Source organism: Weissella thailandensis, assembly GCF_005405465.1.
Lineage (GTDB): Bacteria > Bacillota > Bacilli > Lactobacillales > Lactobacillaceae > Weissella > Weissella thailandensis.
Genome location: NZ_BJEC01000002.1, coordinates 1 through 115343 on the forward strand (window position 1 = coordinate 1; position 115343 = coordinate 115343).

The window sequence follows — 115343 nt, forward strand, 5'->3', positions numbered from 1 at the left end:
CTCAAGTCGCCATTGAATTACCTTGATTTTAAAGGAATATTGATAATTTGTCTTACTTTGACTAGCGTTGTTTAATCCATAGACACCAAGTTCCTTGATATTAGTAACCCAGTTACGAATGGTGTCTGTTCCTTTAATACCAAACTTTTTCCGTATTTTATAAGGCGGAATACCTTGTAGGTACATCGTGACTGCTTCAATTTGTACTTCTTTTGAAAACATAGTAAAACCCCGTAAGTTTTGGAAATTACTCCAACTTACGGGGTTCAGTTCACCGACTTCTTCAAGTCTAGGACGGCTTTTATTATGTCGTTTTTTAGATATGCCGAGATAATGATTCATCACTAACATTTTGTGACATCGAATCATCCATATCTTGCAGCATCCGATGCATCTGCTGCACCTCTTGCTTGCTTTGTTGCGTCATTTTTTTGGCAATTTTATTCATCTTACCCATCGGAGCAACGACTTTTTTATGAGCTGGTTGGTTCTTTTTTTTATCCTTGTTTTGTTGAATATCCTTGGATTCATTACCTTTTCTATCAACACCATTCGCCTGGCGAATTTTTTCAAAGTTACCATCCTTATTTTTTTGAAACAAGCGATCAGTTTTATTTTTTATCTGCTGGTCATTGGTTGGTTCTTTAAAGTTTTCATTGAATTGTCGATAAATCCCGTTAGCTAATTCTTTACGCAACCGATTATCTTGCTTTTCTGACCACTTTAATTGGCCCTGATGCTGTTGACCATGTGTCTCTTGCATCATACCATCCATTTTTTGTGCGGTTGCTTGAAAGGACTGATAATCATCTTTCAATTCATGCGTTAGCATCTTATCAATTAATTGATTCATTTGCCGATTAGCTGTTGCCATCCGGCTAGAGTCGTCAGTTACTATACTATCAGTATTGCCAACTTTCCAACGTCCCCGTAAATCTTTTGGCAATACCTCAAAAATTTTCTGAAGGTCGGCCGCGTAATGGTGCGTTTCATCTAACTTAGATAACGTATCGTTTTTAATGCTACTACGATAATTACCCACTGCTTCGTAGACATCAGCGCGTTTAATTTTAGTAGCATCTGATTCTAACTCATAGCGAAATTTACTCTCTGCTTGTTTCTTGGCCTTAAAGTCAATTACCCCTTTGGGTTCACCGGACTTATGCAACATACTTGGTCGTGTTTCTTTAGATTCTTTAGCGTACCAAATGTGCATGTTTAAGTGGTCTGTATCTTGATGAACAGCACCAAACCAAATAACATCATCTGGACTTTCACCCAACGGCTGCGCCCCACCTTTATCAAATAAATCTTGTACAATATGCTGTTCCGCACGCTTTAATCGATCTTGGTCTAATTGCTTAGTTTCTGGATCGTATAAGCCATTTTCACCTAACCAATCACCACGCATTGAAAAAGCCATTTCATGTAAGATATTACCATTTTTCTGTGCGGTATTTAAACGATTTTCTAGACGATCCATCTGCTCATCAGTCATGTTCAATGTCTGCCCATCAAATAGTGGGTGTTCGTCACCCGTTGCCGAAAAGCGAGAACTGTATCCAAAGCTATCATTAGCTGTTATGATCATTTCCGAATCAGTAACATCCACCAGTGACTGATTATTTTCATCCATGACTTTAGAACTTTTCGCCGCATACGTTCGAACTAAATTACCAAATTGTTTACCTTCTTTATTTGCTTGTGATGCCGTTGAAAAGTGTGTGGGTAACAATACAGCACCGGTCTTTTTTTCACCGGTTGCAAAATTAGCAAAGCCCCCCGTTTTTGCCATCTTATTTCACCCCCTGCTCCTTACAATACGTATCCAAAGCTTCTTGAATTTCTAATAAATTATCAAAGTCAATTTCTGGAAAACGTTTAATAGCACGTGCAATATATTTATGATCAGACTGCCGTAAAATACGTGAACAAGCACGATTACTTTGGTCAAATTGATTAATCAGTATGTGCGAAAATTGTGCCACCCAATAATACTTTTGTTGATACTTTTTATCTTTTTCTGATTCGATAATATCATCAACATCGTTAAAAGCCTTTTCTTCTGGATGCAACCAATCTTCTTCATGTAACTTTTCCAACGCTGCTTGTAAATCAAATGATGTTTTAGTCATGTTTAAACTCCAATCCTTCATTACTACGACGTTTTTGTTTATGAGCTAGATCCTGCTTACGACGTTCTTGATAAGCAGCAAAGTCTTTCGCATACTGACTAGAATCGTCTAACTCTGAGCGAATATCTGTTTGTATAACATCATCAAGCTGTCGAGACGGGCCGAATGACGTAACATTTTCTAGATACTCCATCGCTGCTGTAAATGAGGCAATTTCCTTTATGTCCTTCATCTGATAATTAATTTCATTAAGCATCGGGTCGACATCGTTTAATTGATCCATTTTTTCTAGTAATTGAGCGTAAGACAACGTGTTATTTTTAGGATTAAGGATAACTTGATTAACAAAAAAGTTCATAGTAAAGCGATATAGGCTTGCTGATTTATCTGTATCAATCCCTGTTTCCGGATGCTGTTTTAACCAGCTAACTAATGTATCTCGATACCATAATTCTTGGCTGCTTATTCTAATACCGACATGACCATTACGATTTCTCTCACTATCAATTTCATGATCCACCAACTCATTCACATTAATAATTCCATGTACTTCATCCGCTACTTTTGGGTCTAAATCTTCATCTGAATAATTTTTAAATTTCTTCTTTAAATACTTTAAACGATTCTGATTTTTACGCTTTAATTTTTGTCGAAATTCACTTAATGTTTGCATCATTAATTCTCTCCATTTTTCTGTAAGGCGGTTCCAGTATAATAATTAATCTGCCAACCTGGTTGACTGTTAAATACATACACGTGGAATTTGATACTATCATCACCAATTGACTGAGCTTGCATTTCTACACCACGTGGGACACGTTCCACATTTCGATATAACGGTGTTACTTGATAACGAACAAAATGTTTAGATGATTGTTTCAAATAATCAGCCACTGCGTTCTCGTAATCTTCCATTGACTGTTGTTGATCATATTGATGAGTCGCATTAAATGCCATCGTTCCAGTAACTAAATTGCGGGCATCGTTATTTAAACCAGATAGCTGATAACCAATTAAATGTGACCGATTATAAAGATAGTTTTCCTGCCTGGTCTGGTTAAATTTATAAACATGATAGCCAGGCGTTTTAACTGTTAATCGTTCTCTTTTTTCAGTTGGCATTCGCGATTTATCTAACATGGCATTGGCTTGTTTTGGTCGACCTAACCAATCTCGTGGTGATAGGTCTAACCAACCACCTTTTTGTGTTTCTAATTCACTTTGTTTAAAGTCGGGTTGATTATTTGCAACTGGAATTGTTTGTTGGTTCGTGTAATCTTTTGCAGCTAAGTCATTAGATTGATTATCAATATTTTTAGCAACAGGTGCAGCACTAGATTCCCCAACTCGATTAAAGACTTTATCTAAAATCGCATCACGTTTTATAAAAATAAGCAGTGCCAAAACAATCACGAAAATGATACTAAATCTACGAAACCAACGATGATGAAAACTATACATTCTAACCTCCCTATCTACCGTAAGAATCGTCGTACATATATTGAATCATACGATTAATCGAATCATTTAATGTCACTAAATCTTTTGAAATTGCATGTTGTGATTCAGTCGTGACATGCGTTAATGTATTCAACTGTTTAGTAACATCCTGCAATGGTTCTAATAAAATCTCAGTAGCATTTGCTTGCTCTAAGTTCTGTACAAAGTTATCTATAATAATTTGTAAAAGTGCATTACGTGAAATCTTATTACGTGCAGCCTCTTCATCTAGAATTTTTAAAGTATGGTCTGATATGTTTCGAAGTACGAATTGATTTGCCATTAAATAATCCTCCATCACTAAGTTCAATTTAAATTATTTAACCGAGGCTAAATAAAATTCAAAACCAATAAATAATAATTAACAGGTTAAGGGGGAATGATACCACGCTGTGATATAACCCCGCTGTGCGGGCATTCCTTTTGATACTAAGAGATTTAAATTGTTTAACCTATGTTGAACCCCCTGTTGAACCTTTATTTAACGTCTTGTTTAACCTATGTTGAACCCCTTGTTTAACCTTTGTTTAACGTATTTTTTGGTTAAAAATATTGCGGAATTGTCATTTTTATTAGTCAATTCCGCAAGCTTTTATTCAAATAACTTGGCGACATTTAACTGTCCATTTTGTTGCTTAGTTTTTTGTTTTTCTAATTGTTGAATCTTATTTCTTTCGTCTGAAATATCTTCTTTGGCATTAGAAATATCTTTCCTAAAGTCTGTTATTTTCGACTCATAAGTTTCAATTGATTCGCTTGCTTGATCTTGTTCATCATCCATCATATCTTTCATTTGTACACGGATTGATTTAATATTTTCTTCCTGTTCATCAATAGCTGTTTGCCACTTTTTAATTGCTGCTTTATCTTTCTTAATATGCTGCTGTTGTTCTTGAATATTGTCACTCGTTTGTGCAATTACTAACTGCTTTTTACTCTTTACATTGAGCTTGTTATTCATGTGTAATTGATCATCATTATTAACAATCACCGTTGCTAATTGATCGCTCGATTGGGTCTTTTTAACTGAGCTATCACTCTCATTAGTTGCAATATTTATGTCCGCAGTATCAACTGTTTTATCCTCAAACGTGACCCGAACATCCTGGAAATTCGTCTTTAATTTTTCAAACTGAACGACCATGGTATTCGCTGACGTTGGGATAATATGATACTCAGACTGACCTGATTGAATATAACGATCACCTGCAAATGAAAGCTTGTAGCGTTTCATGTTAATACCTGATAAAGTTGATTCATTGTTATTACCAGTGAACTTAAAATGTAGTTCAAGTAACCCCGAATCTTCATTAAATCTTTTCTCTGTCAGCTGTACATTTGCCCCTTGATTGCCGAATGCCATTTTCTGATTAAGCTTAGTTGAAACGGTACCTGATGGCCGCGGCATGATCATTGAATAAGCAATGATCGCAACACCAATTCCAAGTAAACCAAGCAACCTAATTGTCACTGATTTTCGATGTTGATCATACCGATTATATTTGTGGTTACCATGCCATACTCGCCAGTTATACCAAGTTCTACTCCACCATCCAGCCCTTTCTTTCAGGTGTGGCTTTTCGCTATACTTCACCTTGACATGTTGCATTAAAGCCTCCTACCTAATCTCTAAATCTTCATTTGTTAAACCATTTATTCCTTGCAAAGTTGACTCATACTCATCAACCATACCGTCATTTTTAGCAATCTCTTTTTCAGATTGTTTCGTCGTCCACGGCATGAATGACGTGACCACATTAGTTGCTCGATATTGTGATTGTCCCTCTGTCGTTTCATACATTTCACTTTGTATATTGAACTGTACTTCGATTGGCGCACCCTTTTTATTTGCATATTGATAAAGCATCTCAGCAGTTTTACCAAACGCCACATAATAAATAAAATCCGTACGAGCTTTTTTACTTAAATAACGCTGCACAGCTAAACCAAAACGTACCATTTTAATATCTTGTTTTTCACCAACTGTTTGTAGTTCAAACTCTTTTACAAGCCGACCAACATGAATATTTGTCTGCATAACTTACCCCTTATTTCTTCCTACTTATTAAAAAGATGTTCTAAATTATCGCAACCACCTTGCAACTTTTCTATTAGAAACTGTTCCAAATTTTGTGATGTTTTTGTTACCTCAGTTAAGCAATCTTTATCCGAAATCTGTTCATTAACTGCTGCATCTTCAATAACGAACAATTGACCATCTTTTGCTACCATTACTTGCCCCACAAGTATCTCATCTTTATCTAGTACGCTGACAAAATGCCCCACACCAACTAAACCATCGCTTTGCAAACATCTAGCAAAATAAATATTGGTTTCAGGCTCATCAACAAATAACGGTAATTCCATTTGTTTCCACATAAACTACCCCCGTTTATTCGGTCGGACGCACTAACTGACCAAATGATGCACCAGTTTGTGCCATCTTTTGTTGAACTTGATTTAATGTTTGGCTATCAATTCGATAAATCCAAACTGCCTGCTTTTGAATAACCATTTGACCTCTTTGAGACAGAATAAATCGATTAAGCTCTGCCATTGAATTAGCTACTATTAAAATACGTTGACGCCCTAGATCAACTGCAATGTATTTAAAATCCATCATCGTTACCTCCCTGGCTCTGCTGCATTAAATCCAATTAATACAACCCCCTTCTGCCATTTCATGAAAGTACGTTGCCATAAACCAATTAGCAACCACTTACTCCACAAAATACTTACTAATTTTTCACATCTCTTACTTACTCTTTGACTTAATATAAAATCATTTGCTAACATCCTTGTTTTCCTCTTTAACTACTCACTTTAACGACAAAGCTTTCATTATTCGGTGAAGCATTTCATGTTATCTACTGGTGCTTAACTCATCAAAACAACGCGTAGCGTTAGTTAGGAGAGTTCGCCCTTAAAGCGAGCTATCCCAACAAAACACTAACCTCGATCAGAGTGATCAAAATCACTGTTTTGTCGTCCAATTACAAGAATTGGCACACGTTTAAAGCCAGCACTGCCCAGCCACAATCACAACATCATTTCGAGTTAAACGGTCGAATTATGAACTAAGCACCATGAATCAATTATGATTGCCGTGTGACGCCATTTTCAGTACGTCCACCCTGACCTTTTTGTGCATTTACATGGTTGTCACCACCAGTGAATATCATTAACTTCACATTACTTTAAACGCCCGCTACGTCGTTCTCAGGCACCCTTCTGACGACGTGTGAGCGATGCGAACTCCAACTGCCCATACAGGATTACGACGTCGCATTGTGTAACTGTTTCGGGATAATGTCGGTGTAATAAAAAACGTTACTACACCCCCTCTGTGGACATTAGTAACGTCATTTCCGCACGCTTATGGCCACAAGATATGGCTTGGGTCATATCTTCACAAGTAACACAAAAAATGCTATAATGGCAGACGTATGGTTTAGTCAAAAAGAGCGCACTAAAACCAACTACATTTTTATCGTTTTTTACAAAAATGCAATTTGTACTATCTGTTCCAAACGGTATGCCAGTGCCATTATCAACAGAGGGTATTTTATTTAAATTTGGAAGATCAATAGCTTTTGATAACATCGTTCACTTTGGTCGGTGTGATGTTATCTTAGGTTATTGATCTTTTTGTATATCGCTAAAGTATTTATCAAATACTTGACCACCTGTCATATGAAACACCGCCCCAACTCGTTGCAGATTTCTTAATTCAGGAATTGCGCCTTGTTCAATTCGTTGAACGGCTGGTACGGTCATATTAGCCGCTTTAGCAGCTGCTCTCATCGAATATTGATTTTTTCGTCGCCACTCTCGAAATGCCTTAGCTAACGTCTTTTCATCAACATAGCTCATCGGCAAGCCTCCTTTCTATAAGTATTGTATTCGATACGTTCAGCCCAAAAAATAAACCGAACACATCGGCATCGAGACCTATAAAAAAGCCCCTATGATTTAACAAGGGACTTTGCTGTCAGCTATGTAGAAAGAAGCATTAACTGCTCCACTTTTTTCACTGGCAGCAAGATTACAAATCCTGTAATACCAAGGGTTCCATGTCTCTTGTTGCCTTAAATATAAATGTAATGCTGTCAAGTATTTGACGCAACGTTACACCGGCATTTTTTACATTTTTATAACAAAAGTCATTTTACAACATTTTTTGAGTCTTTTTTTGGTATTTTTTCTCTTTAATGCGCTTTTTTCTTTTTAAACCTAATTTAAGTACGCTTTTTAATTGCGACTCGCCAGAAACTATTTTAAGATTTAAGACACACCAAACACCGCCTCATCAAAATGCAGTTTTTAATCAGGCGTTCTTTATCTTAGTGTTGTTTTAGCTACGTTCTGAGTCGTTTTTGATTAACTAGCCACTAATTGACTCGGCCGTTGTCCGCGTTGTCTTAAATGCTTAGTTGCCCGTTTAAACAAATATTGTGGTGATTTTTGTTGTTTATTAGCGTGTGTTAGCGGTTTGCTATTGATTTCCTTAACCACCTGATCCACACGCTGTTGACTAACATCACTAAAGCGTGTGCCTTTGGGAAAATACCATTTGGCACGTAGATTACGATTGGTGCGCTCGTTAGTGCCACGTTCATACGGTGCGTAACTATTCGCAATATACAAATCACCTAAATACTGGCGAATATATTTGGTGACCAAACCATTCACAAATTCCCAGCCATTATCGTATGTGATTGATTTCACATAAGGGCCAAAACGGTCTTTAAATTGCATCACCACTTTTAAAATGTCGACTGCTCGTTTAGATTTCGCTTTTAAAGCCACTTGAAACCGTTTTTTTCGCTCGACGAACGTCACTAATAATGAATCATTAATTGGTCCTTCAACCCCGTCCATTTCCCAATGACCAAATACTTTATATCATTAACTTTCTTATTCATCGCAATATATCGATTCATCCGTGGCTGGACAATTAATAGCTGATCATCAACTGGTACATCACGTTGACGCATCACATTTTTAACACCCAGTTCTTTTTTTGCCCGTGGTGACGCGGCTAAAACCAACCCACCATTGGTATTTTCCTGTTGACTCATCACGATTAACAACGAAGTCAGCGGGTTTAAGCCCCGATCAACACTTTCAACACTGGCATAAAAGCTTTTGGAATCAATAACCATCACTTTTCGTCTTAGTTCATTGCTTGTCACTTGTTGTACATCCATCACAATACCTCATTAGATAATTTATTATTTCCTAACAATGTTAGTTTAAACCTAATATCATTTTCTGTAAATCAATTATTTATGCGTTATATCAAATAATCTTATTCATGATTAACATAAAAAGCCTCATACCGTAGTATGAGGATCTTAATTTCATTGCAAACTTTTCTTTGAGGAATCATATTAAATTTATTCATAATCACTTTCATTTGGTATCCAATAAAGTGCTTTTGTAGCTCTGGTAGCAGCTACATAAATTTCGTTATGACTAACTAACGTCTCCTTCGAGTCATCAAAATACCCCACCATAAAAACACGATCAAACTCTAAACCTTTGGCAACAGCAGTATCTATAATACTGATATTACCATTATTAGAATTAATCATGTGCTCTAAATGATTTACATTTGCCGTTGACCAACTGATAGGATAAACAATAGCAATTGTTTGATTCTTAACATCTAATTTTAAAAGATGTTTTTTCAACTCGTTTAGGTTACCTATCTTTTGAACCTTTTCACCTGAACGATTAATAGCTTGTAATTTATGATTGGTAAACGCGTTAGCAAAATTAATAATTTCTTTAGTAGATCTATAACTAGTCTCCAACGTCATCTTTTCAGCCGAAGTAAATATTGAGAGTATCTGCATGACATCACTTCCACCTGGAAGTAACTGTTGATTCTCATCTCCTAGAATCATTTTTTGTTCTTTAGAAAAAATTTGATTAATATACCAGTATTGAACAACCGAGTAGTCCTGCATTTCATCGATAATCAAGTATTTAATACTATCCGAATACTTTTTGGCATCAGTTAACATTAATTGTAAAATCGCTAACAGGAAGATATCCCCGTACTCAATTTTTTTATTAACAAATTCCACCCCAAATTGACCTGCATAACTTTTAAAACTCTGCCATAATTGCTCTAAATTATGATTTACAAACATGTTTGTTATCACTTGCTTTAACTGTGCACGTGACTCAGCATGTTTCGACTTTGGATAATTCATTTTTGTTTTCTCAAATAGAATGTTAGTCAATACCTTGATTCTTTCTCTAATTGGCAACCCTTTTACTTGATTATGTAGATAATTTATTTGATCAATATCTATCATACCAGTGGGTGTTTTTATCTCTTGTGGATTAAAATTAATTTCATCAATTGTTTCTTTAAATTGTTTCATAATCTTAATGACGTCTTGGTTACTTTTACCAATGTATCGTTTTCTATACTGTCGATCATGATTTATACGATAGATATACTCTGATTTTGCCTCACTTTTCTTTTTCCAAGAGTTAGTCAGATTATCAAGAGCAATATCATCTAACTGTTTAACAGGTATCATATCTTCACCCATTTCAGGTAAGACATTATTAATATACTCGGCAAAATCTTTTGAAGGTGCTAGTAACAAAAAGTTTTCGGCATTTAGAGTACCTCTTTTTTTAAATAGCAGATATGCTATACGGTGTAGCGCCACAGATGTCTTACCAGATCCTGCAACACCTTGGATAACTATATCCTTACCTGTTTCTAAACGAATAATATCATTTTGTTCTTTTTGAATGGTAGAAACAATATTCTTCATTTTTGAAGAAGTTGAGTGTTGTAATTCATATAACAAAGCATCTTCATTCGGCGTATCAGTAGTGGGTAAAATTTTTTGAATAATTTGATCTTTAATGATAATTTGCGCTTTATACTTGTTTAATCCGCTTATTTTATTATTAACACTTGGCACAAAAAAGCTTGCTCTACCAACTGGATAATCGTAATAAAGTGATGCAATTGGTGTGCGCCAATCATAAATTAAAGATTCGTATTGTGATGTCGTAATTCCTTAAAATCCTATATGAATACTCTCCGTTTCAGATTCTCCATCTTCACAAAATTCAACATAACCAAAATAAGGTGAATCTTCAATTGCTTGCAACTTTAATATTTCTTTTTGGTTATCTTCCATTCTGATAATAGACTTTTCATTTTCAATTCGTCTAAATGCTAAGTCGGCTAAATCATTTGTACTTATAGTTTGATAAATATCACGTTTATCATTAATTGTCTTTTGGTTTCTGTCAGCAAATTCGGCTATTAATTTGTTTTTTCGATTATGAATATACTTGGCTAACCATTTAAGATAGTATTTTTCTTGAATCAATATTGTCATCAAACTAGACTCCCCTTTTAGTTGCTTAGTTTAATTATCAATAAAAACTAAATAATTACTAGACTTATATTTTGATTTTTGATAATCTAGTATATACGTGGGTATAAAAATAGACCATGTACATACAGTCACAACTATTTAAATAAACCATTGGATTTCAAAACTAGATTCAATAAATTAGCCAAGTTTTAATCAGACTTAGCTTAACATGCTATATTGAACGTAAAGAAAAAGCCTCATGCTACCAACACGAGGCCCAGCTATTTTAACAGTGGCTGATTCAAAATAAGTTTTAAGCCGCCTCACTCGTCAAAGTTAAGGGCGGTTTTTAATTTGCCTTTCTTCTTGTGATTATCAATCAATGCCAACAAAAAGCTCCCGAACAATATCATTAAAGATATTGCATCGTGAACAGACATGTTCAGCTCATCCTCCATTCATTAGATTTTGAAGCTTACAACACTTGTCCATAGCATCAACCCCTTTTCGGAAAATTAGCCAACGCATTTTTAATTTGTATATATTAAGACTTTAGATTGTGCTAGGCTAGTTACTCCTAGCTTATTTTGCACGACATCTAATCAATTAATTTTCCCTATAAAAATTAATGAATTCAGAAAAAAGAAATAAAAAGATACCCACAATCAAAATCACTAAGCCCATACTAGCACTGATTGATCCATCAATTAGGAACATAATAACGGCAAATAGACCAGTCAAAATAATTGTTGAAATTATTATAGGTAAATGGCCAATTCTATCATCATCGTCATTTTTTACACCATAGACTAGTGAAATAACCAAAACTGGAATGAAAAAAAATTAAGAATATAACTGCTATAGGGTTATCAAAAGTAACTACCTCCCGCAACGGCTTACTTTCAGACACTGCTTCATAAATCAGTTCTGTAGCTAGTATTATATTTTGAATTATAGCAACATAATAGATTAGTTTAGTTTTTCTAACTTTTAAGCGTTCATCCATTTTCCTTCTATTCATAGTTCCCCCCTAATTCCAAAATAAATCGTCAAGTGTTACATTTAAAGACTTCGCAATACCAATAGCTAACTTCAAAGTCGGATTATATTGTCCTTTTTCTATTAAGCTTAATGTCTGTCTTGTTATGCCAACCATTTTTGCTAAATCTTTCTGTGTAATAGACGAGGATATTCGAACTTGTTTTACGTTGTTTTTCATCAAATTTTCTTTCTAAGGTAATATATATATTACTTTTGTAATTTATATATTACATCATTTTCATTCCATGTCAAAAATGCCTTGGAATAAATTTGCGAACGCTTCCATCATTAACTTTAACGAATATATCTAGCAATTTTAAATGTGCCGAGATAATGACTCATCACTGATATTTTGTGAAATCAAATCATCCATGTCTTGTACCCTCCGATGCATTTGTTTAATCTCTTGTTTTCCTTGTTACGTCATTTCTTTATTGATTATCCTTGGATTTATTATAATACCATTAGCATGACGGATTTTTTCAAAATTACCATGCTTATCTTTTTTAAATGGTTGATCAGTTTCACTTTTCCCCTATTGGTCATTAGGATCGTTTTGACACCTTCCTTGCGCTATTGATACGACAAACTATTGAATGTGTTAAGGTTCCTAACTTCGACATAGAGTTAGGCTACATATTACTTTAGTCTTAATATAGGCTATTATTTGGTCAATAAAACAAGTCATGCTATAATTTAGTTGTAAACAAAAAAGCCCCGTGCTACCAACACGAGGCCTGGGCTACCAACACGAGGCCTGGGCTACTTCAACGGTGGCTGTATAAAATATATATTTTAAACCGCCTCACTCGCTAAAGTTAAGGGCGGTTTTTAGTTTGTCTTACTTTTTGTTGTGATTGTCGATATATGTCAACAATGCCAACAAAAAGCTCCCGAACAATATCATTAAAGATATTGCATCGTGAACAGACATGTTCAGCTAATCCTCCTTTCATTAGATTTTGAAGTCTACGAACACTTGTCCATAGGCATCAACCCCTTTCGGAAAGATTAGCCACCGCCTTTTAACCCATAAATTTATTATATCATAAAAGTCGTTAAACCCTTGTTATATCAACGGATTTAACGACTTTTTAACCAGTATATATGCTAATTTATTTATCTATTTTCAGTCTCACTATATCGGCTAACTTATTCTACTTCCGATTTCTAACATAACTATCGACTGTCATAATCGCATTTGCAACATCTTCCGCCGTTACATCAAATGGCATTTGATGAATTGTTTCCGTTGGAATAGTTGCTTGTTGCCCAACCTTCAGGAAATCGTCATAGGTTGCTTTCTCCAAATGCAAGTCAGCCAAAGTGGTTGGTAAGCCTAACGATTGATTAAAATCGATATATTCATTTAAAACCTCAGTCGGCACATTATCCAACACCAATTCACAAAGATAACCGTAGGAAACTTTTTCACCATGCATCATCTTTTCACTTTCACCAGAAAGAACAGTAAATCCATTATAAATGGCATGAGCAGCAGCTAATCCTGAACTCTCAAAGCCGATACCGCTTAATAACGTATTGGCTTCTACGACTGTCTCTAATGCTGGTGTCACAACATTAGCTTTTGCTGCGGCAACGGCCTCATGGGCATGCGCGAACAAATTATCTTCACACGTTTGTGCAATTGCTAATGATGCAAGCGTCGGCGATTGTCCAATCATTGACTTATTATAACCTCTAGCAACATCTTGTGCCTCAATATTGGTAGCCATTGCATCACCAATACCAGCAATAAGATTTCGAACGGGTGCATTAGCAACAACCTTGGTATCAACTAGAACAATATCCGGATTTTTATCATAAAAAGCATAATTGGTAAATTGTCCTTCAGGTGTATAAAGTACCGATAGCGCTGAACATGGTGCATCAGTCGAAGCGACCGTTGGCAAGATAGCAACAGGGACTTGCAATTTATCAGCAATATCCTTTGCGGTATCTAATGTCTTCCCTCCACCTAGGCCAATGATAAAATCATTGCTATTCTTTTGACCAATTGCAACAACGCGATCAATTTCTTTCTCTGACGCTTCACCACCAAATGTCACATGCGTCACTGTGAAATCAGTTGCCAAAGTTTGATTTAATTTTTTACCAATAATTGACCAAACAATGTCATCACACAATAATATCGGTTTTTCTCCAAGATTCTCGAGGTGTTTATTGGGATGATCTAGTATCCCGTTTCCCTGAACATAGTGCGATGGACTTGCAAATGCTTTAACCATATTAATATCCCCCATATCAAATGACTGTCCCTATTGTGATTTGTTTCACTAATAACAGTTTAACAAATATGAAAAGTAGATGGCTAATTAATTGCTCAAAGTTTTTTTAAACAGACGCATGTATTAGTAATTGGCCATTTGAACTTACTTTTAAAAGATTACCGTTTATACTTCATTGTTCATTTTGAAGAAGATGACTTAGTCAACGCTCTTTAATGTCTCTAGCATATCAACAGTGAACGCCTATCTTCCTAACGTACAAATAATTAGCCCTTTACATGTAAAAGGCCTTTCAACAATTAAACACTAGAAAATGATATAGTAACAGTAACTTGAAGAAATTGGAATGTGGCCGCCTTAAAGATCGCCTTGACACCCTCCTTGCGTTATTCATTGATACGACAAACCACTGAATGTGTTAAGATTCCTAACTTCGACATAGAGTTAGGATACATATACCTTGTCTACTTATAAACAAAAAGACTCGTTGTCACACGAGTCTTTTTAATTTACCTTTTTTCTCGATTACTGTACTTAAACATCTTAATCTTAGATATTACCATATGCGTTGAATGGCATACAATTAGATAAAATAAACTATAACAATCACTTTCCTCACTAATTTATCTGATTGTTAATTAAATCTACAAAGCTTTCAGGTTGATCTACCCCTAAAACTAGCCGCGTAAATTTTTCTTTTTCTAGGTTAATAACAACCGGTTTATTACCCTTTTTGATATTAAAAAAAGTCTTTTCCTTCTCTTTAGTGAAAGTACCTGCCCAATAGCCAGATATTGACGTACCAGGTCCTCTAAATCCCTTATACTGATTTAAAATTTCGTTGTCGATAATAGCGCTTTTTACATGTTTTAATGGCACTGTCATACTACCTTGGAATGAAGCTAATTTGTTTATTCCTTGCGGTGTGACAACTAATTGATCACCATTAATCTCTACTTTATTCTGCACAAAAGCCTTCCCTTCTTAACTATGTTTTAGTAACTCTTCCCAACTTAATTGTTTCACTGTACTTCCCAAAGTTTGTATATAAATAAATCATATCATAAAGGGGTATTAATAGACTAATCGTATCTTATGAAAATGTCTAGCTTCCTTTGCAGCTCAGATACCATGAATTATCGGCTGCACAACTGTTATCACTGGTTTCATGTCTCTTTAGGTATCTTTAGATAAAAAAGCATAACTAACTAAAAAAGCCATCTGTCTGACAGGTGGCTTTTGGCTAGTACATTTTTCAAATCATTATTTCATATTCAATCTATATTTATTCTTTTACCATCGCTTGATAATTGTTACCAGATGAGCGACAAAAACCGCCTTGAACTCTCCAACCATCTTTAAGAAGTGCATTAACTTTTTCTTCAAGATCTTCAATCTTCGCACTTGAAACAACTTGATATAACATCTATTAACCTCCTCTGACAAATCATTGATTACCCAGAATAATAGCATACAAAGCATCATTTTTTGACTAATAAGGTTTAATAATAGTTGATCATTGTCATGACTAACATATCTTCCCCTGTACTGTCATACAGATGCTCTGTGGTGGCATCGAAGGATATTGCCTCATTTCGTTTAACAACGAAAGTCTCCCCATCAACTATTAACGTTAACTCACCCTGAACAACTAATATGTACTCTTCCGCTTTTGAGCCTACTCTCGTCGTAGAATGACCGACAGAGTCATGCTTTTTTCCGGCATCTAATTCAACTCGAAATAATTCAAAATCCCTACGTATATTAGTCTGAAAATAACCAAAAATACGATACGAACCATCATCAGAAGATTGGAAAAGCGTGTGATCTTCTGTGATGACTTTTGCGAAATCACTATTATCACTCATCAGTTCCGTATAAGGAACATTAAGTCCTGAACTAATTTTCCAAATCGTATTAATCGTAGGATTAGTTGTTTGATTTTCTATCTGAGAAAGTATGCCCTTGCTAACACCTGAAAGTACCGCTAATTTACTAACGCTTAAATTCTTTTCTTGTCTAATTCGTATTAAATTGTTAGCAATCACTTCATTAATATCCATACAAAAAACCTCCGTGTTATTTAGGTCAATTTGGATTTACATTGCGTTTTTTATATTATACAATACGAATAATTAAAAGAACAAATTAAATATAAGGTGGGATTTTACTGTGACTAATTCGTTAACACCCAAAGCCGCTTTAAAAGAAGCATTACCTACTATTTTTGGCTATATTGGTATTAGTGCTGCTTTTGGTATTATTGGCCAATCATCCGGTTTGAGTGTCTATATTATTTTATTTATCTCAATTATTGTTTACGCGGGGGCTGCCCAATTTGTCGTGGTCACCATGTTATTGACACATAGCCCCATTCTATCAATTATTTTGTCTGTATTTTTAGTAAATTCACGTTTGATTTTAATGAGTGCCACCCTTGCACCCTACTTTAAAAAAGAGTCATTGATTAAAAACATTCTAATTGGTACTTTTCTAACCGATGAAAGCTTTGCACTGGGGATGAACAAATTAAACTACACTGACAGCCACCTGAACTTTCGCTGGTTTCACACAGTAAATATTGTTGCCTATGTCACTTGGATAATAGGTACACTGCTCGGAGCGACATTGAGTAGCCTCATTACGAATCCTGAAAAATTAGGTTTTAACTTTGCCATCACAGCAATGTTCATTGGTTTATTGTATTTACAAATAATCTCAGATCGATCAATAAAAATAAATGTCCAATTAATCGTGATTCTCTTTACACTTGTAGTCGTTTATCTTGGTCTAATTTTTATTCCTGCAAATTTGGTTATTCTGTTATCAACAATTCTAGCTTGTTATTTGGGGACGGTGATTAAAAATGCCTTCAACTAATTATATCCTTTATACAATCATTGGCTGTGGTTTGGCTACTTGGCTATCGCGAATCCTGCCTTTGGTTATTTTAAAAAATATGACACTATCAAAAAAAGTCATCGAATTTTTAAGTTTTGTTCCGATTGCTATTATGTCTAGCTTATGGTTCGAAAGTTTATTTATCCAACATATTGGTCATTTACCAAGCATTGACTTCCCTAACTTACTAGCATCAATTCCCACAGTTATTACCGCAATCCTCACAAAAAGTCTTTTGTTGATCGTTCTAGTTGGCGTTTTATCATTAAGTTTAATCAACTTTCTAAGTTAGGATCAATCACTGATTGTGTTACTATGATAGCCAAAAACATTAATCATGAAAGGTCGTGTTGTTCACTTGAAAAATAAATACATTTTATTTACCAATATGTTGGTAAATATGGGAATTGGCTTAATTATGCCCGTCACTACCCTTTATATTCACAATGTGCTCCACATGAGCTTAGTCATTGCCGGTTACACACTTTTACTTTTTTCTGGAGCAATGGCGCTGGGCAATCTGGTAGGCGGTCGCTTATTTGATAAATGGCACACGAAACCACTCATGTACATTAGCGGGATGATCATTGTCGCTTCACTATCACTCTTGGCTCTCTATCCTTATTGGCCGTTATATCCAATTTTATTAACGTTATACGGTGCTGGCTTAGGAATTTTAAACGCCTCGGTTAATAGTTATTTAGCTTTTTTACAAAAGTATGATGCTAATATCTTCAATAATGGCTACTGGGCTGCAAATATTGGTATGGGTCTGGCCACATTTCTATCGGGTATTCTTTTTAGTATTAATATTAAGTTGGTTTTTGGTGGCTCAGCAATTCTATTTTTAGTGGCTTTACTTATTATCAAATTGCAATTTGTTTCGATTGATACTTTACGTAATTCTAAAACAGACAATATGGTTCACAGTCCACTTAATAAGCATATAATCGGTTACATTGCGTTACTGAGTTTAACGATGATTATTATTTGGGCTTGTTATGAACAATGGAATAGTAATGTTTCTGTTCTGATGACCGATAATGGTATTTCAGTCAAAAAATACAGCATCCTATTCACAATCAGTACAATTGAGATTGTTGCTTTACAACCATTTATCGTACGTCTGTTCCCAAAGACGTTCAATGCAGATAAATTACGTGTTATTTTAGGTGTTTTAACTTTCGCTCTGTCATATCTGGTAATCATTAACACTGATGACTATTGGCGTTTTGTCACCGGTATTACGCTTGTCTCTATCGGTGAAATTCTTGCTTTGACTGCTATTCCAAGTTTATTAAACCACTACGCGACTGATACTAATCGTGGCACAATCCAAGCTATTGGTAGTCTTTCTGGATCAATTGGCCGTGCCCTTGGACCATTAATTGGTGGTTTTATGATTACTAGTTTTAATTTTAATACGACATTTTTCAGCATTTTTATTCTTCACTTGGTTGTTGTATTATCTTTAGTATTATTACGTGATTTTAAAACAAAGTATTAGTGAACTGCTATTTAATATATAACGGGATTATCGTTCTACTATTTCGTAGGACGATAATCCTTTTTTATTTTCTCCTACCTATAAGCAAAAAATTGGCATTATAGGTAGGAGAAACTTTATCATGAAGTCGTAGTCAAAAGTTCCCCGCTTAGGAGGTAATTTATAAATGAGTTATACCGCAGTAAATCCATACAATGGACAAAAAATTCGCGATTTTGACAACATAACCGATCAACAACTATCAATTGTTTTAGACAAAGCCCAAGCTTTTTATGACAAATCACAAAAACAAACCATTCAAGAACGAACGAAACTCTTAAATAAATTAGCCGATGAATTCGAAAAAAACACCGAAAAATACGCCCGTATACTCTCAACTAATATGGGTAAATTATTAACAGAAGCAGGTCAAGAGGTCGCAAAGACAAGCTCTTTTGCACGTTATTATGCGAAAAATGGCGTTAAGTTCATGCAACCAAAACCATACAATGACCTAACAAATGGCCAAGCGCAAGTTGAATTCTCTGGTACTGGCATCGTTTTAGCAGTTGAACCATGGAACTTCCCATATACTCAGGTCATGCGTATGTTCGCTCCTAATTTCATTTTAGGAAATCCAGTCATCTTAAAGCACGCTAGCATTGTGCCAGAAACCGCGTTAGCCTTCCAAGAAGCCTGTGAAAATGCTGGCATGCCGGAAGGTGCATTCACCAATATATTTGCCGATTATGACCAAATCAACCACATTATTGCGGACCCTCGTGTACAAGGCGTTGCTTTAACTGGCTCCGAAAATGCTGGTCGTAAAATTGCTTCGGTAGCTGGTCAAAATTTGAAAAAGTCAACGATGGAATTAGGTGGAACTGATGTTTTTGTCGTCTTAGATGATGTCGACGTTCCTGTAGCAGCTAAGGATGCTGTCAAAGCACGCTTAACCAATGCTGGACAAGTCTGCACGGCTGCTAAACGTTATATTGTATCCGCCAAAATTTATCCGGAATTTCTGAAAGCATTAAAAGAAGAATTTGCTAAATACCAATTAGGTGATCCATTAGATGAAAAGACGACACTAGCCCCACTTTCATCTAAAAGCGCCCAACAACAGTTACAAGATCAAGTCGATAAGGTTATTGCTGTCGGTGCTGAAATTTTGTATGGTGACCCAACGCCAGTTCCTGGCGTTGGTGCTGGCTTCTCACCATTAATTTTGACTGGTATGAGTGACGATAATCCAATGTACGAAGAAGAACTATTTGGTCCCGTAGCACAGATTTATCAAGCCCAAACAGATGATGAAATCATTAAGATTGCAAACAATTCCCGTCACGGTTTAGGTGGCGCCATCTACACAAAGGATATTGCACGTGGTAGGAAAATTGCTTCACAGATTGAAACTGGTCAAGTCACGATAAACTCTATTTTAAGTTCTCAAGCTGAAGTCCCATTTGGTGGTGTTAAAGATTCTGGATATGGCCGTGAATTAAGCGACTGGGGTATCTATGAATTTGCTAATATCAAGCCAGTCATGTACTAATCGAATAATTAAATCTAGATAAACTGAACCATTCAGAAAATTGTGGTATTTGACCATATTTTCTAAATGGTTTTTTATTTACAAAAATAGGCACAAAATTAAAAGAAAATTATAATGATTGATGGTATTCTTATTATTAAATATACTAGCCACTTATTAAAAGCAGAAATAAACTTACGGAAAAAATAGCTACCTAGTACTAAACAATTTAAATAATAAAGCATCTAAGGAAAAATATGGAATTACAATTAAAAGAACTAAAGCAAGATGAACTAATAGATTTTTGGAACCTAGCCTTCAGTAATCCTAACGCCGAGTGGACAAAATGGAACGGACCCTACTTTCATGATAAATTGCCTGAAAAGCAAGCATTTATTAATTTAAATCAAGATAATAAATACTTACAAAATCCCCTGCGTAAAATAATCTGGGTTGATAATCAAATGATCGGTATGGTATCAGCCTATTATGAAGATGAACCCCTCAACCAATGGTTGGATGTAGGCATTGTCGTTTATAAACAGGATAAATGGCATCGGGGCATTGGAAAATTGGCTTTAAAACAATGGATAGATGAATTATTTGAAAACACGTCTCTCCCCCACATCGGTTTAACAACTTGGTCAGGCAACTATCGTATGATTGGTTTAGCAGAAATTTTAGAACTTAAAAAAGAAGCTGAAATCCGCCAAGTCAGATTTTGGAAAAATCAATACTGGGATTCAGTTAAATATGGTGTCTTACGTTCCGAATGGATAAAATAATTTCTAAATAGTTCACAGCATTTTAAAGTGATTACGTACAAGAGAATTAGTTACGCAATCTATTTTTATTTTAATCAGGGAAATTATCGCAACGGAGGAAAAATATGTTTACATTTAAAATTGATAATGAAGTTAGTCTAGCTTTACCGAGACCAAAAATCGACGCTGAAGCTGTATTCCACTTGATGGATGAAAGTCGTGATGAATTAAAAACATGGTTACCATGGGTGGACAATACTAAAACTGTTGCAGATGAAGAAAAGTTCTTATCCGATACATTAGCAGAATTTGGGACTGGTGATTCTATGTCAACAATTATCCTTTACAAGGATCAACCTGCTGGTATGATCAGTTTTAATCGATTTCGGAGCATGGATAAAAGTGCCGAAATCGGCTACTGGTTAGGGACGAAATTTGTTGGTAAAGGTATCATGCATCGGGCCGTGTCTGGTATGTGTCACATAGGATTTATTGACTATCGCGTAAACAAAATAGAAATCCACGCAGCTATTGATAATGAGCGCAGTAATCATGTTGCGCAACAGGCTGGCTTCCATTTGGATGGTTGTATTCGTGCCAATGAACTACTGTCGGATGGTTTCCATGATGGCAATATTTGGACTTTACTTAAGAATGAATGGGAAAAATAGTTACCAAAACTAGTTTATCTACAAAAACGAACGGCATCCCCCGAGTATTTCCAACTCAGGGGATGCCGTTCTCGTTATTATGAAATATATTTATGTTCTGTTAGTCCGTAACCATTTTGAATCGATAGATTTTTGAAGCAAAGTCCTCAAACGATACTTCTTCGTAGAAACCAGTATTCATTAGTTCATCACCACCAATAATCTGACCAGTCTCAACATTTTGATAATCCTTATTTGGCATCAACCCCGTTAACTTTAAGACATGATACGCTGGTTGCGCTTCTGACAAAATCTTAAAGGAGAATGCCACAACATCTTGCTGATCCTCACTGACGAACATCCAAGCAGCATAGTTTGTCTCTTCTGGATTAAGTAATCGACTAAACTTACCATATTGAATAATTGGCCGAATCTCTTTATAAAATGCAATTTGCTCTTTAACCGCTTGCTTTTCATCTTCAGTCATCTGGGTTAGATCCAATTCATAACCAAACACCCCACTCATTGCAACCGCACCACGAGTTTCTAATGAAGTAAAACGACCAGTTTGTTGATTTGGCGATACAGAAACGTGTGACGTCATTGATGAAATTGGGTAAGCCAATGATGTACCGTACTGAATTTGCATTCTAGCAACAGCATCCGTATTATCACTTGTCCATGATTGCGGCATGTAATATAGCATACCGGTATCAAAACGGCCACCACCACCAGAGCAACCTTCCCATAGAATATCTGGATACTCGGTCGTGAGCTCCTCCAACAGTTCATACAATCCCAGTACATACCGATGCATGACTTCACCCTGTTGATCAGCTGGTAGATCATTCGAATAAATATCAGACAAATTTCGATTCATATCCCACTTAATGTAATCAATTGGGCAATTATCTAATACTTGCTTCATTTGTTGATGGATGTTTTCACGGACTTCCTTCCGACCCATATCCAAAACAAATTGACTACGTGCTGGACTTGGCTCACGATTAGGGACACGCAACATATATTCTGGATGTTGTCGATATAGATCTGAATCTATGGAAATCATTTCTGGTTCAAACCAAATACCAAACTTTAATCCTTCCTGATGGATATAATCTGAAAAATGCTGTAAGCCTTTAGGAAACTTTTGTTGGTATACCTGCCAATCACCCAGAGATGAATCATCATTATCACGATGACCAAACCAGCCGTCATCTAAGACAAACATTTCTAATCCCATATCTTTGGCTTCATCCACCAGTGGTTGTAACCGTTCTTCATCAAAATCCATAAACGTGGCTTCCCAATTATTAACAACAATTGGTCGCAAAGCTTTCTGATGCTTTCCTCGAGCCACCCTATTTTGTAGCAAATCAGCCAAGGCTTGGCTCATACCATTGAGCCCCGTATTAGAGTAAGTCATGATAACTTCTGGTGCTTGGAAACTTTCATTTGGCGCCAATAACCAGTCAAACTGATCATCATTAATTCCCATATTAATACGATACGTACCAAATGGATCCTTGCTAACTTCTTCTTTATGATTTCCCGAATAGACCAAACTTAACCCAATGGCGCTACCTTGTTGTTCAGTTGTTTGACGATCCACTAGTGCAATAAAGTTATTCATGTGATGGCTAGTTGTCCCTCGACGACTTTGGAACACTTTCGTCCCAAAACTAATATCTTGCCGATCAACGTGACGTTCATTCACATGTGAACCAGGTAGAGAAATAACCTGCTTATCACCAGCTGGTAAGTCAATTGCCATTGAAGCAATTTTTTCTAGACGGACGTCCTCTACACCTTTATTAATTACTTGGACAGAACGCGTAATCACGGGCCGATTACGATAAATCGTATAGCTCAGTGCTAACTTTAGCTGACTAACTTTATCAACCAACTCAATCACAAGCGTCTGAGCTTCATCATCAGTTTGCGTATAGGCAGCTGGTAACCCCTCGAGCTTTGGCTTACCCATCATAATTGTGTGTTGATCATAAGTGAACATTGCTGAACGGCTACCATCACTCTGACGAACAATCATCGATGGCACACGATAATCACTATCTCCAGCTGAACTATATTCACGCAGGATGGCATCTAATGAGTATGTCCGATCATCTGAACTGGGTAAATTACCCGAAAAGCCGCGGTCTAACCGTGGATTTTTCAGCTGACCATGATAGTGATTAATTCGCTGACCATAATAGAGATGTGCTAAAACACCCCCTTCTTCAATTCCTAAAACATAAGAAATATAATCATTGTGTAAGTGAAACGTTTGTTGTTTATCATCAAATGTTATTAAGTCTGCTTTACTCATCACTCTCCCCCTGAATAATTAGTCTTTACTTTTACGAAACTGCAAGACAACTTGCGAGTTAGCTTCTAAATTAGTGTTTGCTGATTGCATCTGTTCAAAGTCCGTAAATTCTGTTTGATTTGTAACAACCACAGCCACTGTATCATCTAAACCAGCTTTCTTAATCGCTGGATCCCAGAATTCAATCAACTTCGTGCCCTGCTTGATTTCCTGGCCTTCAATTACATAAGAAACGAATCCGGTACCATGCATATCAACCGTTCCAAAGCCAATATGAATTAACACGGCAACCCCGTCTTTAGTGACTAACCCAATTGCATGCTTCGTTGGGAAGACTCGCTTAACCATTGCATCAAATGGTGCATAGACTTTTCCATCAAGTGGCTTAATCGCGAATCCTTGACCAACCTGACCACTAGCAAATGTTTTGTCTGATACCGTCTCCAAATCAACCACCGTTCCTTTAATTGGTGATGTCATGGTGATTGCTTTAGCATTGTCAGTCGTTACTGAATTATCTTCAGCAGAAACTGTCTTTCCCCATGTCTTTGCAAGTTCTTCAACAATTGCTGCGTGTCTTGTTTCCGTTAGTGTTGACTTACGCCAAAAGATGACAAAAGCAATAATAAGTAGCAATGCTGGTACGGCAAACATCATAATTTTAAATTTCAACTGACCAGCCGCCGTAATTGAAGCAGCTGTTGCACCAGTTGTCATGCCGGCAATAACAGCAACTTGTCCAACAATTCCGTTTGACAAAGCACCACCTAATTTATCTAGCAGTGGACGAATTGACAAAGTTAGTGACTCATCACGATGTCCTAGTTTCAATTGACCATATTCTACCGAGTCAGAAATAATCATTAATACAACCAAGAAAATAACTGCTTGAGGTACTTGGAACATTTCAGCAGCAACCATAACCATAGCAAAGTTTTGACCTGCTAATGCAAAGATCAGTAACCCGGCTAGCATAATTCCAATACAAGCGGCAAAGACACGGCGACGATTAAACTTATCAACTAGCTTAGGAAAGATTGAAACAGATACTAAACTAATGACAATATTTACCCCCTGGAAAACAGAGAACAAAGTGGACTTTCCCAAAATAAATGTGAAGTAATAAAGAACTAGCGAATTCTCAATATTGATTCCAATTGCATAAATACCATAAGTCAGAGCAATCCACATCAATTGATCATTTTTAGCTAGTGAAGAGAAAATTTGCTTAAACCCAATCGTATCTGAGTCGTTTTTACGTAAATCTGATTGTACTTCTTTCGTACCTAAACCAACGATCCAAGACGTTGCAATACCGACTAATGCCACAACGAGTCCAAAGATAAACCAACCACGAGCATCCCCAGTACCATTAGCTGGATTAACAGAGAAGAACAGCACAAGTGGCATCACGACAACACCAACTAAACCACCACCAAGCGTTGATCCAATTCTGGCAAACGATGAGGTCCGTTCTCTTTCTTTAGAACTAAATGACAATGCCGGAATCATTGACCAAAAGGCAACGTCTTTAAAGGAATAAAAAACATCCATGGTGATATATAAAATAGCAAATAGAACTAAATAGATAAATGGATGTGATTGGTTTAATCCACCTAAATCAGTAAATAGTATCATCAAGGTAATTGAAGTGATTGTCCCACCAATAACCACCCATGGTTTAAATTGCCCAAAACGTGTTTTTGTACGATCAATCCAATTTCCAATAAATGGATCAATGACCAATTCCACAATTCTTAACATGGCGATGATTGCTGTAATATACATAATCATCCGGTCATCATGTACCTTGTCACCCGAATTAAATAAATGTGTGGTAACAAACATGATAAAGTACGTTGAAATCGTACCATAGAAAACGTCATTCCCGAATGCACCAAAAGCATAGGACGTTCGAGATATCATTTTCTTTAAGGCACTCTGTTGTTCTTGCCCATTAATATTTTGCATAATGTTCCCTCCACGAACAAACTAACGAAATTAAAGCAGTTAAGTGAGTCTGTTTACTTGTTTACCAAACCGCAAAACTATTGTAACCGCTTACTTTACTATTTGCAAGATTGTTCTCTTCGATAAAATTGCAAAAAAAAGATAGTTAGTATGTGATTACTAACTATCTTCTGGTTGTTTTAATTATGTTTCGAGTATCTACAATATATAATTGTTTACTTTTTTACTCATTTATTATTTTCTAAATACTTTCCCTAATCTCTAAAGTTGAATTGACAGTCACCTGTACTGCTGCCAGTCTATCACCAACAATCTTATCCCGAACTAAATTAATGGCCACTTTGCCTAATTCGCGAGAGTTTGGCCGAACAGTCGTCAGAGATGGGAACAAATACTGTGACATATTAATATCGTCAAAACTGACAACCGCAATATCTTCTGGAATTTTGTAGCCTTTTTCTTGAATAACCCGGTATACACCAACGGCCTGTAGATCATTTCCAGCCACAATTGCTGTTGGTTGCTTACCACTCAGGAGTATCTTCTTTGTTGCAGCAACCGCATCTTCTGTATCCCAACCTGTAATCTGTTGGTTAACTTGTTCTAACAAATTATTGATTTTCATCCACTCAACATAAGCCTTTTGTCGTTCGTCAACAGCATCAATCTCTGATAAGCCCGTTTGCGCCATTAACTTTTTATTACCGCCAATAAAGGCAATATCTTGATGGCCACGTTGATATAATAAATCTAGAATCGATTTTGTCCGTCTGCCGAAATCATTATGCACAACATCGTAGTTTTCAAAATCACGATAATCATCAATTATCACAACATTTTGGTTATAATGATAGATTTTGGCCAGTAAGTCCTCTGTTAAAACGCCCACAACAAGTACTGCGCCGTATATTGAAAGCCGTTCCCACTGAATATCAGCGCTAGTGGGCAATCTGATTTCATTAGCAATCTTCATCCCCCATAAACTTGCTTGTTGCGTTAACCCTAGTTTAATTTGTTGAAAATACGAATCGCTCAGTTCCTGTTCAACTGAAACGGCACTCACCAATGCTAAGTGTAGCTTTTCTGAATTATCCCTCACGGCAACGTCTGACAATTTATACTGTAGTTTATTAGCAATCTGCCAAACACGGTTTCTAGTTGCTTCAGAAACAGAAAATGACGTATCCTCATTTAAAATTCTCGACACGGTCGCCTTAGAAACCCCTGCTAATTTAGCAATTTCTTGAATACTCGCCATTTTTCTCCCTCATCCGTTATGATTAAAGCAACAGATAAATTTATACATACCTTATCTGTCAGCCTGATTAATTTCTTTTATTTTAAACCTTTTTTATAAACATTGATTATAGAAATTATTTTATATAATAAGTATAAAGTAAAACTAAAATAACTGTTAATGCTGATGCTACAAAATAATTCCTAACTGGAGGTAATTTACCATGCAAATCATTATTGCACCCGCAAAGAAGATGGTCACCGATGATGCCAATTTTCTACCAATTCAGACACCACTTTATTTAAACTATACGGAACAAATTTTCCAAGCGCTACAAAATCTGACCTATGACGAAGCCCAAAAGCTATGGCAAACTAGCGATAAACTCACACAAGAAAATTATCAGAATTTACAAAACATGGATTTGCAGCATCCTTTGACTCCCGCCATCCTAAGCTATTCAGGCATTCAATATCAATATATGGCACCAAATGTTCTGAGCCAAGCTGCGCTAAACTACCTGCAAAAAACACTATGGATCCTATCTGAATTCTATGGCGCACTACGACCTTTTGATGGGATTGTCCCTTATCGATTAGAGATGGGAGCTCATTTAAAGGTTGCTGGTACCAAAAACTTATATGAATTTTGGGGTGACCGTTTATACCAAGCAGTTCGTAATCAAGGGCCAATTATCAATCTAGCATCGAAAGAGTATGCTAAAACAATTACCCCTTACCTACAAGATGATGATCAATTCATTGATATTATCTTTGCCCATCTCATAGATGGTAAGCTCAAAACAAAAGCCACGTTAGCTAAAATAGCCCGTGGCGAGATGGTTCGATTTATCGTGGAAAACAGATTAACCACAGTCGCACAACTTAAACAATTTCAATCAGAAACATACACTTTTGATGCGGACCGTTCAGAATCACAACGACTAGTCTTTATTGGTAAATAACTTACTTTAAATTCCAAGCAGCATATTGTGAGTTACCAAATAACTTTTTAATATCATTTTTCGTTTCTTTTGTCTGATAAAGTTTAACAATTTGCTTATAAACTTTCTTATTAGCCTCATCCTTACGCGCTGCAATCAAATTAACATATGGATCGACACCTTTCTTCAAATTTTGTGTCAGTAAAATATCCTTGTCTTTTAGGTTCGCATCATGGGCAAAGTTTCCATTAATAACCCCTGCATCTGCTGTCTGCAAGGCTGAGACGGCTTGTCCAGCATCAACTTCCTTGATTTTCAAGTTTTTAGGGTTAGATGTAATATTCTTAGCTGTTGGATCAGTAACATGCTTATTGTATTTGATGAGCTTTGCTTGCACCAGAACATTTAAGGCACGCTCCTCATTAGTTGCATCGTTAGGGACAACAATCGTCGACCCCTTCTTAATATCACTAATTTTGTCAGCCTTTAATGAATATAAACGCATCGGCACAATGACGGTCTTACCAATTGATTTTAGTTTATTCCCTAATTTCTTGTTTTGATCATCAAAGAAAATTTTTGTCTGAAAGGCATTCAGATCCAAGCTACCATCAGCTAAAGCCTGATTAGGTTTTACATAGTCATTGAATTCCTTTAACTTAATTTTAATGCCATACTTTTTTTGGGCCCTTTGTCCAATATCTTCCCAAAGTTCACGTGATGTGTCGCCAACAACACCAACAGTCACGGCCTTTTTTGCATCAGCATTTGCGTTGACTACCGGTAAGGCAGCCGTTGTTGCTAATGCAGTGGTTGCCAAAACAAGTCCAAATTTAATTTCACTTCTCATAATTTTCTCCTCCAAATAAAAAATCCCGTCGTACTACATGATGTAATACAACGGGACGATTAATTATCGTGTTACCACCCGAGTTCTGTCCAAATAAATGAACACTCAATTTGAGTACGCGCATCCATGCGGTGATACTCTAGCGCAATAACGGGCGCTACCGGAAACGGCTAATCACATAACTCGCCAATTCTTAAACTCCAAGGCCATTTTCGTTAACTAATATTGACTGCTTCCCACCTAACGCAACTCTCTGAACAATTTAGTTTTAACTACTTACCTCTTCTTCGTTGCATTTATTATATTTAATACAAAATTAAAAGTCAATAAGTAAATTAGCGTTTTATCATTTAAAGTCAATGTTATCACCACTTATTAATATCATATATTTTGGAATAACAGAAGTGATATTACGAATTAATTGAATTATGTTACCCTGGTACTATAAATAATCCAGGAGGACGAATAAATGGATGAATCATATGACAGAAAAGCCATTCGAAAAAAATTAAAACAGAAAGCAAAAACGACTTTACATAGAGATCTATGGGGAAATGTTGGTTTAACAGCCCCTATTATTCTAATTTTTTATTTAGAGCTTTTTGTCTCTTATGTAGCAGACGAACACAGTTCATCAACAGCCGTAGCAATTACCAATCTAGTAGTGGCAATTGCTGCTATTCTTATTATTGCCTATACACAGTATGTACAATCATACCAATCACTTAAACAATTACGTGATGATTCTGAACTAGCTAAGCCAATGCAGTCATGGTTTAAAACCTATTTGACAAAGCATTGGCAAAGAACATTATGGCTAAGTGTCTGGATGGTAACCTTATTCCTAATCGGTTGGGGCGCATTGGTATTTGTTGGCCAATTAGTCACGCAAGCTTCGTTTTTACTCATTATTATTTCTAGCTTGACTTACACGCCAGTGCCTAGTTTTGTTTATTGGTTATTAACAGTTGGGATTACTCTAATCGTAGTATTCGCTATTGTTTATCTCCTGAAATTATATAAGTACATCTTAGTCCCATTTATCGGTTATAATGAACCGTCACTAAAAGGATTCCAATTAATTGCGAAATCACGTCAGTTAATGGTTGGACACCGCTGGGAGATATTTGTTATGCATCTAAGTTTCTTCTGGTGGGTACTATTGACAATAGTTACACTGGGTCTAGCTGGTTTTTATACCGTACCTTATATGGTATTAACCCTAGCCGGCTACTTTGACACATTAAATGATGCACAAAAACAACAAGCTGAACTTGAAATTCAAGAGAATAAAAACAAGGTCCAACCAGTTGTATTACAACCTTCAAATTAGATGAAAAATAAAAATGCGAGTGTCATGAATAAATGACACTCGCATTTTTTATGTCTTTATCGTTCAACAATCATTAACTGTTGCTTACCTGACTGACTTGCTCTATCCAGACCTACTTCTTCGATTATGGCAATTGATCTTTGATCATTTCGCGGAATGATCAAAAACTTCGTAAAGCCTAAACGGTTCGGCGTATCAGTTTCGTAATATTCTTCCTTAGTTTGAGATTCATCCCCAACTATAATCCAAACATCCTTAGCAATACGTCGTCGCTTACCCATCAAATGCAGTACGCCTTCACGGATATGAAGTTCGCTACCATCAACCGTTTCAATACATTTCATCCCAGTCACCCTATTCTTACAACCTAACAGTTTAGTCAAACACTTGTTTATTAATAACTTGTAACTGATCATCCAGTGTATAAATAATTGGTTTTGCATTTGGGACAGCAATTTGATCTAATTCATCATCGGCAACCTGGTCAAGATATTTAACCAAGACACGTAAACTGCTACCATGGGCAACAATCAATTCATTGTTTCCCGCTTGCAGCCTTGGTGCAACATTTTTATCCCAATAAGCACGAACTCTCGTCAGTGTCATCTCTAAACTTTCCGATAATGGCACATCAACACCAATACGATCATAGGCGGGCTGGTGGTCTCTAACTGATAATTGCGGCGGTAAATCTTTAAATCCTCGTCGCCAACGCTCAACTTGTGGTTTACCAAATTGGCGGCGTGCTTCATCTTTATCTAAACCAGCTAATGCCCCATAATGTCGTTCGTTCAAACGCCATGTTTTAAAGATGGGAATCCAATTAATCATCAGTTCATCGCAAACAATATAAGCTGTGGTAATGGTTCTTTTCAAAAATGACGTGTGAACATCATCTATCTCAATATGTTCTTTTTTAAGCAATTGGCCAGCTGCTTTAGCTTGTGCACGTCCTGTATCTGTTAGTGCTGCGTCTGTCCAACCAGTAAAAGTATTTTGCATATTTGCCGTACTCTCACCATGACGCATCAATATTAATTTAACCATGGGCAGCCTCCTTAATTTATTGTGCAATTATCATTCATTACCATAATGATTCCATTATAAACGTAAACCCCAGTTTGTTAAATATGTAACATAATTTCGTCGACGCATTTGTCCAATCATATAGAAAACAAATGATCTTTCAACGTAACACTAAAGAAATATATTATTCTTCTTATCAAATCTTTTGGTTCTAAATATATCAATTTTTCTTCAAAATAATATACTTTTGACAGTCTGTGATACTAATGTAAGTCTTTTTTAATGTTTTTTTTGGAAAAGTACGGTATTTTAGTTGCTAGGTAAAAAAGTCGCCTTAAGGAGATGGATAAATAACTTTTTATGAATACAGAAACAATTGATACAAACAAAACAACAAAAAAGAAAAGAGTTTTATGGGCTGATTATGCAAAGTGTTTTGGAATTATCGCTGTCGTAACTGGTCATGCTATCAATGATGTGGCAGGAAAAGGCTTAGATGTTACCTACAACGCCATCTATTGGTGGCATATGCCACTATTTTTCATGATCGGTGGTTTTTTCCTAAAAAAAATCAGCCATGGCTTTAAAGGTTGGTCTTATTTATTTGGCCACCGTATTAAACCCCTATTAATTGCCTACTTTCTAAATGGTGCAATTTTAATTATTTTAAGTCACTTCTTTAGACAGCAGTCTTGGGAATACACTTTTTCTTATTTTGGACGTTTAATATATGGTGGTAGTACGCTTGATAATTACCTCAGTGTTTTCTGGTATATGACCACCTACATGCTCGCAATTTTCATGACAACCTTACTTATATCTTATGTTAAAAAAGTTTGGCTACAATTTGCGATTGCCATTGGTTCATTCGCTCTTGGTGTCGCACTGCAAGATATTACATTTTTCGGTAGTGCTGATTTCCCATGGGATGCACAAATAGCCTTGTTAGCAGTCTTTTGGATGTTGCTTGGCTATTATGTGTTTAAACTATTCCCAAAAATCAACTGGCATCACAAGCAACTGTTTGCCTTCGTTGGTACGCTAACCTTCATTGGTTTAATTTATTTGTATGCCACGGATAATCTTGACTTTGTCCTTTGGTTAAAGTCTTCTAACATCCACAATGCGCTACAAGCTTTTGTGATTCCACCAATTCTATGTCTTGTTGTTTTTATTGCTTGCGAAGGTCTTGAACATCTTGGTAATTTTGCACCAACTACTTTTATTGGAAAAAATACCGAAATAATCATGTTTTACCATCGTGCAGCCTTTGATATAACGACGTTGACTGTCTTCACGGATAATTGGTATTTTAGAATTATCATTGGTTTGGCAGCCCCTATTTTGCTAGCCTGGTTGCTCCGCAAATTCAAAAATACTAACTTCTATCATAGAAGGCAACAACTTGCAGAAGAAAAGAAATCAGAACGCGTAAAGATTGCTTTGCCAGTGACAATTGGCTTATCTGCTGTTGGTGCTGTGTGGGCATTTTCTTCATACCAACAACAATCACAAACGTCTAAAAATTACGTTATGTCAACGACCCCCACTATTTTTATGCATGGTTGGTCAAGTAATTTAACTGCTGAACAATCATTCATTAAGGTTGGGACTGAACAGAATATTGTCACTGAAGAAATGATCATTCATGTGACACGTGATAATAAATTGCAAGTGCAAGGACGCTTAACTGGTAACAATGATAATCCGGTCATTTTGGTACAGTTTGATAATAACCGTGTTGGTGAAATACGCTATGCTCAAGGTTTACGTCGCATCGTTAGTTATTTGAAGGATAAGTACAATATCAAAGATTTTAATGCCGTTGGCCATTCAATGGGAGCTTATGCATGGGTGTACTACGGGATGCACTGGGGCGCTGACCCCAACCTTCCCAGACTGAATAAAATGGTCGTCTTAGCCGGTCCTTATAATGGTATTTTAGACAAAGGACATGCCAATCAACCCAAAAATGGTGCTTTAGCAGGTCTTTGGGATGATACCCCTCATGAAAATTCATTAGATAAGAATGGCCGTCCTAAAATTATTCACGAAGAATATAACACCTTACTTGCACGCAAAAATAACTTCCCCATCAATACCCAAGTACTTAATATTTATGGTGACTTAAAAGATGGGACTAGTTCCGATGGCTTAGTAACAGTTCAGTCTACAAGAGCACTACGCTATTTAGTATCAGATCGTGCCCGCTCATATCAAGAATTTGAGGTTACTGGTGAAGGTGGTCAACATAGTCGCCTACACATCAACAACCCTGTTGTTAACGATAAATTAACTGATTACTTATGGGGTAAGTAGATTTTTAATGACTATTTATTGAATAAAACGTCCCGCTGGTTAAATTCTAATAACCAGCGGGACGTTTTATGCTATTTAACTAGTAGACGTATCTAACAAACTTACTGTTAGGTCTGCCAACTTTTCAATCGGTAAATCTTTATTTTGCTTATTCCAATCAGACAAAATTTGCGTTAATCCACCGGCAACAAAACCATAGACATATTGACTATTGTTCTCACCTGAAATTTGTAAACTATTCATGCATTCACGAGCGACTTCAGTCAATAATGGTTCCAGGTGGTTAGCGAGTAACACATCAATTTCTTGTTCATGCATTTTATAGAATTTAAAAAATAAGTAGATCAATTGCGACGACGAATTATCGGATTTATCAATTGCTTGCTTATAATCAATAAAGATACGATTCAATTCACTACGAATCACTTCTTCACGATTGGCAAAATTCGCATAAAAAGTCTGTCGTGATAATCCTGCGCGGTCAGCTAACTTTTTAACTGATATATTCTGATAACTCTCTTCTTGCAGTAATTCAAACATGGCACTGACAATCATCTGCTTTGATTGCAGGGCAGTTGAGTTATTTCCTTCGTACATAAACTTGACACTTTCTGTTTTCTGACAAACTTAACACGTAAAAGTTGACACATGTAAAGCCTGCGTTTACTCTAAGGATATCATATAATAAGAGATATTGATAAGGAGAGTATTTATGGCAAAGATGATTGCTCGTGCAGCAAATAAACCCGAAGATTACACTCGCTTTAATGTGACACCAAATACGATTCTTCCTAGAGAAGATGGTATGCGTACAAAAGCTGATGAAAAGAACTTCGAATGGTGGTATTTTGACGCTAACTTAACAGATGGTCGTAATGTTGTTGCCACCTTTATGACGAAAGATCCTTTTAATTTAAGTACCGAATTAAAACCTTGGGTATCGTTTGAAGTAACTGATACTGATGGCAAAACAACAAGTTATCGTGAAGATGTCACCGCACAAGAGTTTTCTGCGCGTACTGATTATTGCGATGTCCATACCGGCAAAAATTACCTAACTGGTGATTTAAAAACATATACTTTACACTTTGAAAAGAACGGTTTCGTAGCTGATTTAACCATTAAAAACATCCTTTCTTCATGGCGTCCTGCTGCTGGTGCCAATTTATTTGGTGATAAACAATTTAGTTGGTTACCTGCCGTCCCTGCCGCTGACGTTACTGGTACACTAACTACAAATGGTCAAACAAGCGACATAACTGGTAAAGGCTATCACGACCACAACTGGGGTGATGAACTGATGATAAAGATGATGCATCATTGGTATTGGGGTCGTGCGGATGTTGGTGATTATAAAGTTATTTCAACAGAAACAACCGCAGAAAAAGCATATGGTTATAGCAAACTCCCCGTTATGATGATTGCTGACCATGGTGAAATCATTAGTGGTGATGAAAGTAATATGGTCGTTGAAGATTCTGATGTTTTCATTGATGAGCATACTAAAAAGCCCGTGCAAAAAAACTTGAAGTATACTGTTAAAGGCGAAAAAAATACCTATGTTGTGACTTATAACATGGACAACATTATCTCTGGTTTCAAAATGATTGATGAAATGACCGGTATTAAAAAACTATTAGCCAAGTTAAGCGGCTTTGATGGCGCTTATTTACGTTTTACTGGTACCATCAAGGTAACAAAATATGCAGACAATAAAATTGTTGATGAGGCTGTTAATCCCGATGGTATCTGGGAATTAATGTACTTCGGTAAAACAATTGATGAATAATTTATAAGGAGATACATCCCCATGGTAATCGTACTTTGGATTTTACAAATTTTACTAGCGTTACTGTTCTTAAGTTCCGGCTATTCTAAGACTTTTCAATACAATAAAAAGGAAGCCGAATTGAAAAAAATGGACCATCTCGAATCAAAAGGTCTCATTATGTTCATCGGAACGGCAGAAATGTTAGGGGCTTTAGGACTAATTTTGCCTAAAGCAACAAGTATTCTACCCGTATTAACGATGTGGGCAGCTATTGGCTTGATGATCATTATGCTAGGAGCCTTCTTTACACATTTAAAGTTTAAAGAATACCAAAATGCAACCTTTGTAACGGTTGTATTCCTATTATTGTTAGCAATTGCCGTTTATGCCGTCTAATTACTACTAACTATATATTATATAAAAAACTCTCAAAGAAAAAATTCTTTGAGAGTTTTATTTATTAATAGCTGCCGACATTAAATCAATGCCATCCTGCAGCTCTTCACGTTTTGGTAACCGCCCTTCATTCAAAATAAAGTCAACATTACTCATCGCTAAACTGACCACTAAATAAATCACAAAATCAGACTGTTTACGGTTAAATATCTTTGAATAAATATCAACAAATAATTGTCGAAGTTGCGGATCAAAACTCATTTTCCCTAAAGAAATTTCTCGTAATAACTGAATGGTTTGTTTATTGTCTAATAAATAATCAACCAACTCATCGGAGAAGAAGCTATAACTATCAAAACTACTTTGTAAATGCCTTTGCTTTTCCCCTTGTTCAAAAGCACTCTTAAATGGTGCTAAGTAATCTGCGATTAGTGCAGAAGCTAATTCAAATGTACTTGAATAGTGTGTATAAAATGTCGTTCGATCAATCATACTTATCTTAGCCAACTTAGTTACTGTCATATCATGAAATGGCATCACCAACAATTGTTCGATGAATTTTTCCTTTATCATTGTTTCAGTTCTTAAAAATCTTAAATCCATATACAATCCCCCCACTTTTATTCTACAACTGTTGTTTTATTATACACTATTTAAAATGTTGACGTGTTAATTAATCGTCTTAATTTATATACTTTACTTATAAATTAATAAACAAAATAATAAGTAATCGCACAACAACACAAAGGAGCATGATAATTATGGATAACTACACAGTTAACTTTTCTGTTGATGGACAACCTGTTAGTGAAGAAGAAATTCTTGATATGGAGTTAAGTCGGTACCATCATGTTTTTAAAATATTCAATGACAAGAATATTGATATTAAAAAAGATAATACAGTCATCCCCTACGAGGATTTGTTAAGACTACCTTTGTCTGAAGCAAAAGAAGCTTTAGCACAAACTCGTGAAGATATTGGTAAAGAAAAGACTTTGGAATTATTTAAACCTGAAATCGTGCGTGGTGATGACATGTGGACTGAAATTGCTAATAATTCACGTGAAGGTGTCAACATGCAAGAAGCCTACGTTGACGTTGAAGTACATGGTATTACCTTAGTACAATTCATGATGTTTAATCAGAAATTAGCCAAAGAAAACAATCTATACATGCCTTCAATGATTCACCCAGAACATTACTATTTTGATGCTGACAAGTCTGGTAAGCAAGTCATTATCGAAACATTTGGTATGTATAAGGATCCTTCATATCTTGACTTAAAGCCCGGCAAGATTGAACCTGATTTTTCAGTAAAACCTAAAGAAAATGCTGATATCGTCATGGCTGGAAACACATTCTTAAAGAACACTGGCTTGGATACTAAGATGTTGGGAATGCACCAACTAACAGGTACAGAAGACGGTATGAAAATCAAATTAGGTGTTTTGCTGCCGGAAGGTGCTCCTAAAGATATCGCCGATGGTCATAAGTGGCACTTGATGGTTGAATTTAACAATGGGCTACACATTGCTGCCCAACAACATCCATCATTTATTCAAAGAAGAGCGTTGGAAACAGCCATCCATCACATGGCAAAGAAGAATTAATTAGTTGTAACACAAAACAGTGCCGAACGATCATACGTTCGACACTGTTTTTTCTTTATGACAACTTAATTTTTTCGAGCAACTATCGAAAATGTTAATGGAATTTGTGGATAGCCTGCTGGCAATACCCATCCTTCTTTATCACGATCAAAAGTAAGCATTAGTAGTGCTTGCCAATCTGTTTCTCGATGTTCCCCCAATGATTCAATTACTAAACCAGCTTCCCGTAATGCTGAAATAATTTCTTGAAAATCATGTGCCCAATTATGATTACGTTGATGAGTTAAGGTTTGTTTTTCAGAACTATCCGTCACAACTGTATATGAAGTATCGGCATCATATGAAGACTCAGTACCACTAAAATAATCGTTCTTTATGGTCATCCCCTCATTATCAAGGGCAAATAATAATGGATGGTTATCGCGAATCATAAAGATTCCGTTGGGCGCTAATAAATCAGCAATTGATTCTGCCCAATCTTTTAAATCAGGTAACCATGTAATCGTGCCTGCACTAGTTATCACGACATCAAATTGTCCTAATTTATCTGGTAAAGCAGTGGATGCGAAACGTGCATCCCTTTCAACATAGGTAACAGCAGCGCCTGCCTGTTTCGTTAACCGACGTGCATATTCTAATGAACGTGGTGAAAAGTCAAGCCCATAAACCGCTTGTGCGCCTAGTCGCCACCAACTAATCGTATCATTACCAATATGGCATTGTAGGTGCAATAATCGTTGCCCTGTCAGCGACTGCTGTGGTAAAAATGGCTGTAGCACATCTAAATCACGCTTAACTGTACCAGTAATGGCCGATGAATCATTAACAAACTCATCTAAGTCACCATAACCCCCATTTGCGTGAACATTTGCGCGATCTTCCCAACTTGCTAAATTATCACTAATATCATTTTGTTTTGTCATAAGCTCCCCCCATTTATTGATGACTTAGTTATTTGGCATGCCGCCAATCAGGATCCATTATCATGCGAGCCACAATTAATCCAAGTGGCAGGCACAAAACAATCATCATAGCCGAAACGAACCATTGAGCACCATTGGCAATACTTCCCACACCAATATAATACATCGCCCGGTACATGTATAACCCAGGCACCATAATCACAATAGCCGGTACGGTCAATGAAATACGGGGATATCCCATTCGTTTATGGAATAATGATGCTAAGATACCCGCAGTTAATGCACCAATGAAAGCCGCTGCTGCCGCAGGAAGTGATGTTAAGTCAACTAATTCAAGACGAAGGGTGTTAGCAACCGCTCCAATCAAGCCGGCCGTTGCAGCCATCTTAACTGGACTGTTAAACATAATCGAGAAACCAAATACCCCACAAAAACTCGCTGGAATTCTAAATAGGCAAATCAACCATGGACCTAGTCCTAATGGTAAAAAACTGTCTGGCTTTAAATCACTAGCTAACGCCACTAACCAGCCGACTAGTGTTGCAATAACAATGATAGATACGGCATGTACCAATCGCTCAATACCCGACCGCATATCTGACTTAGCTAAATCTAACCCACTAGTAATAAAAGGAAATCCTGGAATCGCAAATAACATTGCCCCAATATAACCAGCTTCATGACCCACATTGATGTTGAAAAGTAACTCAAGTCCTCGTGAAAAGATCAAGTACGTTAAACAAGCCACTGCAACACCCGCAGCTAAACCGGCAAACAAAGTTAAATGCTTACCGTTCATTTTGGCTCGCGTATAATTACCTAATCCGGCACCGAAAAAGCTACACAACATTTCTACAGGACCACCACCTAGTAAGAACACGAAGGAACAACAGGCCAATGCCGCAGCTAACCCCAGCAAGACTGGTGTATAATTACCTTTTTTGGCATTAATTTGATCCAGCAGTCGATGAACATCTTTTATTTTCAGGAAAGCCCCTTCGTTTTGAAACATGGTCACAAACTGTTGCATATTAGTCAGCTTATCGGTATTTACGCCACTAGATTTTAATGATAACGACTCCGTGTAACTATTCACGCCATCAAAACATGTATATGAAATGGAAATCAAGCCAATATCTGCTGAACAATATATTTTTAAAATCCGTGCCATTGTGTTCATTGCTTCACGGACACGCCAAGCTCCCGTTCCACAAGACAGCATGATTAATCCTACTCGACCAACAATAATGGTCTTTTCTTTCAGCGATGCATTAATGACTAACTGATTGGCTTCTTTATCAGCAAGTTCCTTCCAAGGAATTTGCATATGATTAGCCATTAGTCCACCATCTTTTTCTACCATTTTTAAAAACCTTCTTCGTTGTACATCAATTTTCAATACTTTTTATTGTAACATAGCTTTTCTGCATGACTGATATTTCTTAACTAGCTGTCTCAAAGTGTAATTATTTGCAATCTAAAAATGTCACTCCTACAATAAAAGTAGAGATAGTGATAAATTTATCAATCTCTAAATCACACAGTTTAGGAGGAAGTTATTATGGCAAACGAATTATCAGATCGTTTTAATGGTATGTTTCATGATTGGGATCACTTCTTTAATGATTTTAATCATCTAATGCCTGCATTTAGTGCTGAGAGTCAGCAGTTGAAGAGTGATGTTGTAGATTTAGATGATCATTATGAAGTATCAGTAGATGTTCCTGGAATTAATAAGAAAGATATTAATTTAAGCTATCAAGGTGATACGTTAACGGTTACCGCTACAAGACACTCTTCTAATACTGAAAAAGACGACAAAGGCAATATCATAACCCACGAACGTACGGAAGGTCGTGTACAACGGAGTTATTATTTACCTGAGGTTGCGCTAGATAAAATCAAGGCACAAGTTGATGATGGTGTGTTAAAAATTACATTATCAAAGTCAGAAAACAGCGACAAGCAACAGATTACGATTGACTAGTCAATCAGTTTAAAACTAAAAAGCAAGCGCACAAAGTTGTGCGCTTGCTTTTTTACTACTTATTAATTAACTGTTGCAATAACTCCACATAACCATATTGTTGGTTTATTTTTCCTAATAACTCATCATCATGAGTATGCGCTACCCCATCAAATAATATTTCTTGATACAAATTCAAATATGGTAAAACTGATTCTTTCGCATAATCTAATTCTTGGGTCAAATCATAACCCACTTTGCGGAAAGTCACTTCTGCCAAACCAGCATCATCAATTTCCAAAATTGCGTATTGTGCTCGTCGATCAGCATTCAAACGTCCATATTTAAAAAATGGTTGTCCGACAGACCCTGGGTTAATAACCATTTGGTCTTGGCTACTATAACGTAACATTTGATGATGGACATGCCCATATACCGCAATATCAGTTGTCTGGTTTAAAAATAACTCATCAAAATGACTCGTAGCTGCATCTGCTAATAATGCTGGTCCTGAATTAAGCGTATTCAAATTATGTGACAGGTTGATTGACAAGCCATTAACCTCTTTGGTTGTATGAATCGGCAATGATTTTAGTTTGTTTTGGTAGTCAACTTTCAAATGTTCAGCCACATATTGGCCAAGTAATCCAATATAAACGTCCGATGGATCATCAAAATGGACCCCCACTTTTTTCTGCTGGACATCTAAAAAGCAATCATCCCAGTTCCCCCTAATATAAACAGACGTATTAATGTTTTCTAATAGCTCAAACACTTCATTAGTTGCCGGTCCAGGCATGACAAGATCACCTAAAAACCAGCAGTCGTCAATAGCTTGCTTAGATAAATCTGCAATCACTGCTTTTAACGCGGTCTGATTGCCATGAATATCCGATAATAAAGCAATTCTTTTTGTCATTTTTTACGACCCTTTCAAACATTATTTCTTTACTGGTCCATTGACGGCCGTTTGTAATCCTTCGTTAATAGTTTCTGCAAAGATAACATCACCGGCATGTCTACCTGCAAAATGGATTCCATCAGTACCTTCAAAGACCTCTGGATGTTTTTGCGCCTTCTTTTGCCAATCAGCAACCGTCACATAATCATATTTTTGAGGTAACGACCGTTCAAAATCTGCTAATTTTGAAGAATTCCAAGTATCATCTGCACGACGATCATATGGTGTTACAATGATCAAGCGATGACCAGGCGCTAAGTCATGAACCAATTTATTTAATTGTTCTTGACTACCCGCTAAGGCATTTGTGCCAATACAGATAACAACATTTTGCCGCAAGATTTTATTAGATTGTGCTCGCATCATCACTTGATAGGCCAAATCCATCGTACGTTCGCCAGCAGCATCGACCGTGCTATCCGCAACATTTTTTTGTAGATAATCACGGGTACCTAATGTGACGCTATCGCCAATAACAGAGACGCCTTTAGGAATTGTGGCCGCTTTTTTATTTTCTTTAGCTAATTTTTGTTGCTTAATAGATGCCGCAACAACATCTTTCGTTGTATTCAAATTATCTCGTGCTTGATAAAGGCTCCCCGTCCACAAACGTTGTTCCAGACTCGTTAAGTTTGGCGCTTGATAGATGGTATACCCGGTAACACCTAATAAAACAATGGTGACTAATAACATCAACGATTTCACTTTAGGTAGTGTGTTCACTTTTTTGATAGCATGGGGATGCTTACCAGCCAAAATTGGCTTAATAATATAATACGAAATTGCTGAGCAAGGCACTCCAATCGCAACAGTCAAGATAACTGCCCAAAATACACTGGTCATTTGTGAAAAAATAACAAATAACGGCCAATGGTACAAATACATACTATAACTGATATCAGCAATAAACGTCGCCCACTTAGGCTCATCGATATTTGGTGTGACTTGGTGTAACGTACGTGCTTTGACAATTGCAAAAGCAGATATAACACTTGCCAATAATAGACCACCTAAATAAGTGAAGTGGCTATCAAATGTCATCACGTATCCCAGTACACCCAAAATAATGAATGCTCCCGATATTTCAATGACTGTTGTCAATGGTTTTGCGTGCTTCAACTGTTTCATGAACCGTCGTGGTATTGATTGAATTCCAGTCAATGTCGCAGTAAGTGCACCAACAAAAAAGGGAAAACAATGCGTCAAACTTGAAAAATAGACGGCCGAGTAATCCGTTAGACCGAAGCTCCGCAACCCCATGACGCTAACACTAATAATAATGACAATCATCGACAACATTGATAACCGAACCCGAAAAGTCTTCAGTGCTTCACCTTGGCTCAACTGCGAATGACGAAGCCTTTTAGCAATCAGCGCAACTACTAATCCCCATAAAATATAAAAATGCATTTCAACCGCTAAAGACCAAGTATGCACAAATAGATGAGGAATAAACTTACTTTCGTAGCTACCACCAGTTGCAATTTCAAAATAATTTGTCGTAAATCCGATAGCTGCTGCCACCTGTTTACCTAAACCAGTAATATAATCCGGACTCACAAAATATGTAAATGGTATCACCACCAAAATTGATAACAATAATGGAGGCACGATGCGATTAAATCGGCGTTGGTAAAACTTTATTAATTTGAACTGACGTGATTTGGCAAACTCATCAATCATCAAAGCCGTAATCAAAAATCCTGAAAAAGTAAAGAATATATCAACACCAATGAAGCCACCTGAATAAGCGTTCGAAAAGAAGTGATAAGACAATACTGCTAACAAACCGGCAATACGGACAAAACTAAACCATTTAATGCGCATTGATCAATTCCCCCTTTTTGAAGGTTGCTTGATAACTTTGCTTGTTCATTTTTAAAACGCCTTGCCCATGCGGTAAATTCTTTTTAAACTGGCCCTTAAATTCCCAATGATTATGAGAAATAAATCTACCTTGCCCATTAAATTGCCCATTAGTAAAATGACCCACGTAGGTATCGTCATTTTTAAATTTAACGGTTCCCTGCCCGTTAAATTTTTGTTTAAACATACTGCCCTGATAAATAATACCGCCATCATCAATTGATAAGCGCTGATTGTGTTTTGGCTTATCAGGAAGCAAACTATATACCGCCGCAATTAACAACACAACGATAACTAACCCTTGTATGATGTTTTTTAGTTTCATAAATACTCCTCAATTTTTCAACCCCATCATTAGTTTATATTAATAATAGAATACATCACGCTACTTGCATAGCGCTTTCAAATTACCTATAACTTATTTAAAAAATAACAAACAAAAGGCAGACCAGTTGGAGCTAGTCTGCCTTATTAAAATCCTTTTATTATTTGCTAATCCACGAAAAGATTCATAATCTGTTGAATCGTCAATTGATCTTTGTCAGCGCCTCTAACATCTAAAGTGATCTGCCCATCATGCAATACTACTAAACGGTTACCGTATTTTAGGGCATCTTCCATATGATGAGTGATCATTAAGCAAGTTAACTTTTGTTCAGCTACTGTTTGACTTGTTTGTTCCATTAAGGCAGCACTCGTTTTTGGGTTAAGTGCTGCTGTATGTTCATCCAGCAACAAAATATCTGGACGATTTAATGTGGCCATTAAAAAACTTAAAGCTTGACGTTGTCCACCAGATAAATTCTCAGTCGGGGTATCCAGGCGTTGTGCTAATCCATTTCCCATGCCGGCTGCTAATTTTTTAAAACGCTCCTTATTCCCACGTAAATTACGGAACTGTAAGTTGCGTCTTTGACCACGTTTTGTAGCTAATAGTAGATTTTCAGCAACTGACATTCTTGGAGCAGTCCCCATCTTTGGATCTTGGAAAACACGGCTTAAAAACTTTGTCCGTTTTTCAACTGAAGTCCGACTGATATCTTGCTCATTATGCAAGACTTGGCCTGCAGCTGGTAAAATGTCACCTGAAATGGTATTGAATAAGGTAGATTTACCAGCCCCATTTGATCCGATGACGGTAATAAAATCACCAGGATAAACAGTTAAATTTAGGCCCTTTAATATTTTCGTTTGATTGGGTGTATGACGATTTACAATCGTGGAAACATCCTTCAATTCTAGAACTGCTTGATTACTACTTGTCATTTGTACTGAGCCCCTTTCGTAAAATATCATTTAAATGCAACGCATTGCGTAAATTAGGTAACATCATACTGAGTGTTAAGATGATTGCAGAAATTAAGTTTAAATCGTTGGTTGAAAAACCAAGTTGCAAGACCAACAACAGTACAAAACGGTAGATAATACTACCAAGTGCAACGGCAACTAAACGTTGATTTAAGGTCAATTCACCGAATACTACTTCACCGATAATAATCGAAGCTAATGCGACTACAATGATACCAATTCCCATGTTGGCATCGGCATAGCCATTACTTTGTGAAATCAAAGCACCACATAACCCAACTAAACCATTAGATAATGTCAAACCTAAGATGGTCATGTTGTCAGTATTGATTCCCTGTGAACGTGCCATCTTCTTATTATCACCCGTTACAATGAAAGCCTGGCCAAGATTCGTTGCTAAAAACAATATCACTAAAATAGTAATGCTAATAATGGTAATGCCACCAATAATAATGCTGTCAAAATACTTAGGCAAAGTTTGGAAAAAGTTAGCTGAGAAGAAAGTCGTTTTCCCAATCAAAGAAACATTAGATCCGCCCATGATACGCAAGTTGACCGATAAAGAACCAGTCATAACTAAAATTCCAGCCAACAAAATGGGAATCTTACCTTTGGTATATAGCAAACCCGTAATTAGACCCCCAGCAGCTCCGGCTAGAAAGCCGTACAGTGTCGCTAACATAGGCGAAGCCCCGTTGGTAATGGCAGTAACAGTGACAGCAGCCCCAAGGGGAAAAGTTCCTTCAACCGTCATATCTGGAAAATCCAAGATTCTGAAGGTCAAAAATAAAGCGACCCCTAAAATGGCCCAGAGTAACCCTTGTCCGATACTTGATGTGATTAAACTCATTTGATTACCCTCCCATTTTTGTGTGCTTGTTGCATGATTTTTTCTGGTATTTGAATGTTTAATTTATCAACTTGTTTTTGATTGATCACGTATTTACCTTTAACAACATATTCGACTGGATAGTTCGCAGGCTTTTTACCATGTATCACTTTAGCGGCCATATGTCCTGCTGTACGACCTAAGTCATGTTGGTCGATGGCGTAAGAAGCAGTACCGCCGTCAGCAACCATGGTATCAGCGGCTGGGAAAACCGCTTTGCCAGCTTGATTTGCATTGTTAACCAATGTCTTCATCGATGAAGCAACACCGTTATCTTGCGGTGCATAAATGACATCAACATCACTGGCCATCTGTTGGCTAATTTGTTGCATATCATTAGTATTAGCAATCGTATACATTTTTGCCTGTAAGCCGGCTTTTTTAACGAGCTTTTCAAACTTTTTTGCATTACTCTGACCACCAGAATCAGAAGACGTGTAGACCACACCGATTTTTTTGGCTTGTGGCATGACGTCTCGTATCAATTGCAACTGTTTATCTAAGGGAGAGTCACCCGAAGAACCCGTTACGTTCGCACCAGGACGCTTTTCTGACTCAACTAGCCCCCCGCCGCCAACTGGATTACTAATTCCGGCCATCATAACAGGTGTTGTCTTATTAGCTGCGTTTACCAGTGACTGAGCGGCTGGCGTTGCGATACCAAATAAAATATCATCACGATTTGCCAATTGTTGTGCCATCGTCTTCAGATTACTTTGATCTCCCTGAGCATTTTGAAATTCAACTTTGATGTTTTTCCCCTCTTTAAAACCTTCGTCTTTCAAACCACTGATAATTCCCTGGTGGATCTGATTCAAAGCTGGATGACTGACTAATTGTAAAATACCAACCTTGATTACTTTGTGCTGGACTAACTTATTATTTGCATTTTGTGCTGGCTGAGTTACCAAGGCAAACCCTAAGAAAACTAAGATTGCCCCGATAAACGTAATCATTCGTTTCATTTCATTCACTCCAATTCATAGATTATTAGGTAAATTTGACAAAAAAATAAGGGCAAACCAGCATACTCTGGTTTACCCTAAAAATGGTTACGCCAAATCCTGCTATGTTGGACCATGCAGACTTTGACAAACGAAAAAGAAGTCGACACGGATACAAACTGTTTGCCAGATCGTACCCATTATCGGAATTACGACCTTAAGTGTCGGCTTTGCCAAGCCATATTCAAACTGTTATTAACTGACTTTTGCATTCTCTTTCGTCCTTTCTACTTATTGATTGCCTTAAGTTTAGGCAAAGTTTTATGAGTTGTCAAGTACAAAAAGGAAAATACGATTAAATAAAATGAAAAATCACTCATATTAATCAGTGAAAAAAGCAATAGCTGTCATCTCAACAGAGATAACAACTATTGCTTCATTTTTTATTTCAGTAGTGTCTGAACTAATAGATTCAGCTATTAGTAGATTTCCCACCACTTCTTCTTTGAAGACTTTCCAAGTCCAGGGTTGAAACTGTTCGTTGGATCGTTCTTCTTGTAGTGCTCAAGCAATGCAGGAGCTGCTTCATACAAGTGACCAACGTTGTGCTCAGCTGGGTAGATCGCACCACGCTTATCAAACAACTTCAACATTTTCTTCTTTAACTCATGACCATCAACACCTGGCTTCAAAATGTAGTCTTGGTGCATAACGTGATCAAGGAAGTGACCGTAGTACAACTTGTATTCGATCTTGTCATCAATTTCCTTTGGTAGGTGCTCGAACCAGTCATCATCATTACGACGTAGCGCAACGTCAATTGGCAAAATATCAATTGAATCTTGCTTTAATTCTTGGTAACGAATAGGAACTGATGCCGTTACGTAACGGTGCAATGAAGCCTTGTTTGTCTCATCGGCATTAGCCTCAAAGAAATCACCTTCTTCTTCCTTGAAGAATTCAGTCAAGTATGCACGAGCTTCGTCAATACCTGCTCCTGACATCTTCAATTGCACGTAGTGATCAAAACGGTTCGCATAATCCTCAATACGCTTTGGCAATTGGTTAGGGAACAAATGTCCAGCCTTTTGCAAGAAACGATCTGGGAAGTATGGCTTAAAGAACGGTACATGACCAAGCATACGCTCAGCAGATGCCTTCATACCGAACATTGTAGGTAACATACCTGTTCCTAGCTTGTCGATAACCATTAATGAATCCTTACCATAAATCTTGGCCAATTCATAGGCTGTTTTGTGCATGTACTCACCTGATACTGGTAAGTTCTTAAATTCAGCCAAAATGTGACGACGCATCTTTTCTAGAACAGCTGGTGAATTAGTTCCAATGTAGAACACTTGCGATTGACCTGCTGATGGATAAGTATCCAAACGAACAGCAAATGTTGCGACCTTTCCAGCAGCACCTGATGCTTCGTACAATCCCTTAGGATCTGCATTATAACGCGTTGGCATATCTGAATCCACATCACGAACACGCTTCTCATAATCACGGTTGTGTCCAACACGCTCATCAGAACTTGGCACCTTGTTCAAATCAAAACGACGGTTTGCAAGGTTATCCAAAATTTCTTCTGGTGTGTCACCAAGATCAATACCCAAGTGATTTACCAAGTGTAATTCATCATTTTCATCAATTCGTGCATACAAAGCCAACTCAGTATAAGCTGGTCCACGTTGAATCAACGCACCACCTGAATTGTTGTTAATTCCACCAATAACTGATGCACCTAATGTTGATGAACCGATAACAGAATGTGGCTCACGATTTAATGGCTTCAATGACTTTTCCAAGTTGAACAAAGTTGTTCCTGGGAAGGCAATAACTTGCTTTCCTTGGTTGATCAATTGCAAGTCTTTCATGCGGCTACCTTTAACGATAACAACATCACGATCATAACCTTCTGTAGGTGTTGAACCCTCTGTCAAACTAGTATTTGAAGCTTGCATAAGAATGATAATATTATCTCTATGCAAAACTTGCAAAACCTTCCACATTTCAACAAGAGTTCCTGGCATAACAACTGCTAGTGCCTCTCCGTAACCTGAACGATATCCTTGACGATAACGCAATGATTTGGCCGCGTTAGTCACAATATTGTGGCTACCGACAATGGCCTTTAAATCCTCCACCGTAGACATAAAACTAACCTACCTCCTAAAGTTGTACAATATATAATTATAATATACCACTTTTCTTAGCTTTTAAAACGAAAAATTTGTGAAATTTAGCAACCTACAATTGTACTATTTTTCACAATTAAAGGTCAAGACAAAGAAAAGCTTTTTATTTATGGCATCCTCTAAAATTCACAAAAACTTTAAAGGGTTATCACCTATTTTATGTATCTCGTATGTGTTTAGTAATCGATATTGCCTATCCTATTTTCAACACCACCAAAGGTACAAAATCCACTTTACCATAATTTGTAACCGCTTCCAACAGTTTTATTGGATAAAAATAAAAAAGTGACATACTTTTTTGTATATCACTTTTCTCAATATTTTCAATTAATCATTAACTACGTTTTGTGGTTTATGATCCAAATAACTTTGAATATTTGCAACAACGATGTCTAACAGACGTTGTCTCGTCTCTAATGGTGCCCAGGCAATATGTGGTGTCAAATAACAGTGCTTCGCGGTTAGCAAAGGACTATCATCATCAATTGGTTCTTGCGTTGCAACATCTAATGCAGCATAAGCAATTTTATTACTATTTAAGGCAGCGGCTAAGTCTGCATCGTTAATTAACTTACCACGAGCAGTATTGATTAAGATTGCTGTATCCTTCATCTTGCCAAGCGTTTCCGCATTAATGAATTCTGACATTTCTGGTGTAAATGGAATGTGTAGGCTAATAATATCTGACTCCGCATACAAGGTTTCTAAATCTACCTGCTTGATGCTATCATCAAATACTTCACGTGGTCGATGGTTATAAAAAATAACTTGCATATTAAATGCCAAGGCCATCTTAGCAACTGCTTGCGCAATCTTTCCAAAGCCAACTAAACCAAGTGTTTTTCCTTTTAATTCCATTAATGGTGCATCCCAAAATGAAAAACGACCCGCTTTGGCCCATTCACCTGCATGAACCAAATCATCATGTTGCTTAACACGACTCGTGACAGCTAGTAACAGTGCAAAAGTAAATTGGGCTACAGCATCAGTACCGTAGGTCGGTACATTCACGACGGCAACACCTTTTGTTTTCGCATAGTCCACATCAATATTGTCATAACCTGTGGCCGTTTCAGCAATGACCTTCAAATCAGGTACAGCATCTAGAATTGCCGACGTCACTGGTACCTTATTCACCAAAGCAACCTCTGCTCCTGCTAAACGTTTGATAATTTCATCTTGATCATCATATGGTGTTGCATCATAAACTTCAACGTCACCAAATTGATCTAAAATATGCCAATCTAAATCCCCTGGGTTTAAACTTAACCCATCTAACACAACAATTTTCATAATACCCCCCATTGCTTATAAATCTACATGCTCAGTATATCATACTGTATACATCAAGCTGTTGGTAACGTACTAGAAAAGTATACCAACTTGTTTTTTAATTTTAGAAGAAAATACCATTACCCACAATAAAACTCACAATTGAAATCAACAGAATAATTGATAAGCAAATAGCATGAAATACCTTATGATTAGCTAATAGCGCAATATACTCTCTAATAAAGGCGTTAGGAATAAAGAACCGACTGGTTTTTGCACCTAACCCATCTATTTGTAAACCGACTAAGCGAGCATAACCATCTGCCCTAAACGTATGATAATCACTCGTCGCAAATAGACCTTGCGCTAAATTCAATCCATGTGATTGCAATATTTTCTTTGAAAACAACATGTTTTCGTATGTCGTTTTTGACTGATCTTCAATTAAAACTCGGCTCGTTTGTGCCCCGTGATGATTAGCGTAATCAGCCATGGCAACACCTTCCGGTAATTCCTCGTCACCACCTTGACCACCTGAAAAAATTAACCAGGGATAGTGACCTGTTTTGGATTGCTGTTTATTAGCAAAATCCAAAGCAATTTGAATCCGTGAAGCCAATAATGGTGAAACTTCTTTACCATTAAGTAACCCTGCTCCTAGTACAATAATATATTCTTGATTATATTTCGGTCGATATAATCTGGTCAAAATAAACGACGTAATAAATGCCAAGAACCAAAAAGCCAAATATAGAATAACTGGTTCAACCAACGTGACATATAAGCCAACTGCCTGATTGCTGAGTAATCTACTATCAATAGACCGTACAATTGGTAAAATGACAATGATTAAAATACCTAGGAGTAAAGTAAGCATATTGCCCAATGTATGACTTTCACGACGCCATACCGTCCAAGCATTCCAAAGTAATAGAACCCCTAACAACGAATATAAAATTGCTAATGGAATCAAAATAAGGATAACACCAACATAAAAAATTACTCTTAACCATTGGATATCCATTAGCTCAACCAAAAACATTAGTGTAATTCCAAGTAGTATTACTGAAAAATTTGCCAAAACCCCATTTAATAATCGAAACTTATTTTGACGCATACTTAACACTAATGCGGTGATACAAGTCACAGTTAATATCAGCAATAGAATCAACGGCACACTAGCGACACCATTTATCATAGTCATTTCCGCCATACCTCCTATAATCATGTTTAACACATATGAAAATTACACAAAAAGACCGGCTAGAAGACTACTAAATCATACAACAAATAAGGACACGTTACAGGGTATCACTTTTATGATATTCTTAATTAAGATTATTTCAAAAAAGAAAGATAAATAAAATTATGAAAAAGAAAATTATTACCGTTGTTGCGGGAATACTTGCAATTATCCTAATCGTCGTTGTCTCAGAACACTCCCAAGATACGACTAGTCATCATGACAGCAATGTCAGTGCTAGTAAATGGACCAAAAAATCCTTTGACAAACTAAAAATTGGTGATTTCAATAAAAATGGCCAAGGTGGCGCAAGCTACGAAGAAGTTATCGCTAAATATGGTCGACCAGACAAAAAGTCAAAATCAAAGACTAATGGCTATACAATAACTGTTGTTTCTTGGAAGAACATAGCTGGCGATTATACTGGTGTCACGCTAACCTTCTTAAGTCAAAAAGATACAACTAAAACTGCCAAATTAACTTCTAAGACCATATTAGATTCGAAAACCATCAATTTGGCTAAAAAATGGACGATGTCTAACTACAACGCCATCACACTTAAAGACAAAGATAGTAATGAACATGATGGTGATTCATTAGATAGCTTAACTAATAAGTATGGTAAGCCAGCTTCGTTAACCCTTGCCCGGATTAATGGTAAAGTCCAAACTAATGCCGTTTGGCATAACACAAATGGTGGTGCTAACGGAACTGTGTCTGTTGATTTTTCAGAACAAAATACCGCAACTGATAAAAAACAAGAAAAATTACGCTAAATAAAAATAGGTTTGAAACTTCACCCATACTGTAGCACCTGGGAATCAGCTTCAAACCTATTTTTTTATTTTATGCTAATTAATTAAAAAAATTACCGTCTGCAATGTCCGCCAATGTATCTCTTGAAGGAATAAAGAATAACTGACCGCTCAACAATGTTGAGAATGTTAGTAGAAAATCTGACTTCTCTAACATTTGCTCTAACATCTGCTTTGTAACCTGCCAGTGGCGAGCATAACCAATGAAATAAGTACCGGTATAATCCATGGCCGGATCAGAAAATGGGACATTCATACGAATAATTTTCTGTTCCTCACCATCAATTTCTAATTTAGAAGCAACGTTGTGCGCATTTTCCAATTTATCATCATCATCTAATTCCATATCATCAAATTTATGACGACCAACAGCCTTTTCTTGATGTTCAACGGATAGATTTTCCCAAAATGCCATATCATGCTGCCATTTTTGCGCAAATGCATAAGATCCATTTATAAAATCAGAATCCTCGTCACCAATAATTGCATAATCAGCAGCATCCTCAGGGGCTGGTGCCTCAGTACCATCAATAAACCCGATAATCGCACGCCCTTCTAGGTAGCGAAAACCCTTGGTCTCATCGATAACTGTTGTAACTGGTGCCAATAGCTTCATAAATTGACGAACAATTTCATAGACGACCGCTTCTTCACTCGCGCGAATATGCAAAAAAATGTCGCCATCACTAGCTGGCATGCTATATTCTGCCCCAGTTAATGTTTGATAGGTCTCTAGTTCCTGCGGCTTTTTCGCATTTGGAAATAGGTAGTCCCATGCCTGATTACTAAACCCGATAGCAACCTGTAAACCTGCTTCTGGTTTGCGAATACGCATTGAACGGATGATAGCCTGTGACATATCAGCAAAATTTGCAACTTGCTCTTGTTCATCAGTCAAATCTTGGCGATTCAATGCCAAAACAATAAATGATACATTCTTACCTGGATCTTTCCAAACATCCTGCGCTAGGCTCGCATTAAACATTTTAGGACACCCTCCAAAAAAATATTTTTTAATATACCTTAATCATACAATAGATAACTACTATTTAGAACATCCCTTTTATGCTAATTTTCTAAATAATAAGACCTGACTTGAGAAGTAAAGTCTCCCGCTTGGGTGGGGTCATCATAACGGCCTATATTCATCAATTCATCACCTGAGAATTTGTTACCGGTTGCTTGATCAACATAAATTCCTTCTGGTAATAGCCCAACAAGCTTGGTGATAGTGAAATTCTGTTGAGACGAAGCCAAAAGTCTAAAATGATAAACCAAAACGTCATGACCGTCTGGACTAACGAATTCCCATGCCGCTTCATTGCTTTGGAACGGATCCTTCAACCGATAAAAATCACCAAATTGAATGAGATGACGGTGTGCCTTATAAAAAGCAACTTGTTCTTTCACCAACTCCTTCTCTGCGACGGTCATTTGTTGTACATCAAGTTCATAACCAAACACACCGGAACTGGCAACGTCTCCTCGTGTTTGCAATGAAATAGTCCGTTGTGTTTGCGGATTTGGCACTGCTGCAACATGCGCCGTCATACTAGAAACCGGATAGCCAAATGTTGTCCCATATTGAATTTTAATACGTTCAGCAGCATCAGTACTATCTGATGTCCAAGTTTGTGGGAAATAATAAAGCATCCCAGCATCAAAGCGACCACCACCACTTGAACAACCCTCAAATAAAATATCGGGATAACGTTTTGTCAAACGATCTACTAAGTCATAAACGCCAAGTATATATCGGTGAGCAACTTCTCCTTGTTGTTCACTGTTCAAAACAGCAGAATAAACCTCAGTCATATGACGATTCATATCCCATTTAATATAATCAATCGGTACCCGATCAAGAATCGCAATCATTTGTTCGTAAATATTGTCGACAACTTCTGGTCGAGAAAAATCCAACACATATTGATCTCTTGATAACGACATTGGCCGATTAGGAATGCGAATCGCATAATCTGGATGCTGACGATACAAATCTGAATTTTCTGAAATCATTTCGGGCTCAAACCATAAGCCAAACGCCATATTCTTAGCATGTACCTTTTCAGCTAAACCACGTAAACCACCACCGCTGGCTAACTTACTTGTATATTCATACCAATCACCCAATGAACGACGATCGTCATCACGTTGACCAAACCAACCATCATCCAAAACAAACATTTCAATTCCTAATGGTGCTGCTTCGTCTAAAATTGCTTCAATTTTTTTAGCACTAAAGTCAAAATAGGTAGCTTCCCAGTTGTTAATGACAATTGGTCGATCTTGATATTGATGAGTACCACGAGCAACCCGTTCACGTAACAAATGATGATAAGTCTGTGACATACCATTCAAGCCTGCATCTGAATAGACTAAAATCGCTTCTGGAGATTGAAAACTTTCGTTTGGTGCTAATTGCCAGCTAAAGCCAGCTTCATTGATCCCCGTCACGAGACGTACTTGATCAATATAGTCTTTTTCAAAAGTAAATTGATGATTTCCTGAATAGACTAGTTGAATTCCCACCGCCTCACCAGTTTGTTCTGTAGTATTAGGGTCAACTGCAATAACAAATGGATTCATGTGATGTGAACTGGCTCCACGACGACTACTAAATGTTGTAATGCCTTGGCGTAAAGGTGCTCGCTCAACCTGGCGCTCATGGAATTGTGAGCCAGGGAACGAAATAACCTCCATAGCTTGTTTTGGAAAATCAAGTTGTAACGAAGCGACTTTTTCAATACTAAATGAGTATTCACTTTCATTGAAAACCTGCGTTGATCGTGTAATCACGGCCCGATTAGCATAAATTGTATAGTAAAGCACGACCGATGCATTTAACGTCGCATCTTTTAATTTAATAGCTAAGGTCTGTGCTTCTTCCTCTTGTTTGACATATGTTTGCGGCAATCCTGTCAATGATGGTTTCCCTGGGAAAATTTCATATGAATCATAACGAAAATCAGTTGCCAAGGCACCGTCTGCAGATTTAATGACAATTGCGGGACTTCTAAAATCACCGGTTTGATTACCAGCAAATTCTTGTGGCAACACATCCTTGGAGTAATGCCGATCGACTGCCCCAGGCCGACCTGCCAGATTAGGAGATAATCCCCGTTCATATCTTGGATAATGACGAGAGCCATGATATCCCGTCACCCGTTTACCAAAATATAAATGACTTAAAATACCGCCTTCTTCAATCGACATTAAATATGAAATTTTTTCATTTCTCAAATGGAACGTCCGTTGCGCTTTATCAAACGTGATGACTGCTTTTTCCATATAATCCTCCATAGCTGCGGCTCATCCTTCTTTTATCACTAAATTAATAAATAAACTTCTATTAATATTGTAACCGCTTACTTAAAAAGTAACAAATGATTAAAAAAGCCCACGACCTTCCTTTAAAACAGAAAGTCATGGGTTTTGGATGTTATTAAACTGGTTAACACATCCCATAAATTATTCAGTAATTATTTAACGAGCTCTCGCCGAACGTAACCGACTATTTGTCACAATTTCAATTTGTCGTAACGTTGCTGCATCAACATGCAAGCCACTCGCTATTTGACCAAATGTCCACGTTGGGTGGCGCTCACATAGATCATGAAAATGGGCAATCAGTTTGTCATTGACCTGTGGTTGCGTCGCTGTTTGTGATTCCCCAGCAACAAAATTAGTGACATCTGTCTTCTCGAAACTATAATGTAAACGACTTGGTCCCATTGCTCCAGTTGCAAAATCCATTGTACTTTTCCTCCCAATTACCAGGTTAAAAATATCAACAACAACTCCTATGGAAAATATATTAACACTTTTATTAAACAAAATAAAGCTAACTTTAATAGTTTAACCTTAAATTTTAATTCGTATTTTTTAGATTTATGCTTAATTATTTTTAAACATTAAAAATAAAGTTCGCTTATTATGCATAAACGACGTAAAAAATTACGTATAATAAAACACTCGTTAGACTAGTTAAAAGAAAATAATAAAAAAGAGATATCATTTACAAAGGATATCTCTCATAACATTTACTCTACGGACGTACTGTCTTTTCATTTGTTTCTCTGGGGAACTTAAGCATAAAAGTGATTAAGAACGAAACCGCCAAGAAAACAGCGACAATCATATATGGATAACTTGGGTGAAGATCCAACAATGCACCGGCAACTAATGGACCAATCACATTACCAACACTAGTTAGTGACATATTCAACCCATTAATAACACCCTGATTATGTGGGCTAATTTTAGTCAATATAGTCGTGATTGCAGGACGAATCAAATCAAATGCTTCAAAGACCAACAAGGTTGCTAAAATAACACCAACCTTTGACTGTGCAACTAGGATCCAAATCGTACCAATCAAAGAAAACAAGAAACAATATTTAATGATATTCTTTTCGCCAAATTTAGATACTAACCAGTCGAACATCGCAACCTGTAAGAACAAAGATAGTGCCCCGTTCAAGGTCAACACCAAAGCGATATTATTCAAACTAAAATGATGAACCTGGTTAACGAATAGACTATAAATACTTTCAAAGCCTTGCAATCCAAATGACGAAACAAGTATCAAAACAAATAATATAATGCCCGACTTACCCAATATTTGCATCATATTGTCATGCTGTTCAAGGTTGTCTTGCACATCAACTTCATATTCAGCCAGATTTTGTTGTTCAAGTTCCTTCGGTAACATGAAATACATCGCAATCATACTGATGATTCCTAAAGTACCTGCAAACCAGAAAGGTAACTTATAATCAATATTGGCTAGTAAACCTCCTAAACCAGGGCCTAAGATCAGACCACCTGAAAAGGCAGCCGATAGCCAACCAATGGCACGTGCACGATACTTTTTTGTTGTAATATCAGCAGCCAAAGCCATTTCAGTTGGCACAATCATTGCTGCTGAAATACCCCCGATGATTCTCGAAACATCAAAAACCAATAATTGATTGGTGATTGCGAATAAATACTCTGAGACAGTAAACAAAAACAACCCCAATAGTATAATCGGTTTACGCCCTATTTGATCAGAAATTCGCCCAATAATTGGAGAAGCAATGAACTGCGCAAAAGCAAACAGCGCATTCATGACCCCCATATCAAACCCAGACAAATTTAATTCATTCCTTAAAAAAGGCATGACGGGAATAACAATAGAAATCCCTAAACAAACTAAAAATTCACTAAAAATTAAAATAAACAGAGCCTTTTTAACTGTTTTTGACAATTCCCTTCCTCCTTAATGTTATAACCGCCAGTTCATTGAATTCATAATTCTCAACCATTAGCTAAAACTTTATTTTTATTTGAGACTAATTTTAATATCATAACAGAGAAAGATAGATAAAGTCCACTAAAATATATTTTTATTTCATTTAACCTGGCCAATAAGTAAAATATCAAATCGTAACATTTCATGAAAATGGTATAATATGAGCACTATAGATTTTAAGGAGCTAAAATGTCTACACGTCAAAAATTTATTCGCAATTTTGCCATTGTTGCCCATATTGATCACGGTAAATCAACCCTTGCTGACCGTATTATGGAAATGACTAGTACCATCTCAGAACGAGAAGCTGAAGACCAACTACTTGATGATTTAAGCGTTGAAAAAGCACATGGTGTGACTGTCAAATCACGAACTGTTCGGAACTATTTCATTGATGATCACGGTGATGAATATCAATATAACTTGATTGATACCCCTGGTCACGTGGACTTCAACTATGAAGTCTCACGTAGTTTATCAGCTACCGATGGTGTTCTATTACTGGTCGATGCGACAAAAGGTGTGCAAGCCCAAACCGTTGCTAACTATCGCCTTGCAAAAGAAGCTAACCTAGTTATCATCCCCATTGTCAACAAAATTGATACCGCTGCAGCTGAGGTTGAAGCAACTATTAATCAACTGGGTGATTTGGATGATGCCTTTACGCCAGAAAACATCATTAAAATTTCTGCTAAAAGTGGCCTTAATGTTGAAGCAGTCTTAACAGCTATTCGTGACCGCATCCCTGCACCAGCCGGTGATGAAAACTCAGCTTTACAAGCCCTAGTTTTCGACTCAAAATTTGATCCTTATAAAGGTATCATTGTTCAGGCGCGACTCGTTCAAGGAACGTTAAATAACAATGATCAAGTATTATTTATGGCCAACGAAATTAAATCAGGCATTAAGGAAATGGGTGTATTCGCGCCATTGATGACGCCAGTTAAACAATTAAGAGCTGGTGATGTCGGTTTTATCGTCACTGGTATCAAAGACCCTGAAGCTGTGAAAGTTGGAGATACAATTACCCTAGCTAAACAACCTGTTGCGGCCGCCCTACCTGGTTATCAAGACGTGGAGCCCATGGTTTATGCTGGTCTTTACCCTCGCGGCAGTGAATTTAAAGATTTAAAAGTTGGCATTGAAAAACTTGCTCTGAATGATGCTGCTTTTCAGTACGAACCCGAACAATCCGAAGCCCTTGGTATGGGATTTCGTGGTGGTTTTTTAGGTATCTTCCATTTGCAAATTATTCGTGAACGTTTGAAAGAAGAATTTGGCTTAGATGTATTGACCACTATGCCTAATTCGACCTATCGCGTTACTGTTAAAAATGAAGACGAACCAATTTATATTGAAAATCCAACCCAGTTCCCAGATTATGGACAAATTGTTTTAGTAGAGGAACCTTATATGTTAGCTAAAATGACCATGCCTAATGAGATGTTAAATGACGTCATGCGTTTGGCAGAAGGTCGACGTGGTGAATTGGTTGACTTGGAAACCATTGGTGCTATGCTCTTAGTTACTTATCGGATGCCAATTTCAGAAATTGCCTATGATTTCTTTAATGAGTTAAAGTCTGTTTCGCATGGTTTCGCCACCCTTTCAACAACGTTTGATCAATACCAACCATCAGATTTAGTTAGAATTGACGTTGCTATCGATTATGCCAAAATTGACGCACTAACTTTCGTTGTCCATCGATTAAAAGCTAATCGTATGGGTATCGAACTGGTTGACAAACTGAAAGATTTAATTCCTCGTAAACTACAAGCAATGCCAGTACAGGCTATTGTTGAAGGACGAGCAATTGCTCGCGCTGATGTGCCGCCTTTGCGTAAAGCTCAAGCTTCAGGTACGAAAGTATCAAAGAAACAACAACAGATGCGTCGTCAAGGTGTGAAAAAGAGTGATATTGAATTACCACAATCCGTCTTTGATGCTGTTTTACAAATGAATAGTAATTAAAAACGAAACCCGCTCATCAAAATGAACGGGTTTCGTTTTTTAATTATTTTTCTAAATCAATCGTTCGACTAATGATGTAAACAATAATTGCTCCGATAACTAAAGCACCAAATTCACCCAATGCGGTCCAAGCATATGTTGCCCAGAATGGTGTCTTAGCAATATAGTATAGTTCAGCAGCAATCACCCACATCATCAAAGTGTCAACCACAGTACTAATAGCCAGACGTGCCACAATACTTTTAACATGCTTAGCCAAATAGTAAGAAATTGATAACATCAACAATGTCTGCAAGGTACCAACAATCATGTCAACAATCCCGTATGGCGACCAAATATTAGCAATAAATACACCCAGCGTGATAGCCACGATATAGCGTTTATTAAACACTGCTAAATGATTAAAGGCTTCAGAAAAGCGCAATTGAACCGGTCCATATGAAGCAAATGGTAGTGCCACAGTTGCCACCACGTAGAGTGCGGCGATAACAGCTGTTATTGTCATATTTCTTGTTGAACTAATTTGATGAGTTTTTTGTGCCATATTTTCTACTCCTAGTTTTTTTGAGTGGGATGGTTACGAACCACTGTTATTTAAAATAGCACTATCAAATAATAATTGCAACTACCTGTATAGATTAGAAAGATACGGCAATTGGCTGATCACGGAATGATTCAACTAAAGCTGAATCAAGCGTTAATTGAATAATGACATGGTTGTTAAAATTATCACCTAATGCTTTAATCTCTGGGTGTTTTTGTAAAGTTGCTTGCACTTGATCGTCAGCGATGACAGATGCGGCAACATGCTTTGAACTAAACCGTGCGCCTGTCTTTTCATCATACCAAGTAGTGACCGCAGCCACACCATTACGAGCAATATTGGCTGTACGTTCTGTATCCGAACCAGTAACGACAAAGAAAACATTGTCATCACTTGCGGATTGCTTGAAGGTGACAATGCTTGCCGTTAAATTCCCCGTTTCTGACTTTGTCGCAAGGACAAAAACATTTTCTACTTTAGCTAATGTATTGTTAAACACATCATCACTATTACTATCAGTATTGCTACTAAACTTCTTCCGTTGTTTTAAGATGGTCAACGTTGTTAATGGGATAATTAAAACAATATAACCGATAATAGTTATCAAAATACCCTGTAGCCAAAAATCGCTCACATTAAATAAACTAACGATGCCTAATGATATAAAAATTGTGATAAAAAATATAATAAATAACTGAATAAATCTTTTGGGATACATGTTTGTTTTCTCCTTCACAAGTGATTTTATCACAAAACACTAGTGCTACTCAAAACATATTATGGTAAAACTATATACAATTCAATAATTAATGATATTCATCATTATCAAAAATAAAACAGCATAAAAAAATAAGACAATCCCGAAAGTTTCAATTTCAGGCATTGTCTTATTTTAGTCAATAATCAAATGTATGCTTACAATTGACCCCATGCTTGTGAAGCAATTGATGGGAACAAGTAAACCATGCGTTCTAGTTCAGCTGGACCAAACTTAAACTCAATAGCTGGCAACAAAGCATCGATGACATCTTCTGCCTTGTTAGAAACCTCTGTTGCCCCCACTAGCTTGTAATCAGCATCAAAAATCAATGTATTATGACCGATTTGCTCTTTGTCAACTTGACGATACCAGTCCCCTGACAAGTCATTTTCAACGATCGTGTAATTGTCTGGATCTGCTTGAGCTTCAGCAACAGTCACACCAGCCTTAGCGATACGAGGTGAAGTGAACACAACTGATGGAATTACTGGATATTGAATAGCGTCAGTTGTTTCACCAGCAAATGTGTGCATCAAATATGTTGATTCAAAAATTGCTGTTGGTGTCAACTTTGGTTGCTCTTTATCAATCACATCACCAGAAGCGTAAATATTTGGTACTGAAGTACGTAGATGATCATCTACTTCAATACCCTTTTCATTAAACTTGATACCAAGTTCTTCAAGACCTAAGTTTTCAACGTTTGGAATTCGACCAGTAGCATCTAATACCCAATCAGTGTCAATATTTAAATCACTGCCACGAACAACCAAGCCATTTGCACCACCGACGATTGCTTCTACTTCAATTTCACGGACAAACTTAACGCCCTTTGATTCTAGGTCAGAGATAACCGTTTCAACGTATGGTTGGTGGTAAGCACGTAAGGCCTTGTCACCATGCAAAACAACTGTTACTTCTGAGCCAGCTGCTTGAGCCATTGTTGCAAATTCCATTGCAATATAACCAGCACCAATAATCGTTACTCGCTTAGGCATCTCACTCAAATTCATAAACTCTTCTGAATCATGAGCTAGGTCATCACCAGGAATATCCAAGCGATGTGGACGTAGACCTGTTGACAAGACAATGTTTTCAGCCGTCTTTTCCTCACCGTTTACTTTAACGGTATGGTTATCAACAAGGGTACCGCGACCAAATAGGATATCAATATCTGAAGAATCCAACAATCCTTGAATGAAATCTGGCAAACCAGCGATAATTTCGTGCTTATGTGCTTGGTTTTCAGACCAATTAATTTTAATATCACCATCGACAATACCATGGACTTCTTCTAAGTGACGCTTCAAAGCGACAGGTGAATCCAAAGCAATTTTGGCATTACATCCACGATTTGGGCAAGTTCCTCCAATAAGATCTTGCTCGACAACAGCTACTTTCTTACCTTTAGCTGCTAATGGTGCTGCACCATCAAACGTCCCATGACCACTACCGATATACAATACATCATAATCATATGCTGTCATTCTGTTTCTTCCTCCCGTGGAATTTTACTAAAAGTTCTCAATCAGCTGATATCTCTTAAATCAACCGTTACACCTAGTATATAAGAAAAGTATCAAGCGTGCATTTATTTTAGCTTAATTTTTTGCATTACTTAAAAATTGCTCCAGTTGCCATCACAATAAATTCTTCAACCTCAGCATCAGAAACTGTCAGGCCATTTTGGATACGTGATTGTAATAACCACTGCATAGGCTGAATCGTTTGCGCAACAATCAAATCAACACTACCTGTTACTAATAAACGTTGTCGGTATGCCTGTGTAATAACGGCCAATAACTCATTATTTAATAATGAACCACTGTTCTGTAATTCTGCTGGTAAAAATTGTGGATTTGCTAGCATTGCTGCTAGAAATTCAACCTCCTTCACATTATTTTTAAAGCGTGCCGCATACTGTCTGAGGATATCCGCAAATTGTTCCTTAATTGGTAAATCTGCCGCGGGCATTGTCATATTGTTGATTAGCAAATTTTGTACCTGCTGGAATAATTTCCCCAACAAATCTGCTTTATTATCATAATAAACATACGCCGTTGCAACTGAGACACCAGCTCGCTTAGCCATTTTATTAATACTTAAATTGATAATTCCCTGTTCTGCAACTAAATCAATAGCTGCCTCGGATAAAGCTGATATTTTATTTTCATCTCGTTGTCTCATGATTCTATTTTAGCCTGTTTAATCAAAAAAAATAAGAGTGAACCTTTAAATTAAGGTCACTCTTATGATTTTATTTTAGAAATACTAATTATTTAATACTTGCTAAATATTTAATAAAGCGATCCAAGCCTGCTTGTCCCTCTGCATCACCCTTATAGACACCAGCATCTTCAAGCACGCGAACGAATACTTTACCAACTTCTTCTTGAACAATTTCTGTTACCGTAGCTGGACTGACTTGTCGACTTTGCTTAATTTGTTGTGCCCAATCACGATGACCTTCGGCAATTTCATCAAGTGATGCACGATCAATTAAGAATTCTTCAACCTTCTGCAATTCCTTTAATAAGCGTGCTGGCAAAATAGCCAAGCCCATCACTTCAATCAAACCGATATTTTCTTGCTTAATGTGTTGGACATCGGCATGGGGATGGAAAATTCCCATTGGATACTCTGCTGAAGTCCCATTGTCACGAAGAACTAAGTACAACTCGTACTTACCATCTTTAAACTGCGCAATTGGTGTGACCGTATGTTGACGATCACCTTCATCACTAGTTGCAGAAATCATTAGTTTTTCATCAGAATACTTTTCCCAAGCCCGACGAATAAATTCACCAGCTGCCACAACATCAGCTGCATCAGTTGCGGATACTCGGAAAGCAGTCATTGGCCAATTCAATACATCAACTGAAACATTTTCATATTCAGGCAAAGCAACGTGTTGCTTGACCTCTGCCTTCATCATTGGAAATGCATGACGACCTGCTTGATAATGCTCTTGTGACAAAATTGATCCACCAACAATTGGCAAATCCGCATTTGAACCAACCATGTACATTGGATACCGCGTAACAATTTGCATTAGACGTGTAAATGTCCGTAGACCCATCTGCATTGGTTGTCGTTTAAAGTTAACAAAAATGGCGTGTTCTTCAAAATATGCATATGGAGAATAATGCCAACCCCAAGTTTCATTACTGAAATTCTCACGAATAAAACGGTGTGTCAAACGTGGCGCTGCTGTCACTGTACCAAGATAACCTTCATTAGTATAATCTAATGCAGTTGGCGGATACGTAGCTTTCGGCGCACTAGCAGCGGCCTTAATTTCAGCAGTCGTCTTTTCCGGCTTTGACAAATTGATTGTAATCTCAATGTCCCCGTACTTAGAGTTATGGGTAAAAGCAATGTTTCGAGCAATGTCTTTCACTTTAACATTTTCAACTGATTCGCTAACAAAATAATAATATTTAACCGCTTGTTCAGGATCAACCTTGTACAAGCGTTCAAACTCAGTTGCCAAAACATCTGGTGTCGGCGTCACAATGTTTAGCAATTCCGTACGATTAATGGCTGCTTGCCAGCCCATTTCAAACTTAACGTCTTGGATTGCAATCAATTGATCAGCTAAGTCGCTTAAATTAGTATCCGTATTACCCGTTAGGCCCTGCGTAATAGTCGTAACACCTAACTTAGCTAGTACCAAATTTGTTCGATAAACTGTTTCGGCTTCTGAATAAGCATGCATGGCAACTCCCCATGCAACGAAATTCATTACGGCTTGACTTTGTTCTTCATTCAATGACTTCATTTTAAAACTTCGGCCTCCTACAAGGCATGTGTACCATCAACAATATCAGCTACAAAGAATGATGCTTGGTAACCAATCTTTTCGTTGTAAACTTTACCAACGGCTGCAGCAAAATTATCAGCTTCAGACTTGGCAACTAAGGCAATCGCACTACCACCAAAGCCAGCACCAGTCATACGAGCACCTAAGACACCTGGTTGTGCCATAGCAGCTGAAACCAATGTATCTAATTCAACACCCGTCACTTCATAATCATCACGCAATGAATTATGTGATTCTGTCAATAATTCACCAAAGCGCTTCATATCGTGATCTGATAAGGCCTTTTTAGCCAAAACAGTTCGTTCATTTTCAGCAACTGCATGACGAGCACGACGTTGATTTACTGAACTACTAATGTGATCAACGATTTTTTCAAATTCATCAGTTGTTAAGTCACCTAATGATTTGATATCAGTCACTGCTTGTAATTCTTCAAGCGCCTTTTGCGTCTCGGCACGACGTTCATTGTACTTTGAATCAACCAATTCACGCTTTTTGTTTGTTGTCATGATTACTAAGTCATAATCACCAAAGTCAGATGGGACCATTTCATAGTCCATTGTGTTTGTATCTAAGAAAATAGCTTGCTTTTCTTGACCAAAGGCAACCGCAAATTGATCCATAATCCCTGTTTGCAAACCAAGATAATCATTTTCTACGGCTTGACCAAGCTTTACTAATGATAAGGTATCCATACCGTAATCAAATAAATCATTCAACATAACACCGATCAACAATTCTAATGATGCCGATGAAGACAAACCTGATGCTGTTGGCATATCACCAACAATAGCCAAGTTAAACCCACGTGGTACTTCATGGCCTAATTTGCCCATTTCACTAATAACACCACGTACATACTTTACCCAGCTATCATATTGGCGAAGTTCCAAATCATCTGTTTTGAAAGTAACCATCCCAGCATCTTTAAAGTTTGCTGAGAATGCATGGATTTCATCATCATCACGTAATGATACTGCAGCATATGTTCCAACACTAATTGCGGCTGGGAACACATGACCACCATTATAATCAGTGTGCTCACCGATCAAATTAACACGTCCTGGTGAGAAGAAAAAGTGCTCTGCAGCATGTCCAAAACGACGTTGGAATGATTCACCTAATTCTTTTGTAAGAGTCATAATTAAATACCTTTAAAATTCCTTTTTTAAATTATTTCTTTTCTGCTTCTTCCTTACGCAAACGTTCCTCAAGTTGACGAACGATCTCAGCGTGCTTCTTTTCAGTTAGCGTTACCTTAAACCAGTAAATAAGAACTGAAATAATAATCAAAGCGATTGGGATGTAGAACATAAACAAGTTAAATGACTGCATACCAGCATCAGTAATATCCTCAGGCTTTGCTGAACCAGTCATACCAGCAGCAACAGCAGCGACACCAACGATACCATTAGCGAAAGCACCAGCTAACTTATCAATCAATGGACGCAATGATAATGTCACTGATTCATTACGAATTCCCAACTTCCATTGTCCATACTCAACAGAATCAGTAATTGTCATCAAAACAACCAAGAACAAGATTGGATATGGTGAGAAGAACAACGTAATCGCTGTTAATACTAATGGTAAGCTATTTGCTGAGAATAGGAACAGTGCATAACCAATCAACATGATAATTGCACCTGTCGTAAAGATCGTACGACGTGAGAAAAACTTTGACAATGTTGGGAAAATTGAAACTGCGACAATTCCTTCAATGGCGGTAAAGATTCCAACTAAGTAGAACTTATCTCCGGCCCCCATGACATACTTGAAGTAGTACAACAACATTGAATTTGTAGAAACATAAGCTAGTGCAAACAAGAAGTATGACAATGCTTGCCACATTAATTGGTCATTCTTGGCAACAGCTGTAAAGATAGCCTTGATGCCAGCTTTTTCAGTATTCTGACGAACAATGTTATCTTCTTCTTTCGTTCCAAATACAGTTAGCAAAACACCACCGTATGCAACTACCGCAATAACAACGGCAAACCAGAACCAACCAGTCTTTGTTTCAGCATGTGATCCAAGAAAGATTAATGAGAAGAATGTTACCAATGGGATAACAACAATTTGAACACCTTGTTGACCTAAGGTTGATCCGAAACGCGCAATTGTTCCGAATTTCTCACGCTTTTTACTATCCAAAGACAAAGCGGGTAACATTGACCAGAAAGCCACATCCTTGAATGAATAGAAACCATCCAGTGTAATAAATACAATTCCAAACAAGATAATGTATAGCACTGGGTGGCTAACATTTAAACCACCAAAGTCAGTAAAGATGACAATCAACAGTACTGAACTAATTAATCCAGCGACCACCAACCATGGCTTGAACTTTCCCCAACGAGTACGAGTGTTATCAACCACACCACCAATAACTGGGTCGAAGATAATTTCGACAACACGCAAGGCAACAATCAGACCAGTTACCCAACCAATCATTTTGTCATTAAACCCTGCATCCGAGGTGTTGAATAACTGACTTGTCACGAACATCATAAAGTATGTACTTAATGTTGCATAAAATGCATCGTGACCAAACGCTCCTGCCGCGTACGACAAGTACTGTTTTACCATTTTCATAATATAATTCCTCCAAAGCACGTCTGTGCATATCTACAATATTAATGATAAAGCGCTTTCAAACGTATATTTGCTTATTTTAAACCAAAAAAAAGGACAAATTGAAAGTATGCTCAAGTCGTATCAAGCTGTTTTTTGGCATTTATGTTTGCCATTTTCTAAAATTTAAGGGAGTAACCCCTGTTTCACGTTTAAAAATACGGCTAAAGTACGCTGCATCACGAAAGCCACTTTCATTGGCAACTGCAACCACTCGTAAATGCTTCTGCGAAACTAATAGTTTTTTAGCATGACTTATCCTAACTTGGAGCAAGTATTCCTGGGGACTTAAATGCATAATTTTTTGAAACAAACGATCTAAATACTGTGGCGTCATATTTAAATGCTTAGCAACCGATGTAATCGTTAAATTGGTTGCTAAATTTTCTGACATATAGTTCATAGCCGGCTTAACATAGCGAATAAAATCAGGATGGTTAACATTGACATGATAAGATTCTTCACGTCCAAGCGATAATAATAGGTAATACGATAGTGCTGATACCCATTCATGATCTACAGGATTTGATTCTAAAGTTGCAATAATCTGTTCTACTTGATTAACAAACTCAACCCCTCTTTCAGGGGGAATATAAACATAATCATGATTCATCATTTGCAGATTGAAATCATCGGCAAATTTCCCCTGGAATGTCACAAATATAACTTCCCATTTATCATTAACATTAGCTGATTCGTACCGATGAGGAACACCTGGCGATACTAGTACCCCCGCCTTTTCCGGCAAAATTAGGTGCTTTTCGCCAATCCAAAAATTGCCAACTCCTTTTTCCGTTTGCAACCAATGAAAATGCGGAAACCCTTGATATCTAATGATTTGGTCCTGGGGCCATTCAGCACCTATATGTTCAACCGTGACCGGAAAATCATTAGCATCTAAATTGAAATATGCACGCATATATTTTCCTCACTTTATTCTTAATCTTGTCATTATATTTATGTCTAAACTATTCATTTTTATACTTGTACCATAAAATATCTACTCACTATTTTAGCTTATTATGAGATTTTTTCATAACCATTATGGGTATAATTTGCTTTTTCGTTTTTTTACTTATAAAATGTAATTAAATATGATTATCAAACAGGAGGTTTTTTATGACTAAAGTTGGTATTATCGGTGCTACCGGAATGGCAGGCTCAGCCACATTCAAGGCAGCGCAAGAAGCAGGCCTTGATGTCACTGCAATTGTCCGTAATGCAGATAAGGCAAAGCAAAATCTCGGTGCAAATATTCAGTTGATTGAATCTGATGCTTTCAATTTAACCAAGTCTGATTTAGAACAATTTGACGTCGTCGTTGATGCTTTTGCAACGGCACCAGAAAAGGCTTATCTACATACAGATCTAGCAACCCATTTAGTTGCTACGCTTCGTGAAACAGAATCACCACGTTTAATCTTTATCTTAGGTGCTGGTAGTACATTTGTTGGCACAGGTGATCAACGTCATTTTGCTTATGAAGATATCAAAGCTGACCCAAACAATGCTGCTTGGCAAAGTATTCCCGAAAACCAACTTTACGAATTTAATTTCCTAAAGGATGTTAAAAATGTTAGCTGGACGGGTGTTTCTCCTGGTCAATTATTTGTGCCTGGTGAATTAGCTGATAAGGTGCTTTATGGTAAAGATGATATGCTATTTGATGAACAAGGACGTTCACAAACAACTAGCGACACAATGGCTAAGGCTATTGTTGACGAAATAATCACACCTGCTCACAAGCAAGAACGTTTTATCGTAACAAATGGCTAATAAATACAAATAAAGGACATCAATCAACCATATTCAAATGGTTAGTTGATGTCCTTTTTTATGCAACCGTTAATATGGCATAGCCTAACGCGATAAAAATTAACAATAATAATAAGTTAATGACCATTAACTTAATCGGAAAGCTGTAATTAATTTCTTCAATTTGGCGTTGATATTGTCGCCAAGCCAATAAATTGGCCAATGATGCAATAATCGTTCCCAATCCCCCAATCGAAACACCCAAATACACAGCATTCACCCGACTAGTAAAAGCACTTAATAAGACAGCCGCTGGCACATTACTAATAAATTGACTAAGGACAATTCCTGAAATAAATGAGCCATTATCCGTTGTAGTCAATTCTTCAAATAGTGATACTACGCTTGGTATGCGGCTCAATACACCGACTATTAAAAATAGCTCAACAAACAAAATGATAATGCCATAGTCTACTTGTAAAAAGCGTTTTTTGTTAATAACTAATGTTAATAGAATACTAACAACTAATGAAATCATAATTGGCAATAAATGCAGCAATCCGGCTAGAACAACAAAACTACCTGCAATCAACAACTTAGTCTGTTTGGGACGTATAGTTGGCAAATCAAGTGTTAATTGTTCCAGATTTGATGATCGAAAAAATAGACTACTAAGCAGAACAAATAAGAAACTAATTAATCCTAGCGGCCATGACATCTGAAAAAAATCACCCATTTGTAGCTGATAATGGCTAGCTAAGTAGATGTTTTGTGGATTACCAAATGGTGTTACTGCACTACCCAGATTAGCAAATACAGTTAACAGGATAATTGGTAAGACGGCGTTAACATGTATTTTTTGAGCAATGACAACAAATATCGGAATAAAAGTTATGATAGCCACATCATTCGTTAAAAACATTGCACTAAAAAACACCAATAGAAAAACTGTGAGCTGCACCTGACGAGTTGTTTGACACTTCTTAATAATCGTCAGCGCAACGTACTTTAGCAATCCTTCCCCTTCATATAAACTGATTAAAATCATCAATGAAAGTAATGAAAGAATTGTCTGCATATCAATATCGTTAAGCTGAACATGGCCCACAAACAACGCCAAAATGAGCAAGACTGTTGTTACCCACAAAGTGCGATCGTTAATAATTTTATAAACAAGTGTTTTCATACGTTGTTTTCCTTATCATTTTTATACATCGATCGTGGAATTTTCCAATAAAAATAAGTGATTAGTTATCATTTTATACACTAATCACTTATTTTAAACTATTTTACTATATATTTAATCTCTAGCCGTCATAAAGGCACGGTTCATTGGCAAATCATGACCTGACGCACCCTTTGTTAGCAAGAACTGCATAACGTCAATGTTACCGGCCTCAAATGATGCTGCACAAGCTTGTAAGTATAGATCCCACATGCGTGCAAACTCTTCACCATATTCACTAACGGTTTCATCAAACACTTTATGATAATTATCAGCCCAATGTTCAAGTGTTTTTTGATAGTGACGACGTAGTGGCTCAAGATCATCCAATTGCAAGCCTGCATCCAAGACATGGGTAACATTTTCAACAACATTCGGAATATAGCCACCTGGGAAAATGTACTTTTCAATAAATGGATCTACACCTGCCCCATAATGTTGGCCAGTGATACCGTGGATTAGTGCACGACCATTTGGAACTAAGTATTTTTCAACGTCTTTAAAGTACTCTGCTAGATTATCTTTACCAACGTGCTCAAACATACCAACTGACGTTATGTAGTCAAATTGTTGGTCAATATCACGATAATCCTGTAACAGCACGTGTACTTTATCTTCCAAGCCCAATTCCTTCACACGTGTCATTGTATAATCATATTGTTCCTGAGATAATGTGACACCATAACTATCCAATCCATACTCTTGGGCAGCTGTAATAATCAGTGTTCCCCATCCAGAACCGATATCAAGCAATGTTTTACCGGGCTCAGCATGTAATTTATCTAAAATATGATGCACCTTGGCAATTTGTGCTTCTTCAAGCGTTATATCATCATGCGCCCAATAAGCACATGAATAAGTCATTGTGCTGTCTAACCACTTTTTATAAAAATCATTCCCTATGTCATAGTGGCTTTGAATATCTTCTTTTGATGTTTCTTTATCATGCGAAGATGTAAATTTGCTAATCAAAGAACCGGTAAAACCACTTTGATCCGTCAAAAAACTATCCGCCTGACGATATGCCGCGGTAACCAGTTCCTGAATGCTACCATCGATTTCAATATGACGCTTCATATAGGCTTCAGCTAATTCTAATGTTGGCACCTTAGCCATACGTTTTAAATCAAGTTTCTTATTAAATGTGATATGAATTTGTGGTAGACCTTCACCATAATTTTCAGTCTTACCGTCCCAGTATGTCACCATTACTGGCACATCAAACGCACTTGCAAGAAGTTTATTTAAAACCTTTTTTTGTAACATTCCTTTCACACCTCACAATAAAAATATATCTCCATTTTATACCTTATTGTCAAGTTTTGCTGGCCACTTGCTTAAAAATATTTATGAATACACAAAAAAAAGAGCATCACAATAAAGTGATACTCTTTTAATGCTTTATGGTAAAAATTTTACCATGAAGCCTTCTTAACACCAGGAATTTGACCCTTGTGTGCCAATTCACGGAACTTCAAACGTGACATACCAAAGTCACGCATGTAGGCACGTGGACGACCATCAATTTTGTCACGACGGTGGATACGAACAGGTGAAGCGTTGCGAGGCAACTTTGACAACCCAACGTAATCACCAGCAGCCTTTAGTTCGGCACGCTTTGCAGCGTACTTCTCTACAGTTGCTTCAATCTTCATTTCCTTAGCGATCTTTGACTTTTTAGCCATGATTACTTTACCTCCTTGAACACAGTAACACGACGCAACTTTGGAGAATACTTCTTTAACTCTAAACGATCTGGCGTGTTACGACGGTTCTTAGAAGTCAAGTAGATACGCTCACCAGTTTCGGCGGCTTCTAATAAAATGTTAATGCGCATTAACATAACTCCTTGAATTTATTTGCGGGGTGCCCCCCACCACTAATTTGAACGACAGGATTAGCTGCATTGGGCTAATCCCCAAGCTTGCGCCGTTACAATATAGCTAGTAAATTACAAATATTTATATTACACACTTTTTCGGTAAATAGCAAGTATTTTATCCTAAAAAATTTAAACCTGCCTGCTAACATTAAGACTCAGCGAGTCGCATAAAGTACCAACTCAAAAATCCCATCGCAACTGCCAAAATATCATTTGCAATAACGTCTAAAAAGCCATATATTGGCCAGCCAATGACCGTAACGACGTATGCTAGGAAATTAAACAGAACATATAATATACCCAGTAAGGTCAGTGCATTGCGCAATGATTCAAAATTATTTTTCCTAGCAGATCTACCCAATTGAATCAGCGCCAGTGCCATGACAATAATTAATAGACCAGAAACAATATCACGCATTGATACTGGTGTCGTTGTAATCGCAACATCTAAGGTAATTGGCCAAAGAAACTGAACGAGTAACCAAAGTAACCAAACGATAGCTAACAGCTTTAAATCTCGACTAAACATGACTTTCTCTGTTGCTACCGCATATTTAATCAGTGCGATTAACGTAACTAATACTAAACTACCAGCCACTAATTGTAACGTTTTAAACGCATATTCGTAAGAAGTCCCCTTGGCCGTTAACATGGCTAAAGGAAATTGGCTGATTTTATACGTTGGCCAAACAATTGTTCCTAAAACGCTCTGTAGGATTAATAGTAGGCTACCAACCATCCCCGCACCTACAGTAATTTTTTTCTGCCACCACGGCTGCATGATTATCTCCTTAGTTTGCTAATTTTTGATAAATAAAAAGAGCAAAAAGCCCTAACACCAATATAACGAATTTCTTGCCAAGCAGCAAGCCTGTTTCCGTTAGTTACTAATGGGTACTTTTCACTCTTCATCATGATTAAATTTTAGTTTGGTTCAATCTCCAATAATAGATCACCACCGTCAACCATATCTTCGGCAGTCACATAAATATGCTTGATTGTTCCATTAAATGGTGCTTGAATAGATGTCTCCATCTTCATCGCTTCAGTAACAAGTAACGTATCACCTTGTTTAACCGCTTGACCATTTTCTACATTAACTGAGACGACACTTCCGGCCATGGTTGCACCAAGTTCATGTTCATTTGATGGTTCTGCCTTACGACGAACAACCGTTGTCGTTTGCACACTAGCATCCTGTACGTCAATTTCTAGTGGCGTACCATTAACATCAAAGTATAAGGTCCGGACACCATCAACGTTTGGTTCCCCGATTTCTTCAAGCTGGAAGATAACCGTTTGACCTTCGCCCATCTTAACATCAATGCGTTCTCCCAGACGCATACCTTGGAAGAATGTTGGTGTATCTAGCACCGTCACTGGGCCGAACTTATCATTGTTAGCCATATAATCCAAAAATACCTTTGGATAAAGAATATATGAAATAACTTCTTCAGCCGTTGGCTGTCGATGTAACTTTTCCTTCAACGTGGCCTCTTCGGTTGCAAAGTCAGCCGGTGCGGTTAACTTACCAGGGCGTACCGTAATTGGCTTACGACCTTTCAAAACAACCTTCTGCAAATCTTCTGGGAAACCACCAACTGGTTGACCCAAGTCACCAGCAAAGAAGTCAACGACAGATTGTGGGAAATCAATTGATTGACCATCTGCTAATACCTTTTCAGGTGTTAGATCATTTTGTACCATGAACAATGCCATGTCACCAACGACCTTAGATGAAGGAGTTACCTTGATAATATCGCCAAACATCTTATTGACTGTCACATACATCTTCTTCACTTCATTCCAACGGTCACCTAAACGTAATGCTTGGGCTTGCTGTTGCAAATTAGAATATTGACCACCTGGCATTTCAACCTCAAAAATATCTGTCTGAGTACCAGACGTTTCACTCATGAAGTCACGGTAGTATGGACGTACACCAGCCCAATAGTCATTGATTCGATTAGCTGCATGAATATCTAACTCTGGTTGACGATCATGTCCAGTTAGTGAATAGTACAATGCACCCATAGAAGGTTGTGATGTTGCACCAGAAAATGTTGACATTGCAACATCCACAACATCTACCCCCGCATCAACCGCACGGGCATAAGTATAAATACCATTACCAGTAGTATCGTGGGTGTGTAGATGAATTGGTACATCGACTTTATCCTTTAGCGCACTAACTAATTGATAGGCTGCTTCAGGCTTTAACAATGCAGCCATATCCTTAATAGCAATAATATGGGCCCCTTGTGCCACTAATTCTTGAGCAAAATCTGTATAGTACTTCAAGTTGTATTTCGTTCTTGAGGTATCTAAAATATCACCCGTGTAAGCCATCGCAACTTCGGCAAGTTTATTATTATCACGTACGTATTGGATTGACTTTTCCATTTGTGGCAGCCAGTTAAGACTATCGAAAATACGGAAAACATCCATACCATTCGTAGCAGATAATTTAATGAATTCTTCCAAAACATTATCTGGATAATTTTGATAACCAACCGCATTTGAACCACGGAACAACATTTGAGTTAATGTTCGAGGCATTTTCTTACGTAATATGCGCAAACGCTCCCAAGGATCCTCACCCAAGAAACGGTAAGCAGTATCGAAAGTTGCACCACCCCACATCTCACTTGAGAATAGATTTGGTAAGGCTAACTGTGAATCTGCTGCAATTGACGCCATATCTTTCGTTCGTAAGCGTGTCGCAAATAATGATTGATGTGCATCACGCATCGTTGTATCAGTCAGCAATACTTTATCTTGTTGCTTTAACCAATCAACCACGCCATCAGGACCTTTAGCATCCAAAACATCCTTGGCGGTTACTAAGTCATTAGGTAATGTCGTTGCCTGAGTTGGCTCATAATGAGTTGACGTATAAATCTTTGGTCGATCATGATCCAATCCTGGGAATCCATTAACCGTTGTTTCAGCAACATACCGCAAGACCTTACGTTCAGGATCCTTATCTGGCAAAATTTCAAATAATTCGGCATGATTGTCAACGAATGTCGTTGGTGCCGCTGCTGCTCTAAATGTTGGATGAGCAAAAACGTTCTTTAGGAATGGAATATTCGTTTTAACACCACGAATAACAAATTCGCTCAATGCGCGCTTCATTTTATCCACTGCAGCTGCAAAGTCCGAACCATGTGTCACTAGCTTAACTAGCAATGAATCGAAATAAGGCGCTACTGTAGCGCCGGCATAAATATTACCAGCATCTAGACGAACACCTGTTCCACCGGGTGAACGATACCAATCAATTTTTCCAGTATCAGGCATGAAATTATTGGCTGGATCTTCAGTAGTAATACGTGACTGAATAGCCACACCAACTGCTTGTAATTGATCCTGTTCAGGGATGTTTACCGGTGTTTCATGCAAACCATAACCTTGGGCAATCAATAATTGTGACTTCACAATATCAACGCCTGTCACTTCTTCAGTGACTGTGTGTTCAACTTGAACACGCGGGTTAACTTCAATAAAGTAAAAGTCATCACCCTCAACTAAGAATTCAACGGTACCAGCACTTTGATAATCAACACTGCGCATCAACCGTAAGGCAGCATTTTGAATGCGTTGTCGCATAGCCACTGAAACTGAAACAGCTGGAGCAAATTCAATAATCTTTTGGTGACGACGTTGAATAGATGAATCACGCTCAAACAAATGCATCACTTCACCTTGTTCGTCCGCCAAAATTTGAATTTCGACGTGTTGCGGATCGCGCAAATACTTTTCCAAATAAATATCTGGCTTACCAAAACTTTGTTTGGCTTCAGATGCTGCGCGCTCAAAGGCCTCTTTTAATTCTTCCTCATGGTCAACAACACGCATCCCACGACCACCACCACCGGCCGCTGACTTAACAAATAGTGGATAACCATGCTCCTTACCAAAGGCTAACGCTTCTTGCACGTCAGCTACTGGATGATCTGTACCTGGTACTGTTGGCACATCAGCCTTAGCTGCAATTTGTTTAGCAACGATTTTGTCACCAAACATCTTTAAATGCTCAGACTTAGGACCAACAAATTTAATGCCAGCTGCTTCCACAGCAGCAGCAAATTCGTCGTTTTCAGATAGAAAACCATATCCAGGATGGATTGCATCTACACCTGCTTGCTTTGCAATGCGGATAATATCAGCAATATCTAAATAGGCTGCAATTGGTGCTTTACCCGCACCAACTTGATAAGCTTCATCAGCTTTGAAACGATGAACAGCAAATTCATCTTCTTTTGCAAAGATAGCAACTGTCTTGATTCCGAGTTCTTTTGCTGCACGTATTAAACGGACGGCAATTTCACCTCGGTTTGCAATCAACAACTTTTCCATTTGATTGAACTCCCCTTAACACCCTGATTTATGATAAACATCTCATTTAAAATAAAGATGTTTATCATTTAGTGTAGCAGAAAAAAGCGCCATATACCACAAAATATAGTATATGACGCCTAAATTATTCTTATTTTATTAATAGCAATCCATGTTTCACTAATTTCATTTTAATATTTATGGACGGTGATTCGTCTTAATTTCTTCAAATTCACCATCGAAAACATTTGCACCATGCGTTGCTTGTTGTTTACCCTGAACAGATGATTGTTCTTGCACTTTAGCGATAGTTTGCTTTATTCGACGTGAACTCTTCCACCACCAAAGGCCAATGATTAACATAATAATTAAAAAAAGCATCTAAAACCCCCAATCTTGTAAGTAAGAGTCTATCATTGATAACTTAAAGTTTACTTAGCTTATTTTTCAGCGTTCAAAGTAGCAATTTTAATAATTGTATCAGTTGCCTGCGCCATCACCGTAGTCGAAACGTACTCGTAACGACCGTGCATATTTTCACCACCAGCAAACAAGTTAGGTGTTGGTAGCCCTAGGAATGTAATCTTTGAACCATCAGTCCCACCACGAACCGGCTCAATAATTGGATCAATCTTCAAATCACGCATGGCTTCAGCCGCCAAATCAACCGGCGTCATATCGTCCTTAAGAATCTCTCCCATATTGTAGTATTGATCCTTTAGTGTCAACTTAATATGATCAACACCCAGTTGGTTATTCAACCGATCAACAATCTCGGTCATTAATGTTTTACGCGCTTCAAATTGTTGACGATCATGGTCACGAATGATGTAATCCATACGAGCATCTTCAGGCGTACCTGCTAGATTTAGTAAATGGAAGAACCCTTCACGTCCAGCCGTTAATTCAGGACGATCCCCCGCTGGCAAAGCGTTATGAACATCAATAGCAACTTGCAAGGCATTGACCATCGTATCTTTAGCTGTTCCAGGATGAACATTACGTCCTTGAATTTCAACAACTGCTGACGCAGCTGAAAAAGTTTCCCACTCAAGTTCACCAAGCGGTCCACCATCAACGGTATAGGCAAAATCAGCCCCAAACTCTGCGACGTGGAAATTATCAGCCCCAACACCGATTTCCTCGTCAGGCCCAAAAGCAAAGACCAGCTTACCATGTTCTAATTCTGGATGAGCAATAAAGTGTTCAGCTGCTGAGACAATCTCTGCAACTCCCGCTTTATCGTCTGCTCCCAAAAGGGTTGTACCATCTGATGTAATCAAGGTATGTCCCGCATACTTCTTTAATGATGGGAAATCTGCTGTTGTTAATGAATAATCGTCATTCAGCTTGATTTCCGATTGACCATCATAATCAGTCACAAATTGTGGTTGCACATTTTCCGAATTAAAGTCTGCTGTATCAACATGTGAAATAAAACCAATTGTTGGTACTTCCTTAGCTATATTGCTAGCTAGTTCGGCAAAAACATAACCATCAGGCATTGTCCGGACATTTTCCAAACCAATCGTCTTTAACTCAGCAGCTAAATCTTTTAGAAAAGCCACTTCTTTTGGATCAGATGGAATCGTTGTTGAATTTTCATTTGATTGGGTATTAATTTTAACGTAATCGATAAAACGATCAACTAAATTAGGATAAAGTTCTTCTGTCATGTTACACCTCTGTTATTAAATATAAGTATATGGATCGGTATTAGTCGTTGATGCAAACACTGTTTCTAAATGCCAGCTATTCTCTGTTTGCCAATCTTTAATTAAGTTAACCATGTGTTGTTTAGCAATGGCCTCCATGTGGTGATCTGGATCAATCACAACAAAATCATCTGCTAAAACATCATGAGCTGTATGGTAGTAAAAATCCGCTGTGACGTAAGCATCTGCACCAGCAGCCAATGCTTGTGGATATTCATCACCACCATCGCCACCTAAGACGGCAATTCTTTGGATTGGTCGTTGTAAATCATTAGCGATGACACGCACCGCTTTCACCTGGAATAAATCACGCACAAAACCCGCATATGTGGCCACAGTTTGCGGTTCGGTCAACTGGCCGATTCTACCTAAGCCAGTCTGACCATCATCATTAGGGATGAGGGGTTGCACATCATTTAATTGTAATGCTGCCGCCAACCAGTCATTCATGCCATTCACGGCAGCATCTAAGTTTGTATGCGCAGCATAAACAACAACGTCATGTTTAATCAAATCAGCATACATCGCATTCTGCGGAACTGATAAGTCTAAATTTTTAGCAGGATGAAACATCATTGGATGGTGAGCAAAAATAAAATCGACTTGCTGATCAATCGCCTCCTGCACCACCTCCGGGCGAACATCTAACGTTGTCATCACCCGATGAATTTCTTTTTTCGGATTACCTAACTGTAATCCAATTGGATCTTTTTCCCAAGCTAAAGGCTTTGGTGCATAGTCCTCAATCTTTGCTATTAAATCACATGCTAGCATAAGCAATTGCCTCCATTATCGTTTGCAATTCTTTTGCATATTCTTGGTAAGCGTCACTTTCTGATTGATCAGCGGACTCAAGCTTGCGCATAATATTTCGAATACGCATGGCTTCACGCTGCCATTTTTCTAACCAAACTGATGACGGTTCAGTTAAATTATAGGGACCAAACTTCAATTCGCGCAGTGAATAAGTGACGTTTCCCGGTTCTGCAACCAATATTTCATAGTAATGGCCATCATCTGCAACGACCGCCTCATCGACTAGTTGATAACCATTTTCAGATAACCATGATCTAACCAAATCGATATCAATGTTTGGTTGCAAAACGAGCCGATGATAGCGGAATTTATCTAATTCACCCTCGGTTAAAATTTGGCAAATCAAACGACCACCCATACCGGCAATAACGACGGTATCAACTAAATCACTAGTTTTAATTGCCGCTAAACCATTGGCAAGCCGTGGCATCAATACATCATGTAAACCATGACGTGCTATTTCGTTTTCAACATTTGCCAAGGGACCAGGTGCAACTTCCCCAGCAATGGCAAATGAAATATGTTTATTTAATAATAAATTTGCAGGCAGATAAGCATGATCTGACCCAATGTCTGCAATTCTAGCGCCATCGGGTACAAAATCCGCTACTGCTGCTAAACGTTTTGACAAATGCCAAGCGTCCATTGTCCGTCCTCATTTCTATATCTTATTAATTTCTAATAATCATATTATACATTGTTAAACACACCGTGACAAACAGCCTAAAACATATAAAAATAGCATACAGTTCTAATGTCTATAATCCCATTAGAACTGTATGCTATTTTGTTAAAATTCGTCTTGTAAAGTAGCGACCATGTCGTAATCCTCAGGTACTAATTTGACGTATTGTTGCAACGCTTGTAAGGCAAGCTCACGTTCACCTTCACCTCTGAAATAATAATAAGCTGGTTTCAAAAAGTCTGGTTGATCCATAAAGAATGGCAATGCAGCACGCCAATACTTAGTAGCCATTTCAAAATCTTCTAAGGCTGTGTAACTTTGGGCCAAATTCCAATAAAGTTGTGGATTCACATCCGTATCATCATTGTCAAAGAAATCATTCAATAGATTAATGTTATCAATATCATTTCCAGTTTTCACCAAGAAATCAGAATAGCTGGTAACCAGAATAGAGTCGGCTGGATTATTTTCCAATCCCTCTTTATAAAGGGCATTCGCTTGTTCATTTTCATCGAGCTCAGCAGCGATTTTAGCACCTTCTTGATAGAACTTAGCATTAAATGGGTCGACCGCAATGCCTTCTTGATATGTCACCAATGCTTTTTTAGGCTCATGCGTATTCAAATATAACTGCGCCAGTGGTTCATACAAACCAGCATATGATGAATCAATTTCACGTAACTCAGTAAAAGTTTTAATCGCTTTTTGCTGATTCTCTGGATTTGTTGCATAAGTTAAACCAAGTTGGAAACGCACATCTGGCGTCATATCTGCATCTTTGATTTGTTCAAGGTAACCCAGCGCATTGTCGAAGTTTCCCACTAATGCGTAAGCCACACCGATTCGCGACACAATATCCAAGCCAGAGAAATACCGTTCACCATTTTTAATTAGTTGTCGATAATATGGGATGGCCACTTGATATTTTGCAGTGGCAAAATAAAATTCTGCAAGTGCAAATTGAATGATTGGTTCTTCTGAATCCTGCTGGTATGCAGCCAATAACTTACCTTCCGCAGCTTCTACCAGCCCTTCTGACTGATACAAATCTGCAGCGACTAATAAGGATTCAATATAAGCTGTTGAATCCTCTGAAATCTCTGATAGGTACATGAGTGCCTGGTCCGTATCATCTTCATCAATGGCAATGTCAGCCAAAGACGTCCGTAATTGATCCTCATCCGGGTATTTAGCTAATAATTTTTTATATGCACGCTGGGCTTGGTTAGAAAATCCTAACCCATAAAGCTCCTCAGCCAATGAATAAATCGTATCGTCATCATCATAACGCAAAGCAGAGGCAAAAGATTTCTTTGCCGCCTCTAATTGTCCACTTGATAATTCATCAAGCATTCGTTCTGCAAAACTTACCATAACACCATCCTTTCTTAAAAATTAATGTTTGTTTGCTTGAGCCTTTTTCTTTGCTTGTGCAAGCAAAGCCTGTCGTGCTGATTTCTTTTGATCAGCCGTTACCTGACCTTTTTTTGCCGCACCACGAGCAAAATCATTTGATTTAATTGTTCCTTTTCCCATAATGTCATGTTCTTTCTATTTCAGTGACTCATTTTTAAGTGAGACCACATTCGCTACCGTGGCTCCCTTAACAGATTTAGCCTTTAAATTAACCTGATCACCTGTTTGCATCAACAAAGCTGTTTGCTTCTGTGACGGATCCAAAGTATATAGTATATCATCATCAACCAGCTTAAAGACAACAACTTGCTTATTATCTAACGTTGCATTGGTATTCACTCGTGCAACCTTGCCGCTAGCCTTTTTGACTTTGGCTTTTGCATCACTAGCCGCTGCTGTTTGAGCACTACCGGCAAGTGCATTACGGTAAGCTGCCAGTGCATCTGATGCATTCGCACCTTCACCAATAATGTTTTGGTCAGCTCCCTTGATATAGGCATATTCACGGAAACGTTCATTATTATCCATCATTGAAATGACCCAAGTTGGCGTACCATCAACGTTCATAATCACAGGATTTGAACCATGCCACTTATTTTGGGGATGCAGCTGTTTGGCAACCTTCATTGCCCCTTCAGAATCCATGATACCAACATTTTTACCAGTGTAGAAGCGTAATTGACCAGTTCGCGTATCCACTAATGAATAACCCTTATCTGAATCGGCATTTGAACGTACCGTTGTAAAATCATCAAAATATGATAATGAGCCATTAACATTAAACATTGGTGTCACACCACTTTCAGACCCATTTTCAGTTGGCTTGATTTGATTTTTATGACGGAAGTTAAAGGCATATGGATTACCATAAGTTCGATTCATTAATGTCGCTGCCTCTGGTGAAACACCAACATCGACCCATTTTGGTAAGTCGCTCGTTTTATACACTTTTGTTTTTCCAGTATCTGCACTAGTAATTGATACGTGAATATTATCAAATAACAATTGACCAGCCCAGCGGACACGCAATAGTGTTTGTACCCAATAAGTTTTGCCATTATTATCAACTTCTAAAATCGGCTCACCTACTTGTTGATAACGTGGGTTTGCCATATAAATTTTACGAGCAATACTATGTGAAAACCAACTGGTTTCAGAATAAGCCATATCCTTCTTCACAAAATGGGCCGTGTCGTTAATATCGGTTGCTGATGTCACAAAGTAACCCGGTAATTCGCGATTCATAAACCATGATACAAAACCATTAAATTCTACCGGAGCCACATAGTAAGGCTTACCTTTAATATATTGTGCTGATAAATCACCCAATTCATACATTGATGAATCTGGTACTTGTGAAAATGCCTTTTTCATCATATTTTCGGCAGCTTGTGCTGACAGAGCAATTGGTTGATCATCCTTAGTCAAAGGGGCTTCTTTATGATGCTTTGCTTGTACAGAATGATACATTGGTCGTACAGTCAGTGCCTTTGAGACACCGGCAGATACAGATATACCAATAGCAATAAGCGGAATAACAAATGGCCAGAAGTTTATCCCTTGTAAGCTAAAAGAACGTTTACCATTTACTACGCGTTCAACCAATACTGATGATGCGCCTGTAATAACCGCCCAAATACTAACCAATGTGGTTTCAAGCGCTACTGGGATCACTAATTGTGATAGTGTTGGTACCGGCATCCACCAATAAATAAAAATAACATTGATAATGGTGACAATACCAACTGCCAACCAATCCAGTTTGCTAAGTTTTAGTTTTTTTGCCCATAGAAATGTCGCAATCGCTGTAATTTCCAGAACTAAAAATGATGTAATCATGCATTTCTCCTCATAAAAAATAGATAACTTAATTGTACCATAACGTCAGGCTTTTTTAAGTTTCCCCTCGGTATGCTATGATGAGCACAACAAAGCATTCAGGGGGCATTATTTTATATGGTTATGGAAGACTACTTTAAGGACTTACGTCACAAAATTGGTCATGAAGAAATTATTATGCCCGGTGTGGCTGGTATTTTATTTGACGATACGCGTCAAAAAGTATTAATGGAACAACGTGGTGATGGCGAGGTTGGTTGGAGTCTCGTTGGTGGTATGCAAAATTTAGGCGAATCAGCTCCGACATCACTCATTCGTGAATTTAAGGAAGAAGCTGGCATTGACGTTAAGATTACCGCCTTGATTGGTGTCGATACCAATTTTCACCACACCTTTCCATCAGGTGACAAAGCCCAAATTCCAATGTTCCTGTTCGAAGTTGAAAAAACTGGTGGCAAGCTAATTGCTGATGGCGACGAAACACTATCATTAGAATTCGTACCACTAGCTAAACAACCTAAAATGTACAATCAGCAACACCAATTAGCAATTGACCAAATTCGTAAAGAAGTCCCCTATGGTTGGTATTTTTAGCACAAAAGGTGGTTGAGACATTTATCTTGTCTCAACCACCTTTTGTATAACTACAATTTAATTAAAGAATATGCAATGTTAATTTACTACGACCATTACCAAGTTTCTTAACTGATAATTGTTGTGGTATCTGCTGTTTCATGGAACTAACATGAGAAATAATTCCTACCAATCGGCCACTTTGCTCAACCATACTTAAGGCTTCCATCGCTTGCGAAAGTGTCTGTTCATCCAATGAGCCGAACCCTTCATCAATAAAGAGTGCATCGATTTTGGCACCACCCGCACGATGCTGCACGATTTCAGCCATCGAAAGTGCAATCGAAAGTGCGGCAATGAATGATTCACCACCTGATAGCGTACTAGTTGCCCTAATTTTGCCACCATCTTGGTCATAAATATCAATATCCAAACCGTTTTGATTGGCTCGGCCAGCCTGTCGATTTGACAAAATAAATTGATATCTTCCAGCCGACAAGACACCTATATAATGGGCATTAGCATACTCTAATACGTCATATAAAAAGCGTCGCAAAATAAAGGTTTCAAGGCGTAGCCGTTTATCATTATTACCATCAACGGCTTCTTTTAAGGTAAACAAATCTCTACCTGCAGATTGTTGAGCTGCCCATTGCTCTTGTAGTGTTTGTACAGAATATTCAATCTGTACCTGTTGCGTTAACTGAGCTTCCTTTGCCGTATAGTCAGCCACTTGTTGTTCAACAGAAGCTTGCTGTTCATTAACCAGCATTTGCAACTTCTCTAAATCCGGCAAGGTTTTATTACCAATTTGTTTTTTCAAATCGTCGACTTCTGCCGTTAAGCTTTTGATACTTGTCTGGTAAGCCATAACGGCATCATGCAACTGATTGATTTCATCGGGATCTTGGTCTAAACGTCCCATTAATTCATCAAATCCAGCTTGGTCTGCAACTGGTCCCTCACTAATAACCGTTGCTAAACGTTGCTGTTCTTGCGTTAAATCAGCTTGAATTTGCGCCAATTTTTGTTGGATGCTTGCTAACTGTTGCTGTTTCTCCTGTTGACTATTTTCATTTCTTAACAATTGCTCACGTAGCTCATTGTCAGTTTCTTCATATTTTTTAATCTCATGCTGAAGTTGCTGAACCTTCTGCTCATACTCGGTCACTGACAATAATTGCCCGGTCGATGCTGTTAATTGCGTAATTTCATCAGTCAATTCTTGCTTATTTTGTTGTTGCGATACAAGAATTTGCTTATTTTCGACCAAATCTTCTTTAGCTTCTTGGAGCTGTTGTTGTTTATTGACAACTTCTTTTTCTAAGGATGTCACTTGCTTTTTAGTATCACGCATGAAAACTAAAGCCAGTTGTGCTTTTTTGTTAACCTGTACTTTATCAAATATCGTTGGCAATTCACTAAAAGCTTCATTAAAAGAAGCGAACACTGATTCCCAATCGGCCTTTATCTGTTCATAAGTCTGATTAATTTCACTTTGTCGTGAATCTAACCATTCCTTTTCACTTTTAATATCAGCCAATTTCGTTTCATAAGCCGTCGTTACTTTAGATAGATCTGCAGCAGCATCTCTAACTGAACGCTCTGTCTTTTCAACCGCTTGAATAGCCGTTTTTAAATCTGCGTAGGTTGTCGTTGCTGCTTGATTATGCTCATGCTGCTGACCTTGATAAATTTGACCACAAATCAAGCAAGGCTCACCAACCTTTAACTCTTGTTTTAATTGCTGAATCAAGATATCACGACGTAATGATTCTTGCTCTTTTAATTTTTGCAATTGTAACGATTGATGCTCTTTTGACTTTGTAACTTGTTCTGCTAATTTTGCTGCTTGTAATTCTGCTAACTCTAAGGCTGATTGCCGTGACTCATAGTCACTGACCCGCTCTGCCATATTTTGTATCTGCGAAGTTAGCTTTGTCAGACTAATTTCATTAATGATAATTTGCTGTTTATCAGCCAACTGCTTTTGTTTATCTGTTAATTCGTTTTCAGTTACCTGTAATTGATCATTTAGTTTTTGATTAGTTTGTTCAGCTGATGCAATTTTCGCAATAACTTGTGCTTGCTTATCTTGAGCTTTAGTCAATTGACGAGATTTAGGTAGTAAATCATTTTGAATTTGTTGTAAAACAATGCGCTTGTTAGCGATACTTTCCTTTTGTTTATACAGTGTTGTTTGTTGATCTACCAATACAGTTTGGCTATGTTTTAGCTGATTGCTTGCTGTTGTCACTTGTTGCTTACTATCTGATTCATCAGCTAATTGTTTAGTAAGTCGTTGTTGCTTATCAACGATTTCACGTTGCGATTCGGCCCAACGCAAAGTTTGCCACCAAGTTTTCTTTTTTTCAATGACCGGTTTCTGTGTATATTTTTCTTGCAATAACTGATTCTTTTGCGTTAATTGTGTATATAAATTTTCAACGCGTTGACCTTCTTGTTGCCGTTGCTGTAGAACTTTTAATTCCTCACGTGCTTTCGTCAAGTCGTTCTCTTGTTCAGTTAAATCAATGCGCATTGCTTGATTCATCTGAGATAAAAGCGTCAACTTTTCTGCTGCAGTTGGTGCAATAGTATCAATATCATCCTGTTGCCAGTCAATTTGTTTTAACTTATCGTCACGTTGGAAAGCAAGTTGTTCCAGTTGACTATCAGATGTTTTTTGTTGTTGTTTCAATTTATCCGTAAACTGGTCAAAGATTGCCGTTCCAAATAGTTGACGTAAAATGACCTTTTTATCATCACTTTGGGCACTTAAAAATTCTCGAAACTTATCTTGTGGTAATAAAATTATTTTACGAAACTGTTCAGCATTTAAGTGTAGTAATTCTTTGACGTGGTCATTAACAACGGTTGCTTTATCGCCGAGTGCAGCAATTGGTGTTGCGAGGACATCATCAACTTCCATCAAAGAAACCGTTGCTTTATGTTCGGTTAAATCAAAATCTGATTTTGCACCACGCTTCTTTTTTAATGACTGTGTGGGCGTACGCTTAATTTCATAGAAACGGCCATTATGTTCAAACCAAAAAACGACCTTAGTTTCTGAATTCGTATCAGCAAATTCACTACGCATATCTTCCGGACGTCGTTCACCAGTTCCTTCACCAAACAAGGCATAGGTCATACCGTCAAAAATAGTTGTCTTACCAGCACCCGTATCGCCAGTAATTAAAAATAGTTTAGATTCAGTGAAATTTGAAAAATCAATCGTGGCATGATCATAAGGTCCGAAATTGTTTAATTGTAATTTGATAGGACGCATATTAATTATCTTCCTCCTGTTGGTGTAAGTCACTCAAGGTCTCATCAATAAGCTTCTTTTGATTATCATTCAGTTGTTCACCAGTCACAAACTCATAAAAATTAGCAATCATTTTATCATCAGATTCATTATCATCACTAATTTCTGGAATACTTGTTTCACTCTGCATTAACTTAGGTAAGTCATATTGCACTTCGACAACATCACCATAAATTTCAGCCAGCATTGCCCGCGCATTGGGTGATGTGACCGGTCCTTTAATCTTAATACTAAAGTAGTTTTTATGTGCTCGTTCATACTGTTGATAAAAACTTGGTGTCACTAATTCATCAAAGGTTCCAGTCAGTAAAATCAAATCCTTCTTAGGGACTAATGGTTGCCACTTTGTTTTCACTTGATGATCGTTGATTTCAACAAGATAAACGCCCTTTTCTGATTGGGCTTCTTTCGTATTAAATTTGATTGGTGAACCCGAATATTGCACAACATCACTAGGACTCGCTTGTTTTAAATGTAGATGACCCAATGCAACATAGTCAAAATCCTTAAATAATTGATCATCCAAGCCACGTAAACCACCAACTTGTGAGTTAGTTTCACTAGTGAATTCATAATCCTGATTTTTACTACCCACAACATAATAGTGGGTCACCAGCACATGATTCATTGCTGGTTTAAATTTAGCAACCATTTCGTTAACAATACGGGGCATGACTTGATTGATTGTTTGATACTGTGCTGTTTCATCTTCTGTTATGCCGTAATGCACCCGAGCAGTTGAAGGCTCAATAAATGGTAACAAGAATACTTGTGTATCTTTTGTTTCAATAGGTGTAAAAGCATCAGCCAGCGTTGTATTTAAATATAATTGACTCTTTTCCCGCCATTCTCGCCCAGCACCCAATCGTGTGGCACCATCATGATTTCCGGAAACAGCATAGACCGGCATTTTAAATGTTATATTTAAATCTTTCAGCATGCTCTCTAAACTATTAACTGCTGAAATTGGCGCAATACCGCGGTCATATAAGTCACCAGCAATAATCACACCATCAACTTTTTCTTGAATTGCTAAATCCCTAATTTGTTGATAAGCAACTTGCTGTTCGGCTAATAGTGAATAGCCCCCTAACTCTTTACCAATATGCCAATCGGCTGTATGTAAAAATTTCATAATCAAAATTCCCTCTAATCTAACAATTAATGACTATTTTGTCGAAAACAAAAACAGACTGGGAAATAACCCAGCCTATTACGCTTAATAATTAAATTAACGTATCCACTTTCGTAATGGTACGCTTACAATAAGTGCTAAGATAAATCCAACCAAAACTTGGAAAATATTTGCTGGCACATCTGTAAGGCCAGCCAACGTTGCAGCCTGTAATGACATTTTTGACCCACCAGTGACCCATAGTAAGAAGCTACCAGCTACCCAGTAACCCACAACCATGGTAATACCACCTAAGATGTTACCTAAAACACGGATACCCACTGTTTTATCAACGTTATAATGTCCAATGATCCAACCTTCTCCACCATGGATAAGTAATGAAAAAAGCATCCATTGTGGATAGCCAGCAAATAAGTCTAGTAAAAATCCAGTTAAACCACCAACGGCTAATCCCATTTTAGGACCAAAATGCCAAGCACCAATAAAAATACCAGTTTCTACTAAAGAAACGAATCCTGTTGGCGTTGGTAATTTGGCGACATAACTTAATACAATGTTGATAGCAATCAACACCGCTCCGATAGTAATTTGCTTTGTTTTCATTTCATCTACCCCTTATGGCGGCGCGCTGCCTGCCAAACATTACCTACTTTAAAATCATCATTCAAACGAACTCCGTGCAAAATACCATCATGTACAAAATCCTTGGCATCGTCAATTGCCGTTATTACTGGTACATCTTGTGATATCTGACTGGCAATGGCTGCTGAAAATGTACAGCCAGCCCCATTATTATATGGTTGCGAAATTTTTGGTAATTGCATCATCTTTTCCGTATTATTAGAAACAACCGCATCGATTGCCATATCACCAAGTAAACGCACACCACCCTTGACCACCACGGTTTGTGGTCCCATTGTATGGAGCATCTTAGCAGCTGTTAATAAATCTGCTCCAGAACGAATTGATTGTTCCGTTAATAACTCAGCTTCAATCAAGTTGGGTGTCACGACTGTTGCCAGTGGTAATAATTTTTGCTTGATGGCAGTGGCTAATTTTGCCGCATTAACTGAATAAGTTTCTTTAAACGCCATCACCGGATCAATAACGACCGGTACTTGGCCAGCATATTGTTTGATAAATTGGCTGACTAGATCAATATGATCAACAGACGGTAACAATCCCACTTTGATACCCTTAATATCTGTAAATTGACTCAGAGATGTTAATTGTTTGGCCAACACAGATACTGGCACATCATAAATATCAAAATCAGCTTGATTAACTGTCACAATACTTGTAATGGCACTTAAACCAAACAACCCATATTCATTAAATGTTGCTAAATCAGCTTGGACCCCACCACCAGCTAAAATATCCGAACCAGCGATTGTTATAATTTTCCCTACTCCCATCGCAATACCTCTTTTACAATAATTAATTAAATTTAAGTTTAGCACAAATTAACGACGGTAAACACATACATATTGAATGCGTAGCTTTATTTGAAAGCATAAACGTGTTTCAAAAAACTGAGAATTTAATCTAAAAACAACAAAAAAAGAAGTAGTGTTAAACACCACTTCTTTTTCAATACAACTTATTTGATTGCATCCTTCAATGCCTTACCAGGCTTGAATGCAGGAATCTTTGATGCAGCAATCTCGATTTCCTCACCAGTTTGTGGGTTGCGACCCTTACGAGCTGCACGAGAACGTACTTCAAAGTTACCAAAGCCAATTAATTGGACCTTTTCACCCTTTGCCAAAGTATCTTGGATTGAAGCAAATACTGCATCCACTGCAGCAGTTGCATCCTTCTTTGTCAAACCAGTTGCAGTTGCAACATCAGTTACTAATTCTTGCTTGTTAGCCATTTAGTTTTCCTCCTGCATAGGTATATTGGCGTTTTGCCAATAAATTAAAATTGAATCTGTAATTAGATTTCGATACTTAGAATATCATAATTATGTGGTTCTTACAAGTAAAAAATGCCTTTAAACGTTGATATAGCAAGGTTTTTGTCATATCCTTAAATATTTTTATAAAATTTAAGGCAAAGTATGCAATATTAAGTTTATTTTTATTTACGTGCTCTTTTAATCAAGTGAATTGGCGTTCCAGTAAAGTCAAATGATTTACGGATTTGATTCTCTAAGAAACGTTCATATGAAAAATGCATGAACTCAGGATTATTGACAAAAACAACAAAAGTTGGCGGTTGGATAGCTACTTGCGTTGCATAATAAACACGCAAACGCTTACCATTAACTGTTGATGTTGGATTTAATGCCAAAGCATCTGAAATAACTTCGTTCAACGTAGCCGATTGAATTCTCTTTCGATGGTTATCATTTACTTGCTTAATTAGTGCTGGTAATTTATTCAAACGTTGCTTTGTCAAAGCTGACACAAAGACAATCGGCGCATATGATAGATATTGGAATTCTTGACGAATTTGATTTTCAAAATCCGTCATTGTGTGATTATCTTTTTCAAGCGTATCCCACTTATTTACAACAATAATAACGGCTCGACCTGCTTCATGCGCATAACCGGCCACGTGCTTATCTTGCTCACGAATACCTTCTTCCGCATTTAAGACAACTAACACGACATTTGAATCGTCAATTGCACGCATTGCACGCATGACTGAGTACTTTTCAGTAGATTCGTAAACCTTCCCACGTTTACGAATTCCCGCCGTATCGACCATAACAAATTCGTCACCATCTTCTGAAGTAAATCGGGTATCGATGGCATCACGCGTTGTACCAGAAATGTCTGACACGATAACCCGTTCCTCACCTAACATCGCATTCACTAATGATGACTTCCCGACATTTGGACGACCAATAAATGAAAAGCGTACCGCATCATCTTCTTCTGGTGCTTCTACATCTGGGAAATTAGCCACAACTTGATCCAACAAATCACCTAATCCGGTACCATGTGCACCAGAAATTGGATATGGATCACCAAATCCTAATGCGTAAAACTCATAAATTTCTGAACGCTGTTCAATATTATCAACCTTATTAGCTGCCAAAACAACTGGCTTTTTTGATCGATACAACATTTTAGCCACACGTTCATCAGCTTCAGTTAATCCTTCGCGAGCCGAAACCATGAAAACAATAACATCTGCTTCATCAATCGCAATTTCAGCTTGTTGAACAATTTGTGACATAAATGGTTCATCGCCCATGTCAATTCCACCGGTATCAATTAACCGAAATTCATTAGTCAACCATTCCGCACGTGTATAAATACGATCACGTGTAATACCTGGCGTATCCTCGACAATTGAAATTCGGTCACCCGCGATGCGGTTAAAAATTGTTGATTTACCAACATTTGGACGACCAACAACAGCCACAACAGGAAATCCCATATTATCCTCTTTTCTGAATTACATAATTTATTGTAATTCGCGTTAATTTGTATACTCTATGTTTAATATTAACATGAATTAATACGAAACAAAAATTAGAGGCTGAGACAACATCTGTCCCAGCCTCTAACTGTTTTAAACTATTCTAATGCTTAGTCGAAATCTTTGAAGATGTCACCAAATGCATCACCTAACGTTGCTGAACCTTCTTCTTCAGAAGTTGAGTAGTTAGTTGGTGCTGATTGGCGAGGGCGACGTGAACGACGAGGGCGATCATTTTCCTCGCGTGCAGGTGCTTCTTCCAAAGCCTTGATTGACAATGACAAACGTTGACGTTCTGGGTTAACATCCAAAACCTTAACTTGAACCTTGTCACCGGCTGTCAATACATCACTAGGGTTAGCAATGTGCTTGTGTGAGATTTGTGAAACGTGAACCAAACCTTCAACGCCTGGGAACACTTCAACGAATGCACCAAAGTCAACCACACGCTTAACAGTTCCCTCTAGAACTGTACCAGCTGGTGCTTTTTCAGCTGCTGTATCCCAAGGTCCTGGTTGAGTAGCCTTAATTGACAATGAGATACGCTCACGTTCTGGATCCAAGCCCAAAACCTTAACCTTAACTTCTTCACCAACTGACAAAACGTCTGAAGGTTGTGAAACGCGTTCGTGTGAGATTTCAGATACGTGTACCAATCCATCAACACCACCAAGGTCAATAAATGCACCAAAGTTAGTCATACGAGCAACTTTACCTTCAATTACATCACCAACTGAAAGTTCATCAAAGATGCGTGCCAAAGCAGCTGAACGCTCTTCATTCAAAACTTCACGACGTGACAAGATCAAACGGCTATCTGCTGCGTTGATTTCAATAATCTTTGCACGGATAGTTTGACCCTTGTATTGGTTCAAATCTTGCACGAAACGGTTCTCAATCATTGAAGCAGGTACGAATCCACGTACACCTTCAACATCAACAACCAAACCACCCTTAACGGCTTGCGTTACTGGTGCTTCCACAATGTCGTCAACACTGTGCTTGCTTGCGATTTCTTCCCAAGCACGACGAGCTTCAAGACGACGCTTTGACAATAGGTATGATCCACCTTCCTTGTCAGAACCGATAGTAGATACTACTACCAAATCCAACACGTCTCCGACCTTGACAAGGTCATTTACGTCCGCATCGCGGTCAGTTGTCAATTCGCGCAAAGGAATTACACCTTCAACACCGGCACCTTCAATACCTACGATAACTTGACGATTATCATCAATTGCCAAGACTTCACCCTTAACTACATCGCCAACTTTAACTTCGGCTACGCTGTCAAGAGCTGCCAATAGCTCGTTGTTCTCTTCGTTCATTACAATATATCCTCCTGGTCACACGACTCTAATGGTTATTATACCTAATCTTGATATATATTACCAGTGTTTTTTACATCTTTTTGAGTTGTGATTATTAATTTCGTAATTTATTTTCAATAATGCGCTTTACTTCAGCTACTACTTCTTGAATTGACAATCCAGTAGTATCTAATTCTGTCGCATCAGATGCTTTCTGCAACGGCGATATTTCGCGATGAGAATCTAAATAATCTCTTTTCTCAATCGCCGTTTCCAATTCTTCTAATGTGGTAGCCATCCCTTTTGCTTGATTTTCCTTAAAGCGACGAACTGCTCGCTCATGGACAGAAGCAATTAAGAAAATCTTCACTTCAGCATCCGGCAATACCGTTGTACCAATATCACGACCATCCATGACAACACCACCAGCGGCCGCTATATCACGCTGTAAGTCTGTCATTGCCGTACGGACATCCCCATAGGCTGAAACAGCTGAGACATTTGCTGTCACTTCAACTGATCGAATATCATCGGTTACTTCTTCATCATTTAAGAAGACACGCTGTACTGGGTTACCTGGCTTAAATGAAATATCAATCTCTGGCAATAATGCGACGACCGCTGCCTCATCGGTCAACTTAATACCTGCTCTAATGGCAGCAAGGGTAACAGTTCTATACATCGCTCCTGTATCAACATATACAAAATTCAAGTCAGTAGCCAAGATTTTAGCAATCGTTGACTTGCCAGCCGAAGCTGGTCCATCAATTGCAATCTGAATTGGGTTCATGATTCACATCCTTATTCAATTTATTACTATTCTATTTTACGCCTAATTCGGTGGAAACACTAGGCATATTTAATAAAAAAAGTTGCGACATTTACTATGTCCCAACTCGATTATATTTAAAATTTATTATTGTACTTGAAAACTTCTACTTGACCTTCAAGCCCTTACCGTAGAAAGTCGCATAATTGCTTGATGTTAACCCGGGATTCAAACTATATAACTCTTCAGGAGTTGTATTATTGGCACGGGCAAAGCTATATAAGGTACCAGAATCAAATGATACTGTTTGCCCTTCTTCTTCAGATGATGCCGCTGCTTCGGATGAAGACTTTGCTGCTGCTTCTGCCTCTGATGAAGATTTGGCTGCTGCCGCCTCACTCGATGATGCTGCCTCGGCCGCTTCGGATGAAGACTTTGCAGCCGCTGCTTCGGATGAAGATTTAGCTGCTGCCTCACTCGATGACTTAGATGCGGCAACTTTAGCCTTTGATTCTGACTTCGCTGTATCAGTTACTTTATTCGTTGATGTTGTTGTTTTTGTTGATGAAGCAACTGGCAGCTCAGTATTTGTTGTGTTATCAGCAGGCTTATTTAATTCTTGTAGATATTTATATACAGGAACAAAAGACAACACAATAACAATCAATACCAAAATCCCGACAACCATACTAACACGTTGCGACTTACGCCGGTTTTGCGTTCTTGAATACTGCTTGGTTGTATCATCTTTAAAAGATGCCTCCCATGGCTGTTGTTTATCCTTTTTTTCGGTCATGATTGGTGGCTCTCCTTACTATCTTTTTTTACTATCTCTAATAATACACTAACCGCCTTAAAATAGTTAGTGTCACACCTAATCTTTACTGTAAATTAAATAGTTTTTTTAACTGTTTAGACCAATTTAACACCTTTAACTGATGTTTGCCATCTTCTTTTCTTTCTAAGTGCAATTCTTTTGAATGCCAGTCTGTCACACCCACACTTTCGTCAGTTTGCGATAAACCATCTGTTTCATTACCAAAATAATCGCTGATTTGATGACGCAACTGACCATCAGATTTTGCATAATTGATCATTGATAACAAATTATTCTGTCTGATGCGCCGCCGATTATCAAAAATCCGACTAATTTCAATCGTTGTGAGCTGATTAGATTTATAAAAATCTAATAGCCTTATCTGTTCAGGGTTTAATATGGTCACCTCAGACTGCTCAACATAACTTTTGATTGCATATGAATCTGGAATCGTTTGATCAATCAAATTAAACTGAATGCTTTCATCGCCAGGAACATATAAAAGAATTGCCGCCGATTGTTGACCATCACGACCCGCACGACCAATTTCTTGCAAATAATTTGAAAGGTCATTACTCAAATGATAATGAATGACAAAGCGAATATTTTCTTTATCGATTCCCATACCAAATGCTGAAGTCGCTGTAATAACATCGATTTCACCTTGCATAAACTGTTGTTGCACACGGTATCTAGCCATCGTGCTCATCCCCGCATGATAGGCAACAACACGCTGCCCAGTCTCATTAGTTAACCATTCAGCCATACTTGTTGCTAATTTACGTGAAGTAAAATAAACGACCCCTGGTCCACTCGTTGTCTGTAGCAAATCCTTTAATCGTTGTTTTTTCTCCAACTCATTTGGCAATTGCTCAGTATGCAAAAATATATTCGGCCGATCAACAGGTTGTTGATAGACAAACCACTTTTCCGGTACAGAACGAAAATTTTCAATAATTGCAGTTATCATACTTGGCGTTGCCGTAGCCGTTAGTAACAGTAACTGCGGCTGATCAAGTTGCTTATGAATGGCTGGTAATGCAAGATAGTCCGGTCGAAAATCTTGTCCCCACGTCACCATGGTATGGACCTCGTCAATAACCATCAAATTAATTGGCACTTGTTTTAATGATATTTGCACCTGCTCTTGATTTAACATTTCAGGCGAAATGAACAAGAAATGGTATTGTTTTAAGTGCTTTAAGACATTCTTTTTATTTTCAAACGTCAATGTTGAGTTCAAAGCAATCACATTTTTTTCACCAAGATAATTCAAACGGGCCACTTGATCCTGCATTAAAGACAGTAGTGGCGTCACAATAATCACTAAACCGTCTCGAACAGCACCCATCATTTGATAAATCAGTGTTTTACCACCGCCTGTTGGTAAAATTGCTAGTGTCGATTGTTTGGCTAACAAGGCAGTTAAAATTTCTTTTTGACCAGTTTTAAAAGTTTTAAAACCAAACTTAGCTTGTAAAATTTTATCTAAGTTAATCATTGCCATGGTTTACGCTCCCTGCTTGGTCAAATAAATTTCATATAATCGAAAAACGAAAAATTCATCCGGATTATCTGAGGTTCGAATATCAGCAAGCTGCCAATCATCAATATTACCAGTTAAATGTTCTTGTAAATATCGCAACGTTTCCGATGTTAAAAATAGGTCATACGGGAAGTCTGTTTTAGGTAACCACACCGCTGCCGTTAATAAATGTTCTCGTACCGTACCGATTTTCAAGCGCCGTTGCTTACTAATTGTTGCCATTGATAATCCCTGGTGAACCTGTTGACATGTTAGTTGCACACTTGGCGACAAATTCTGCTGCTGTTGTGTCAGTTGCCACAATTGTTTTAGCTCACTGTTACTATTGGACTGAAGTAAGGTTTGACTCCAAAAAATAAACAAATCAAATTCCCACAGATAAAAGTCGGTAGTTGTCCATGTTGCTGGTAATCCCAATTGATCAGCATTCCGCCCTGGCACTTGATGACCCACCCAAGTCGCCACAAATTGATTGGCAGTTTGCTGATCTAATTGCTTTAAAAATTGGGTTAGAGCCATCAACCAGTTATCGATCAAATGCGATTTATCAGTCTGACGATACCATTTTTTGACTAACATTTTGGTTTTGACATCAATTTGTAACGGATAGTAGCGCTTATTATGATAAGCTGTTTCCGAAATAATTTGATTTGCCAACCAAAAAGCTTCCCGAAACTGGCGAATATTTGCTAAAGGTTGCGTCGTTAATGGCATATACTGCACTTGATAGTGGTACTTATGATATTCCTGCTGGGCAACTACCCCCTTATCTGTCAACAATAACTGCCCGGAATTTGGCTGCTGTTCAATAAGCAAACCATTCTTAATAAGCGTTGCAATTTGTTCATCAAAAGTTGTCTTTTCTAATTGAGGAAACAGACCAACAAATGGCAACAATTGGTAGCGTAATCCCCAGTATTCTGTTGACACTGTTAAACGACGCCTTAATAAACCAAAAATCACCCGATGTCGCCGTGGTTGTACCGACGAAAATAGGGTGATCAAGAAATCAGTTATCACAACATGGTCCACCTCTCGCTATTACTAAAGACTAGTTTAAGAAAATAGCGTTATAAGTGCAAGCCACATGCTTTAATTTAATTGTGAATGCATACTACTTAATACACGTTGGAATGAGAAAAAGACAGCACCTGAGACCACACCCAGAAGAATCCCTTCAATTAAGTTGAAAGGCACGACCATCCAAAGAAGATAACGTCCCATACCAATCGTTGCTTTAATATCAAAATTTGCAAATATGGCATATAGTGGCACCGCATAAATATAGTTTAAAATGACCATTACAAGGGTTAAGCCAATTGTTCCTAATACGCTCCCCCACATAAATTGCCCTTTTGACAATTTCGTACGTCGCATGACTAGCACGATTATCGTCATAAAGACAGCCATCCCCATAATATTCATTGGTATACCAATCAAATCGCCAGGGCCCTCGTTATTAAGCAGTAACTTCAAAACGGATCTTAGAATTAAAATCGTATAGCCCTGTTTCAATCCTAAGAGTAAAGTTCCCAGCAATACAGGAACAATCGAAAAGTCAATTTTCAAAAAGCTTGCTCCGGGCAAGATTGGAAATTGTGGGAAAATCATTAAAACAAATGATATTGCCGACAATAAAGCAATGATCGTTAAGTGACGCGTTTTATTCATATTACTACCTAATCCTCCGCACTGAAAAAAAGACGGTTTCATTTATGCCAGGGCGACACAAATAAAACCGACTCTATCAGTCAAATTCATTAATTCTTCTGCATACCAGACTTTACTGTCGGTTATGGATTCACACCATATCAACCACAAAACTGTGGGTCGCGGACTTTTTCGTCAAAACGAAATTACCGCCGGTCGGGAATTACACCCTGCCCTGAAGATATTTAGTTATAATATTATATTAACTTTCTAATATATAAATGTCAATAGACATTCAATCAGCCTTTTACCAACGTCCCGCCGACTTACGGAATTGCCGACCAGACTTTAAGGCCTGCACTTCTTCATGCCGTAATGGTCGATACTCCCCTGGCGTCAAACCAGTTAAGTCAAGCATACCGTAACGCTCACGAGTTAACTTAATCACCTCATGACCGACAGTTCTTAACATCTCTTTTACTTGATGATACTTTCCTTCATGAATTGTTAACTTCACGATAGCTGTATGCTTTTTCTTATCACTTGATAAAATTTCTGCATGAGCTGGGGCTGCTTTAAAGGTATAATGACGACCTTTTTGGACCGTTTTCACTGTCACACCGTGTCGTAATTTCTCTAACTCGTCATTTGTTGGAATTCCCTTGACTTTAGCAACATAGACTTTATCAATGCGATACTTTGGATGCATCAACTTGTTGGCCAAGTCACCATCATTCGTCAGCAACAAAGCACCCGTTGTATCATAGTCCAAACGACCTACTGGATAAACACGTTCTGGTTCATCGACAATATCTGTTACCGTTTGACGACCTTTATCATCGGAATTAGTTGTGACAACACCACGTGGTTTATCCAATAAGAAATAAACTAATTTCTCTTTTGAATCAATGGGGGTGCCATTCACTTCAATATGATCGCTGGGTTCTACTTTTGTACCTAGTTCTCGAATTACCTGTCCATTAACGGTCACTTGACCCTCAGTAATCAACTTCTCAGAAGCGCGTCGTGATGCCACCCCTGCCTGAGCCATGACCTTTTGTAATCGTTCTGCCATTATTTTTCCTCATTACTTTCTGATTGATCTGTTAATTCAGCAATTGTGATATCAAATGAAGATTGTTGTTCTTCTGATGGTAATAACGGTATGGTAACTCCTTGCTGACTTTCTAAATCTTCTAGTGCCTTCGCTGTAACCAATGGTGGCAGCTCATCCAAACTTGTTAATCCAAAATAATTTAGGAAATAACTTGTTGTAACATATAAAATCGGCCGACCAGGCTCGTCAGCACGTCCTTTGCCAGTAACTAAATTACGCAGAACCAATTTTTGAATCGTTGACTGTGATTGGACACCACGAATTTCATCTACTTCAATACGCGTCACTGGCTGTTTATAGGCAATGATTGCTAATACTTCCAGTGAGGCTTGTGATAATGCGGTCGTCAACGGTGCTGTAAAAAACCGATGAATAGTTTCTGATAAATTGGCCTTTGTTACTATTTGATAACGATCATCTGTTTTGAGAATTTGAAATGCACAACTATCATCCTCAGCGTACTTAGTTGCTAATTCTTCTAATAATCCAGTCACTGCTGGTTTTTGGAATTGTGTAGCTGCTGACAGCTCGGCCACCGAAATGCCTTCATCCCCTGCAACAAATAATAACCCTTCAATTTGCTGTAAGCTATTCTGCATCAGCTTCTTCATCCTCTCTATTTTCTTGATGATAAGGTATATTACCTCGTGAAATATCAATATTACCAAATAATTTATTTTGCATAATAGCCAAATGCTGATGGCGAACAAGTTCTAACATTGCCATAAACGTTGTCACTAACTCATCTTTTCCTGCATCCTCCGCAAAAAGCTGCTCAAACGTCACAACCTGATTGTTGTCTATTTGTACCATAATTTTAGTCATTTGTTGTTGAACTGACCAATTATCACTTTTCACCGAACGTGGCTGTACTTGCTTTCGGTAGCGCTTCTTTACCAGACGATTAAACGCATCCTGTAAGTCATGTAACTCTAACCCTTCTGGCAAAGGGGCCCCTTCGATATCATCTGGAATTGGCATAGGTGCTCTAGAAAACTGTAGCTGGCGCTCTTCTTCCCGAACACGTAAATCACCGGCCGCTTGTTGGTATCGTTGATACTCAATCAATTGCATCATTAATGCCTCTCGTGGATCTTCTTCAGTAACAAATTCCGCTAATTCTTCATCATATTGAAAGGTATCAGTCTTAGGTAGTAAGTAACTGACCTTAATTGACATTAACGTCGCAGCCATCACTAAAAACTCACCAGCAACATCTAAATTACGCTCTTGTTCTGCATGTAAGAACACCAAATACTGTGCCGTAATTTCCACAATCGGAATATCCATGATATCCATTTCATTCACACGGATAAGATGTAGTAATAGATCCAATGGACCATCAAAATCCGCCAAATGATATGTTAGTTCTTCACTCATTGCATGTCTCGCCATTTCGTCACATATTTTTGCGTCGCAATTGATCCCATAATTACTTGATCTGGGTATTGATATTGCAATGCTTGATATATCTTACTACCAAGTTCTAACTTTTGGTCAGGTCGTACTTCCGGACTAAACACAATCCGCCGAATCACAACTGAATTGTAAACACTCGCAACCCCGAGCAATACCGTGAAGTGATGTGTATTTTCATCACGCCACAGTAAAATATCCCGGCTATCATCAGATTGATACCAATCGTATTCACGTTGCACGGCGACAATATCTGCCAAATTTGGACTATAGGATAGCAAACCCATAACAATTTTCGATTGATCTTTACGTACAATAATTAACATCATTTCCTCCAATCAATCTAAATTAAGCACGAGGATGTGCTTTCTCATATACCTCAGTTAATCTTTTGTTTGAGATATGAGTATAAATCTGTGTCGTCGAAATATCAGCATGACCTAATAATTCTTGGACAATTCGTAAATCTGCACCATTTTCTAAGATATGGGTAGCAAATGAATGGCGCAACGTATGCGGCGAAACATCTTTTGTAATGCCCGCCTGTTTGACCCATTGCTTAATTAATTTCCAAACGCCTTGCCGTGTTAATTGATGACCATGGTCATTTAGAAAAATGATATGTGAATCTTGTTGTTTACCTAACAATGGCCGACTATTATTTAAATAGTCTTCTAACCATTTAACAGCAACATCCCCAATAGGAACGATACGCTCTTTATCACCCTTACCAACCGTTTGAATAAGTCCCAAATCCAAATGTAAGTTATCTAAGCGCAAATTAACTAGCTCACTGACACGTAGTCCGGTTGCATACATGACCTCAAGAATGGTTCGATTGCGCAAACCAAGTGGCGTCTTTATATCAGGTACTTGTAACAGAGCTTCAACCTCTTCCAAAGTCAATACGGCAGGTAAGTGTTGTGCCTTTTTCGGCGAATCAACTTGTTCCATTGGATTACTGGTTATCAATTTGTTCAGTTGCGCAAATTCAAAAAATTTACGTAACGTGGACACCATCCGAATAACCGTGTTACGCGACTTACCCTTTTGTTCTAACTGCCCTAGGAATGTCATGATTATAAAACGGTCAACCGATGCTAAATTATCGTACTTCTCAGCCATTAAGTATTCGAAAAATTGCACAAGATCTTGTTGATACGAATGTTTCGTATTGGCTGATAAACCACGTTCAACGGTTAAATAATGAAGGTAGTCAACCAAAACATCTTCAAATGGTCCTACCTGCACTTTCATCCTATTCGCCTTCACTTTCTTCTACTAAGAAAAGTCCATTTTCATTTTGTGTAATTCGACGTTCCTTGTATAAACGACCAACTGCACGTTTAAATTGTGACTTTGACATACCAAAGTACTTCTTGATGGCCTTTGGATCAGACTTGTCTGTGAATGGTAGGCTATGCGTGGTTGAACGCTCTAACAACGTAAGTAACATCTGAGCGTCTTCAGGAATAGCTTCATATGCGCGAGGACGTAACGATAGGTTTAACACACCATCTGGTCGTACACCGATCACTCGTGCTGATACAACCTCACCCAAGCGTGGTTCACGTTGACGCTCATCCGGATGAATAAAGCCAAAGTGGTAATCCGATGTCACAACCAATGTACCCACCTTTTTCAAACGATAGGCGGTTGCTTGTACTTGCTTGTTATGCATATCTGGCTTTGCTGGGATTCGCACCGCCTGCAAAATATCTGAAGTCACCAGTTCACCCCAAAGACGGTCTTTTTTATCAATGCGAAGTGTAACCATCAACTTATCACCACGTTGTGGCCATAGTTCCTTAATTGTTGGTAATTCATCTAATGAAACCACAACATCTTTATTAGGCAAACCAATGTCAACAAAGACTCCCAAATCACGACGAATATCCGTAACCGTTCCCCAAGCATAATGTCCTAATCGAACTTCTGGTAGATTCTTGGTTATTTCTAATTGGTGTTTTTCATTTTCATAGGCAAATCCTGAAACCAAACCGCCAACCTTTAATGGCTTTTTTAGTTCTGTTTTGTCAATTTCGTACGTTTCACCGTCAATTTGTGCATAGTAATAACGATCATTCTCGTCAGTTACTTTAGCTGTAACGACGTCACCAAGTTTATGTGTCATTTTTTCTCCATCCTTTTACATCAGTTGCATCTATATTTTATAAGTCCGATGCCACAGCACTGGTAAAGGTTATTCATAACCAGCATCATAGCGCCAGTAATCTTGCTCACTATATCTAATTATCTTAACAGATATGTCATCGATATGATATATGTAAACTAGATTCTCTTACTTATCTCACCAAAAATGATATTTTTTGCTAAAATAGTTATTAATAATTTGAAAGTGAGTTTAATCATTTATGAAAGCAATTGGTATGGAACCCCAGGTATTGATCGATATTCTTGTGGGAGCCAAAGTTGGTGTCGTCTATTCATTTGGTACTGAACACCGAGGTGATTTAGTAGTCACGTCATATGCTCTGAAGGAAGCCGGATTGCCATCAAACATGGCTGGTGCCGTTGTACAATTGGAAGATGTTGAAGAAACTGCACCTGGTAACTTTGTTTGGAAATTCAATCCCGAAGTTACCTTGATTCGCCCATTTAAAGTGCACGGCACAATGGAATTATTTGATGTTGATGACCAACTGATCAAGCCTGAACCAACAAATTGGTTTAATGTTGAGGCTGAAAATGCGGGACATGAAAAAATCAACAGCTGGTTAGACAATTATTTTACCGAGCATCCTGATCTTGATCGTGTGCCTCGCCAAGAAATCCCTGAAGATATTGCAACATTAGCGGCATCATTTGATGATTGGCGTGCTGCTTATTTTGACTTCCTGTATATGCCAACCAAAGCACAAAAGCGTGAATTACGGGCAAAGCGCTATGATATTGATCCGCTTTAATATAAAAGCATAAAAATCCGAGACAAAAAATGTCTCGGATTTTTATATTTCTATATTCTTTTCAACAATGGTCGTAGCATCAACGGAGCAATAATTGTTGAAACAATAATCACGATGACCATATCACCAAAAATATTTTTGGCAATTAGGTTTGCACTTAACCCAATTTGCGCAACAACCAAGGCCATTTCTCCTCGAGAAACCATTCCTGCACCGACTGCTCGTGCAGCTGGTTTATCTAATTTAGCAATTCTTGCCCCCCATTGTGCACCATAATACTTTGTCGCCACTGCTAACACCGTTAACACGATGATTAGTGGCCAAGTTTTCTGCAGACCATTCAATGAGATGTTCAAACCAATTGAGCCAAAAAAGATTGGGAAGAAGAACCAAACGCCTAATAAATTTGAATATTTCAAAATTTTTCCGGAACTGGCCAAGCGATTGACTATAAGTCCAATAATAAACACAATAATTGGTAATAAAGTCGATATACTTAATCCTTCACCACCAAATACTAATACATAGGCACCAACTAATAATAAAGCCAGCATATCATCCAAAACAGCAGCACCCAATACGACTGCCCCAACTTGTGACCCCAGTTGGCCAGCTTCACCAAGAACACTAATGGTTATTGAAATCGATGTCGCTGCAAAAACAATCCCCCAAAAGATCGCAATATCGTAATGATAACCTAATATCAAGGTAACAACTGTAAATAATAACAATGGCACCACTACACCCATCACAGCTGTTAATGTCGCCCCTGTTAAATTACGTCGTAACTGACCAACATCGGTTTCTAGCCCTGCTGTGAACATCAGTAATAGGACACCTAATTCTGATAAAGAAGAAATAACTTCACCTGTTGCCACCCAATGCAATATTGCGGGTCCCATAATGATTCCCGCAACCAATTGTCCAACAACTTCTGCAAAACCCAATTTTTGACCAACACGACCTAAAATAATAGTCCCGACAATTAAGATGATCAATTGTACCACTATTCCCATATCAACCTCCAAAAAAAGCGTATACCTCAATCCTAACTGGTTACCCACCCAGGAACTTGAAGCATACGCCCAACCGAAATTCTATTTACTTTTTACTTTGATAAATTACGTGAAAACAAATTGCTAAATGGTGATTCACCAGTGTTCGCAACCTGTGTCAAGAAGATTTTAATTGCCGTCTGCGTGGTTAAACCTTGTGACTTGAAAATTTCATCTGCTTTGTCTTTGACGTTGTCCTCAACGCGCAATTGGATTAACTTTTCTGCCATAATGTTACTCCCTTCACAATAGTTACTTTTTATATAAATATTATACCATAGCACAGTTTACATGTACCTTAAATATGAAACAAATACTACACGTTTTTATTCCTTTTTGCTAGTATTTTCTATTTAAATTCACGCATTTCACTTATTTTCAGTATCAAAGATGATTGTGACTGGCCCATCATTTATTAATTGAACTTGCATATTTGCACCAAACTCACCGGTTGCTACGGTCAGCCCGGTATCGGCAAGCTTTTTATTAAATAACTGGTACATCTTATCAGCAAAATCAGGAGCACCCGCCTTAGTAAAACTAGGGCGATTTCCCTTCTTTGTGTCAGCGTACAATGTAAATTGTGATATTGATAAAATTTGACCACCAACATTTCCAATCGACAAGTTCATCTTACCAGCTTCATCTTCAAAAACCCTTAATTTCGTTATTTTTCTCACTAGGTAATCTAATTCAGCCTCGGTATCACTATCGGCGATACCAACTAACAATACGTATCCCGCACCAATTTGACCAACAACAGCCTCATTAATCGATACACTAGCAGATTTTGCTCTTTGTAGTACTACTTTCATTACTTGAATACTCGCTTTACTTCGTAAACATCTTTAACATCTCGAATATTGGTCATAATTGATTCAAGTTGCTCTAAATTCCTGACACCAATACTAAGCGAAATACGCACATCATCGTTATGATCGACCCGACCATTCACAGAATTTAGTGAACGGGTCGTATTATTGACCATCCGAATCACATCATTCAGCAATCGATTGCGATTTGTCGCTGAAACTTGTAGGTCGGCATCATATTCGGTTTTATTGTTACCTTCAGGATTCTCCCACGCCACATCAACCAAACGGTTACCTTGAACTTCAGCGGCTTTTAAATTAGGGCAGCTCAAGCGGTGAACTGACACACCACGTCCCTTGGTAACATAGCCAATGACTTCATCACCAGGTATTGGTGTACAACAATGCCCCAAACGGACCAACATATTATCAACACCTTGAATCACGATTCGATCTTCACGATGTGACTGGTTCTTAGCTGCTTTTGTTTCCTTCTCAAGGGTTTGATGGTGCTCTAAAATAGCTTTTTGTTCAGCTTCTTGACGAGCAGCTTCTACAGCAGCACGTTTCTCTTCAGAAAAACGATTAGCCACCCCTTGTGGTTTGATATCACCAAATCCTAGTGATGCATACATGTCATCAACAGCTAAATAATGTAACTTCTCAGCGGCACGGGTCTCATTCTCAGGCTGCATTAATTCTTCAACATTATAACCTTCATCCTCTAACCAGTCAGCCACCATCTTTTTACCAGCTGCAATATTGTCGGCTTTATCTTGCTTACGGAAGTATTGTCTAATTTTGTTACGGGCACGCCGCGTAGAAACCATCGTCAACCAATCACGATTGGGCTGCGCATTGGGTGAGGTCAAAATTTCCACGATATCACCCGTCTTGATTGGAAAATCTAATGGGACCATTCGATCATTCACTTTCGCACCCACGGTATGATTACCAACATTTGTATGAATCGTATATGCCATATCTAGTGGACCAGCGTCCTTAGGCATTTCGATAACATCCCCTTTAGGCGTGAACACGAAGATACGATCAGTAAATAAATCCCCCTTCACTGACTCCATAAAGTCATCAGCATCTTGGGCATCATCTTGTAATTCTAAAATACCTTGGATCACATTCAACTTCTGCTGGTCAGCATTTTGCACATCGGCACCAGCAAAGTTACCTTCTTTGTAAGCCCAATGTGCCGCAATACCATATTCAGCAATTTCATGCATTTTGTACGTACGAATTTGTACTTCCAGTGGCCGACCACCTGGGCCAATTACTGAAGTGTGCAATGATTGGTACCCATTCGCCTTTGGTAACGCAATATAGTCCTTAAATCTACCAGGCATCGGTGTCCAGCGAGCATGAATTGCCCCTAATACCGCATACGTTTCAGGAATCGTATCAACTAATACACGAATAGCTAATAAATCATAAATTTCTTCGAAGCGTTTATTCTTATCAACCATCTTCCGGTAAATTGAATAAATATGTTTTGGTCGACCATACACTTCGGTATTTGCTAAATGTAAGTCGGTAATCGAATGTTTAATTTCATCAACCGCTTCATCAACAATTTCCAAACGTTCCTGACGACGCAAGTCCATCGACTTGGCAATATCATGGTAGGCATCAAAGTTAAGATAGCGTAAGGCCATATCCTCTAACTCCCACTTGATGGTCATAATTCCAAGCCGATCAGCCAATGGCGCATAAATTTCAAGTGTCTCAGCGGCAATTCTTCGCTGCTTCTCTTCTCTTAATGCAGATAAGGTTCGCATATTATGCAAACGATCAGCCAATTTAACAATGATGACACGAATATCATGTGACATTGCGAGTAACAATTTACGATGATTTTCAGCTAATTGTTCTCGTGAAGACTTATATTTAATTCGTGATAATTTCGAAACACCGTCAACAATAACGGCAACATCATGCCCAAAAGCCTGTTCAACATCCGCCAGCGTTGCCGTAGTGTCTTCAACGATATCATGCAGGTAACCTGCAACTACCGTATCAGGATCCATATGTAATTCAGCCAATATCCCTGCTACCTGAATTGGATGAATAATGTATGGTTCACCAGATTTACGCTTCTGTTCTTGATGCAAGTGGAAGGCAAACTGATAAGCCTTATCAACTTTCTTAACATGCTCATCGTTCATATAATCTGCGATTAAGTCATGCACATCCTGTGCCGTTAATTTTTTTGCTTCTACCATAAAAATCATCCTTTGTTTTTAGATTCACGCCGATTGGGATTCATACCCGCAGCATCGTATCTTTCATCTACCACTCTGAATAGTTAATTTATTCTAACGCATTTCATAGCTGTTTGTATTGTATTTTGCTTTAAATTTTAATAATTCTCCAAAAAATTAGGGTGTTTTTTTAAATACAACATTATTTTTCCCCAAAAGTGCCTGCATCGCCGCTGTCGTTTTTTCGTCATCAGCTAACCAGTACGTTTCATCCAGAGCAATTTTACGGTGATTGCGTTCAAAAACAAGTAATACCGGGTTCACACCGTGGTGTTGTTGCAAGTTAGTTTGCAATATGGACATCACACCAGCATCTTCAGCCGATGCCATAATCCTCAAGTACCATTGACCAGTTGGCGTCATTGCCGCAGAATTTGGTGTCCGTGCCAAAAGTTCATCACCACTCACGATACGATTAGCAATCATCTGTAAAGCATCCCGACCACGCTGCTGTTCAATTTTTCCAGTAATTAATAAGACTTTTTCATTAACTAACAATGGTGAAATTTCTTTGAATAATTTTGGGAAAATGGTAATCGATAGTGTTCCCGTTAAGTCGATACCATCTACAAACGCCATCGGATCACCCTTTTTGGTCCGAATTTTCTTAACATTTTGAATATAAATGATAACTGTGGCTGCAGGCATCCCCACTGTCAAATTAGCAACATCAGTCCTTTGAGAGTCAGGCAAGGCAGCTAAATAGGGTTCAATCGGATGACCACTCAAATACACCCCTAAATAATCATGCTCATAACCTAACTTCTCATTCAATGGAAATTCATCAACTTCATGCATTTTCGGTGTTAGTGATTCGAATAATGACATCGATTCACCAGCAAGTCCAATGGCATCAATATAGCCTTGCATAGAACCTAAGAGGGTTTTGCGGTTAAAGCCAAAACCATCTAAAGCACCTGCATAAATCAATGGTTCTAACTGAGAAACTTTACGATATTTGCTTGGTAAACGGCCAATAAAATTCGTTAAATCACGATACTGACCACCCTCTTGTCGTTCTTGAATCAGTGCCTCCCGAAAGTCGCGCCGCAAGCCACTAATCGAGGCCAAACCCATTTGGAGTTCACCTTGCTTGTTCATACTGTACCCTTGCCAAGAATGATTCAAACTAGGGCGCAAAATAGTCACCTGACGCAATTTCGCCTCAGAAATATAGATACCAATTTTTTTATGATCAGCAATTGAATCATTTAACACTGCCTTATAAAAAGCGGCTGGGAAATGGGCCTTAATATATGCCAATTGAAAAGCCAGCTTCGAGTAAGCAACCGCGTGTGAACGATTAAAACCGTATTGTGCAAAGGTTTCAATATAGCTAAATACTTGCTCAGCAACCTGTTGCTCATGATGTAACGCCATCGCACCATCAATAAAATTCGACTTCATGGCAGCAATTTTATCATGATCTTTTTTTGACATAGCACGTCGGAGTAAATCGGCTTCACCCAATGAGAAACCAGCAAAACGCTCAGCAACACGCATAACTTGTTCTTGATAAACAATGATGCCATAAGTAGGCGCTAAAATTTCGGCCATACTGGCATCAGGCACATCTTGTTTTTCTTTTTGATGCTTACGCGCAACGAAATGTGGAATATTTTGCATGGGACCCGGTCTAAACAGCGCATTTGCGGCCACAATATCCTCAAAACTGTCAGGAAGTAACTGACGTAAAATATTCTTCATACCACCTGATTCAAATTGAAAAACACCATTAGTCAAACCATTTTGAAATAGCTTTAATGTGGCCGAATCATCCAACGAGACCGTTGCAATGTTAAACGACTCATGATCAGGAATCTTTTGGATTTCACGAATAGCAATATCCAATATATTCAAATTAGACAATGCCAAAAAATCCATTTTCAACAAGCCAAGCGCCTCAACTGGCCCTTTGGGAAGTTGTGTGACTAGGCGCCCATCATCACCAATCTGCACCGGCATGTAATTCGCCAGCGGTTCAGCAGATAACACAACTCCGGCCGCATGTAATGACGCGTTGCGTGGTAAACCTTCTAGTTTTAAAGCTGTTTGATACAACAATTCACCGTCAACGGGCAAATCTAATAAGGCATTACGGAATGGTAAAGAATCTTCGTATGAAGCCTGTAAATTTGCCGTCCCTCTTGGCATTGCCTTTGATAGATTATCGATTTGTGTAGGATTCAAGCCAAAAACTCGGGCAACATCACGAATCACCGCCCGCTGAGCCATGGTTGAAAAAGTAATAATTTGCGCCACTCGTTCATGACCATAATGTTCATGTAAGTATTCCAAAATCTCTTCACGGCGATTATCGGGAATATCAATATCAATATCTGGCATTTGATGACGTTCTGGATTAAGAAAACGTTCAAAAAGCAAATCATAAGCAATCGGATCGACGTCCGTAATCCATAACACATAAGCGACCAACGATCCAGCAGCTGAACCACGTCCCGGACCAGTACGAATCGATTTTTTGTGCGCATAATTTAAAACATCCCAAATAATCAAGAAATAATCCGCAAAGCCCAGTTCATTAATAATTCGTAGTTCTTCTTTTAATCGCGCTTCGTATGGCACCGGATCAATATCCAAATTATGTAATCGATTCGTTAGTCCCGTTGTGGCTAATTCAGCCAAATAATCTTTAGAAGATTGACCCTGTGGTGTGGCATACTTTGGTACAGTCACTGCTGACTGTTCGAGTGTGACCTTGCTATGCGCTGCTATCCAATCTGTGTTCGTGACTGCTTCAGATAACCCGCGACGTTCATATTCGTTAGACCAATCAATACTGTCTTTTAAATAAGCTGTTGCTGCCTGCTTTTGCGCCAAGCCAACATTAGCAATAATCTCTCCCTGACCCAATTTTTGAATCACTTGGGCTGAAAATTGATCAGACGCATTAGGATATAAAACCGTCTCATTGGCAACTATTCGGGTGCCGGTATGGTCTGCTAGTTCTTTTATTGATTGCACGGTCTCTTCACGCATGTTCAATGAAATACCTAAGAAAACGTGTGTCTCATCAGTTAATGAAATCACCTTTTCAACTAAAGTTGTCGCTCTGTCTGGTTCAGTGCCGAGCACGACCGTTAGTTCACCCATACTTGGCAAGATAATATATAATCCAGCCAAATATGGCTTTAAATCCGTTAACGTTGGCTGATTATCTTGTGTATTAATGACACTACTAATCTGCAATAAATTGTGATAACCAATTTGGTTTTCAACTAGAAAAACGATTGGATACGTTTGTGAAGACTGCATGCCAACCAGTTCTGCAGTCAAACCTAAAATCGGTTGCATGCCAGCCTTTTTTGCCGCTTGATAGAAATCATACATACCATACAACACGTTATAATCCGTCAAGGCAACTGCCTGATAGCCTTTTTCTTGGGCAGCCTTTATCAATTGTTGAGGGGTCATCGGGCTCCGCAACAAACTAAATGCCGTCATGGTTTGCAGTGGTACCATAATAGCCTCCTTCTCTAAAACTTCCAATTGATGAATGTTTATTTTAACTTAATTTCATTATAGCCATTAAAAATAAAAAAGACCACCTGTGACAGTGATCTCCTTCTTACTTATTTGTTAATGATCATTATTTGTCTGCATGCGGTGCAGCAGATTTTGAAATTGCCACATAAGCAATTGTTCCAATCATACCGATAACCACTGAGAACAAAGAAGTCATGGTTGCATCATAAGTTGCACTTTCAAGCGCACTACCAATGTAGCCAAGAACTTCTCCCAAAATAAATGTCCAAACAAAAACTACAATATACTTCATATTGACACCTCTTAGCATACCGCCAAAATGTTTTACACCCTTATTTTACGCCCCCATGGTTAGTTTGTCACATGTTAATTAATTCACAGTGAACTAACGTCGCGTATATTTAACCAACTGCCAATCATAATCATTAGCATCATCAGCAGGCCCTTGGTCAATGACCTCACCCTGCCATACAGTTGAATCGACTGATGGCATCTTAACATCCCCAGATAAATCGGTTTGTAAATATGTCACATATAAGGCATCTGCTGTGGCCATAAAGCTCTCATAAATAGGCTTACCGCCAATAACTTGTAATTTCAAGCCAGCATCATCAGCAAGCTTTTCGGCCTCAGCGATACTGTAAACCTTTCGAAACCCTTCTGGCACTTCCAAACCTTGATTGTGCGTTAAGACAACGTTTAAGCGGTCCGGTAATGGACGCCCATGAAAACTAGCCATCGTATGACGTCCCATCAAAGCCACCTCATGCACCGTTGCTTGTTTAAAAAAATGCAAATCTGCTTTTTGATGCCAAGGAACCTGTCCATCAATTGCAATTGTACCGTCTAAAGTTTGTGCCCAAATCAAGTTTTGTTCAGCCATTTTATGCACCACCTTCTACAAGTTCAGATAATTCTTCCCATCGTGTCATCTTTGCTTCTAATGCATCATTAGTTTCATCTAATTCTTTTTGTAAATCAGCCAGTTTTGTGAAATCATCACCGCTCACATTCATTTCTTCTTCAATATCACTGACCTTCGTCTCTAACTGAGCAATATCATCCTCAATCGTTGACCATTCTTTCTTTTCGTTCCAAGTTAATTTTTTCTTCTTAGGCGTTGGAACTTTATCAGCTTTGTCTTCCGTAACAACAGACGATTTGCTCTCTTTTGTTGTTGCAAGCGTAGGCGCCCCATACGTGGCCAAATAATCGCTAAAACGACCATTATATCGATCGATGTCACCTTGACCTTTAAAAATCCAAAGCTTGTCAGCAATCTTATCTAAGAAATAGCGATCGTGGGAAACTGTAATAACAGTTCCAGAAAATGATTGTAGATAATCTTCTAACACCGTTAATGTCCCAATATCCAAGTCATTTGTTGGCTCATCAAGTAGTAACACATTAGGCTGTTGAATCAATAATTTCAACAAATATAGGCGTCGCTTTTCACCACCAGAAAGTTGACGAATCAGTGTCCCATGCATAAATGGTGGGAACAAGAACTGCTCCAATAACTCGGCTGCTGAGATATGGTTACCGTCCTGATCCACCACTTCTTCAGCAACTTCACTCAAATAAGCAAGCACACGCTTATCTTCGGGAATTGGTTCGGTAATTTGGGTGTAGTAAGCCATTTTAACTGTTTCACCTATTTCAATCACACCACTATCTAACGGCTGCTGTCCCGCAATCGCATTTAAAAGCGTTGATTTACCAGATCCGTTAGGACCCGTAATACCAATCCGTTCATTTCCCTGCACTAGCTCACTAAAATCTTTTAAAATAGTCAATTGATCAAAGGCTAAATTAGCATTTTCAATGTTAATGACTTTTTTACCTAAACGCGTTTGACCAAGATTGACCGAAATTTCGCCTTCAACTTGACGGGTGCCTTGTTGGTCTTCCAATTCTGCAAAGGCATTTTCACGTGCTTTTTGTTTAGTCGAACGCGCTTTGGCCCCTGCATGCATCCAAGCTAATTCTTTTTTATACAGTTGTGCTGACTTATGCTCAGCAACTGCTTCCGCACTGACACGTTCAGCCTTAGCAGTGACATACTTTTCATAATTACCCTGATACTCATACAACTTACCAAATGATAATTCAAAAATACGATTAGTGACGCTATCTAAAAAGTAACGATCATGAGTCACTGTCATTACAGCACCACGATAATTAGCCAGATACTTTTCCAACCAAGCGATTGAGTCAAAATCAAGGTGATTAGTTGGCTCGTCTAACAACAATAAATCAGGTGCTTGAATCAGCACTTGTGCCAGACCAACACGTTTACGCTGCCCACCTGAAAGTGCTGAAATTTGCAAGTCTAAGTTAGGTAAATGCAATTGTGTCAGGATATTTTTCACTTCTGACTCAGCCAACCAAGCATCTTGCTGGGTCATCTGCTGCTCTAATTTGGTATAACAAGACAATTTCTTTTCGTCTGTTGGATTTTCTGAATATTCGGCTAATGCCGATTGATAATCACGAATTAGTTGGAAAACCGGTTGCGCACCACTAAAAATAGCATCCATCACCTTTTTATTGTCATCTAGCGGTGGCTCTTGTTGTAAGTAACCAATTGTGTAATCCTTCGGTGTATCTATGTTCCCATTATCTGCTGGTACAATTTCTGCAATCGCATTTAATAGGGTTGTTTTACCAGTCCCATTTACACCAACAATGCCGACGCGATCGCCAGTCTCCACCAAAAATGACACTTTGTCTAACAGTGTTTTTTCACCATAAACACTATGCAGATTTGTTGCCCTTAATTGCTTCATTTTATATTATTTCTTCTCTTTCTCTACAATGTCAGCCGCAGCCTGTAGCAAGGCTGCTTTGTCATTCACCTGTTCGCCAATAACAACCAAGTGTTCTAAATCTGCCAAGATCTTACCAAACAGTGGTCCCGGTGTCAGGTGCAAGTTTTTCATTAATTCGCCACCATTGATTGCTAACTCTTTTTTATGCTTAATAGGTAGTGCCTGATAACGGACAGATAAGTCTTCAACGTTAGCTGTAACTTCACTTAGCCTAATCGTTGCTAGTGCTGTCGTAATAGCATCTTGCGTTTGGTATAGATCCCAATCACTAACATCACCTAATCGTAACTTGTTCATCAACGTAATGACTGATTTGGCCGTTTGAATCATATCATTTGGTTGCTTCCATAGCTTTAAAAACTCACCAGTATCCTTGGGGCTTAATCCTAACTCAAATGACAATAATGACCAAGCTTGGTTATCATCGGTAGGTTGCGCATTTTGTAATAATTCAGCATATGCAGCTAGGTCCTGATCAGTATTTGCTAAGCCAGGCATAAAATTAACCAAACCACTCTTAATCATCTCAATTAAGCCATAACTAGCTGAAGTTCCCTGCATAAGTTTTGTAAATTCTACATTGGTCCGTTCTACGGCAATATTTGCTAACAAAGGCGCATTTTCTGCAATCGCTTTTTGTGTTGCATCATCAATTTTAAAATCTAACTGAGCAGCGAACCTAACAGCGCGCATCATCCGAAGTGCATCCTCATGAAAGCGTTCCTCTGGTTTACCAACCGCACGTAGTACCTGTGCTGACATGTCTTGAACACCGCCAAACAAATCGATCACTTCGCCGTCTTTTGTTAAGGCTAAAGCATTGACCGTAAAATCACGGCGCTTTAAATCCTCATCTAAAGACCTGACAAATTTCACCTCATCTGGTCGACGAAAATCGGTGTAAGTTGATTCTGTTCGAAAGGTCGTTGTTTCATAGCCGGTACCATGGTCTAAGATCATCACTGTACCATGCTCAATACCGGTATCTACCGTACGTTTAAATATCTTCTTAATTTCTTCAGGGTAAGCCGAGGTCGCAATATCAACGTCATGAATTGGTTTACTGAGCATTGTGTCTCGCACCGATCCACCAACAAAATATGCCTCATAACCTGCCTTTTCGATTGTTTCCAAAATCGGTAAGGCATCAATAAATTCCGATGGCATCTTATTTATTTTCATGTTTGGCCTCCTCTTTTCTACTATTACTAAGTATACCAGACACCCTAACTTTTTTACGACTTGTACCGTAAGTAGTCACTTTTTATAAATGAATAAGGATTCATTTATCCATTAAGATTCACGACCGTTCAAAACATCTTTAGCCAATTGTAACGCGTGTTCCGCTGTGTCTACCACGGCCATGAACCCTGTCCGATGAATAAAAACAATGCCCTCTTCTTTTATTTGAGGAATTGCGTGCTTCACTTCAAAGCTACCATGAGCAACTGGAACACCTTGAATCATCCAATTACCGTCCTTACGAGGCAAAACAGCAAATACTAATTGATCAAACTGTTCTGCGTAGTCTTTCCATGGGCCTGAAATTGGGACGAATAAAATTTGGTCCGATGCAAAAGTCGCTTGTGCAATCACATCTTGTTGGGCAATTTCTTTGGCAATCGTTTTCTTCACACGGTTCTCTAAAATCATTTTTGCGAAAGCCAACGCACGGTCAAAACTATTGGCTTCATCATCTTCTTCATAAAAATCATTAATGATATCGGGTACGGTGAATACCTCACTTTGATATGCTGATACGCCATTGTCTAAGGCATCGATACCAACAATGAAATGACTATCAATTTTCTCGTACACTGCTTGCGTTATTGTCGGTGCCAAGTCTGGATTTAAATCAGCAATGTATTGTTTCCCAAATTGTTGCCAAATCAAACCAAAAGCAGCCATGGGTACACCGTTAGCATGCTGACGTGTATCATCAATCCCATGATGGTCAAACTCACCACCACCAACGTCGTACACAAAATTGCTTTGATCACCAGTCATTGTTTCATCACGAGTTCTAACAATTGTTAGCGTCGGGAAAAGACGTGTCATAATGACACTCGCAAAGACATCATCAGCATGAAACTTCCCATTATGTGTAACTAAATTTTTATACATTGTTAGTCCTCCAAACCATTTTTCCTATTCTCTATTGTACACGTCATACAATGATAAAAAACGCTGATTTGTCTAAACAAATCAACGTTTAATAATTTTTCTATTGAACAGTAACTGACTTAGCCAAATTACGTGGATGATCAACATCCAAGCCACGTCCTAGTGATGTATAGTACGCCAATAATTGTGTTGGCACAACACTAACCAATGGTGTCAATAATT

General features: G+C 38.0%; 112 protein-coding genes, 2 pseudogenes, 2 riboswitches and 1 other annotated feature (1 of these 117 running past the window's edge). Of the genes and pseudogenes, 18 read left to right on the forward strand and 96 right to left on the reverse strand.

The window, feature by feature from the left end:
• From FFM62_RS01025 to FFM62_RS01120, 23 genes and pseudogenes are all read right to left on the reverse strand, one after another.
• Positions 1-222 (reverse strand): helix-turn-helix domain-containing protein (locus FFM62_RS01025; protein ID WP_137604529.1); only part of this gene is annotated, 222 nt, incomplete at its 3' end.
• A 94-nt stretch (positions 223-316) separates the two neighbouring features.
• Positions 317-1795 (reverse strand): MobP2 family relaxase, encoded by a 1479-nt coding sequence (mobP2, locus tag FFM62_RS01030; protein WP_115470551.1) that lies wholly within the window; start codon positions 1793-1795, stop codon positions 317-319.
• A 1-nt stretch (position 1796) separates the two neighbouring features.
• Positions 1797-2135, reverse strand: coding sequence for a hypothetical protein (locus FFM62_RS01035; RefSeq protein WP_115470550.1), 339 nt, complete (start codon positions 2133-2135; stop codon positions 1797-1799).
• Entirely contained in the window at positions 2128-2811 is a 684-nt protein-coding gene (locus FFM62_RS01040) for a hypothetical protein (protein WP_115470549.1), read from the reverse strand. The genes FFM62_RS01035 and FFM62_RS01040 overlap by 8 nt, the downstream gene beginning before the upstream one ends.
• Positions 2811-3596, reverse strand: coding sequence for a DNA/RNA non-specific endonuclease (locus tag FFM62_RS01045; protein ID WP_115470548.1), 786 nt, complete (start codon positions 3594-3596; stop codon positions 2811-2813). Before FFM62_RS01045 ends, FFM62_RS01040 begins: the two co-directional genes overlap by 1 nt.
• Positions 3597-3606: 10 nt before the next feature.
• The gene (locus FFM62_RS01050) at positions 3607-3918 is read right to left on the reverse strand and encodes a hypothetical protein (RefSeq protein ID WP_115470547.1); all 312 of its coding nucleotides are present in this window, start codon (positions 3916-3918) and stop codon (positions 3607-3609) included.
• Positions 3919-4227: 309 nt separating this feature from the next.
• Complete coding sequence (locus FFM62_RS01055) at positions 4228-5244, reverse strand: hypothetical protein (protein ID WP_115470546.1); 1017 nt, start codon at positions 5242-5244, stop codon at positions 4228-4230.
• A gap of 9 nt (positions 5245-5253) precedes the next feature.
• Positions 5254-5673, reverse strand: coding sequence for a single-stranded DNA-binding protein (locus tag FFM62_RS01060; protein ID WP_115470545.1), 420 nt, complete (start codon positions 5671-5673; stop codon positions 5254-5256).
• 20 nt (positions 5674-5693) lie between these two features.
• Entirely contained in the window at positions 5694-6014 is a 321-nt protein-coding gene (locus FFM62_RS01065) for a hypothetical protein (RefSeq protein WP_115470544.1), read from the reverse strand.
• Positions 6015-6027: 13 nt separating this feature from the next.
• A complete protein-coding gene (locus tag FFM62_RS01070; protein ID WP_115470543.1) occupies positions 6028-6258 on the reverse strand; it encodes a hypothetical protein in 231 nt (76 codons plus the stop codon).
• A 2-nt stretch (positions 6259-6260) separates the two neighbouring features.
• Positions 6261-6431, reverse strand: a complete 171-nt coding sequence (locus FFM62_RS10075; protein ID WP_165845867.1) for a hypothetical protein — start codon at positions 6429-6431, stop codon at positions 6261-6263.
• Positions 6432-7271: 840 nt separating this feature from the next.
• Positions 7272-7508, reverse strand: coding sequence for a helix-turn-helix domain-containing protein (locus tag FFM62_RS01075; protein ID WP_115470542.1), 237 nt, complete (start codon positions 7506-7508; stop codon positions 7272-7274).
• A 507-nt stretch (positions 7509-8015) separates the two neighbouring features.
• Positions 8016-8537, reverse strand: a pseudogene (locus tag FFM62_RS01080) (IS30 family transposase); the annotation flags it as partial.
• Positions 8537-8845: pseudogene (locus tag FFM62_RS01085) on the reverse strand (Y-family DNA polymerase); the annotation flags it as partial. The pseudogenes FFM62_RS01080 and FFM62_RS01085, both read right to left, overlap by 1 nt.
• Positions 8846-9034: 189 nt before the next feature.
• Positions 9035-10591, reverse strand: a complete 1557-nt coding sequence (locus FFM62_RS01090) for a UvrD-helicase domain-containing protein (protein WP_115470540.1) — start codon at positions 10589-10591, stop codon at positions 9035-9037.
• 99 nt (positions 10592-10690) lie between these two features.
• Complete coding sequence (locus FFM62_RS01095) at positions 10691-11017, reverse strand: hypothetical protein (RefSeq protein WP_115470539.1); 327 nt, start codon at positions 11015-11017, stop codon at positions 10691-10693.
• Positions 11018-11319: 302 nt separating this feature from the next.
• A complete protein-coding gene (locus FFM62_RS10475) occupies positions 11320-11454 on the reverse strand; it encodes a putative holin-like toxin (RefSeq protein WP_371851228.1) in 135 nt (44 codons plus the stop codon).
• A gap of 572 nt (positions 11455-12026) precedes the next feature.
• Positions 12027-12215: a helix-turn-helix transcriptional regulator gene (locus tag FFM62_RS01100; RefSeq protein WP_115470537.1), complete on the reverse strand. Its 189-nt coding sequence runs from the start codon at positions 12213-12215 to the stop codon at positions 12027-12029.
• Between the two features lie 663 nt (positions 12216-12878).
• The gene (locus FFM62_RS10250; RefSeq protein ID WP_219843350.1) at positions 12879-12971 is read right to left on the reverse strand and encodes a putative holin-like toxin; all 93 of its coding nucleotides are present in this window, start codon (positions 12969-12971) and stop codon (positions 12879-12881) included.
• 223 nt (positions 12972-13194) lie between these two features.
• Entirely contained in the window at positions 13195-14286 is a 1092-nt protein-coding gene (locus FFM62_RS01105; RefSeq protein WP_115470536.1) for a glycerol dehydrogenase, read from the reverse strand.
• A gap of 618 nt (positions 14287-14904) precedes the next feature.
• Positions 14905-15255 carry a hypothetical protein gene (locus tag FFM62_RS01110; RefSeq protein ID WP_075269568.1) on the reverse strand — a complete coding sequence of 117 codons (351 nt, stop codon included), beginning with the start codon at positions 15253-15255 and terminating at the stop codon, positions 14905-14907.
• A 316-nt stretch (positions 15256-15571) separates the two neighbouring features.
• Complete coding sequence (locus tag FFM62_RS01115; RefSeq protein WP_115470535.1) at positions 15572-15712, reverse strand: DUF1737 domain-containing protein; 141 nt, start codon at positions 15710-15712, stop codon at positions 15572-15574.
• 76 nt (positions 15713-15788) lie between these two features.
• Positions 15789-16349 carry a helix-turn-helix domain-containing protein gene (locus FFM62_RS01120; RefSeq protein ID WP_115470534.1) on the reverse strand — a complete coding sequence of 187 codons (561 nt, stop codon included), beginning with the start codon at positions 16347-16349 and terminating at the stop codon, positions 15789-15791.
• Between the two features lie 109 nt (positions 16350-16458).
• On the opposite strand from FFM62_RS01120, the gene FFM62_RS01125 reads away from it, so the two are divergent.
• The 6 genes from FFM62_RS01125 (at position 16459) to FFM62_RS01150 (ending at position 21642) form a co-directional block, all read left to right on the forward strand.
• A complete protein-coding gene (locus FFM62_RS01125) occupies positions 16459-17166 on the forward strand; it encodes an AzlC family ABC transporter permease (RefSeq protein ID WP_115470533.1) in 708 nt (235 codons plus the stop codon).
• Positions 17153-17479: an AzlD domain-containing protein gene (locus FFM62_RS01130; protein ID WP_115470532.1), complete on the forward strand. Its 327-nt coding sequence runs from the start codon at positions 17153-17155 to the stop codon at positions 17477-17479. The genes FFM62_RS01125 and FFM62_RS01130 overlap by 14 nt, the downstream gene beginning before the upstream one ends.
• Positions 17480-17575: 96 nt before the next feature.
• On the forward strand, positions 17576-18694 hold the full coding sequence (locus FFM62_RS01135; RefSeq protein WP_371851229.1) for an MFS transporter: 1119 nt from the start codon (positions 17576-17578) through the stop codon (positions 18692-18694).
• 166 nt (positions 18695-18860) lie between these two features.
• Positions 18861-20228, forward strand: a complete 1368-nt coding sequence (locus FFM62_RS01140; protein ID WP_115470530.1) for an aldehyde dehydrogenase family protein — start codon at positions 18861-18863, stop codon at positions 20226-20228.
• A gap of 236 nt (positions 20229-20464) precedes the next feature.
• On the forward strand, positions 20465-20992 hold the full coding sequence (locus FFM62_RS01145; protein WP_115470529.1) for a GNAT family N-acetyltransferase: 528 nt from the start codon (positions 20465-20467) through the stop codon (positions 20990-20992).
• Between the two features lie 104 nt (positions 20993-21096).
• Complete coding sequence (locus FFM62_RS01150) at positions 21097-21642, forward strand: GNAT family N-acetyltransferase (RefSeq protein ID WP_115470528.1); 546 nt, start codon at positions 21097-21099, stop codon at positions 21640-21642.
• A 100-nt stretch (positions 21643-21742) separates the two neighbouring features.
• On the opposite strand, the gene FFM62_RS01155 is transcribed toward FFM62_RS01150, so the two are convergent.
• The 3 genes from FFM62_RS01155 to FFM62_RS01165 form a co-directional block, all read right to left on the reverse strand.
• Complete coding sequence (locus tag FFM62_RS01155) at positions 21743-23950, reverse strand: alpha-galactosidase (protein WP_115470527.1); 2208 nt, start codon at positions 23948-23950, stop codon at positions 21743-21745.
• 18 nt (positions 23951-23968) lie between these two features.
• Positions 23969-25921: a sugar MFS transporter gene (locus FFM62_RS01160; RefSeq protein ID WP_115470526.1), complete on the reverse strand. Its 1953-nt coding sequence runs from the start codon at positions 25919-25921 to the stop codon at positions 23969-23971.
• A 241-nt stretch (positions 25922-26162) separates the two neighbouring features.
• Positions 26163-27179, reverse strand: coding sequence for a LacI family DNA-binding transcriptional regulator (locus FFM62_RS01165; RefSeq protein WP_115470525.1), 1017 nt, complete (start codon positions 27177-27179; stop codon positions 26163-26165).
• Between the two features lie 202 nt (positions 27180-27381).
• Here FFM62_RS01165 and yaaA point away from each other — a divergent pair, with 202 nt between their 5' ends.
• Complete coding sequence (gene yaaA, locus FFM62_RS01170) at positions 27382-28122, forward strand: peroxide stress protein YaaA (protein ID WP_115470524.1); 741 nt, start codon at positions 27382-27384, stop codon at positions 28120-28122.
• A gap of 1 nt (position 28123) precedes the next feature.
• Here the strand turns inward: yaaA and FFM62_RS01175 are convergent, their stop codons facing one another.
• Positions 28124-28951 (reverse strand): MetQ/NlpA family ABC transporter substrate-binding protein, encoded by an 828-nt coding sequence (locus FFM62_RS01175; RefSeq protein ID WP_115470523.1) that lies wholly within the window; start codon positions 28949-28951, stop codon positions 28124-28126.
• Between the two features lie 48 nt (positions 28952-28999).
• Positions 29000-29248 (reverse strand) — a binding site (T-box leader).
• Positions 29249-29420: 172 nt separating this feature from the next.
• On the opposite strand from FFM62_RS01175, the gene FFM62_RS01180 reads away from it, so the two are divergent.
• Entirely contained in the window at positions 29421-30284 is an 864-nt protein-coding gene (locus tag FFM62_RS01180) for a DUF975 family protein (RefSeq protein ID WP_115470522.1), read from the forward strand.
• A gap of 56 nt (positions 30285-30340) precedes the next feature.
• Here the strand turns inward: FFM62_RS01180 and FFM62_RS01185 are convergent, their stop codons facing one another.
• Both FFM62_RS01185 and FFM62_RS01190 read right to left on the reverse strand, forming a co-directional pair.
• Positions 30341-30628 carry a hypothetical protein gene (locus tag FFM62_RS01185; RefSeq protein ID WP_115470521.1) on the reverse strand — a complete coding sequence of 96 codons (288 nt, stop codon included), beginning with the start codon at positions 30626-30628 and terminating at the stop codon, positions 30341-30343.
• Positions 30629-30659: 31 nt separating this feature from the next.
• A complete protein-coding gene (locus FFM62_RS01190) occupies positions 30660-31331 on the reverse strand; it encodes a 2,3-bisphosphoglycerate-dependent phosphoglycerate mutase (RefSeq protein WP_075269554.1) in 672 nt (223 codons plus the stop codon).
• A gap of 339 nt (positions 31332-31670) precedes the next feature.
• Here FFM62_RS01190 and FFM62_RS01195 point away from each other — a divergent pair, with 339 nt between their 5' ends.
• A complete protein-coding gene (locus FFM62_RS01195) occupies positions 31671-33629 on the forward strand; it encodes an alpha/beta hydrolase (RefSeq protein ID WP_115470520.1) in 1959 nt (652 codons plus the stop codon).
• Between the two features lie 75 nt (positions 33630-33704).
• Here the strand turns inward: FFM62_RS01195 and FFM62_RS01200 are convergent, their stop codons facing one another.
• Positions 33705-34226: a TetR/AcrR family transcriptional regulator gene (locus tag FFM62_RS01200; protein WP_115470519.1), complete on the reverse strand. Its 522-nt coding sequence runs from the start codon at positions 34224-34226 to the stop codon at positions 33705-33707.
• Positions 34227-34341: 115 nt separating this feature from the next.
• Between FFM62_RS01200 and FFM62_RS01205 the strand changes: the two genes are divergently transcribed.
• Positions 34342-35418: a carotenoid 1,2-hydratase family protein gene (locus tag FFM62_RS01205; RefSeq protein ID WP_115470518.1), complete on the forward strand. Its 1077-nt coding sequence runs from the start codon at positions 34342-34344 to the stop codon at positions 35416-35418.
• Positions 35419-35439: 21 nt separating this feature from the next.
• Positions 35440-35796 carry a DoxX family protein gene (locus tag FFM62_RS01210; protein WP_075269551.1) on the forward strand — a complete coding sequence of 119 codons (357 nt, stop codon included), beginning with the start codon at positions 35440-35442 and terminating at the stop codon, positions 35794-35796.
• 57 nt (positions 35797-35853) lie between these two features.
• Here FFM62_RS01210 and FFM62_RS01215 read toward each other — a convergent pair whose 3' ends face one another.
• The gene (locus tag FFM62_RS01215) at positions 35854-36399 is read right to left on the reverse strand and encodes a TetR/AcrR family transcriptional regulator (protein ID WP_075269550.1); all 546 of its coding nucleotides are present in this window, start codon (positions 36397-36399) and stop codon (positions 35854-35856) included.
• A 158-nt stretch (positions 36400-36557) separates the two neighbouring features.
• Here FFM62_RS01215 and FFM62_RS01220 point away from each other — a divergent pair, with 158 nt between their 5' ends.
• Positions 36558-37406 (forward strand): hypothetical protein, encoded by an 849-nt coding sequence (locus FFM62_RS01220; protein ID WP_075269549.1) that lies wholly within the window; start codon positions 36558-36560, stop codon positions 37404-37406.
• Positions 37407-37471: 65 nt separating this feature from the next.
• On the opposite strand, the gene FFM62_RS01225 is transcribed toward FFM62_RS01220, so the two are convergent.
• The gene (locus FFM62_RS01225) at positions 37472-38329 is read right to left on the reverse strand and encodes a class I SAM-dependent methyltransferase (protein ID WP_115470517.1); all 858 of its coding nucleotides are present in this window, start codon (positions 38327-38329) and stop codon (positions 37472-37474) included.
• Between the two features lie 28 nt (positions 38330-38357).
• On the reverse strand, positions 38358-39692 hold the full coding sequence (locus FFM62_RS01230) for a threonine/serine exporter family protein (protein WP_115470516.1): 1335 nt from the start codon (positions 39690-39692) through the stop codon (positions 38358-38360).
• A 198-nt stretch (positions 39693-39890) separates the two neighbouring features.
• Between FFM62_RS01230 and FFM62_RS01235 the strand changes: the two genes are divergently transcribed.
• Positions 39891-40316: an Hsp20/alpha crystallin family protein gene (locus tag FFM62_RS01235; RefSeq protein ID WP_115470515.1), complete on the forward strand. Its 426-nt coding sequence runs from the start codon at positions 39891-39893 to the stop codon at positions 40314-40316.
• A 55-nt stretch (positions 40317-40371) separates the two neighbouring features.
• Here the strand turns inward: FFM62_RS01235 and FFM62_RS01240 are convergent, their stop codons facing one another.
• From FFM62_RS01240 to FFM62_RS01280, 9 genes are all read right to left on the reverse strand, one after another.
• Positions 40372-41214: a metallophosphoesterase family protein gene (locus FFM62_RS01240; protein WP_075269545.1), complete on the reverse strand. Its 843-nt coding sequence runs from the start codon at positions 41212-41214 to the stop codon at positions 40372-40374.
• Positions 41215-41235: 21 nt separating this feature from the next.
• Entirely contained in the window at positions 41236-43083 is a 1848-nt protein-coding gene (locus FFM62_RS01245) for an acyltransferase family protein (protein WP_115470514.1), read from the reverse strand.
• The gene (locus FFM62_RS01250) at positions 43073-43447 is read right to left on the reverse strand and encodes an MORN repeat-containing protein (RefSeq protein ID WP_075269543.1); all 375 of its coding nucleotides are present in this window, start codon (positions 43445-43447) and stop codon (positions 43073-43075) included. The genes FFM62_RS01245 and FFM62_RS01250 overlap by 11 nt, the downstream gene beginning before the upstream one ends.
• A 167-nt stretch (positions 43448-43614) precedes the next feature.
• On the reverse strand, positions 43615-44388 hold the full coding sequence (locus tag FFM62_RS01255) for an ABC transporter ATP-binding protein (RefSeq protein WP_115470513.1): 774 nt from the start codon (positions 44386-44388) through the stop codon (positions 43615-43617).
• The gene (locus FFM62_RS01260; RefSeq protein WP_115470512.1) at positions 44378-45280 is read right to left on the reverse strand and encodes an ABC transporter permease; all 903 of its coding nucleotides are present in this window, start codon (positions 45278-45280) and stop codon (positions 44378-44380) included. Before FFM62_RS01260 ends, FFM62_RS01255 begins: the two co-directional genes overlap by 11 nt.
• On the reverse strand, positions 45277-46284 hold the full coding sequence (trpX, locus tag FFM62_RS01265) for a tryptophan ABC transporter substrate-binding protein (protein ID WP_115470511.1): 1008 nt from the start codon (positions 46282-46284) through the stop codon (positions 45277-45279). Before trpX ends, FFM62_RS01260 begins: the two co-directional genes overlap by 4 nt.
• Positions 46285-46742: 458 nt before the next feature.
• Positions 46743-48425 (reverse strand): D-lactate dehydrogenase, encoded by a 1683-nt coding sequence (dld, locus tag FFM62_RS01270; protein ID WP_115470510.1) that lies wholly within the window; start codon positions 48423-48425, stop codon positions 46743-46745.
• Positions 48426-48794: 369 nt separating this feature from the next.
• Positions 48795-49760, reverse strand: a complete 966-nt coding sequence (locus tag FFM62_RS01275) for a D-2-hydroxyacid dehydrogenase (protein ID WP_075269539.1) — start codon at positions 49758-49760, stop codon at positions 48795-48797.
• 103 nt (positions 49761-49863) lie between these two features.
• Positions 49864-50943: a YdcF family protein gene (locus FFM62_RS01280; protein ID WP_115470509.1), complete on the reverse strand. Its 1080-nt coding sequence runs from the start codon at positions 50941-50943 to the stop codon at positions 49864-49866.
• Between the two features lie 164 nt (positions 50944-51107).
• Between FFM62_RS01280 and FFM62_RS01285 the strand changes: the two genes are divergently transcribed.
• Positions 51108-51758: a DUF3862 domain-containing protein gene (locus tag FFM62_RS01285; RefSeq protein ID WP_115470508.1), complete on the forward strand. Its 651-nt coding sequence runs from the start codon at positions 51108-51110 to the stop codon at positions 51756-51758.
• Between the two features lie 79 nt (positions 51759-51837).
• Here FFM62_RS01285 and FFM62_RS01290 read toward each other — a convergent pair whose 3' ends face one another.
• The 4 genes from FFM62_RS01290 to FFM62_RS01305 form a co-directional block, all read right to left on the reverse strand.
• Positions 51838-52782 carry a Dyp-type peroxidase gene (locus FFM62_RS01290; protein ID WP_075269536.1) on the reverse strand — a complete coding sequence of 315 codons (945 nt, stop codon included), beginning with the start codon at positions 52780-52782 and terminating at the stop codon, positions 51838-51840.
• 83 nt (positions 52783-52865) lie between these two features.
• Positions 52866-55085 carry an alpha-galactosidase gene (locus FFM62_RS01295; RefSeq protein WP_115470507.1) on the reverse strand — a complete coding sequence of 740 codons (2220 nt, stop codon included), beginning with the start codon at positions 55083-55085 and terminating at the stop codon, positions 52866-52868.
• A 195-nt stretch (positions 55086-55280) separates the two neighbouring features.
• Positions 55281-55550, reverse strand: coding sequence for a hypothetical protein (locus FFM62_RS01300; protein WP_075269534.1), 270 nt, complete (start codon positions 55548-55550; stop codon positions 55281-55283).
• Between the two features lie 292 nt (positions 55551-55842).
• The gene (locus FFM62_RS01305; protein ID WP_075269533.1) at positions 55843-57045 is read right to left on the reverse strand and encodes an MFS transporter; all 1203 of its coding nucleotides are present in this window, start codon (positions 57043-57045) and stop codon (positions 55843-55845) included.
• A gap of 234 nt (positions 57046-57279) precedes the next feature.
• Between FFM62_RS01305 and lepA the strand changes: the two genes are divergently transcribed.
• Positions 57280-59061 carry a translation elongation factor 4 gene (gene lepA / locus FFM62_RS01310; RefSeq protein WP_115470506.1) on the forward strand — a complete coding sequence of 594 codons (1782 nt, stop codon included), beginning with the start codon at positions 57280-57282 and terminating at the stop codon, positions 59059-59061.
• Positions 59062-59104: 43 nt separating this feature from the next.
• Here the strand turns inward: lepA and FFM62_RS01315 are convergent, their stop codons facing one another.
• The 8 genes from FFM62_RS01315 to FFM62_RS01350 all read right to left on the reverse strand — a co-directional run bounded on the left by FFM62_RS01315 (position 59105) and on the right by FFM62_RS01350 (position 67741).
• Positions 59105-59605, reverse strand: a complete 501-nt coding sequence (locus FFM62_RS01315) for a QueT transporter family protein (protein ID WP_075269531.1) — start codon at positions 59603-59605, stop codon at positions 59105-59107.
• Positions 59606-59610: 5 nt separating this feature from the next.
• A riboswitch (PreQ1 riboswitch) is annotated at positions 59611-59655 on the reverse strand.
• A 44-nt stretch (positions 59656-59699) separates the two neighbouring features.
• Complete coding sequence (locus FFM62_RS01320) at positions 59700-60323, reverse strand: pyridoxamine 5'-phosphate oxidase family protein (protein WP_115470505.1); 624 nt, start codon at positions 60321-60323, stop codon at positions 59700-59702.
• A gap of 197 nt (positions 60324-60520) precedes the next feature.
• Positions 60521-61852, reverse strand: coding sequence for a dihydrolipoyl dehydrogenase family protein (locus FFM62_RS01325; RefSeq protein WP_115470504.1), 1332 nt, complete (start codon positions 61850-61852; stop codon positions 60521-60523).
• Positions 61853-61979: 127 nt separating this feature from the next.
• Positions 61980-62552, reverse strand: a complete 573-nt coding sequence (locus FFM62_RS01330; RefSeq protein WP_075269528.1) for a TetR/AcrR family transcriptional regulator — start codon at positions 62550-62552, stop codon at positions 61980-61982.
• Between the two features lie 88 nt (positions 62553-62640).
• A complete protein-coding gene (locus tag FFM62_RS01335) occupies positions 62641-64146 on the reverse strand; it encodes a UDP-glucose--hexose-1-phosphate uridylyltransferase (RefSeq protein WP_075269527.1) in 1506 nt (501 codons plus the stop codon).
• 17 nt (positions 64147-64163) lie between these two features.
• Positions 64164-65330, reverse strand: coding sequence for a galactokinase (locus FFM62_RS01340; protein ID WP_075269526.1), 1167 nt, complete (start codon positions 65328-65330; stop codon positions 64164-64166).
• A gap of 31 nt (positions 65331-65361) precedes the next feature.
• Positions 65362-66783 (reverse strand): glycoside-pentoside-hexuronide (GPH):cation symporter, encoded by a 1422-nt coding sequence (locus tag FFM62_RS01345; RefSeq protein ID WP_075269525.1) that lies wholly within the window; start codon positions 66781-66783, stop codon positions 65362-65364.
• A gap of 142 nt (positions 66784-66925) precedes the next feature.
• Positions 66926-67741: an AraC family transcriptional regulator gene (locus FFM62_RS01350; RefSeq protein WP_115470503.1), complete on the reverse strand. Its 816-nt coding sequence runs from the start codon at positions 67739-67741 to the stop codon at positions 66926-66928.
• A gap of 200 nt (positions 67742-67941) precedes the next feature.
• Here FFM62_RS01350 and FFM62_RS01355 point away from each other — a divergent pair, with 200 nt between their 5' ends.
• Positions 67942-68598: an NAD(P)H-binding protein gene (locus tag FFM62_RS01355; protein WP_075269523.1), complete on the forward strand. Its 657-nt coding sequence runs from the start codon at positions 67942-67944 to the stop codon at positions 68596-68598.
• A 58-nt stretch (positions 68599-68656) separates the two neighbouring features.
• On the opposite strand, the gene FFM62_RS01360 is transcribed toward FFM62_RS01355, so the two are convergent.
• From FFM62_RS01360 to FFM62_RS01415, 13 genes are all read right to left on the reverse strand, one after another.
• Entirely contained in the window at positions 68657-69763 is a 1107-nt protein-coding gene (locus tag FFM62_RS01360) for an SLC13 family permease (protein ID WP_075269522.1), read from the reverse strand.
• A gap of 114 nt (positions 69764-69877) precedes the next feature.
• The gene (locus tag FFM62_RS01365) at positions 69878-71068 is read right to left on the reverse strand and encodes an SAM-dependent methyltransferase (protein WP_115470502.1); all 1191 of its coding nucleotides are present in this window, start codon (positions 71066-71068) and stop codon (positions 69878-69880) included.
• Positions 71069-71217: 149 nt separating this feature from the next.
• Positions 71218-71487, reverse strand: a complete 270-nt coding sequence (gene rpsN, locus FFM62_RS01370) for a 30S ribosomal protein S14 (RefSeq protein ID WP_075269520.1) — start codon at positions 71485-71487, stop codon at positions 71218-71220.
• A gap of 2 nt (positions 71488-71489) precedes the next feature.
• A complete protein-coding gene (gene rpmG, locus FFM62_RS01375; RefSeq protein ID WP_002827335.1) occupies positions 71490-71639 on the reverse strand; it encodes a 50S ribosomal protein L33 in 150 nt (49 codons plus the stop codon).
• 193 nt (positions 71640-71832) lie between these two features.
• On the reverse strand, positions 71833-72465 hold the full coding sequence (locus FFM62_RS01380) for a hypothetical protein (protein WP_075269519.1): 633 nt from the start codon (positions 72463-72465) through the stop codon (positions 71833-71835).
• Between the two features lie 143 nt (positions 72466-72608).
• The gene (locus tag FFM62_RS01385) at positions 72609-76046 is read right to left on the reverse strand and encodes a pyruvate carboxylase (RefSeq protein WP_115470501.1); all 3438 of its coding nucleotides are present in this window, start codon (positions 76044-76046) and stop codon (positions 72609-72611) included.
• Between the two features lie 177 nt (positions 76047-76223).
• On the reverse strand, positions 76224-76406 hold the full coding sequence (locus FFM62_RS01390; protein WP_075269517.1) for a hypothetical protein: 183 nt from the start codon (positions 76404-76406) through the stop codon (positions 76224-76226).
• A gap of 59 nt (positions 76407-76465) precedes the next feature.
• Complete coding sequence (gene pepT, locus FFM62_RS01395) at positions 76466-77701, reverse strand: peptidase T (protein ID WP_115470500.1); 1236 nt, start codon at positions 77699-77701, stop codon at positions 76466-76468.
• Between the two features lie 15 nt (positions 77702-77716).
• Positions 77717-78514: a Nif3-like dinuclear metal center hexameric protein gene (locus FFM62_RS01400; protein ID WP_115470499.1), complete on the reverse strand. Its 798-nt coding sequence runs from the start codon at positions 78512-78514 to the stop codon at positions 77717-77719.
• Positions 78501-79202 (reverse strand): tRNA (adenine(22)-N(1))-methyltransferase, encoded by a 702-nt coding sequence (locus FFM62_RS01405; protein WP_115470498.1) that lies wholly within the window; start codon positions 79200-79202, stop codon positions 78501-78503. The genes FFM62_RS01400 and FFM62_RS01405 overlap by 14 nt, the downstream gene beginning before the upstream one ends.
• Positions 79203-79346: 144 nt before the next feature.
• Positions 79347-80615: a tetratricopeptide repeat protein gene (locus FFM62_RS01410; protein ID WP_075269513.1), complete on the reverse strand. Its 1269-nt coding sequence runs from the start codon at positions 80613-80615 to the stop codon at positions 79347-79349.
• Positions 80616-80636: 21 nt separating this feature from the next.
• Positions 80637-80777 carry a hypothetical protein gene (locus FFM62_RS10080; RefSeq protein ID WP_165845866.1) on the reverse strand — a complete coding sequence of 47 codons (141 nt, stop codon included), beginning with the start codon at positions 80775-80777 and terminating at the stop codon, positions 80637-80639.
• A gap of 15 nt (positions 80778-80792) precedes the next feature.
• Positions 80793-82496 carry a hypothetical protein gene (locus FFM62_RS01415; protein ID WP_075269512.1) on the reverse strand — a complete coding sequence of 568 codons (1704 nt, stop codon included), beginning with the start codon at positions 82494-82496 and terminating at the stop codon, positions 80793-80795.
• A gap of 117 nt (positions 82497-82613) precedes the next feature.
• On the opposite strand from FFM62_RS01415, the gene FFM62_RS01420 reads away from it, so the two are divergent.
• The gene (locus FFM62_RS01420) at positions 82614-83090 is read left to right on the forward strand and encodes an NUDIX domain-containing protein (RefSeq protein ID WP_083603433.1); all 477 of its coding nucleotides are present in this window, start codon (positions 82614-82616) and stop codon (positions 83088-83090) included.
• 61 nt (positions 83091-83151) lie between these two features.
• On the opposite strand, the gene FFM62_RS01425 is transcribed toward FFM62_RS01420, so the two are convergent.
• From FFM62_RS01425 to FFM62_RS01510, 18 genes are all read right to left on the reverse strand, one after another.
• A complete protein-coding gene (locus FFM62_RS01425; protein WP_137604530.1) occupies positions 83152-86358 on the reverse strand; it encodes an AAA family ATPase in 3207 nt (1068 codons plus the stop codon).
• Between the two features lies 1 nt (position 86359).
• Positions 86360-87532: an exonuclease SbcCD subunit D gene (locus FFM62_RS01430; protein ID WP_075269510.1), complete on the reverse strand. Its 1173-nt coding sequence runs from the start codon at positions 87530-87532 to the stop codon at positions 86360-86362.
• 96 nt (positions 87533-87628) lie between these two features.
• On the reverse strand, positions 87629-88135 hold the full coding sequence (locus tag FFM62_RS01435) for an ECF transporter S component (RefSeq protein ID WP_075269509.1): 507 nt from the start codon (positions 88133-88135) through the stop codon (positions 87629-87631).
• A 5-nt stretch (positions 88136-88140) separates the two neighbouring features.
• Entirely contained in the window at positions 88141-88947 is an 807-nt protein-coding gene (locus tag FFM62_RS01440) for a bifunctional hydroxymethylpyrimidine kinase/phosphomethylpyrimidine kinase (protein ID WP_115470496.1), read from the reverse strand.
• Positions 88948-89132: 185 nt separating this feature from the next.
• On the reverse strand, positions 89133-89408 hold the full coding sequence (hbs, locus tag FFM62_RS01445) for a non-specific DNA-binding protein Hbs (protein WP_042493879.1): 276 nt from the start codon (positions 89406-89408) through the stop codon (positions 89133-89135).
• Positions 89409-89614: 206 nt separating this feature from the next.
• Positions 89615-90925: a ribosome biogenesis GTPase Der gene (gene der, locus FFM62_RS01450; RefSeq protein ID WP_115470495.1), complete on the reverse strand. Its 1311-nt coding sequence runs from the start codon at positions 90923-90925 to the stop codon at positions 89615-89617.
• 152 nt (positions 90926-91077) lie between these two features.
• The gene (rpsA, locus tag FFM62_RS01455; RefSeq protein WP_075269506.1) at positions 91078-92295 is read right to left on the reverse strand and encodes a 30S ribosomal protein S1; all 1218 of its coding nucleotides are present in this window, start codon (positions 92293-92295) and stop codon (positions 91078-91080) included.
• Between the two features lie 97 nt (positions 92296-92392).
• Positions 92393-93067 (reverse strand): (d)CMP kinase, encoded by a 675-nt coding sequence (gene cmk, locus FFM62_RS01460; RefSeq protein ID WP_075269505.1) that lies wholly within the window; start codon positions 93065-93067, stop codon positions 92393-92395.
• Between the two features lie 145 nt (positions 93068-93212).
• Positions 93213-93842, reverse strand: coding sequence for a LysM peptidoglycan-binding domain-containing protein (locus FFM62_RS01465; protein WP_075269504.1), 630 nt, complete (start codon positions 93840-93842; stop codon positions 93213-93215).
• Between the two features lie 85 nt (positions 93843-93927).
• On the reverse strand, positions 93928-95370 hold the full coding sequence (locus FFM62_RS01470) for a RecQ family ATP-dependent DNA helicase (RefSeq protein WP_083603432.1): 1443 nt from the start codon (positions 95368-95370) through the stop codon (positions 93928-93930).
• A 3-nt stretch (positions 95371-95373) separates the two neighbouring features.
• A complete protein-coding gene (locus FFM62_RS01475) occupies positions 95374-96429 on the reverse strand; it encodes a helix-turn-helix domain-containing protein (RefSeq protein ID WP_240005892.1) in 1056 nt (351 codons plus the stop codon).
• Positions 96430-96501: 72 nt separating this feature from the next.
• Positions 96502-97080 (reverse strand): ECF transporter S component, encoded by a 579-nt coding sequence (locus tag FFM62_RS01480; RefSeq protein WP_075269502.1) that lies wholly within the window; start codon positions 97078-97080, stop codon positions 96502-96504.
• 89 nt (positions 97081-97169) lie between these two features.
• Positions 97170-97306: riboswitch (FMN riboswitch) on the reverse strand.
• Between the two features lie 60 nt (positions 97307-97366).
• Positions 97367-98134, reverse strand: coding sequence for a pseudouridine synthase (locus FFM62_RS01485; protein WP_115470493.1), 768 nt, complete (start codon positions 98132-98134; stop codon positions 97367-97369).
• The gene (scpB, locus tag FFM62_RS01490) at positions 98134-98775 is read right to left on the reverse strand and encodes an SMC-Scp complex subunit ScpB (RefSeq protein WP_075269500.1); all 642 of its coding nucleotides are present in this window, start codon (positions 98773-98775) and stop codon (positions 98134-98136) included. The genes FFM62_RS01485 and scpB overlap by 1 nt, the downstream gene beginning before the upstream one ends.
• Complete coding sequence (locus FFM62_RS01495; RefSeq protein WP_115470492.1) at positions 98765-99556, reverse strand: segregation and condensation protein A; 792 nt, start codon at positions 99554-99556, stop codon at positions 98765-98767. The genes scpB and FFM62_RS01495 overlap by 11 nt, the downstream gene beginning before the upstream one ends.
• Positions 99553-99918, reverse strand: coding sequence for a reductase (locus FFM62_RS01500; protein WP_075269498.1), 366 nt, complete (start codon positions 99916-99918; stop codon positions 99553-99555). The genes FFM62_RS01495 and FFM62_RS01500 overlap by 4 nt, the downstream gene beginning before the upstream one ends.
• Positions 99919-99940: 22 nt before the next feature.
• Positions 99941-100849 carry a site-specific tyrosine recombinase XerD gene (gene xerD / locus FFM62_RS01505; protein ID WP_075269497.1) on the reverse strand — a complete coding sequence of 303 codons (909 nt, stop codon included), beginning with the start codon at positions 100847-100849 and terminating at the stop codon, positions 99941-99943.
• A gap of 1 nt (position 100850) precedes the next feature.
• A complete protein-coding gene (locus tag FFM62_RS01510) occupies positions 100851-101726 on the reverse strand; it encodes a CvfB family protein (protein ID WP_075269496.1) in 876 nt (291 codons plus the stop codon).
• Positions 101727-101967: 241 nt separating this feature from the next.
• On the opposite strand from FFM62_RS01510, the gene FFM62_RS01515 reads away from it, so the two are divergent.
• Positions 101968-102519, forward strand: coding sequence for a hypothetical protein (locus FFM62_RS01515; RefSeq protein WP_075269495.1), 552 nt, complete (start codon positions 101968-101970; stop codon positions 102517-102519).
• Between the two features lie 50 nt (positions 102520-102569).
• Here the strand turns inward: FFM62_RS01515 and FFM62_RS01520 are convergent, their stop codons facing one another.
• From FFM62_RS01520 to glmS, 11 genes are all read right to left on the reverse strand, one after another.
• On the reverse strand, positions 102570-103535 hold the full coding sequence (locus FFM62_RS01520; RefSeq protein ID WP_075269494.1) for a cation:proton antiporter: 966 nt from the start codon (positions 103533-103535) through the stop codon (positions 102570-102572).
• Positions 103536-103627: 92 nt separating this feature from the next.
• Complete coding sequence (locus FFM62_RS01525; RefSeq protein WP_002827374.1) at positions 103628-103804, reverse strand: type II toxin-antitoxin system RelB/DinJ family antitoxin; 177 nt, start codon at positions 103802-103804, stop codon at positions 103628-103630.
• 138 nt (positions 103805-103942) lie between these two features.
• Complete coding sequence (gene dtd / locus FFM62_RS01530) at positions 103943-104389, reverse strand: D-aminoacyl-tRNA deacylase (RefSeq protein ID WP_115470491.1); 447 nt, start codon at positions 104387-104389, stop codon at positions 103943-103945.
• Complete coding sequence (locus FFM62_RS01535) at positions 104389-106620, reverse strand: RelA/SpoT family protein (RefSeq protein ID WP_115470490.1); 2232 nt, start codon at positions 106618-106620, stop codon at positions 104389-104391. The genes dtd and FFM62_RS01535 overlap by 1 nt, the downstream gene beginning before the upstream one ends.
• A gap of 156 nt (positions 106621-106776) precedes the next feature.
• Complete coding sequence (locus FFM62_RS01540) at positions 106777-110142, reverse strand: DNA polymerase III subunit alpha (RefSeq protein ID WP_075269491.1); 3366 nt, start codon at positions 110140-110142, stop codon at positions 106777-106779.
• A 127-nt stretch (positions 110143-110269) separates the two neighbouring features.
• Positions 110270-110458 carry a YjzD family protein gene (locus tag FFM62_RS01545; RefSeq protein WP_075269490.1) on the reverse strand — a complete coding sequence of 63 codons (189 nt, stop codon included), beginning with the start codon at positions 110456-110458 and terminating at the stop codon, positions 110270-110272.
• Positions 110459-110551: 93 nt separating this feature from the next.
• A complete protein-coding gene (locus tag FFM62_RS01550) occupies positions 110552-111049 on the reverse strand; it encodes a dihydrofolate reductase (protein ID WP_075269489.1) in 498 nt (165 codons plus the stop codon).
• A 1-nt stretch (position 111050) separates the two neighbouring features.
• Positions 111051-112955: an ABC-F family ATP-binding cassette domain-containing protein gene (locus FFM62_RS01555; RefSeq protein WP_115470489.1), complete on the reverse strand. Its 1905-nt coding sequence runs from the start codon at positions 112953-112955 to the stop codon at positions 111051-111053.
• A gap of 6 nt (positions 112956-112961) precedes the next feature.
• A complete protein-coding gene (locus tag FFM62_RS01560; RefSeq protein ID WP_075269487.1) occupies positions 112962-114179 on the reverse strand; it encodes a CCA tRNA nucleotidyltransferase in 1218 nt (405 codons plus the stop codon).
• A 111-nt stretch (positions 114180-114290) separates the two neighbouring features.
• On the reverse strand, positions 114291-115121 hold the full coding sequence (locus FFM62_RS01565) for an MYG1 family protein (protein ID WP_075269486.1): 831 nt from the start codon (positions 115119-115121) through the stop codon (positions 114291-114293).
• 100 nt (positions 115122-115221) lie between these two features.
• A protein-coding gene (gene glmS, locus FFM62_RS01570) for a glutamine--fructose-6-phosphate transaminase (isomerizing) (protein WP_115470488.1) crosses the window boundary here: on the reverse strand, positions 115222-115343 show its final stretch. 1696 nt of this gene lie beyond the right edge of the window; only the last 122 of its 1818 coding nucleotides appear in the window; its start codon lies beyond the right edge, outside the window; the stop codon is at positions 115222-115224.

Excerpts from the sequence above, each read along its gene's own strand:
- FFM62_RS01510 (WP_075269496.1), bottom strand. The coding sequence starts at position 101,726 with ATGACACATAAACTTGGTGACGTCGTTACAGCTAAAGTAACTGACGAG.
- FFM62_RS01340 (WP_075269526.1), bottom strand. The coding sequence starts at position 65,330 with ATGACTCTTACAAAAGAATTAGGTGAATCATTCCAACGTCGTTTTGGA.
- FFM62_RS01040 (WP_115470549.1), bottom strand. The coding sequence starts at position 2,811 with ATGATGCAAACATTAAGTGAATTTCGACAAAAATTAAAGCGTAAAAAT.
- FFM62_RS01105 (WP_115470536.1), bottom strand. The coding sequence starts at position 14,286 with ATGGTTAAAGCATTTGCAAGTCCATCGCACTATGTTCAGGGAAACGGG.
- FFM62_RS01225 (WP_115470517.1), bottom strand. The coding sequence starts at position 38,329 with ATGACAAAACAAAATGATATTAGTGATAATTTAGCAAGTTGGGAAGAT.
- FFM62_RS01405 (WP_115470498.1), bottom strand. The coding sequence starts at position 79,202 with ATGGACGCTTGGCATTTGTCAAAACGTTTAGCAGCAGTAGCGGATTTT.
- FFM62_RS01240 (WP_075269545.1), bottom strand. The coding sequence starts at position 41,214 with ATGACAAAAAGAATTGCTTTATTATCGGATATTCATGGCAATCAGACC.
- FFM62_RS01260 (WP_115470512.1), bottom strand. The coding sequence starts at position 45,280 with ATGAGTTTAATCACATCAAGTATCGGACAAGGGTTACTCTGGGCCATT.
- lepA (WP_115470506.1), top strand. The coding sequence starts at position 57,280 with ATGTCTACACGTCAAAAATTTATTCGCAATTTTGCCATTGTTGCCCAT.
- FFM62_RS01415 (WP_075269512.1), bottom strand. The coding sequence starts at position 82,496 with ATGATTACATCATTTTTAGTTCTGGAAATTACAGCGATTGCGACATTT.
- FFM62_RS01235 (WP_115470515.1), top strand. The coding sequence starts at position 39,891 with ATGGCAAACGAATTATCAGATCGTTTTAATGGTATGTTTCATGATTGG.
- FFM62_RS01470 (WP_083603432.1), bottom strand. The coding sequence starts at position 95,370 with ATGGCAATGATTAACTTAGATAAAATTTTACAAGCTAAGTTTGGTTTT.
- FFM62_RS01065 (WP_115470544.1), bottom strand. The coding sequence starts at position 6,014 with ATGTGGAAACAAATGGAATTACCGTTATTTGTTGATGAGCCTGAAACC.
- FFM62_RS01330 (WP_075269528.1), bottom strand. The coding sequence starts at position 62,552 with ATGAGACAACGAGATGAAAATAAAATATCAGCTTTATCCGAGGCAGCT.
- FFM62_RS01425 (WP_137604530.1), bottom strand. The coding sequence starts at position 86,358 with ATGCGTCCTATCAAATTACAATTAAACAATTTCGGACCTTATGATCAT.
- FFM62_RS01050 (WP_115470547.1), bottom strand. The coding sequence starts at position 3,918 with ATGGCAAATCAATTCGTACTTCGAAACATATCAGACCATACTTTAAAA.
- FFM62_RS01335 (WP_075269527.1), bottom strand. The coding sequence starts at position 64,146 with ATGAAGTCATTGAATGAAGAACAAAGTCAAGCCGTAATGAATTTCGTT.
- yaaA (WP_115470524.1), top strand. The coding sequence starts at position 27,382 with ATGCAAATCATTATTGCACCCGCAAAGAAGATGGTCACCGATGATGCC.
- FFM62_RS01200 (WP_115470519.1), bottom strand. The coding sequence starts at position 34,226 with ATGTACGAAGGAAATAACTCAACTGCCCTGCAATCAAAGCAGATGATT.
- FFM62_RS01120 (WP_115470534.1), bottom strand. The coding sequence starts at position 16,349 with ATGGATATTAATGAAGTGATTGCTAACAATTTAATACGAATTAGACAA.
- FFM62_RS01100 (WP_115470537.1), bottom strand. The coding sequence starts at position 12,215 with ATGAAAAACAACGTAAAACAAGTTCGAATATCCTCGTCTATTACACAG.
- FFM62_RS01300 (WP_075269534.1), bottom strand. The coding sequence starts at position 55,550 with ATGGATTTTGCAACTGGAGCAATGGGACCAAGTCGTTTACATTATAGT.
- rpsN (WP_075269520.1), bottom strand. The coding sequence starts at position 71,487 with ATGGCTAAAAAGTCAAAGATCGCTAAGGAAATGAAGATTGAAGCAACT.
- FFM62_RS01540 (WP_075269491.1), bottom strand. The coding sequence starts at position 110,142 with ATGGTACCACTGCAAACCATGACGGCATTTAGTTTGTTGCGGAGCCCG.
- FFM62_RS01550 (WP_075269489.1), bottom strand. The coding sequence starts at position 111,049 with ATGGCTGAACAAAACTTGATTTGGGCACAAACTTTAGACGGTACAATT.
- FFM62_RS01130 (WP_115470532.1), top strand. The coding sequence starts at position 17,153 with ATGCCTTCAACTAATTATATCCTTTATACAATCATTGGCTGTGGTTTG.
- FFM62_RS01495 (WP_115470492.1), bottom strand. The coding sequence starts at position 99,556 with ATGAGTGAAGAACTAACATATCATTTGGCGGATTTTGATGGTCCATTG.
- FFM62_RS01355 (WP_075269523.1), top strand. The coding sequence starts at position 67,942 with ATGACTAAAGTTGGTATTATCGGTGCTACCGGAATGGCAGGCTCAGCC.
- FFM62_RS01295 (WP_115470507.1), bottom strand. The coding sequence starts at position 55,085 with ATGGAAAAAGCAGTCATCACGTTTGATAAAGCGCAACGGACGTTCCAT.
- FFM62_RS01185 (WP_115470521.1), bottom strand. The coding sequence starts at position 30,628 with ATGAAATGTATTGAAACGGTTGATGGTAGCGAACTTCATATCCGTGAA.
- FFM62_RS10250 (WP_219843350.1), bottom strand. The coding sequence starts at position 12,971 with ATGTCTGTTCACGATGCAATATCTTTAATGATATTGTTCGGGAGCTTT.
- FFM62_RS01245 (WP_115470514.1), bottom strand. The coding sequence starts at position 43,083 with ATGCGCATTAAATGGTTTAGTTTTGTCCGTATTGCCGGTTTGTTAGCA.
- FFM62_RS01190 (WP_075269554.1), bottom strand. The coding sequence starts at position 31,331 with ATGGTTAAATTAATATTGATGCGTCATGGTGAGAGTACGGCAAATATG.
- FFM62_RS01070 (WP_115470543.1), bottom strand. The coding sequence starts at position 6,258 with ATGATGGATTTTAAATACATTGCAGTTGATCTAGGGCGTCAACGTATT.
- FFM62_RS01135 (WP_371851229.1), top strand. The coding sequence starts at position 17,576 with ATGTTGGTAAATATGGGAATTGGCTTAATTATGCCCGTCACTACCCTT.
- trpX (WP_115470511.1), bottom strand. The coding sequence starts at position 46,284 with ATGAAACGAATGATTACGTTTATCGGGGCAATCTTAGTTTTCTTAGGG.
- FFM62_RS01055 (WP_115470546.1), bottom strand. The coding sequence starts at position 5,244 with ATGCAACATGTCAAGGTGAAGTATAGCGAAAAGCCACACCTGAAAGAA.
- xerD (WP_075269497.1), bottom strand. The coding sequence starts at position 100,849 with ATGAAAGTGCAGGTAGGACCATTTGAAGATGTTTTGGTTGACTACCTT.
- FFM62_RS01115 (WP_115470535.1), bottom strand. The coding sequence starts at position 15,712 with ATGTTATATCAAGTTGTTTCAAGTGCGAAGATTGAAGATCTTGAAGAA.
- FFM62_RS01165 (WP_115470525.1), bottom strand. The coding sequence starts at position 27,179 with ATGGCGAGTATTCAAGAAATTGCTAAATTAGCAGGGGTTTCTAAGGCG.
- rpmG (WP_002827335.1), bottom strand. The coding sequence starts at position 71,639 with ATGCGCATTAACATTTTATTAGAAGCCGCCGAAACTGGTGAGCGTATC.
- FFM62_RS10080 (WP_165845866.1), bottom strand. The coding sequence starts at position 80,777 with ATGGGAAAAGGAACAATTAAATCAAATGATTTTGCTCGTGGTGCGGCA.
- FFM62_RS01390 (WP_075269517.1), bottom strand. The coding sequence starts at position 76,406 with ATGCTTTTTTTAATTATTATGTTAATCATTGGCCTTTGGTGGTGGAAG.
- FFM62_RS10475 (WP_371851228.1), bottom strand. The coding sequence starts at position 11,454 with ATGGAGGATGAGCTGAACATGTCTGTTCACGATGCAATATCTTTAATG.
- FFM62_RS01325 (WP_115470504.1), bottom strand. The coding sequence starts at position 61,852 with ATGACAGCATATGATTATGATGTATTGTATATCGGTAGTGGTCATGGG.
- FFM62_RS01210 (WP_075269551.1), top strand. The coding sequence starts at position 35,440 with ATGGTAATCGTACTTTGGATTTTACAAATTTTACTAGCGTTACTGTTC.
- FFM62_RS01385 (WP_115470501.1), bottom strand. The coding sequence starts at position 76,046 with ATGGAAAAGTTGTTGATTGCAAACCGAGGTGAAATTGCCGTCCGTTTA.
- FFM62_RS01230 (WP_115470516.1), bottom strand. The coding sequence starts at position 39,692 with ATGGTAGAAAAAGATGGTGGACTAATGGCTAATCATATGCAAATTCCT.
- FFM62_RS01525 (WP_002827374.1), bottom strand. The coding sequence starts at position 103,804 with ATGGCAGAAAAGTTAATCCAATTGCGCGTTGAGGACAACGTCAAAGAC.
- cmk (WP_075269505.1), bottom strand. The coding sequence starts at position 93,067 with ATGAACCCAATTCAGATTGCAATTGATGGACCAGCTTCGGCTGGCAAG.
- FFM62_RS01365 (WP_115470502.1), bottom strand. The coding sequence starts at position 71,068 with ATGTTACAAAAAAAGGTTTTAAATAAACTTCTTGCAAGTGCGTTTGAT.
- scpB (WP_075269500.1), bottom strand. The coding sequence starts at position 98,775 with ATGCAGAATAGCTTACAGCAAATTGAAGGGTTATTATTTGTTGCAGGG.
- FFM62_RS01420 (WP_083603433.1), top strand. The coding sequence starts at position 82,614 with ATGGTTATGGAAGACTACTTTAAGGACTTACGTCACAAAATTGGTCAT.
- FFM62_RS01205 (WP_115470518.1), top strand. The coding sequence starts at position 34,342 with ATGGCAAAGATGATTGCTCGTGCAGCAAATAAACCCGAAGATTACACT.
- rpsA (WP_075269506.1), bottom strand. The coding sequence starts at position 92,295 with ATGAACGAAGAGAACAACGAGCTATTGGCAGCTCTTGACAGCGTAGCC.
- hbs (WP_042493879.1), bottom strand. The coding sequence starts at position 89,408 with ATGGCTAACAAGCAAGAATTAGTAACTGATGTTGCAACTGCAACTGGT.
- FFM62_RS10075 (WP_165845867.1), bottom strand. The coding sequence starts at position 6,431 with ATGTTAGCAAATGATTTTATATTAAGTCAAAGAGTAAGTAAGAGATGT.
- FFM62_RS01250 (WP_075269543.1), bottom strand. The coding sequence starts at position 43,447 with ATGAAACTAAAAAACATCATACAAGGGTTAGTTATCGTTGTGTTGTTA.
- FFM62_RS01145 (WP_115470529.1), top strand. The coding sequence starts at position 20,465 with ATGGAATTACAATTAAAAGAACTAAAGCAAGATGAACTAATAGATTTT.
- FFM62_RS01565 (WP_075269486.1), bottom strand. The coding sequence starts at position 115,121 with ATGTATAAAAATTTAGTTACACATAATGGGAAGTTTCATGCTGATGAT.
- FFM62_RS01520 (WP_075269494.1), bottom strand. The coding sequence starts at position 103,535 with ATGGGAATAGTGGTACAATTGATCATCTTAATTGTCGGGACTATTATT.
- FFM62_RS01215 (WP_075269550.1), bottom strand. The coding sequence starts at position 36,399 with ATGGATTTAAGATTTTTAAGAACTGAAACAATGATAAAGGAAAAATTC.
- mobP2 (WP_115470551.1), bottom strand. The coding sequence starts at position 1,795 with ATGGCAAAAACGGGGGGCTTTGCTAATTTTGCAACCGGTGAAAAAAAG.
- FFM62_RS01360 (WP_075269522.1), bottom strand. The coding sequence starts at position 69,763 with ATGAAAACACTTGTTTATAAAATTATTAACGATCGCACTTTGTGGGTA.
- FFM62_RS01035 (WP_115470550.1), bottom strand. The coding sequence starts at position 2,135 with ATGACTAAAACATCATTTGATTTACAAGCAGCGTTGGAAAAGTTACAT.
- FFM62_RS01060 (WP_115470545.1), bottom strand. The coding sequence starts at position 5,673 with ATGCAGACAAATATTCATGTTGGTCGGCTTGTAAAAGAGTTTGAACTA.
- FFM62_RS01440 (WP_115470496.1), bottom strand. The coding sequence starts at position 88,947 with ATGGGAGTAGGGAAAATTATAACAATCGCTGGTTCGGATATTTTAGCT.
- der (WP_115470495.1), bottom strand. The coding sequence starts at position 90,925 with ATGGGATTTCCTGTTGTGGCTGTTGTTGGTCGTCCAAATGTTGGTAAA.
- FFM62_RS01535 (WP_115470490.1), bottom strand. The coding sequence starts at position 106,620 with ATGGTAGAAGCAAAAAAATTAACGGCACAGGATGTGCATGACTTAATC.
- FFM62_RS01095 (WP_115470539.1), bottom strand. The coding sequence starts at position 11,017 with ATGACAATATTGATTCAAGAAAAATACTATCTTAAATGGTTAGCCAAG.
- FFM62_RS01410 (WP_075269513.1), bottom strand. The coding sequence starts at position 80,615 with ATGGTAAGTTTTGCAGAACGAATGCTTGATGAATTATCAAGTGGACAA.
- FFM62_RS01465 (WP_075269504.1), bottom strand. The coding sequence starts at position 93,842 with ATGACCGAAAAAAAGGATAAACAACAGCCATGGGAGGCATCTTTTAAA.
- dld (WP_115470510.1), bottom strand. The coding sequence starts at position 48,425 with ATGTCTACGGTGGAGGATTTAAAGGCCATTGTCGGTAGCCACAATATT.
- FFM62_RS01430 (WP_075269510.1), bottom strand. The coding sequence starts at position 87,532 with ATGAAATTTTTACATACAGCCGATTGGCATATTGGTAAAGAGTTAGGG.
- FFM62_RS01160 (WP_115470526.1), bottom strand. The coding sequence starts at position 25,921 with ATGCAAAATATTAATGGGCAAGAACAACAGAGTGCCTTAAAGAAAATG.
- FFM62_RS01155 (WP_115470527.1), bottom strand. The coding sequence starts at position 23,950 with ATGAGTAAAGCAGACTTAATAACATTTGATGATAAACAACAAACGTTT.
- FFM62_RS01380 (WP_075269519.1), bottom strand. The coding sequence starts at position 72,465 with ATGCAGCCGTGGTGGCAGAAAAAAATTACTGTAGGTGCGGGGATGGTT.
- FFM62_RS01140 (WP_115470530.1), top strand. The coding sequence starts at position 18,861 with ATGAGTTATACCGCAGTAAATCCATACAATGGACAAAAAATTCGCGAT.
- FFM62_RS01180 (WP_115470522.1), top strand. The coding sequence starts at position 29,421 with ATGGATGAATCATATGACAGAAAAGCCATTCGAAAAAAATTAAAACAG.
- FFM62_RS01255 (WP_115470513.1), bottom strand. The coding sequence starts at position 44,388 with ATGACAAGTAGTAATCAAGCAGTTCTAGAATTGAAGGATGTTTCCACG.
- FFM62_RS01435 (WP_075269509.1), bottom strand. The coding sequence starts at position 88,135 with ATGAAAACAAAGCAAATTACTATCGGAGCGGTGTTGATTGCTATCAAC.
- FFM62_RS01320 (WP_115470505.1), bottom strand. The coding sequence starts at position 60,323 with ATGTATCCCAAAAGATTTATTCAGTTATTTATTATATTTTTTATCACA.
- FFM62_RS01350 (WP_115470503.1), bottom strand. The coding sequence starts at position 67,741 with ATGCGTGCATATTTCAATTTAGATGCTAATGATTTTCCGGTCACGGTT.
- FFM62_RS01545 (WP_075269490.1), bottom strand. The coding sequence starts at position 110,458 with ATGAAGTATATTGTAGTTTTTGTTTGGACATTTATTTTGGGAGAAGTT.
- FFM62_RS01345 (WP_075269525.1), bottom strand. The coding sequence starts at position 66,783 with ATGAAAATGGTAAAACAGTACTTGTCGTACGCGGCAGGAGCGTTTGGT.
- pepT (WP_115470500.1), bottom strand. The coding sequence starts at position 77,701 with ATGACAGAAGAACTTTATCCTAATTTAGTTGATCGTTTTATCGATTAC.
- FFM62_RS01515 (WP_075269495.1), top strand. The coding sequence starts at position 101,968 with ATGAAAGCAATTGGTATGGAACCCCAGGTATTGATCGATATTCTTGTG.
- FFM62_RS01555 (WP_115470489.1), bottom strand. The coding sequence starts at position 112,955 with ATGAAGCAATTAAGGGCAACAAATCTGCATAGTGTTTATGGTGAAAAA.
- FFM62_RS01195 (WP_115470520.1), top strand. The coding sequence starts at position 31,671 with ATGAATACAGAAACAATTGATACAAACAAAACAACAAAAAAGAAAAGA.
- FFM62_RS01280 (WP_115470509.1), bottom strand. The coding sequence starts at position 50,943 with ATGACTATGATAAATGGTGTCGCTAGTGTGCCGTTGATTCTATTGCTG.
- FFM62_RS01045 (WP_115470548.1), bottom strand. The coding sequence starts at position 3,596 with ATGTATAGTTTTCATCATCGTTGGTTTCGTAGATTTAGTATCATTTTC.
- FFM62_RS01315 (WP_075269531.1), bottom strand. The coding sequence starts at position 59,605 with ATGGCACAAAAAACTCATCAAATTAGTTCAACAAGAAATATGACAATA.
- FFM62_RS01485 (WP_115470493.1), bottom strand. The coding sequence starts at position 98,134 with ATGGCAGAACGATTACAAAAGGTCATGGCTCAGGCAGGGGTGGCATCA.
- FFM62_RS01275 (WP_075269539.1), bottom strand. The coding sequence starts at position 49,760 with ATGAAAATTGTTGTGTTAGATGGGTTAAGTTTAAACCCAGGGGATTTA.
- FFM62_RS01480 (WP_075269502.1), bottom strand. The coding sequence starts at position 97,080 with ATGAATAAAACGCGTCACTTAACGATCATTGCTTTATTGTCGGCAATA.
- FFM62_RS01500 (WP_075269498.1), bottom strand. The coding sequence starts at position 99,918 with ATGTTAATTATTGTACGTAAAGATCAATCGAAAATTGTTATGGGTTTG.
- FFM62_RS01285 (WP_115470508.1), top strand. The coding sequence starts at position 51,108 with ATGAAAAAGAAAATTATTACCGTTGTTGCGGGAATACTTGCAATTATC.
- FFM62_RS01290 (WP_075269536.1), bottom strand. The coding sequence starts at position 52,782 with ATGTTTAATGCGAGCCTAGCGCAGGATGTTTGGAAAGATCCAGGTAAG.
- FFM62_RS01150 (WP_115470528.1), top strand. The coding sequence starts at position 21,097 with ATGTTTACATTTAAAATTGATAATGAAGTTAGTCTAGCTTTACCGAGA.
- FFM62_RS01075 (WP_115470542.1), bottom strand. The coding sequence starts at position 7,508 with ATGAGCTATGTTGATGAAAAGACGTTAGCTAAGGCATTTCGAGAGTGG.
- FFM62_RS01400 (WP_115470499.1), bottom strand. The coding sequence starts at position 78,514 with ATGCTAGCATGTGATTTAATAGCAAAGATTGAGGACTATGCACCAAAG.
- FFM62_RS01220 (WP_075269549.1), top strand. The coding sequence starts at position 36,558 with ATGGATAACTACACAGTTAACTTTTCTGTTGATGGACAACCTGTTAGT.
- FFM62_RS01560 (WP_075269487.1), bottom strand. The coding sequence starts at position 114,179 with ATGAAAATAAATAAGATGCCATCGGAATTTATTGATGCCTTACCGATT.
- dtd (WP_115470491.1), bottom strand. The coding sequence starts at position 104,389 with ATGAAAGTAGTACTACAAAGAGCAAAATCTGCTAGTGTATCGATTAAT.
- FFM62_RS01175 (WP_115470523.1), bottom strand. The coding sequence starts at position 28,951 with ATGAGAAGTGAAATTAAATTTGGACTTGTTTTGGCAACCACTGCATTA.